Origin of the sequence: Candidatus Uabimicrobium amorphum (assembly GCF_009002475.1) — a bacterium.
Classification (GTDB): domain Bacteria; phylum Planctomycetota; class Uabimicrobiia; order Uabimicrobiales; family Uabimicrobiaceae; genus Uabimicrobium; species Uabimicrobium amorphum.
This window is the reverse complement of sequence record NZ_AP019860.1, coordinates 6,952,639-7,067,981: the sequence shown is the minus strand read 5'-3', so window position 1 is coordinate 7,067,981 and position 115,343 is coordinate 6,952,639. Positions and strand designations below refer to the sequence as shown.

Annotated in this window: 53 protein-coding genes (2 of these 53 only partly in view); 28 read left to right on the top strand and 25 right to left on the bottom strand. The window is 38.6% G+C overall.

Annotated features, from left to right (window positions below):
• Window positions 1-1,456, bottom strand: the 5' portion of a protein-coding gene (locus UABAM_RS24740; RefSeq protein WP_151970676.1) for a hypothetical protein. 266 nt of this gene lie to the left of the window's left edge; 1,456 of the gene's 1,722 nt are visible here — the first part of the coding sequence; it begins with the start codon at window positions 1,454-1,456; its stop codon lies beyond the left edge, outside the window.
• Window positions 1,457-1,470: 14 nt separating this feature from the next.
• A complete protein-coding gene (locus tag UABAM_RS24735) occupies window positions 1,471-5,013 on the bottom strand; it encodes a serine/threonine protein kinase (protein ID WP_173013559.1) in 3,543 nt (1,180 codons plus the stop codon).
• A 212-nt stretch (window positions 5,014-5,225) separates the two neighbouring features.
• Between UABAM_RS24735 and UABAM_RS24730 the strand changes: the two genes are divergently transcribed.
• The 3 genes from UABAM_RS24730 (at window position 5,226) to UABAM_RS24720 (ending at window position 7,726) form a co-directional block, all read left to right on the top strand.
• Entirely contained in the window at window positions 5,226-5,894 is a 669-nt protein-coding gene (locus tag UABAM_RS24730; RefSeq protein ID WP_151970674.1) for an O-methyltransferase, read from the top strand.
• 52 nt (window positions 5,895-5,946) lie between these two features.
• On the top strand, window positions 5,947-6,390 hold the full coding sequence (locus UABAM_RS24725) for a hypothetical protein (protein ID WP_151970673.1): 444 nt from the start codon (window positions 5,947-5,949) through the stop codon (window positions 6,388-6,390).
• A gap of 235 nt (window positions 6,391-6,625) precedes the next feature.
• Window positions 6,626-7,726 carry a hypothetical protein gene (locus UABAM_RS24720; RefSeq protein WP_151970672.1) on the top strand — a complete coding sequence of 367 codons (1,101 nt, stop codon included), beginning with the start codon at window positions 6,626-6,628 and terminating at the stop codon, window positions 7,724-7,726.
• 75 nt (window positions 7,727-7,801) lie between these two features.
• Here the strand turns inward: UABAM_RS24720 and UABAM_RS24715 are convergent, their stop codons facing one another.
• Entirely contained in the window at window positions 7,802-8,554 is a 753-nt protein-coding gene (locus UABAM_RS24715; protein ID WP_151970671.1) for a hypothetical protein, read from the bottom strand.
• A 312-nt stretch (window positions 8,555-8,866) separates the two neighbouring features.
• Between UABAM_RS24715 and UABAM_RS24710 the strand changes: the two genes are divergently transcribed.
• The 3 genes from UABAM_RS24710 to UABAM_RS24700 all read left to right on the top strand — a co-directional run bounded on the left by UABAM_RS24710 (window position 8,867) and on the right by UABAM_RS24700 (window position 11,963).
• Window positions 8,867-9,313: a S1 RNA-binding domain-containing protein gene (locus tag UABAM_RS24710; protein ID WP_151970670.1), complete on the top strand. Its 447-nt coding sequence runs from the start codon at window positions 8,867-8,869 to the stop codon at window positions 9,311-9,313.
• Window positions 9,314-9,909: 596 nt separating this feature from the next.
• Window positions 9,910-10,539: a PEP-CTERM sorting domain-containing protein gene (locus tag UABAM_RS24705; protein WP_151970669.1), complete on the top strand. Its 630-nt coding sequence runs from the start codon at window positions 9,910-9,912 to the stop codon at window positions 10,537-10,539.
• Window positions 10,540-10,931: 392 nt separating this feature from the next.
• On the top strand, window positions 10,932-11,963 hold the full coding sequence (locus UABAM_RS24700; protein ID WP_151970668.1) for a DUF2330 domain-containing protein: 1,032 nt from the start codon (window positions 10,932-10,934) through the stop codon (window positions 11,961-11,963).
• Window positions 11,964-11,972: 9 nt separating this feature from the next.
• Here UABAM_RS24700 and UABAM_RS24695 read toward each other — a convergent pair whose 3' ends face one another.
• The gene (locus UABAM_RS24695) at window positions 11,973-13,289 is read right to left on the bottom strand and encodes a hypothetical protein (RefSeq protein WP_151970667.1); all 1,317 of its coding nucleotides are present in this window, start codon (window positions 13,287-13,289) and stop codon (window positions 11,973-11,975) included.
• A 293-nt stretch (window positions 13,290-13,582) separates the two neighbouring features.
• Here UABAM_RS24695 and UABAM_RS24690 point away from each other — a divergent pair, with 293 nt between their 5' ends.
• The 3 genes from UABAM_RS24690 to UABAM_RS24680 all read left to right on the top strand — a co-directional run bounded on the left by UABAM_RS24690 (window position 13,583) and on the right by UABAM_RS24680 (window position 18,482).
• A complete protein-coding gene (locus UABAM_RS24690; protein WP_151970666.1) occupies window positions 13,583-16,840 on the top strand; it encodes a HEAT repeat domain-containing protein in 3,258 nt (1,085 codons plus the stop codon).
• Between the two features lie 79 nt (window positions 16,841-16,919).
• Window positions 16,920-17,684 (top strand): hypothetical protein, encoded by a 765-nt coding sequence (locus tag UABAM_RS24685; RefSeq protein ID WP_151970665.1) that lies wholly within the window; start codon window positions 16,920-16,922, stop codon window positions 17,682-17,684.
• A 9-nt stretch (window positions 17,685-17,693) separates the two neighbouring features.
• A complete protein-coding gene (locus UABAM_RS24680; RefSeq protein WP_151970664.1) occupies window positions 17,694-18,482 on the top strand; it encodes an FHA domain-containing protein in 789 nt (262 codons plus the stop codon).
• Window positions 18,483-18,551: 69 nt separating this feature from the next.
• Here UABAM_RS24680 and UABAM_RS24675 read toward each other — a convergent pair whose 3' ends face one another.
• From UABAM_RS24675 to UABAM_RS24655, 5 genes are all read right to left on the bottom strand, one after another.
• Entirely contained in the window at window positions 18,552-19,688 is a 1,137-nt protein-coding gene (locus UABAM_RS24675) for a leucine-rich repeat domain-containing protein (protein WP_151970663.1), read from the bottom strand.
• A complete protein-coding gene (locus tag UABAM_RS24670) occupies window positions 19,618-23,730 on the bottom strand; it encodes a protein kinase domain-containing protein (RefSeq protein WP_173013558.1) in 4,113 nt (1,370 codons plus the stop codon). Before UABAM_RS24670 ends, UABAM_RS24675 begins: the two co-directional genes overlap by 71 nt.
• Window positions 23,731-23,826: 96 nt before the next feature.
• Window positions 23,827-26,799 (bottom strand): protein kinase domain-containing protein, encoded by a 2,973-nt coding sequence (locus UABAM_RS24665; protein WP_151970661.1) that lies wholly within the window; start codon window positions 26,797-26,799, stop codon window positions 23,827-23,829.
• A gap of 2 nt (window positions 26,800-26,801) precedes the next feature.
• The gene (locus tag UABAM_RS24660; protein WP_151970660.1) at window positions 26,802-29,453 is read right to left on the bottom strand and encodes a protein kinase domain-containing protein; all 2,652 of its coding nucleotides are present in this window, start codon (window positions 29,451-29,453) and stop codon (window positions 26,802-26,804) included.
• A 94-nt stretch (window positions 29,454-29,547) separates the two neighbouring features.
• Window positions 29,548-35,181 (bottom strand): protein kinase domain-containing protein, encoded by a 5,634-nt coding sequence (locus UABAM_RS24655; RefSeq protein WP_173013557.1) that lies wholly within the window; start codon window positions 35,179-35,181, stop codon window positions 29,548-29,550.
• A gap of 316 nt (window positions 35,182-35,497) precedes the next feature.
• On the opposite strand from UABAM_RS24655, the gene UABAM_RS24650 reads away from it, so the two are divergent.
• Both UABAM_RS24650 and UABAM_RS24645 read left to right on the top strand, forming a co-directional pair.
• Window positions 35,498-40,975, top strand: coding sequence for a WD40 domain-containing protein (locus tag UABAM_RS24650; protein ID WP_151970658.1), 5,478 nt, complete (start codon window positions 35,498-35,500; stop codon window positions 40,973-40,975).
• 45 nt (window positions 40,976-41,020) lie between these two features.
• Window positions 41,021-46,489, top strand: a complete 5,469-nt coding sequence (locus tag UABAM_RS24645; RefSeq protein WP_151970657.1) for a WD40 domain-containing protein — start codon at window positions 41,021-41,023, stop codon at window positions 46,487-46,489.
• 77 nt (window positions 46,490-46,566) lie between these two features.
• Here the strand turns inward: UABAM_RS24645 and UABAM_RS24640 are convergent, their stop codons facing one another.
• From UABAM_RS24640 to UABAM_RS24620, 5 genes are all read right to left on the bottom strand, one after another.
• Window positions 46,567-47,823 carry a hypothetical protein gene (locus UABAM_RS24640; RefSeq protein WP_151970656.1) on the bottom strand — a complete coding sequence of 419 codons (1,257 nt, stop codon included), beginning with the start codon at window positions 47,821-47,823 and terminating at the stop codon, window positions 46,567-46,569.
• A gap of 484 nt (window positions 47,824-48,307) precedes the next feature.
• On the bottom strand, window positions 48,308-49,138 hold the full coding sequence (locus tag UABAM_RS24635) for an ARPP-1 family domain-containing protein (protein WP_151970655.1): 831 nt from the start codon (window positions 49,136-49,138) through the stop codon (window positions 48,308-48,310).
• A gap of 359 nt (window positions 49,139-49,497) precedes the next feature.
• A complete protein-coding gene (locus tag UABAM_RS24630) occupies window positions 49,498-50,676 on the bottom strand; it encodes a hypothetical protein (protein ID WP_151970654.1) in 1,179 nt (392 codons plus the stop codon).
• Window positions 50,676-52,070 carry an RNA-guided endonuclease IscB gene (gene iscB / locus UABAM_RS24625; RefSeq protein ID WP_151970653.1) on the bottom strand — a complete coding sequence of 465 codons (1,395 nt, stop codon included), beginning with the start codon at window positions 52,068-52,070 and terminating at the stop codon, window positions 50,676-50,678. Before iscB ends, UABAM_RS24630 begins: the two co-directional genes overlap by 1 nt.
• Before the next feature lie 508 nt (window positions 52,071-52,578).
• Complete coding sequence (locus UABAM_RS24620; protein WP_151970652.1) at window positions 52,579-54,957, bottom strand: hypothetical protein; 2,379 nt, start codon at window positions 54,955-54,957, stop codon at window positions 52,579-52,581.
• Window positions 54,958-55,210: 253 nt separating this feature from the next.
• Between UABAM_RS24620 and UABAM_RS24615 the strand changes: the two genes are divergently transcribed.
• From UABAM_RS24615 to UABAM_RS24600, 4 genes are all read left to right on the top strand, one after another.
• Window positions 55,211-56,092, top strand: coding sequence for an AAA family ATPase (locus UABAM_RS24615; RefSeq protein ID WP_151970651.1), 882 nt, complete (start codon window positions 55,211-55,213; stop codon window positions 56,090-56,092).
• A 116-nt stretch (window positions 56,093-56,208) separates the two neighbouring features.
• Window positions 56,209-57,624: a hypothetical protein gene (locus UABAM_RS24610; RefSeq protein ID WP_151970650.1), complete on the top strand. Its 1,416-nt coding sequence runs from the start codon at window positions 56,209-56,211 to the stop codon at window positions 57,622-57,624.
• A gap of 255 nt (window positions 57,625-57,879) precedes the next feature.
• Entirely contained in the window at window positions 57,880-58,413 is a 534-nt protein-coding gene (locus tag UABAM_RS24605) for a hypothetical protein (protein WP_151970649.1), read from the top strand.
• A 29-nt stretch (window positions 58,414-58,442) separates the two neighbouring features.
• Window positions 58,443-60,359 (top strand): serine/threonine-protein kinase, encoded by a 1,917-nt coding sequence (locus UABAM_RS24600; RefSeq protein WP_151970648.1) that lies wholly within the window; start codon window positions 58,443-58,445, stop codon window positions 60,357-60,359.
• A gap of 66 nt (window positions 60,360-60,425) precedes the next feature.
• On the opposite strand, the gene UABAM_RS24595 is transcribed toward UABAM_RS24600, so the two are convergent.
• The 3 genes from UABAM_RS24595 to UABAM_RS24585 form a co-directional block, all read right to left on the bottom strand.
• Window positions 60,426-62,009: a serine/threonine-protein kinase gene (locus UABAM_RS24595; protein WP_173013556.1), complete on the bottom strand. Its 1,584-nt coding sequence runs from the start codon at window positions 62,007-62,009 to the stop codon at window positions 60,426-60,428.
• A gap of 604 nt (window positions 62,010-62,613) precedes the next feature.
• Window positions 62,614-63,399, bottom strand: a complete 786-nt coding sequence (locus UABAM_RS24590; protein ID WP_151970646.1) for a hypothetical protein — start codon at window positions 63,397-63,399, stop codon at window positions 62,614-62,616.
• A 517-nt stretch (window positions 63,400-63,916) separates the two neighbouring features.
• Window positions 63,917-65,164, bottom strand: a complete 1,248-nt coding sequence (locus tag UABAM_RS24585; RefSeq protein WP_151970645.1) for a patatin-like phospholipase family protein — start codon at window positions 65,162-65,164, stop codon at window positions 63,917-63,919.
• 345 nt (window positions 65,165-65,509) lie between these two features.
• On the opposite strand from UABAM_RS24585, the gene UABAM_RS24580 reads away from it, so the two are divergent.
• The 4 genes from UABAM_RS24580 (at window position 65,510) to UABAM_RS24565 (ending at window position 75,643) form a co-directional block, all read left to right on the top strand.
• Entirely contained in the window at window positions 65,510-66,547 is a 1,038-nt protein-coding gene (locus tag UABAM_RS24580; protein ID WP_151970644.1) for a leucine-rich repeat domain-containing protein, read from the top strand.
• Between the two features lie 262 nt (window positions 66,548-66,809).
• Entirely contained in the window at window positions 66,810-67,856 is a 1,047-nt protein-coding gene (locus UABAM_RS24575; RefSeq protein WP_151970643.1) for a DUF4419 domain-containing protein, read from the top strand.
• 202 nt (window positions 67,857-68,058) lie between these two features.
• Window positions 68,059-72,774, top strand: a complete 4,716-nt coding sequence (locus UABAM_RS24570; RefSeq protein ID WP_151970642.1) for a protein kinase domain-containing protein — start codon at window positions 68,059-68,061, stop codon at window positions 72,772-72,774.
• Window positions 72,775-73,009: 235 nt separating this feature from the next.
• Window positions 73,010-75,643 carry a VIT and vWA domain-containing protein gene (locus tag UABAM_RS24565; protein ID WP_151970641.1) on the top strand — a complete coding sequence of 878 codons (2,634 nt, stop codon included), beginning with the start codon at window positions 73,010-73,012 and terminating at the stop codon, window positions 75,641-75,643.
• Window positions 75,644-76,167: 524 nt separating this feature from the next.
• On the opposite strand, the gene UABAM_RS24560 is transcribed toward UABAM_RS24565, so the two are convergent.
• On the bottom strand, window positions 76,168-76,554 hold the full coding sequence (locus UABAM_RS24560) for a C2 domain-containing protein (protein ID WP_151970640.1): 387 nt from the start codon (window positions 76,552-76,554) through the stop codon (window positions 76,168-76,170).
• 555 nt (window positions 76,555-77,109) lie between these two features.
• On the opposite strand from UABAM_RS24560, the gene UABAM_RS24555 reads away from it, so the two are divergent.
• The gene (locus tag UABAM_RS24555) at window positions 77,110-83,310 is read left to right on the top strand and encodes a HEAT repeat domain-containing protein (protein ID WP_151970639.1); all 6,201 of its coding nucleotides are present in this window, start codon (window positions 77,110-77,112) and stop codon (window positions 83,308-83,310) included.
• Between the two features lie 10 nt (window positions 83,311-83,320).
• On the opposite strand, the gene UABAM_RS33815 is transcribed toward UABAM_RS24555, so the two are convergent.
• Complete coding sequence (locus UABAM_RS33815) at window positions 83,321-83,494, bottom strand: hypothetical protein (RefSeq protein ID WP_229759304.1); 174 nt, start codon at window positions 83,492-83,494, stop codon at window positions 83,321-83,323.
• A 115-nt stretch (window positions 83,495-83,609) separates the two neighbouring features.
• Window positions 83,610-85,451, bottom strand: a complete 1,842-nt coding sequence (locus UABAM_RS24550; RefSeq protein ID WP_151970638.1) for a restriction endonuclease — start codon at window positions 85,449-85,451, stop codon at window positions 83,610-83,612.
• Window positions 85,452-85,625: 174 nt separating this feature from the next.
• On the opposite strand from UABAM_RS24550, the gene UABAM_RS34275 reads away from it, so the two are divergent.
• The gene (locus UABAM_RS34275) at window positions 85,626-85,865 is read left to right on the top strand and encodes an integrase core domain-containing protein (RefSeq protein ID WP_390881988.1); all 240 of its coding nucleotides are present in this window, start codon (window positions 85,626-85,628) and stop codon (window positions 85,863-85,865) included.
• A 187-nt stretch (window positions 85,866-86,052) separates the two neighbouring features.
• On the top strand, window positions 86,053-87,876 hold the full coding sequence (locus tag UABAM_RS24540) for a hypothetical protein (RefSeq protein ID WP_151970636.1): 1,824 nt from the start codon (window positions 86,053-86,055) through the stop codon (window positions 87,874-87,876).
• Between the two features lie 80 nt (window positions 87,877-87,956).
• Here UABAM_RS24540 and UABAM_RS24535 read toward each other — a convergent pair whose 3' ends face one another.
• On the bottom strand, window positions 87,957-89,135 hold the full coding sequence (locus UABAM_RS24535) for a M12 family metallopeptidase (protein WP_151970635.1): 1,179 nt from the start codon (window positions 89,133-89,135) through the stop codon (window positions 87,957-87,959).
• Between the two features lie 153 nt (window positions 89,136-89,288).
• Window positions 89,289-90,254: an ARPP-1 family domain-containing protein gene (locus UABAM_RS24530; protein WP_151970634.1), complete on the bottom strand. Its 966-nt coding sequence runs from the start codon at window positions 90,252-90,254 to the stop codon at window positions 89,289-89,291.
• 255 nt (window positions 90,255-90,509) lie between these two features.
• On the opposite strand from UABAM_RS24530, the gene UABAM_RS24525 reads away from it, so the two are divergent.
• Window positions 90,510-92,921 (top strand): caspase family protein, encoded by a 2,412-nt coding sequence (locus UABAM_RS24525; protein WP_151970633.1) that lies wholly within the window; start codon window positions 90,510-90,512, stop codon window positions 92,919-92,921.
• 256 nt (window positions 92,922-93,177) lie between these two features.
• Here UABAM_RS24525 and UABAM_RS24520 read toward each other — a convergent pair whose 3' ends face one another.
• A complete protein-coding gene (locus tag UABAM_RS24520; RefSeq protein ID WP_151970632.1) occupies window positions 93,178-93,546 on the bottom strand; it encodes a GxxExxY protein in 369 nt (122 codons plus the stop codon).
• Window positions 93,547-93,828: 282 nt separating this feature from the next.
• On the opposite strand from UABAM_RS24520, the gene UABAM_RS24515 reads away from it, so the two are divergent.
• Both UABAM_RS24515 and UABAM_RS24510 read left to right on the top strand, forming a co-directional pair.
• Window positions 93,829-96,132, top strand: a complete 2,304-nt coding sequence (locus UABAM_RS24515; protein ID WP_151970631.1) for a caspase family protein — start codon at window positions 93,829-93,831, stop codon at window positions 96,130-96,132.
• A gap of 13 nt (window positions 96,133-96,145) precedes the next feature.
• The gene (locus UABAM_RS24510; protein WP_151970630.1) at window positions 96,146-97,156 is read left to right on the top strand and encodes an AAA family ATPase; all 1,011 of its coding nucleotides are present in this window, start codon (window positions 96,146-96,148) and stop codon (window positions 97,154-97,156) included.
• Window positions 97,157-97,228: 72 nt separating this feature from the next.
• Here the strand turns inward: UABAM_RS24510 and UABAM_RS24505 are convergent, their stop codons facing one another.
• The gene (locus tag UABAM_RS24505) at window positions 97,229-98,479 is read right to left on the bottom strand and encodes a hypothetical protein (protein ID WP_151966752.1); all 1,251 of its coding nucleotides are present in this window, start codon (window positions 98,477-98,479) and stop codon (window positions 97,229-97,231) included.
• A gap of 1,734 nt (window positions 98,480-100,213) precedes the next feature.
• On the opposite strand from UABAM_RS24505, the gene UABAM_RS24500 reads away from it, so the two are divergent.
• Both UABAM_RS24500 and UABAM_RS24495 read left to right on the top strand, forming a co-directional pair.
• On the top strand, window positions 100,214-103,978 hold the full coding sequence (locus tag UABAM_RS24500) for a formylglycine-generating enzyme family protein (RefSeq protein WP_173013555.1): 3,765 nt from the start codon (window positions 100,214-100,216) through the stop codon (window positions 103,976-103,978).
• Between the two features lie 422 nt (window positions 103,979-104,400).
• Window positions 104,401-109,038 (top strand): WD40 domain-containing protein, encoded by a 4,638-nt coding sequence (locus UABAM_RS24495; protein WP_151970628.1) that lies wholly within the window; start codon window positions 104,401-104,403, stop codon window positions 109,036-109,038.
• A gap of 366 nt (window positions 109,039-109,404) precedes the next feature.
• On the opposite strand, the gene UABAM_RS24490 is transcribed toward UABAM_RS24495, so the two are convergent.
• Window positions 109,405-109,893: a hypothetical protein gene (locus UABAM_RS24490; RefSeq protein WP_151970627.1), complete on the bottom strand. Its 489-nt coding sequence runs from the start codon at window positions 109,891-109,893 to the stop codon at window positions 109,405-109,407.
• 215 nt (window positions 109,894-110,108) lie between these two features.
• On the opposite strand from UABAM_RS24490, the gene UABAM_RS24485 reads away from it, so the two are divergent.
• Window positions 110,109-115,343, top strand: the 5' portion of a protein-coding gene (locus UABAM_RS24485; protein ID WP_151970626.1) for a HEAT repeat domain-containing protein. The gene runs 3,102 nt beyond the window's last position; only the first 5,235 of its 8,337 coding nucleotides appear in the window; it begins with the start codon at window positions 110,109-110,111; its stop codon lies off the right edge, out of view.

Sequence of the window (115,343 nt, the reverse complement as noted above, 5' to 3'; positions counted from 1 at the left end):
ATTTACCATTTTCACAAAAAGATAACTCGTAACTCTGACCGCCAGGAGAAATGGCAACACACTCCTGGTGTTTTCTTTCATAAGAAAATTTATGGAGTACCTCATATGATTTCAAATCTATCACCACAATGCCGCTATTCCACACAGCAATGTAATTGTTGTCTTTTGAAAATGCAATCGCATGAATGGAATCATCGCTAGTATAAAAAGGCGATATTGTTTCCGTGTTGTAAACATCCATCATGGAAAGATCCCCACTTTCGCTTGCCAACACTAACTTTTTTGAGTCGTGAGAATAGGCATATTCATACGCCAACGGTTGATACTCAAAAAATTTTCTTTCGAATGTTTCAAGATTGATCCACTCGGTAATATCATCTCGAAAAATAGTGAGTATTTTTCTATCGGGAGAAAATAGACTTCTTCTCCAATGCTCAATATTCTCTTCTTTTCTATTTAATAGTTGCCCATCTTCACTTGACCATTCGTAAATACCATCGCGTTTTGCGCAAATAATTTTTTGCTGATCATGAGAAAAAGTTATGGCGATGGCTGTACTTCCCATTAGAAGAATCGTATTACTGTCGATGAGAGAAGTTATCTGGTTCATGGATGTGCTATCCCACAAGAAAGATGATCCGTTACTGAACAATGTCACCATCCGTTCGCCATTAGCACTAAAAAATATATTTGTTAGGTAACGATCTTTCAGGCAAGGCAGTAATTTGATACCATCATTGTTTAAGACAGGTTTTTGTTTATGCGTTTCGCCGTAATTCCAAATATTCAAATTGTTGTCTTTGGAACAAAAAGAAATGACTTGTTTGTCATCTGGAGAGAGTAGAAGTTTTCCCAAAAAACTGGAGTGCGTTTTATTTGAGTAGAGTACTTTATTTTGCTCCAGAGAGTATATGTAAATAGCTCCATCTAGATCGCTGTAAACAATTTGTTTATTATCGCTAAAAAACAAGACTTTCGAAATGCACTGATGGCAACTGTGACATGCCACTTGTTGTTTGCTCTTGAGTTCAAAAACAAAAAGAGATCCGGTAAACTCCATTTCTGTTGTTCCGATGGCAACTAAAGTACCGTCCGGTGAAAAACAATAATCGCTGGCATTGGCTTCATCATAGGTTTCAATAGAAAGTGATGTTAACATAGTGTTGTCACTACAAAGGTAAAGCCCTACAGGTTCCCAGGCTTTTGCTTTTAAATAATATTGACCATCAGGAGACATTACGCGATTTTCTAGTATTTTTGCAATGTACTGGGGGTCCTGTGGATCAATAGGTTTTTCAGAATCTACAGGCTTTTGGTACGTGGGAATGGTTTCTAGTTGTTCATAAGTGTTTAAATCAAAAGCCGCAACTTCTTCATTGCTAAATACAATCAATGACTTTTGATCTTCCGAAAATAAAATTTTATCTATATTTGCAAAGCGTCCTAGAGTTTGCATTTTAGTCCTCATTTCTATTTATTCATTTCTATATACTGCAAAAACTTCTGTTGTACACGACGTGACCATATATTGTCCTGTTTATCCTTCATATTAGGTGTTGCGAAGTATTCAGGGAATTCGGATAGTTTTTTTAGGCTAAATAGCAATACATCCATATTTTTTGAGGGGAAAACGGCGTATTGCCAGTCGCGACTGAAGGTTGCTCCTTGGTTTTTGTGAAAGCCGGAGAATATGTTGATGTAGTCTTTGGTGTTTAGTGAGTATAAATAGGTATTTCCTGCGGTAAAGATCGCTAGATCGTCGCCTTTGGGGGAGAAGGATATGTTCAATTTTCGACCTACGACATCTAGTTCTTCGAAAGACCACGTATCGTTTTGTTTTTGTATCAAATATAGTTTGCTATCACCGCTAATTGCCGCGCACATGATTTTTGTAGGGTGCCAGGCAATTTTTTTTATTTCGCTTGCTCCTGCAAAAGAAAACTGGTGGATGGTTTCCCCGTTTTGCGATACAAACGCTAGGTGATCTCTTTCTTGGCCTATGGCGATGATGTCGTGTTTAGGATGGGATTGTATGCTGCGAATTATCGTGCGTACTTTTATTATTTTTTTTACCGATTTTTTGCTACGTGAATATCGCCATAACTCATCGGCGTAGTTGAAGAGCAGATTGTTGTTTGCTGTAAAACCTAGGGTTCTAATTTCTGATGTTTTATAGAATTCATCTTTCCATTGGTCAACGCGCTTTCCGTGAAGTTTGTTTCCATGAATAATGCGATAGCCTTTTTCTATATTTTGTGGGGTTATTTTGTCACTTTCGACAAGGATGATATTTTGTCTGCTATTTCTTGTGCCTGTGATGAGAGCAATCCACTTGTGATCTTGGCTTATTCTAGTGGCCCAAATATCAAAAAATACCGTGCGCTTTGCGTTGTTGTGTTTGTAAAGATCACCTTGCTTTTCCCAGATGATCAGAGCTTTACGTAACGAGAGGATTACTTTTTCTATTGATGAATCTTTCTGTACTAAAATACAGGGTTCGGCAATGAAGGCTTGTGTTTGAACAGCCCTGGCTGCCATGGCTAAAATTTTGCTTGTTTGTTTATTCGGCTTTAGTATCTGTTGCAAAGCATAGGGGATGTTCCAACGTTGGGTGAGCAGTTTTTCACTGTCGCGGATAACAACTTGTAAACGTTTTCCTACTTTTTCGACGGCCAAAACGTTAGCTTCGCGATAGATGATTTCTTTTGTTGCTAAGTCTCTTACGTAAAAGTAGTTTGTGGCATCGTGAATGAATAGTAGTTGATCGTTTAGAAAGCCTATGCGTTTGATTCTACCTTGTGCTTGTTTTTTATGAGTCATGCGAAATTTGTTGTTTTTTATTTTTTTTAGATAAGAAATATTACCATATGTACTTCCCCAGATCAGTGTTTTTTTATCAGGGGATATCGCACTGGTGATGAGGTCTTCTCGCGAAACTGTGACAAAATCATGCTTGGTAATTTTTTTTGATTTAGGATCATAACTTTCTAAAAAATCGCAGCCAAAAAAAGTAAATCGATTGTCGTGCCAAAGAGGAAATAGGTTACTCACATAATTGATTTTTTTTTTTGTCGATTGACTTCTTAGGTTATAGGCGTAGTAATAGTCATTATTTAGACGATAGATCATGTGCTTGTCATTGTCAGAAAATTTAAAATAACAAGCCAAACCATCAGTTGGAATGTTCTTGCTTACAATATTTTGCGTTAAATCAACGATGCAAATTCCGTGTTCTCTATCATGATAGGCGAAATATTTACTACTTGTAGAAAAGGCAAAAGAAACACGAACACTGTTGCTTGTTTTTGCACGTAGCACTTTTTGAAATGACTCGGTACGATACAAACAACATATTTTTTGTCCTTCTTCATCTAATTCAAAAGTTGCTAACCATTTACCGTTGGGAGAGAATGCTAGCTTTCTGCATGTGGTTGCTAGCGGACGTTCAAAGGAGATTTTTTGCGCACTATCCTCTATTTTGGCAGCAAATAAGCGTTCGTCTTTGTCAACGATCGCAATATGATTTGCTGTAGATAGTTCGAATTGTCCATCTATATTTTCGATAGGGATACTAGATTCTATTTTAGGAATACTGGGCAAAACTAGATAGCGCATAATGGCTTGTGAACGTTCTAAGAAGTTGAGTAAATTTTGCTGTTGGCTTGAGAGAAATTTATGATCTTTGTTATCGATATATTTTTCTAGGCGTTGGTACTGCATTTTAATGTCTGCCACAATAGATTTCATACCTTTTAGGCGTGAAAATTTTTCGTAAAACTGTTCGACATTGTTGCTAATAGATTGCGCGGATCTATGAAAAATTTCTGCGTCGCGTACATCTATTTGTGCATCGCGGGCAATGATTTCTTTCTGGTGCTGTTGGTTTTGAACAGTCCAAATGGCCAGAGCTGCTAATAGAAAAATGACGGCCGTAGCTACTAGTAGTCTGCGATTCTTGCGACACCATATTACTTGTTGTGCTAAAAAACCCGGTGGTTTGGTTTGTGTGGGCTTATTTGCGAGAATACATTGTATTTCTTGGCTGAGAAATGAAGCACATGACAAACGCTTTTCTGGATTTTTTTCTAAACATTTTAGGCAAATAATCTCAAGACTGGTGTCTTTTTTTATACTACCATTTACTTTTGATGGTGGTACGGCATCGGTGTGAGAAACTTGAAATAGGAGTTCGATAACGTTTTCACCATTAAACGGTGAAAAGCCGGTGAGGATTTCGTATAACATAACACCTAGAGCATATATATCACATCTTTGATCTGCTTTTTTACCATGCATCACTTCCGGAGCTATGTACTTTGGTGTACCGACGAAGTCTCCTGTCTTTGTGATATTTTCTTCTTTTTGGAGATTACGTGCTAATCCAAAGTCGAGAATAACCGGAGTACCTTGCTGTGACACGATGATGTTTTGTGGTTTTAAATCACGATGAATGATTTTATGACGATGCGCATATGCGACTCCTTCGCAGATTTGAAAGAACATTTGTAGCTTTTTTTTCAGGGAAATCGGTTTTTTGATATAGTGAGCAAACGAAATACCTTCGACATAATCCATGGAAAAATAATACATATTATTGCCCTGCGCATCGCTGTAGCTATTTAGCTCTTTGATTTTGATGATATTTGGGTGATCAAGTTGCGCAACGGATTGTGCTTCGCTGATGAATCTTTTTGTGGCGAGACTATCTGCTGATTGGTTAAAATGAATAAACTTAACCGCACACTCGTGTTGTAAGTAAGTATCACGTGCATGGTACACTACTCCCATGCCACCACGTCCAAGTTCCTTGATGATCTCAAACTTGGCGATCTTCCTTTGGGGAGAGATGTCTAGTTCAAGCGCCGCTTGTTGGACGTTGTAAGTCTTATCGTTATTGACGATAATGTGGCTGTCATCGACTTTATTTTGTTGAATAAATGCTTTCAGTTGTTCCGCAGAATAAGGGCCGTATTTTTTGCGATTTTTGTCGTAGATACACCAATGATCCATCATTTTATCAAATCTCCATAGTTTCCACATTAGTGAAGCATAATATTTCTATTATATAAAGATTGGCATCTGTAAGTAAGACATATTCTGTACGTAAATGTCTTGATAATTTGTCGTAAATCTTATAATGAAGAGATAAAAGAATTTTAGATGAAGGAATATCCGTTTGATTGTAGTCCTATCGCAGTCGCAAATACCTGATAAGGAATAAATCCATGACAAAAAAATATGGTCAAAATAACCCGAAGATTATTGACTACGTGGAGTCTTTAGTGAATGACAATGATCCACACCTTGCACAAGCGCAGCAAATCGCACAACATCGACAAATACCAAAAATCCAAGTTTCCCCTCTAGATGGGCGGCATTTAGAAGTGATTGTGCGATCTATAGGTGCCAAAAAGTGTGTTGAAATTGGAACACTCGCAGGTTACTCAGGCATTTGTATTGCCAGAGCATTACCTGAAGACGGCGTTCTCTACACATTTGAATACGAGAGCACACACGCCGAGACGGCAGAGGAGGTGTTTCAAGCGGTCGGCCTCTCCGAAAAAATCTATATCTTTATCGGCCCAGCCCTCAATAATTTATCACAAATAAACGATAAAGGTCCTTTTGATTTAGTTTTTATCGATGCCGATAAGGAATCGTATCCACAGTACCTACAATGGGCGGAACAAAACCTTCGTATAGGAGGTGTCGTTTTAGCTGACAATGTTTTTGCCTGGGACCACATCGCCGATCAAGATATAGATAACCCAAACTTAAGAGCATCCGTGGATGGTCTACGTCAGTTTAACTCCACGATCTTTAACTCAAAGCGTTGGCGAAGTACCATTCTGCCAACAGGAGAAGGATTGGCAATGGCAGTAAAAATGTATTAACTTGAACATGTGGTTGTCATCAAACCATGGAGAATTTAGTAAGGAACTCAAAATGAGTACAGCAAAAAAATGGCTACAGGCGGTTGTATATATTTGTGCATGGTTTGTACTGGCATTTGTAATAACAATAATAGACAGTGCCTCGTGGCCCAAGGCATTTGACAATGGTGTGATTTCTTCCGCATTTGCCACAAGTATCGTCGTAATGTCTTTCTTTTTGCAAGGTGTTGTATTGCATGCATTTGGGTGGATCGTTTGGGGAATAGTGACCATCTTGTGTATTATGTTTGCGCATGATATTTTGAAGTTGATGAAAGCACGAGAAATCAAAATGCTTGGCAGCGCTGCGATTGGCACCGTAAATGGATGGGTTCTCGTGAACCATCTGGGAGATAAAATGTTTATTGTGTTTTATATTGCCGTTATTGTAGTCTATGCTGTATTAGGCTATTTGTGGATTGTGATGACCATTCCGAAATCATTAAACACTCACTAAAATCTCATTCAGCCAGACCTTGGTGGACTCGAACCAGGGATGATATCATTTTTCATGACTGAACATAATGATAAAAGTTTGTGATGCGTTAGCTTGCTTTACGTTGTTCTATTGAGAGATGATCGTTGTTATTTCTCATTGTTACTTACCTCTATTCACTTTGTCATTCGACTCTATTGGACATAACCTACCATAAGTTGTTATAATAAAACATCTTTATTTATTGGAGGAAAGAATGACCAAAGTATACTTCGTACTATTTTTATCAGGTATGTTATTCGCTAACTCGTTTATTGTCGAAGAAATAGCTGCTAATGATAGTGCACAACAAGAACAAGTAATAACAGGAAACGGTTTTATCGCTGCTGTTGTCCAAACCACAGATCATGATGAAGTCAAATGTGAACGCGCACACCAAACAGATACACATACAGCAAATGGCATATTATTATCACTAGATAATGGTAAGACTTGGCAACACAATCTATTGAAAGAATACCGAGTTAATTTCTTACAACTTGGAGATGGCGGTAGTGTCGTTGCTGTAACCGCAGATAATCGTTATATTCAAATTTCGTTGCGCGATGTCAAGGCGCCGGGAGAAAAAGTTGATTTTCTCCATTTTCCGCCGACAAAAAGTAAGAAAAGTCCCAAGTGGGGACCGGTACTCAACGATATAATGTCACACGAAGTGGATTTTAATAACTACGATGATTTAGTAACACTAGCACACGAAACTTCACATGGCATTCACTCCCATATTCGCAACAAAATGAACAAAACAGGCAAAACAGCGAATGGATTTTACGTTTTAAACAATCGCGCTGTTGTTGTTGTCGAACCGAATATGCGCAAATCAAAAGTCGCAAAGTATGTCCCTCCCAGTTTGCGTGGTTCTCGTTACTACACGTATGTCTCTGGAGCACCATCCTGGGATGATCGCCCACTATATATTTGGGATGAATGGAATGCGTATGTCAATGGTTCTGAGGCGGGAATTGATTTAGTAGACAATGATTTGTGGAAGTATGGATGGCGCGATGCTGTTGCGGGAACTTTAGAGTTTGTTGTGTATTCTATCGCTGTAGCAATGGCAGCAAAAGAGCATGATCCACAATACTTCAATAACTACGACCAATTTCGCGAATTTCTTGCGTGGAATGTAAAACGCTCTATGGAATTATATCGCAAGGGGGCAAAGATCGAGCACTTTAAATACGAAAAGCAAGAAAAGTACTATAAAGATATGCAAACTAGCCCTGATGCGGAACAATTTCGTCAGTTTTGTCGTGAATTGTTTGGTGGTACTTGGACGGAGCAAAATTTAGGTTTCTAATTTTATCATAGTTCATAAAAATATGGACAATTTTAATTGTCCATATTTTAAGCCTTTCAAGCACAAACATTACCTCTAATCACTTCCAAGTACCAATAAAAAACCAATCCCTGCGACTACGGCTCCAGGTATGATCCCAACCAACGCCTCGGAAATATCAACACGTCCACCCTGAGTTGCCACTAAAAGAATACACAAAATCACAACGGAACATCCTAAAAAAGCTAAAATTTTTCCTAACATTTTTGCTGTGAGATGTAGTTGCGGAATGAGCAAAGAAAATACTCCGACAAGTATAACAAGGCTCGCTCCTGTAATAATGACAACCGTTGCTTCATTCCATACTCCCATCGAAAAAGTAATCGCAATGAGAATAATAGCTCCTTCTGTAATGATTCTCAAAAATTCATTATCCTTTTTTGCCGTAAGAGGAATGGTTTGCAGTCTTTTTAGTCCTTTATAGCCAAAAAAAATAAATATAATTCCAGGAAGAAGAGCGATGCCAGCCATTTCTAACATTCCTTCTAATTCCCAACGGTAGTAAAAAATAGGACATGAGCACGCTGATGCAACAGGCAACATACATCCTGTAAAAATCAAACTGTAAAAAAAACACTTTGGCTGCTGATAGATCAAAAAACGAATGAGGGCAAGGGCGACAATTTCCCCTGCGCGCACAATATCCATTTCTTCCCGGTACAAGGGGACAACAACTGTTGCAACAGCCATCCCCGCTAATAAGATGAGAACACTAACAAAAGGGCTTTCATATGCCTTTACAACCATCGAACTAAATGACCACTGTTCTTTGAAATTTTCATCAACCATTTTTTCCCCTTAGTATGGATAAATTTACAATCGTTTATTGCTATTTAGTAAAGGAATATCAAACTATTTGAAATCGGCTACCGTAGAAATATCCACCTTGTGGTTCACATATACCAATCTGTATAAATATGGCTATTAAAAGCAATAATTGTCGCATAGACATAATTTTATTCCTTAATAAAACAAAGTTCATTATTCAACTTTTTGTCGTTGCCAAAAAAAATTACTACTTGCTGAGTTTATCGCTCTTTGATAGATTCTATAAACTTTGCGCATAAGTACTAAAAGAAAACAGAGGAATAAGGTAGAAAAATGAAAAAAAATTTAAAAGAAACAGTTGGGCCAGGAGTGTTTACTCCATGGCAGGAAGTAGATGTGGAGATATGTGCCTTTGTTGATTTGGGGATAAAAGTAGTTGTTAATGATGAGTATACAGGATTAGTTTATCGAAATCAGATTTACGACAAGTACCAAAAAGGACAAAAACTCAAAGCATATATAAAATGTGTCAGGGAGGATGGGAAAATAGATGTTTCTTTGCAACCGAATCAAGGCACACATGTTTTTTTAACTGCGGAAAAGATCCTAAAACATCTTAAAGCCGCTGGGGGAAAATCTAGGCTTCATGATAAAAGCTCTCCTGAAGATATAAAAAAAGAGTTTCAAGTAAGTAAAAAAGTGTTTAAACAAGCAATTGGACATCTGTATAAGCAATTTAAAATAAAGATTACAGACAAAGGGATAGAACTCATTAAATAGAATAGAACGACAGAGTCAACTTGTCTAAGAATATAGTGACAAAGGCTTTTGGCAGTCAAAAAATAACTTTTTGTGAACATGAGTAACATTTTAGTATTCATGTTTGAATTCAGTTTCCAAAAGGCTTTGAGAGATTTTGGTGTACCGTTAGTAGTCATGTTTTGTAGAGGTCTTCGTTGTACAAATAACCTGCAAATTCTATCATTTTCTTTTTTGCTAAATTTTTCTACCATGTAAAATAAAAGTCTTGCTACAATAGGATACTGTCAAGTTTATGAATGGTGGGAAATACGAAATGGAAGTGAAATCTAAATAGTTAAGAATAATAGAAAGTAGCATTTTCTACTATGGCTGTGCTTTTTTCTTCGAAGATGAAAAGTACGAAATCGAAGGATGTATTTTTAAAAATTGTAATTTTCAACTGATGTAGTTTTGCAAATATTGAAAATTGTCGTTTTGTTAATTGCAATTTTTCAAATAGATTTTGCCTAGATTTGAGTTATCAAGTAATAATAGAGTCTGGAAATCCAAATCACTATTTTTTTCACAAACCGAATTGTTTTGTCCATTTTATATCTATAAATAAAGAGGGAAATATGAAAAAGTATTTGTTTTTGTTCTTTTTTTTGTTGTTTAGTCTAAGTGCAGAGGTTATTAACCTGATTCCTTCCGTTAGTGGTGTTTTACAAGACGTTGACTTAGATGGAAACTTTGATATTGTCTTTATTGTTGATTTAATTGATTCTCAGGAGAGTGCTGGCCTAGAAAATCGTGCTGTATTTGAATACGATATCTCAAGTATTGTTCCTGGGTCTATTATCAACTCTGCCACTGTTAATATTAATGAAACTAGCGATCCGGTTTTTGGCAATACGAATTTGTTTGGTTATGCTGGAGATGGGGTCATTGATGTAGGCGATGCTGTTCGTACAGATGCCTTTATTGGTAATATTGCTAATGGTACTGTTGATTTACAAATAACAGATGTTACCGCTTTTATACAAAGTTTGGTAGATAATAATGACCCGTTTGCAAGTTTTGTTGTTGATAATGAGAACCTTGATGTGATATATCAATTTCAGGGAACAACAGCTGGTTTAGAGACTGAATTAGTCATCGATTTTACAGCTCCCGCTGTTCCTGAACCAAGTACTTACATACTACTTTTGATTTTATCTATATTTTGCTTTAGAAGTCGGTTTAAGAATAACAAAACTAATAAATAGTTTTTGATCGTTCATTTGTTTGAAGTGTATCTAATTAACCTACTTCACATTTTTTGATACAAGTGTGCCTTTAAATGAAATACAATGTAATTGGAGGTAAGTAAACATAAGATATATAGAAACCTACGATCTAATTTTCAAAACCTCTTTAAACTACAATATAAATAATGACATCGTATCACATCGGTCAGACGCGGCATTCAACCCACCCTTAAACTACAATATAAATAATGACATCGTATCAAATCGTGCTAGATTTGAATTGGTAGCATATCATAGTCTTCCTATCTAAAACACATACTGACATATATACTTAGATTTTAGGTAAAAGTTAAGATGTGGTTTATAATTTCTCACTTAACTTTGTTACTAAAAAGATAATAGGAGATACAATGAATAACTATTTTAAAATGCTTTTGTTTATTTCCATAGCACTTTCTTTCACCAATAGTCTCCATGCTTGTGCCACTGTTTCGGCGAAGGTTCCTGTCGAGATTGCTGATGAAAGCGCGATTATTATCTGGGATGAAGAAAATAAAATACAGCACTTCATTCGTCGTGCTTCTTTTCAAACAGAAGCAGAGCATTTTGGTTTTTTAGTACCTACTCCCACGCAACCGACTTTAGAAAAAGCGAGCGATATAGCATTTTCGATTTTGGGAGAACTCACCGCTGCAACACTCATCGAAAGACAACGTTCTTTTGGGATCAGTTGGTCTAGGTTATCTATGGTTCAAGTGAAGAGCAAGAGTGCTAGGTCTGTTAGAGTATTAGAAAAAAAACGTGTGTCTATTTATGAAGTTGCTGTATTAGAAGCAGACAGCGCTACGGCTTTAAAAAATTGGCTACAACAACATGAGTACCAATTTCCTAAAAATTTAAAGCAGTGGATTCAACCTTATATCGATAAGGGGTGGAAAATATCCGCTTTTAAAATAGCCAAAGATGTGGATAAAAAACAAATAGCAACTTCAGCAGTTAGAATGAGCTTTGCCACTGAGCGTCCATTTTTTCCCTATCGTGAACCACAACACGCCAACAACGAAAAAACCACAAAAAGATTATTGCGCGTGTACTTTTTAAGCAATAATTACATGCAGGGAACTCTTGGCGAAGAAGGTAAATGGCCTGGAAAAGAGGTTTGGGCTGGCCCAATATCTACAGGACATCGCAATGTCATTCTTGAGTCTACAACACTATCCATGGATACGAAGCCACACGATTGGCAACTCACGGAATTTGAAGATTATTCTTCCTATCGTCCAAGTGGTGCAGATGTCTATTTTTCTAATTCAAGCAATCAGAAGCAAATAAGACGTCCTCCCCAAATTGTTTATGTTTATAACCGCGGAGATATTCTCTTTAATACTATAGTTTACACGGTTATCATTATTTTTTTTCTTAGATATAAACGTAAAAGATAGACGTCAACACTATGGTGCATCGAGTGTCAAATTTTTATCGCACGCTTGACAAAACACGTTGGCAAAATAAAGGCCATGATGGTAAGCATCGGCTATTCGCGGGTAGTTTTGCGTTTGCCCGACAACTAATTCTTTCTCATCAAGACCGCTTAGTCGTACAACAGCAAAATACACATGGTATACTTTATAACCGCTTCTTCTCCTAGCACCGGTACGAACTGTTTGATGACGAATGGATAAAATCACATTGTTCGCATCATTCAAGTCAAAGTTGGTTTGTTGGTCTTTGTCGCTAATTGTCCATGTTTTTTGTCGTAGATCAAATTGATGTATTTGCGGAGCAAAATAATTTTGTCTTTTCAGAATAAGAATATACAAAATCAAGCCAACAATAGAAACGAGATACCCGACCACAAAAAATGGTATAATTTGTTTGGGATGTCTTAAAACAGTATCCGCAAAAAAGAAATATGGTATTGCGAGCGTGCTGGTAAAAATTCCTGCGAAGACAGGTGCAATCAACAGCATCAACCAAATCGACTCTTTTGGTTCCTGGTATTTTATGACAAGAGACTCACCGCGACGATACTCCACTTCCCCCACAATTTCTGATTCCTCAGGATTCCATTCTTTACACACAATTTTTTGTAATTGTGGTAGAGGCTCCATCTGCGATTGGTAAAAAGTATGTAAATCAGATATCTCTGTTGTCTCTACTTCGATTTTTTTCGCTTTTGTTTCTCTGCACAAACGAATGATACAAACAAGAGGGTCATTGCGCTCGATGACAACTTTGTCCATTTCTAATATTTGCGCCAAGCGTTTTGCAAAGTCGAGCATTTTACTGTGGCTATCAATACCTTCTAATTGAAAACGTGGTCCCGATTCTTTTTGGCATGCCAAAGGTATATTTTGCGTTTTCATCTCAATATGAATGTGCATATTGAGATCCCCAGGTGAAGGGGAAAGATTACCGTAATGCATAAAGTAAACACAGTCGATTTCTTTAAAGTTTAATATCTGGTTTTCCAAACGATGACGCGGTGTCATAAAAGACAAAGACCACTTGCTCTTTACATGATCGAGTTCCATATCTTTAATGTAACCGTAAGGTAAGGAGGCGAAAAAAAATACCGCACTGATGGCACCTAAAACAACGGTTAAAATTATTTTGTACCATTCATACGGCCAAAAGATAAAACAAGCAACAGCTAAAGCACCAAAGCAATAAAATAGTAAAAAAAATTTACGCTCGTCTCCAACATATCGATAGCCATTATCAATAAGCTTCATGTATTTATGCGATTCATAATGCTCAATTTTCACATTTTGCCTTTCGAAGTTAAGTCCTTCAGGAGAGTAACAGCCAAATTACAACCCAACTTTTTCATATGTGAAAACACGGTTGTGGAGGTAGTAATTATAGGCTCAGCCGTCCGACCTTTCGGGGACGTAACGCCTATTCTTATTTTTTATAGTAGCAATTTGGGGTTCTCGCAGCAACAGCAAAATAACTATGATATAAAGAAGGATCAATTGTTGGGATGAATGTGGGAAATTGTTATAGTAGGTAATAGAGTTGTGTGAAAAGAAGGTTCAAATCCGCGGGATTTTACTCGATGAGAATGTCGGTTACATACGATATTCTATTTAAATATGGAAAAATGGAAGAAATTATGGTGATACCAAAGCACAAAGAATTATGTGAGTTAATTGCTGGGGATATTGGTCTACAGCGATTACAAAATCGTTTATATCCATCGTCAGCTAAAATAGACAGAAGTAGTGATTCTTTTACTGATTATTCGCAACAAGGTTTTTTAAAACAAGGTAAAGAACTATTAGAAACCATCAGGAAAGACTGGCAAGTGGTTGTCGCATCGGAGACCTCACATCGTGAAATTGCACAAGCGCTACGTCAATTGATGGACGGTAAAAAGCAGTTGCATCCTGATTTTGGATATCGTCCTGTTTGGTATATGACGTCGGGTTATCAAACATGCCCTTGGGGATGCCATTCCGCAAGAGGTAACGATCACGGTGTGATCTATCACAAAAAAACAGATAGGGCGATCATGATCAACACCTTGCATCCACACCTTATCGAAAAGCATTTTTTCTTCCAAGGCGAAGAGGTTTACTATCGTCTTGATCCTCAAGAAATTATTCGTATTTTCATGTTGGGAAAAGAGGCCAAAAAAATTGCCAGCCACTTATGCAGGGCACTACAAAGCAGTGATAAAAAAATCGTGCATTACGCACTGTTTTGGTTACAAAACATAGACATAACTTCTATACGAAAATGTATTACTCCATATCTAAAAACGCTACTTAGTTGTAAAGATCGCGACTTATTGAAAGATGTACTACAAACCATCGCAAAACTCGGTCTACGTGAATTAGCACAAGACATGGCTCCCTTGCTTTCTCGTGCAAATGAAGATGTACAATCTGTCGCAAAACAAACACTTGAAGCGATGAACTTTGTCACAACACCGATTTTTAGCGATATTCAATCCGCGCAAATCGATACGGTGGTATGTCATCTAGCAAGTAATTTGCAGAATAACAACAATGTAGAAGAAAGCATACGCACCCTTGGACTCATCGGCCAAAAAGTGCCACAAGATGTATTTGGACTTGTACTCGATTTTATTGATTCTTATCCCACAGTCGCGATACTGTCTGTCTTAAGAATCATCAAGAATTCTCCGCATTTTATCTCCTGTTTGTCTATAGAACATTGGCATATAGTGGAAGCCTTGGGTCACGAAAAGACTATCATTGATTGGCAGCAAAGTCTCATTCCATACGATAGACCTGAGTCTGACAATAAAAAACACGATTTTTTACAGCAGCACAACTGGAGCGAGGTTTTAAAACAAATAGAACAAGAGGATTTATTTTTTCATTTTGTAGTCGCCGGTTTACAATTCAATCATGCTGCATCCTTACAAATTGTCAAAAATATAAAGCATAATGTTTTTCATTATGACGACGACGATCGCAAAGTAGATCCTATGATGTTAGTGCAAACTTTATTAGAAAACGATGATGAAGAAATTCAACATTTTATATCACGGCAAATTATCAAGGCATATGCTCCATATCCGCCAGTATCGACGATCCGTCCACAAATAGATGAAAATGTTGCACAACGGCTCATTAAATTTGTGCAACGCCCTCCAAAATTAACAGATTGTAAACCGCGATTCTTTCTTTGGATGATCGTCACAATCGATGGTGGTTTTACAGGTACAGATAGTACCTGGGCGAATATTATGTTTTTACTGCAACGTAGCCCCATTGAAAAAGAACAAATAGCGCGTCATTGTTTGAAATATATACATCACCATGATTATCTAGTTCGTATAATGTGTATTTTCACCATTGGCGAACTACAATACACACAGGCCACGAAACAACTTACGGCGTTACTGGACGTAGATGATCGATATGTACGGCAAACGGTAATAAAAGCCTTGGAAAATATGGGACCTTTGGATGACAGTACTATTAATAAGCTTATTGGGTTTCTCGACGTGAAAGAAGAAGAATACGTAGTCGATGCAACGATTGATACGTTAGGGAACACCCACAATGAAAAAGTAATTGACAAACTTATTGAATTTCTTGGCTTATGTGAGTGCGATATGATATGGCGAATTGTCTATGCACTACAAAAACTAGGTGCTTTGGCTGAGGCAACTGATCAGTTGTTACTACTTTTGGATTCCGATGACAAAGATATACAGGAAGAAGTGGTAGGTGCTTTTGGCAAGATAAAACTTTTACCACAAGAAGTAGAACTATCTCTCCTAAAGGTTGTGGCAAAAAGAGAAATCAAAGCCTCATTATCATCACGAGATAATTTCATACAAGTGTTCCGGAAAAAAACCTTGGACGAATTTTGGCAGACGTGTAACCAACAACAAAAGGAACAAATAATAAAAAATATAGGTTATTATGTCAACGCCGATATATGTGAAATTTTTCTTTGCGATTGGCAGCAGTATATCAATGGATCGGACCATTTACGCTTCATTACATTCTGCTGCATCTCTAAATGCATTACCGAAGAGAACGCCCATGTTTTTTTTCCTACTCTGCTAGAAGCGCTAAAAGACAAAAATCTAATGCCGGGTGCTGTAAGAATCATAACGAAAATCCTTGGAATTTTACCACAATTAATGAAAAAGTTTGCTATAGATGATACAGAGTTGAGTAAATTACTCGTAGATGCCATGGAAGGGAGTCCATCATACGGTTATCATCATGATTGTCGCGAAATTCTCATTCAAATAAATGGTAATAATGCATATGGACTCGATAAATTTTTGGACCTATTAGCAAACTACACCGATGACGCAATTGCACTACTGCAACCTCTGGGAGATGTGGGGATTGATGCCATATATCAACAAGCACGTGATGGTAATGACAAAAAAGCGAAAATGGCTGTTTATGCTTTATACAAAATCAACACTCCAAAGTGCGTTACCTATCTTAGTGATTTGGTTTTACACGACAATCCTGAGATCAAAACGCGCGCAGCACAGTTTTTATGCGAATATACACAGCATAAATCGCAAGCAGTCAAAACTTTTATTTACTTACTGCAAAGCCAAGATAATGCAGACATCGAAATTGCACTAACGAGGCTTGGCTTTTTAAGTGACAACGCTTTGCAAAATTTGCAAAACGAACTGATCTATATACTTTTTGCTGTATATGAGGTTTTGCATCTAAAGAGCGCTCAACAATTATTTTTTAGATGGGCAATACATCCTTATGTAAAACAAATTGTATTAGAGTGTCGTCCGCAATATACACAGCATTGGCAAGCGGCGATTTTCGATACCTTTTGCGCACCTTGAGAATAAATTTAAAAAAAACAAAAAAATCTCTCAGGATTTTTATCATTAAGGTAATAGATTAGTAGAAAGGGAGGTTTATATGAAAAAAGATACGGATTGGATTAAAGTAGTCACTGCGGGACTAAGCACGACGAATTATAACATCAGTGAGCGTGACGAAGCCCTTTTATCTATACTCCAACGCTTTCAAAGTCCCATCACAAATCTATTTAGCCGACAATTTAGGAAAATGGGATATTACGATAAAAACTATGCTCAAGATATGTTTGCGCAATTTTTCTCATACATACTCGAAAATAGAAAAAAAATATTTCGTAGCGCTGACCCTGAAAAAGGAAAACTGAGAAATTTAATGTTTACGATTGCTACTCGCTATTTTCAAAAGAAAGTCAGTATGTATGTAAATGCAACTGTTTTTTTAGATCCTAAAGTAATGGAAGCGGGCTTTTCTCATGACACCACAGAGGTGGATTTTGAAATTGATTATGTGGAAACACTGATGAATTCCACCTTGGTAAAACTAAAGGAACAAGATAAATCCACCGATAAAATTATGTTTCGTATGTTCCAGTATAAATTTTTCTCTAAAGAAAAGAGCAAAAAGACGGCTTTTGATGTGGCCATTTTTTTTAATGAAATTTCCGAGGAATGTAGCAGTATAGAAAAGAAAAAGGTAGAAGATCGAATTTATCAGAGAATGAAAACGGCAAAGGCTCTATTTGAGACAATTTTGTTGCAAGAAATTAGGGAGACATTACTTCTGCCAGATAATATTCCCATTCCCCAAGAGGAGAAAAATTTATTTTTTCAATATGCTCATTGGATCGAAGTAAATGAAATTTAGGAGGTGTTTATGGCGAGTTTAAACATAGAAATAACAAATAGCTTTACAGAGGTACTTCCTATCGACAATAGAATTACAATTGGTCGTGGAAACGAGAATGATGTCGTGCTCCTAGATGGATCTATTTCCCGTCGGCACGCCCAAGTTTATAAAGATGAAAAAAATATCTTCTTAGAGGATTTGAATTCCGCAAATGGAATTTGGATAAACGGAAAAAAAGTTGTTTTTCGCGCATTGGAAAATGGCGATGTTATTCAAATTGGCAATGCGAAGATGACTTTTTCGGAAGAACCTTTGCTGGAACCGACACGAATAGTTGATTTCCGAGAAAAAGCAAACTGCAATAGTACAGAAATAATTACCGCAAATAATATCTTATTTCAGTTTTTTTCTTCCAACAAAGACATTCGGCAGGTTTGCGAAATTGTTGAGCAGAAACTGGAAACAATCAATGCCACAGAACAAGAGAAATACCAACTAGGTATGGCTGTGAATGAAGCGATTGGCAACGCCCAACGCCACGGACATAAATACAATGAAGAAATGGTAATAGAGTTTCATTATCTTCACTTTCCTGGAGAGGAAATTGTTTTTATTGTCAGAGATCAGGGAAAAGGCTTCAATTCAAAGAATGAAGTCGCTCATAAAACGAAATTATCCACTGTTGAAGCTGCAAGAGAGATATACGAAAAAGGAGATTGGGGAGGACTGGGTATAAAAGTTATGCTGAAGTGTGTAGATCAAATAGAGTATAACCGTTTAGGAAACCAAATCACCTTGACAAAATATCTCAAGTAAAACATTTGGGTTCTTTTATACAAGAACCCAACTAAGAGAGTTGCAATAATTCCCTCAAATCTACAATTACTATTTGAGTCCCTTCCACCATTTTTTTATCATAGTAAAAAAGTCTTCCTTTTCCGCTGTAAAAATTATTTCTGTATTAGGTAGAGAACTTCTCAATTTTGCTATCTCTTCATGGCTAATTTGTGTGTCATTTATATTAAGTTCAGCAAGATTGCAGAGATTTGCCAGAATAGCCGCGGCTTTATCTCCTGTTTGTGTTTTCCATAGGCAAAGCGTTGTAAGGTTGTAGAGCTTTGCCAAATGAGCAATTCCTTTGTCTCCTACTTGTGTATTGTATAAATCAAGTTCCACCAGATGGGGGAAATTTTCGAGGTGGATCATTCCTTCGTCGTCTAACTGTGTATTTGCCAAGTCAAGGTGAGTGAGATGGGTGAGATTTGTGAGGTGCGCAAGTCCTTCATTACCTACCTGTGTATTTGACAAATCAAGGTGAGTCAGATGGGTGAGATTTGCTAGGTATGCAAGGCCTTTGTTACCTACCTGTGTATTTGACAAGTCAAGATGGGTGAGTTTATGGAGTTTTTCTATATGCCGAAGTGCTTCATCTTCTACCTTTGTACATTCTAAGGAAAGTTTGGTGAGATGAGGGAAGTTTGCTAGAAGAGTTATGCCTTCATTTGTTACTATTGTACCACACAGGTCAAGTTCGATAAGGTTGTGAAGATTTGCCAAGTAAGCGATTCCTTCGTCCCCTATTAGTGCTTGAGATAGATCTAGATGAGTAAGATTGTGGAGATTCTCTAGATGGATCATCTGATCGTCCCAGTGGTATTGTTTTTCGTCTATCAAGGCGAGTTTTGCACATTCGGTTTTGCAATTTTCCATTGTAAAACCAGCGCTTTCGGCGTCGATAATAAATTCGGCTATATCGCATTTTGAGAACGTGACGCGGTAGATACGTGACTGGTAGTCGCCAAAAAAGTTACTCACTTCGAATTTAGAAAAACTACATTCTTCAAAAATGCAATCGTATATACGATGTGCTTTTAAGTCTTGAAAAATACACTTGTGAAATTCGTAATCCATTAGCTGTGTAATCGGTTCATTCAGATATATTTCGCAGTTCTCATATCGAGTACTGTCCAGATTCTCTAAACCGATTATCTTTTCGCCTATTTTCGTACCTGTTTTTTTCATCGCTAGTTTCTTTCTGTTCTTGGTAGTTATAAGTATTTCTGTTTAAGTCGTGAGCCAAATATATTTCTCCTGAGATCCCGCTGGTTAGCTTCTCTTTTATTTGGTAATCATTAATATCTACTGTATCTTTTTCCCAGTGCCAATCAAATTGCCATGCTTTACCATCTTTAGAAATAGCAAAGCGCCCATCAGATGTAATTTTGATGCCCGTGATTGGTTTTGTATCTCCGTATAGTTTTCCCAATTGTTTTCCGCTGACAATATTCCATATTTGAATGGTTTTATCGTGACTACCAGAAATCACAAAGCGTGCATCAGGTGTGATGGCGATACTGGTAATTTTAGCAAGATGGCCAGAAAGCTCGTGTAGCAACTTACGACTCTTCGTCTCCCAAATAAAAAGAGTGCTATCTCGCGCTCCAATCGCGAAACGTCCACCTGGTGTGATTGCTAGATAATCCATATAGAAGGTAAGCACCAACTGCTCAGAAGGGATGTCCCATACTTGAAATCTGCCATCTTTCTTTGAAATAACAAAGTTTCCAACGATGCTATCAATGCGAATACACTCTTTATGTATGGATAAATTGGTGACAGATTTTCCACTTTTAATATCCCAAATCGACAGAGAGTTGTCATTGCGATCGCTACTATAGCTAGCGGAAAGAACTAAACATTTGCTAGGCATAATTGCTAAACTTGTAATTTCTCCTGTATGATCGGAAAATTTACCAAGCAGTTGTTTGCTTTTGATATCCCACACTTGTAAGTTCTTATTTTGGCAAAAAATAGCAAAACGCCTACCAACAAAAGCAACGGGCCCTGTCCCCGATGATGTATACACTTGTTGTTTTTTATTTACATCCCATATGTGTATCATTTTATCTTTACTAGCAGAGATAGCAAAGCGTCCATCCGGTGTTGCTGCTATGTGTGTAATGTCTTCTTTATGATCAGAAAACGTATGGATTAATTGTTTACTTCTTATATCCCATACTAGCAAATCATGGTCTGAACTGCTGCCAAAAACCAAATGTCCAGCGATAGTCTCACAATGTATATTTTTAGCCAAAAATCCATGAAACCATTTTCTATACAATGTACTTCTTTGGTATTGAAGAGCTTCAGATAGAGCATAAGTAGCATTTAGAACTTCTTTGTCTTGTTCATAACCCACCGTTTTTTTTAACTCCAGCACATTTTTCCATGCAGCCAAATAATTTTTACTTTGCCATTCTTGCTGTATCTGTTCTTTTAAATTGCGAAATTCTTGTTCCAATTCCATAGTTTGCACGGAAGAAGTTATTTGCTCATAAAGCAAGCTTTTCTCTATCTTTGTCTTCTCTATTTCAAGATTCCAAACGAGCCAGTTTCTAGAGGGTTTCCCCTCCGAAATAGCCAAATCACATGCTACAACAACTTCTTCAGCCCCACCTTCATGACCACAAAGTGTGCACATGCACTGCCCACTTTCGATATCCCAAATTCTGAGGGTTTTATCGTCACTACCAGAAATCACAAAACTCCCATCAGGCGTGAAGGCAACACTGTTAATACCACTTGTATGACCAGATAGCTGATGGACTAGTTGTCCACTTTTGATATCCCAAACGCGTAGGGTTCCGTCATAACGATCTAAAAGTCCAAGTCTATCCTTAATCCACATGCTAGAACAAGAAATTGCTAGGCCTCCATCAGGTGCAATAGCAATACTTGTAATACCACTTTCATGACCAGAGAGTGTATAGACGCACCGCCCATTTTCCATATTCCACACTTTTAGAGTTTTATCTTCGCTTCCAGAAATGACAAAGAGACCATCAAGTGAGGTTTTTATGTTACGAATTGGTTCTGTGTGGCCAGAGAGTGTATGAACCAACTGCTTGCTTTTAACGTCCCAAACTAATACATTGTGATTTTTATCTGGATGTATCACGAAACGTCCATCGGACGCAAAAGTAACTATTCTAATGTCGCGAGGTAACTCATGAACTAGTTGCCCATTGTGGATATTCCAAACTTTTATCTGAGGGGTACGTTCGTCGTCCAAAAAGCAAGACGTAGCAAGACGTTCACCGGGTGCAAAACGTATACTTTCACATACACCGTTCCGTCTGTCATCGCCAGAATGTGTATACATTAATTTCCCTGCGTTGACATTCCAAATTCTAAAAACACTATCTTTGCTGACAGAAATAGCAAGGCGTCCATCTGATGTAATGGCCACACTTGTAATTTTATCTTCATTACAAGAAAGAGTACATCTAGATTTTCCACTATCAAGATCCCAAATTTGCAAAGTGCTATTCTCACAGCTAGATATAGCAAAACGTCCACTAGGTGCCACATTTATAGCGGTAATTTTCGCACTGTGCCCACAAAGACTATACAGGGATTCTCCACTCTTGACATCGTAAACTTTTAGAGTATGCACTTCGTCGGTCGAAATAAAAAAACGTCCATCAGGAGTAATGACTCTTAGACCAAATTCTACAGAAAAAGATCGCAACGGCTTTCGGAAAAATAGATTTTCCAATAAATCTGGCCCAGTATGCTCTGGAGAAAAACTTCTAGCCCACTCTAGGGTATATGTAAAACCTTCAGAAGGAAATCCTTCTTTTCGGTATTGCATACATCTATAATTTAAAACAGCCGACACGCACAAAGAATTTGCTATAACAGCATCCTCCAGTAACTCCATTGCTTCTTCTTCTCGCCCCAAGTCGAAATAAGAAAGGGCTTTGTTGTTGAGATCTGCGGCGTGCTGTTTTAATTTATCTACTATTTTATGTGGATAAGCTTTTGCAGTGATTTGATAATAAATTTGCAATAGAATTTTCTCTATTTCACGAAAACTCTGCGGGCGATTTGCTGGTTCTTTTTCCAGGCAGCTCATCATAAGTTGCGCCAACTCATTAGGGATGGTTTGCCATGACAGCTTTGGGTCTTTAATACTCTCGGGAGTAGGGGCTTTGACGAAATTATGCATATGCTTATATGCCACAAAATCACTGCGAGAGTCTTCATTGTCTTTGATAAATGGCAAACGGTGGCAAAAAATTTCATAGAGAATGCAACCAAACGCATAAATATCGGCGTGAAAATCTATCTCGGAACCACGCCACTGTTCGGGTGGCATATAGGCGATAGTCCCCATTGCTTTACCAACAATGGTTAGCGGTGTCGAAGTTTCCACCTCGCTTTCATCGACAGAAATCTCCGCCAATGCAGTAGCTTTGGCCAGCCCCAAATCTGTTACTTTGACCTCTCCAGATTGCGAGATCATCACATTGGCGCTTTTAAGGTCGCGATGAACTAAATTGCTTTCGTGAGTGTGTGCCATACCACGAGCAATTTGGATGGCGATATCGAGTCCCTCTGTAAATGTACCAATGGCAGATTTTTCCATGTGGGTCTTTAAATCACAACCATCCACATATTCGGTAAAAATACGCAGTAAACCGTCTAATTTTCGCACGTAGTAAGCCGTGACAACATTGGGATGTTTGTCTATGTCTACCCAAATCTGCGCTTCACGAGTAAATCGTTCTGTAACTTTTGGCGAAGACAAAATCTTTGGCAAAGGCATTTTTACTGCCAGTTTTATGTCCCAAAATAGGTCATGAACAAGATAGACTTCGCCCATCGCTCCTTTTCCAAGCACTTTTATTGTCTCATAGCGGTCGTCTATGATTTGCCCTGGTTGCCAATGTATCGCGTCGGTAGAGGAAGATGTATTTGTAGAGTGTGTCTGTGTCGATGTATTCGTGACTTTTTCTTTGCTTCGAAGATATCTCTTTGCTTCTTTTAAAAGCTTTTGTGCACCTGTATAATCTGGGTCTAAAGCCAGAACCCGTTCTAAATCTTTTTGTACTCCATCCCATTTGTTGCGTTTCATTTGAATGAGAGCTCGATTGTAATAGCCTCTGCTACTTTTCGGGTTCATTTTTATCAGTTGGTCACTATAATTTTCGGCTTTTTCCCAGTCTTGATCTTGCCATGCCTTCTTCATTTCCCGTAATAATTTTACTTTGCCATTCAAGACAATCTCCTGCATCGTTATAATTACGTACTCTAACAAATTACAATTTTCTCTGTGATACCTTTAGTTTTATCCCCAATTTTTACAGTAATTCTTTTACGTTATAACATCTAAAACTTTTTGTAATTCTTTCGCAAATTCATCACTACTTTGGTGGCGCTTTTCCGGTTCTCTCGAAAGAGCTTTATGTATAATCTTGGCCAAGGCATCTGGTACATTTTTTCGCAATTGTTGAACCGGAACGGGATCTTGGTTTATTATCTCCATCATAAGTTCTATTACATTTTTATTTAGCTCATAATGAGGCAATTGATTAGCGACGGTGTAGTATAGAATAGCTCCTAAAGAGTATATGTCGGCTTGTTTAGATTTAATCTCGTTTTTCAAACTTTCAGGAGCTATATAATGAATAAGACAGTTCATGTTTGAGGCGCAGACTCGTCTAGATAAGGGTACATTTTCTTGTTCAGTCTGCACTTTTACTTTTACAACACCAGTTTGTTTATCTATGAAAATATTAGAAGGTGCTAAATGAGAAGGGTGGATTTCATGGCTATGCATACAACTCAGCGCATTTGCTAGATGAATAGCTGTTTGTATGGCATATTTCAATGGAATGGTTCCAAGTTTTGCCATTAGCTGTTCTAAACTCCAGGCGTTGAGATACTCCATAACTAGATATGCTTCTTGTTCAATTTTATGCCATCCTAGAACGCGTATGATATTTGGATGCACTAATGTTTTGCAAATATGCTGTATTTTTCTGTCAAAGCGTCTTTGAGCCTGAGTTACCCATTTATGCGCGTAAGGTAAAGTTTTAAAGACTACCTGGGCGTTATAACCAAGATGTTGTGCTAAGCATACTTTGTTTTCTATATCCGCTTTTATAACAAAGTGATTAAAGTTAATGTCAACATTTGTTATACCTATATAGGCATTTATTGCTTTTTGCAGCGCACGGGCCATGCGACCGACATTTTCATAGCGCTTTTGCGGTTTTGATGCCATTGCCTTTTGAACAATCTTGGTGAAAATATTTGCTTCATTGTCAAGAGATAAAGGAGTTTGCTTGAGTTTTGCATCTAATATCTTGGATGTTTCCTTGATTTCTCCATACGGAGTTTGCCCGCTTAGGAGATGGTATAAAATGGCTCCCAGTGAATATATATCTGCTTGTACACTTATTTCCTCGCTATTTTGAATTAGCTCTGGTGCCATGTAGTTACACTTCAAAGAAGCGGGGTTTGTTATATATTTTTTGGAAGAAAAACCTAGTAGCTTTACTTCGCGATTTTGTTTGTCTATTAAAACTTTGGAAGGTTGTAAACTGAGATGAAGAATTTTGTGAGCATGCATATATTTTAATGCAAGGATTAACTCAAATATAATTTTCATACTGCTTTTAATAGAGGCATTGCGTGTCATTAGTGTTTGTAAATTCTGACCATCTGTATATTCCATTACCAGAAACACTTTTGTATCATCAAAATTTCCCCATCCTAAAAATTCCACTGTATTAGGAGGATGTACCATTGTTTTGTAGATTTTTACATCTCTCTCAAGCATTTCTAAACTTTTGAAAATGTTTTTTTCCAGTACTTTAAGCACCACTTGCATGTTTCTGTTTACATCGTATGCTAAATATATTTCTCCTGTGACTCCGCTGCTTAGTTTCTCTTTTATTTGGTAACTGTCAATGTCTACCGTATCTTTTTCCCAATGCCAATCAAATTGCCATGTTTTGCCATCCCTAGAAATAGCAAAACGGTTATCAGATGTAATTTTGATATCTGTTATGGGTTTTGTATCTCCGTATAGTTTACCCAACAGTTCTCCGCTGGCAATGTCCCATATTTGTATGTTTTTATCGTGGCTGTTATTGCCAGAAATTACAAAACGTCCATCGGGTGTGATGGCTATACTAGTAATTTGAGCAAGATGAGCAGAAAGTTCGTACACCAACTTCTTACTGTTGGTCTCCCAAATAAAAAGAGTGTTACCTCCGGCTCCAATCGCAAAACGTCCACAGGGTGTGATTGCTAGATGTTCCACAGGGAAGGAAAAGGTAAGCACCAACTGCTTAGAAGGGATGTCCCATATTTGAAATAGGTTATCTTTTCTTGAAATAGCAAGGTCTCCAACTACGCTATCAATATCTATACGATCTTTATGCTCGGATAAAGTAGTGACAGATTTTCCACTTTTAATATTCCAAATCGATAGAGAGTTGTCATTGCGATCACTACTATAACTGGCAGAAAGAACCAAACATTCGTCAGGGATAACTGTTAAACTTGTAATTTCTCCTGTATGATCGGAAAACTTACCAAGCGGTTGTTTGTTTTTGATATCCCACACTTGTAAGTTACTATTTTGGCAAAAAATAACAAAGTGTTCACCAGAAATCGCAACGGGACCTGATCCCGAGAATGTATGTATTCGTTGTTTTTTATTTATATCCCATATGTGTACCGTTTTATCTCTACTGGCAGAGATAGCAAAACTTCCATCAGGTGTTGCTGCTATGTGTGTAATATTTTTTTTATGACCAGAGAATGTATGAATTAACTGTTTACTTCTTATATCCCATACTAGAAAATCGTAATTTGAATTGCTGCCAAAAACAAAATGTCCAGCGATGGTTTCACAGTGCACATTTTTGGTTAAAAACCCGTGCAGCCATCCTCTATGCAATAAACTTCTTTGATATTGGAGATCTTCAGATAGAGTATGGATGGTACTTAGGAGTTCTTCGTCCTGTTCGTAACCAGCCGTTTTTTTTAACTCCTGTACATTTTTCCATGCGGCCAAATAATTTTTACTTTGCCGTTGTTGTTGTATCTGTGCTTTTAAACCTTGGGCTCTTTTTTCTATTTCCACAGTTTGCGCAGAAGAAATTATTTGCTCATAAAGCAAACATTTCTCTATTTTAGTCATCTCTAATTCAATATTCCAAACGTTTTTAATTAATCCCTGGCTCTCAGAAATAGCAAAATCGCCATTCTCTTCTATAACAACTTGTCCAAAACCTATCTTCATGGCCACAAAGAGTGCACATGCACTGCCCACTTTCAACCCCCCCAAATTCTAAGGGTTTTGTCTTCACTACTGGAAATCACAAAGCGCCCATCAGGTGTGCAGGCAACACTTGTAATAGAGCTTGTATGGCCAAACAACTCATGAACTAGTTGTCCACTTATAATATCCCAAATTCTGAGGGTTTTGTCTTTACTACCGGAAACAACAAAACGCCCATCAGGTGTGAAGGCAACACTTGTAATATAGCTTGTATGGCCAGACAACTCATGGACTAGTTGTCCACTTATGATATCCCAAACTCGCAGGGTTGTGTAATAATCATCCTGCCATGCGCTATCAGAAATTGCCAAGCGTCCATCGGGCGTAATGACAATACGCATAATACCACTTTTATGACCAGAGAGTGTGTGTATGCACTGCCCATTTTCTACATTCCAAATTCGAAGGGTTTTGTCTTCACTACCGGAAATCACAAAGCGCCCATCAAGTGAGGTTTCTATGCTACAAATTTTCTCTGCGTGACCTGATAGTGTATGCACCAACTGCTTACTGTTAAGATCCCAAACTAATAAGGTATGATTTTCGCCTGGATGCATAGCCAAACGCCCATCAGGTGTAATTCTTATAAGATCACTATGGGATGTGAGCACTAATTGCCCACTGTGGATATCCCAAACTTTCACCAGACTTCTATCGTTATAGCTAAAGCTAGAAATAACAAAACGCTCATCGGGTCCAAAACGTATACTTCGACATCTAGCGTCAGAAAGTGTATGTACCAATTTCCCTGTACTGACATTCCAAATTCTAAGAACACCGTTCTCATGACCGGAAATAGCCAGATGTCCATCTGATGTAATGGCTGCACATATAATTTCGTCCTCATAACCAGAGAGAGTACATATAGATTTTCTACCATCAAGATCCCAGACTTGCAAAGTTTTATCTTCGCTGTTAGATATAGCGAAACGCCCCCCAGGTGCAACAGTTATATGAGTAACTTTTGCATTGTGACCACAGAGGTCATGCAGGGATTCTCCACTGCCTATATCATAAACTTTTAGAGTATGCTCTTCGTTAGTAAAAATAAGAAAGCGTCTATCAGGCGTAATGATTGCTGGGCTATTAGCTTCTCTAGAAAAAGATCGCAACGGCTTTCGAAAAAATAGATTTTCCAATACATCTGGTCCAGTATGCTCTGGAGAAAAACTCCTGGCCCACTTTAGGGTATCTACAAAACCTTCAGAAGAAAATCCTTGTTTGCGGTATTGCATACATCTATAATTTAAAACAGCCGACACGCACAAAGAATTCGCTCGAACAGCTTCCTCCAGTAACTCCATTGCTTCCTCTTCTCGGCCCAAGTCAAAGTAAGAAAGGGCTTTGTTGTTGAGGTCTGCTGCGTGCTGTTTTAATTTATCTACTGTTTTATGTGGATAAGCTTTTGCAGTGATTTGATAATAAATTTGCAATAGAATTTTCTCTATTTCGCGAAAACTCTGCGGACGATTTGCTGGTTCTTTTTCTAGGCAATTCCTCATAAGTTGCGCCAACTCATTAGGGATAGTTTGCCATGATAACCTTGGATCTTTAATACTCTCGGGAGCGGGTGCCTTCACGAAATTATGCATATGCTTATACGCCACAAAATCACTACGAGCGTCTTCATTGTCTTTGATAAATGGCAGACGGTGGCAAAAAATCTCATAGAGAATGCAACCAAACGCATAAATATCAACATGAAAATCTATATCGGAACCGCGCCATTGTTCGGGGGGCATGTAGGCGATAGTTCCCATTGCTTTGCCGGCGATGGTTAGCTGTGCGGAAGCTTCTACCTCACTTTCCTCCATAGAAATTTCAGCTAATGCGGTAGCCTTGGCCAGTCCCAAATCTGTTACTTTGACCTCTCCAGATTGCGAAATCATCACATTGGCGCTTTTAAGGTCGCGATGAACTAAATTGCTTTCGTGAGTGTGTGCCATACCACGAGCAATTTGGATGGCGATATCGAGTCCCTCGGTAAATGTACCAATGGCAGATTTTTCCATGTGGGTCTTTAAATCACAACCATCTACATATTCGGTAAAAATACGCAGTAAACCGTCTAGTTTTCGCACGTAGTAAGCCGTGACAACATTGGGATGTTTGTCTATGTCTACCCATATCTGCGCTTCACGAGTAAATCGTTCCGTTGCTTTTGGCGAAGACAAAATCTTTGGCAAAGGCATTTTTACAGCAAGCTTTATGTCCCACAATAAGTGATGAACAAGATAGACTTCGCCCATCGCTCCTTTTCCAAGCACTTTTATTGTCTCATAGCGATCATCTATGATTTGCCCTGGTTGCCAATGCGTAGCGTCAGTAGAGGAGGATGTATTTGCTGAATGCGTTTGTGTCGAAGTATTAGTGACTTTTTCTTGACTTTTAAGATGATGCTTTGCTTTTTGCAAAAGCTTTTGTGCACCTGTATAATCTGGGTCTAAAGCCAGAACCCGTTCTAAATCTTTTTGTACTCCATCCCATTTGTCGCGTTTCATTTGAATGAGAGCTCGATTGTAATAACCTCTGCTACTTTTCGGGTTCATTTTTATCAGTTGGTCACTATAATTTTCGGCTTTTTCCCAGTCTTGATTTTGCCATGCCTTCTTCATTTCATGTAATAATTTTACTTTTTCGTCCAAGATAATCTCCTGCGTCGTTATAATTACTGGCTCTAACAAATTATAATTTTCTCTGCGACTCCTGTGGCTTTATCCAATTTTTACAGTAATTCTTTTACGTTATAACATCTAAAACTTTTTGTAATTCTTTTGCAAGCTCATAACTACTTTGATAGCGCTTTTTCGGGTCTCTCGAAAGAGCTTTATGTATAATCTTGGCTAAGGCATCTGGTACATTTTTTCGCAATTGTTGAACAGGGACAGGATCTTGGTTTATTTTCTTCATCGCAAGATCTATTGGATGTATATTTGGCTCATAATAAGGCGCTTGATTAGCAACTGTGTGGTATAAAATAGCACCTAAGGAGTATATGTCAGCCTGCTTAGATTTTTCATTTTGTTCTATAAACTCAGGAGCCCAGTATAGCGTAAATACAAAATCAATTGTTTGTTTATTCAGGTTCACTGCGGAAAAATTTTCTTGCTCCATTCTCACTCTTACTTTTACGATGCCAGTTTGTTTACCTATAAGAATATTAGAAGGTGTGAGATCATCGGAATAATAAATTTTATGGCTATGCATATAGTTTAACGTATTGGCAATACAAATAGATATCTGTATACAATATTTCAATGGAATGACTCCAAGTTTTGTTATTAGCTGTTCTAAACTCCAAGCATTGAAATACTCCATAACGAGACATGCTAGCTCTGCTCTTCGATGCCATCCAAAAATGCGTATGATATTTGGGTGCACCAATGTTTTACGCATATGCTGTATTTTTCTTTCAAAAAGCTCTTGTGCTTGGGGATTTTTTGCTACATTCTTTGCGTCATTCGTTTTAGGTAAAACTTTAAAGACTACCTGGGCGTTATAATGGAGATGTTGCAATAAGATCACTTTGTTTTTTGTAATATCTGCTTTTTTGGCGAATTTATTTACGGCAAATTCATCAAAGTCGATGTTACCATTTGTCACATAGGAATTTACTGCTCTTTGCAGCGCATGGGCCATGTGACTGACATTTTTATAGCGCTTTTGTGGTTCTGGGACCATTGCCTTTTGAACAATTTCGGTGAAAATATTGGCTTCATTGTCGAGAGATAAAGTTTGCTTGAGTTTCACATCTAACATCTTGGATGTTTCTTTGATTTCTCCATATGGAATTTGACCACTTAGAAGATAGTATAAAATAGCTCCCAGTGAATATATATCTGCTTGCAAACTTATGTTCTCACTATTTTGAATTAGCTCTGGTGCCATGAAGTTACGTATCAAAGAAGCGGGGTTTGTTGTATATTTTCTGGTAGAAAAACCTAGTAGCGTTACTTCGCCACTTTGTTTGTCTATTAAAATTTTGGAAGGTTGTAGACTGAGATGAAGAATTTTGTGAGTGTGCATATATTTTAATGCACGGATTAGCGCAAATACAATTTTCATACTGTTTGCAATGGACATATTGTCAGCTATCCATTTTTGTAAATTTGGGCCCTCCGTATATTTCATTGCTATAAACACTTTTGCATCATCAAAATTTCCCCAACCCAAAAATCCCACTGTATTGGGGGGATATGCCATTGTTTTGTAGATTTTCACATCCCTCTCAAGCATTTCTAAATTTTTGAAGATATTTTTATCTAGCACTTTAAGTACCACTTGCGTGTTTCTGTTTTTATCATGTGCTAAATATATTTCTCCTGTGGCTCCGTTGGTTAGTTTTTCTTTTATTTGGTAATCATCAATGTCTACCTTGTCTTTTTCCCAGTGCCAATCAAATTGCCAAGCTTTACCATCTCTAGAAATAGCAAAGCGACTATCAGATGTAATTTTGATACTCGTGATGGGTTTTGTATCTCCGTATAGTTTACTCAACTGTTTTCCGCTGGCAATGTCCCATATTTGAATGGTTTTATCACTACCTGAAATCACAAAACGTGCATCAGGTGTGATGGCGATACTGGTAATTTTAGCAAGATGGCCAGAAAGCTCGTGTAGCAACTTCTTACTCTTCGTCTCCCAAATAAAAAGAGTGCTATATCGCGCTCCAATCGCGAAACGTCCGCCTGGTGTGATTGCTAGATAATCCATGTAGAAGGTAAGCATCAACTGCTCAGAAGGGATGTCCCATACTTGAAATAGGCCATCTTTCTTTGAAATAACAAAGTTTCCAACGATGCTATCAATGCGAATACACTCTTTATGTATGGATAAAGTTGAGACAGATTCTCCACTTATGATATTCCAAATCGACAGAGAGTTGTCATTGCGATCGCGGCTATAACTAGTAGAAAGAACCAAGCGTTCGTCAGGTGTAACTGCTAAACTTGTAATTTCTCCTGTGTGATCAGAAAATCTACCGAGCGGTTGTTTATTTTTGATATCCCACACTTGTAAGTTATTCTTTTGGCAAAAAATAGCAAAGCGTCCACCAGCAATTGCAACGGGACCTGATCCCGAGAATGTATGTACTCGTTGTTTTTTATTTACATCCCATATGTGTACCGTTTTATCTTTACTCGCAGAGATAGCAAAATTTTCATCTCGTGTCGCTGCTATGTGTGTAATGTCCGTTGTATGACCGGAGAACCTGTGAATTAATTGTTTACTTCTTATATCCCATATTAGAAAATCATGATCTGAATTACTGCCAAAAACCAAATGCCCAGCGATGGTTTCGCAATGTACATTTTTCGCTAAAAAACCATAAAACCATCCTCTATATATTGTATTTCTTTGGTATTGAAGAACTTCAGAGACAGCATAGGTAGCGTTTAAAACTTCTTTGTCTTGTTCATAACCCGACGTTTTTTTTAACTCTTGCACATTTTTCCATGCGACCAAATAATTTTTACTTTGCCATTGTTGTTGTATCTTTGCTTTTAAATCTCGGGCTCTTTTTTCGATCTTCATAGTTTCCATAGAAGAAATTATTTGCTCGTAAAGCAAACACTTCTCTATCTTTGTCGTCTCGATCTCAAGATTCCAAACAAACCAGTTTCCTTGGCTAATACTAGATACTGTTTCATCAGTCTCATTAGTGTTATAATATTCCTCAGAAATAGCAAAATTTCCATTTTCTGCTATAACAACTTCAGTTCCATACTCATGACCACAGAGAGTACACATACACTGTCCACTCTCAAGGTCCCAAATTCTAAGGGTTTTATCTCTGCTGCCAGAAACCATAAGGCGTCCATCACGCGTGAAGGCAATACTTGTAATATGGCCTGTATGGCCAGATAGCTCATGCACTAGCTGTCCACTTTTGATATCCCAAATACGCAGGGTTGTGTCATAAAAAGCTGGCCGTACAATCTTGTAATTAGGTGGTGCAAGCCATGCGCTAGAACAAGAAATTGCTAAGCTTCCATTAGGTACAATGTTAATACTTGTAACGTCACTTTTATGACCAGAGAGTGTATGTACACACTGCCCATTTTCTACATTCCAAACTTTCAGAGTTTTGTCTTTGCTCCCCGAAATGACAAAGAGTCCATCAGGAGAGGTTTCTATACTGAGAATTTGTTCTGTGTGACCTGAGAGCGTATGGACTAACTGCTTACGGTTAAGATCCCAAACTAATAAAGCGTGATTTTGGCCTGGATATATAGCCAAACGCCCATCAGGTGTAATTTTTATAAGGTTACCTGAGGATGAGAACATCAGTTGTCCACTGTGGATATCCCAAACTTTTATTAGGGGTCTATCACTTTCGCGAAAGCAAGAAATAGCGAGACGCTCATCGGATTCCAAACGTATAAATTCAAAGGTAGTATACATTTGGTCATCGCCACAAAGTTTATGCATTAATTGCCCTGTTTTAACATCCCAGATTCTGAGAACATCTTTCTTACTAACAGAAATAGCCACACACCCATCGGATGTAATAACCGCATGTACAATTTCGTCTTCATAACCACAGAGAGTACAAATAGATTTTCCGCTATCAAGATCCCACATCTGTAGAGTTTTATCCTCACTACTAGATATAGCAAAACGTCCACCAGGCGCAACATTTATATAGGTAATTTTCGCACTGTGACCACGGAGGCTATGTAGAGATTCTCCACTGCCAATATCGTAAACTTTTAAAGTATACTCTTCATCTGTCAAAATGAGAAAACGCCCATCGGGCGTAATGGCCGCTGGCCTACTAGCTTCTTGAGAAAAAGATCGCAACGGTTTTCGAAAAAACAGACTTTCCAATACATCTGGTCCAGTATGTTCAGGAGAACAATGCCTGGCCCACTCTAGGATTTCTGTAAAACCTTCAGAGGAGAGTCCTTCTTTACGGTATTGCATACATCTATAATTTAAAACGGCTGATACGCACAAAGAGTTTGTTGTAACAGCCTCCTCCAGCAACTCCATTGCTTCTTCTTTTCGCCCCAAGTCGAAGTAGGAAAGGGCTTTGTTGTTGAGGTCCGCGGCGTGCTGTTTTAATTTAGCCACTGTTTTGTCTGGATAAGATTTTGCAGTGATTTGATAATAAATTTGCAATAGAATTTTCTCTATTTCGCGAAAACTTTGCGGGCGATTTGCTGGTTCTTTTTCCAAGCAATTCATCATAAGTTGCGCCAACGCATTAGGAATCGTTTGCCATGATAGCTTTGGGTCTTTAATACTCTCGGGAGCAGGAGCCTTCACGAAATTATGCATATGCTTATACGCCACAAAATCACTACGAGTGTCTTCATTGTCTTTGATAAATGGCAAACGATGGCAAAAAATCTCATACAGAATGCAACCGAACGCATAAATATCGGCATGAAAATCTATCTCGGAACCGCGCCATTGTTCGGGGGGCATGTAGGCGATGGTTCCCATTGCTTTGCCAGCAATGGTTAGCTGTGCGCAAGCTTCTACCTCACTTTCCTCGATAGAAATTTCCGCTAACGCAGTCGCTTTGGCCAGTCCCAAATCTGTTACTTTGACCTCTCCAGATTGCGAGATCATCACATTGGCGCTTTTAAGATCGCGATGAACTAAATTGCTTTCGTGAGTGTGTGCCATACCACGAACAACTTGGATCGCGATATCGAGTCCCTCGGTAAATGTACCAATGGCAGATTTTTCTATGTAGGTCTTCAAGTCGCAACCATCGACATATTCAGTAAAAATACGCAGTAAACCGTCTAGTTTTCGTACGTAGTAGGCCGTGACAACGTTGGGATGTTTGTCTATGTCTACCCAAATTTGCGCTTCACGAGTAAATCGTTCCGTAGCTTTTGGCGAAGACAAAATCTTTGGCAAAGGCATTTTTACCGCAAGCTTTATGTCCCACAATAGGTGATGAACAAGATAGACTTCGCCCATCGCTCCTTTTCCAAGTACTTTTATTGTCTCATAGCGGTCGTCTATAATTTGTCCTGGTTGCCAATGCGTAGCGTCAGTAGAGGAGGATGTATTTGAAGAGTGCGTTTGTGTCGATGTATGAGTGACTTTTTCTTTGCTTCGAAGATGCCTCTTTGTTTCTTTTAAAAGATCTTGTGCACCTGTATGCTCTGGGTCTAAAGCCAGAACCCGCTCTAAATCTTTTTGTACGCCTTGCCATTTGTCGCGTTTCATTTGAATGAGAGCTCGATTGTAATAATTTTTGCTACTTTTCGGGTTCATTTTTATCAGCTGGCGACTATAATTTTCGGCTTTTTCCCAGTCTTGGTCTTGCCATGCCTTCTTCATTTCTTGCAGCAATTTTTCTTGCCATGCCTCATTCATTTTCGGCAATAATTTTTCCTTTTCGTCCAAGATAATCTCCTGCATCGCTAGGATTTTAACTAAATTGATAGAGTAATTTTATACCACAAGGCTTTTTAGTTCCCTACGATAATTTTTATGTCTTTTGGTGTAGGTGCTAAGAATTGTTATTTTGTTGGTTATTTATATACTTCAAAAAATTTGAGTTGTATCTAAAATTTTGATTTTATGGAGTTAAAGTATTTTAATATAATTGATCAAGCGTATTTTTGCGCCACTGGTGTCAGAAAATCCTAATAATGATTGCCGAAAGTCGGTAACATCTAAAAACGATCAAGAACAAAAAATTTTATAGGCAAAGGTCGCTATGAAAAATCTACTAGTTACATTGTTTTTTCTACTCGTCAGCTCACTAGCTGCTGAAAATCGGTATTTATACATTACGAATCTTGAAGTAGCGGAAAAGAAGGGTAATGGTCATAGCTGGGACAGCTTTGGCGGTAAGCCGGATCTTGTCATAAAAGTTTTTATTGTACGCGACGCAAAACAAAAAAAAGTATACACCTCTGCCGTTTATAAAAATGCCTACAATGTAGCACATAAAATCTTTGTTAATTGCAACTTGGTGGTCGGTGACAAGTTGCGCATTGAAGTTGAAGATAGCGATCTTGCGAATAATGATAAAGTGGGTTCCTTTGAGATCGATGTGCCATCACAAGAGTGTGAAAAAACAGCCGTGTTTACGGCGGTAAAGCGAATGGTTTATGTATTTTCGCAATATAATACTTGGGAAAAACGACAACAGGCGGTACAAGAAGCCAAAAAACAACAAATAAAAAAAGATCTGCAAAATAAAAGATTAAGAGCTGAGGCAAAACTACGAGAAAAAATTGCACGACAAGAGCAAGAATTGAGAACAAAAATGCTAAGGCAACGTAGTCATTCAGAGGATGATCACAAAATCAGCGAAGTACGCGTTTCTAAAAAACAACTACGCCAACTCGTACAGCAACTTCAATCCAAAGAGGAAAATCAAAGGTACATGGCCTTAGAGAAATTAGAAGGATGGGGAAAGCAAGGGGAAGCTATTCGTACAGATTTACAACGGCTTTTACCTGTGGTAAATGAACCAATAAAATTTACACTGCTCGCTGCCTTAGAGATTATCGACCAACACTCATTCCAAACTTTTGTTCCTCAAAAAACAAACAAAAGTCTTTACGGCCGAAAGTCGTGGAGAACCAACATTGCGAAACGTAGCCTTGGCGGTTTAAACATTCTTGGACCAAGTGAGGACTTTCCTGCGGAGTTAAAATATTCAAAGTGCTGTGCTTTGATTGTCGGGATCAACAGGTATGATCATTTTACGCCCCTAAAAGGGCTTCAACTTGATGCTGCGAGAATTGCGGCGGTGCTGGATTCACGTTATAACTTCACAAATGTAGTATTACTCACCGATCGTAAACCGCAAATTCCGCAAGGTAACGTGGAGTGGAGAATAGTTGATCGCGTAACGAAGAGTGTGATAAACAGTTGCTTGTGGGAATTGGGCAGCAAAATAAATCCGCAAGATGCACTGTTTTTCTACTATACGGGGCATGGTGCGCCTGGACACATTGTTTGTGCGGACAGTTACTCTCAAGCTTCTGGGAAAACAGTCACTCAGAGTATGATCCCACTAAAAAAGATGGCAGAAATCTTGGAGTCTTTCACTGCGCGCCATACACTAATGGTATTAGACAGTTGTTATAGTCAAACACTACTCGAAGAACAGTATCGACCTGATTTTTCCCATTTTGCAAATGAAGATTCAGTGTTGCGTGGCGGAGATAATTTAAACCGCGTATTCCATCGTCGTGCTTTTCAAGTGATCACCGGTGGGTTTAGAGGAGAGGCAAAGCAATGGGAAAAAACTTCTACAACCTATGCGTACAAGTTTCGAAATCGTGAAGGACATTCGTTACTTACAGCAAACTTACTACAGGCTTTACATGGTTTGGTAGGACGTGCGGATGGTACGATTTTGGCTTCACAACTTGGCTATTACATCACCAATGTTTTCGCAAACAACAATCGCATCGAAGTCGCATATAAACCTCGTTATGACGGATTGGGAGGTGATGGTGATTTTATGTTTTTCCCCACTACCAAAGTACTGAATCCAAAACTCCTTTCGCCACTGTATCTTACGCATGAAGATTATGCGAATCTGCGCAGTTCTGCTTGTATCTCACTACGAAAATATATTTTTAACGACACAACAACACATTTACAGCTGCCTTTGGCGCAAAATGTCATTCCGCACCTAGTTCATCTACTAAATCAAGACGAACCGCAAATTTGTCTCAATGCAGCTGTGCAACTCTTGCTGCAAATAGCGAAAAAATATGGAGAAAGTGCCGATAACCTTTCGCAGGTGGTTACTCCTTTAACAAAACTTTTAAAAGCGAAAAAAAATTTAAGCAACAAAAAACTATTTTACGATATAGCACTGATTCTCAGCCACACATCCCCTTATGCAACAGCAGATGCCATAAAACAGGTGCGCAACTATGTCAACATACTAGAAGTACAATGGCAACAAAATAAGAAAAAACTACTGCGAAGAAAAGGTCTTGTACATCCAAGCGTACAAATGCTAGAAGCACAAATAGCACAAAAGATGATCGCAAAACCTGTTGAACAAGACAATAAAATGCAAATGCAGTATTGGGGATCTTTATACCGAGATTTTCACTGGTTGTCGATCAATGGCCTACGATTGCTACGTGAGTATGAGAAAAAAATCAATAAATACGAAACGATGATGGCTTTAGCGGAAAAAAGTTATGACCAATATGCAGATTTAGGAGAAGAAGAAACTGGCTACTACATGAAGCAAGAGAAGGCATTTAGAGAGTGCGGGGCTTATGCCGGGGAAGCTCTGCATCACATCCGAGATTTAAAGGGCGTTGAAGACTTGCGAAAAAAAGCGCAAGGCTTTGCACGTTTGGCTTACATAAAACGCAAAGAGATGTGGCGATCATCGCGGTATAGTCATACGAAGTCGGTCACTTCGATCTCTTTCAGTCCCGATGGAAAAATTCTCGCTTCCGCCTCTAAAGATCAAACAATTGGACTTTGGGACGTTGCCATCGGCAAAAGAATGGCCAAAATTTCCGTAAATAAACCCGCTTTGTTTGCAAAATTTAGTCCAGATGGTGAAAGCTTTGCTTACTCCCTCTCGAATAGAACGATCAGGCTTCGAGATGTAAAAACGGGAAAAAAACAAGTAAAAATAACAGGACATACCGATGATATTAACGCCATGGATTTTCACCCGGGTGGTAAAATGATTGTTTCTGCGTCTAGTGATCAAACGATTCGTTTGTGGAATATACAAACAGGCAAGGAAGTAATGAAAATCGAGGGTCATAGCGCTGCAGTCAATTCTGTTTGCTTTAATTTCAATGGTAAGACAATTGCTTCTGGATCGAGCGATGGAACAATAAAAATTTGGGATACGCAAACAGGAAAAGAGAAAAAGACCATTACCACACGTCTTGGCGATGTAAAAACCGTGCGCTTTAGTCCAGATGGAAACACTGTGGTCTCCATCTCTAATAATAGGATTCAACTATGGCGGCTAACAACGGGTAAGGAAATCACCAAAGGCTTTGCACGTTATCGTGACATAAGTTGTGTATGCTTTGCTCCAAATGGAAAACAAATTACTTTTGGTTCTAACAATGGAATATTGTATTTGTTTGACCTAGCCACACGCAAAGAAGTTACGCAAATAACAACACAAGCAAACGCAATTCATGCTGTGGCATTTAGTCCCGATGGACAAACACTTGCTTGCGGAGTGGAAAACGGTACTTTAATTTTGTGGGATGTAGAAAACGATCATGAGATAAGCAATCTTAATGGACATACGAATACCATCAATGCCTTGTGTTTTAGTCCAGACAAAAACACGATAGCATCTAGTTCTGTTGACACAACTATTCGGTTGTGGGATACCATTACCGGTAAACAAATGATCACTTTTACTGGACACACTAACACTGTACAATCAATATGCTTTAATCCAAATGGTACAATATTAGCCTCTGGATCTAAAGATTTCACTGTAAGATTATGGGATGTTGTCACTGGTCGCGAGATACACAAAATTAAAGCACATGACAATACTACTCTCTCTGTACGTTTTAGCCCAAGCGGTAAAGTTTTAGCCACCGGTTCTGCAGATGCAACAATTGGGCTATGGGATGTTACTACCGGGACAAAAATATTAACAATGAGAGGTCATACTCGTGAAGTTTCCTCAGTGTGTTTTAGCCCCGATGGTAAAATACTTGCTTCGGCCTCAGAGGACAAAACGATAAGATTATGGGATATTAAAACAGGTAAAGAGCTCAAGAAATTAGTTGATCATACTGGAATGGTTTCCTCTGCATGTTTCAGCCCTAATGGTAAAATACTTGCTTCTGGCTCAAGTGATCATACTGTCAAGTTATGGGATGTTGCAACCGGTGAAGTGATAGATACATTAATCGGACATACTTATTGGGTGCTGTCCGTTTGCTTTAGTGCCGATGGCAAAAAACTTGTCTCGGGAGGAACGGATGGTACTATGCGGCTATGGGAAATGGATACACGTAAACTCTATAAGACCATCCAGCACAGTAGATGGGTTTCCGCAGTGTGCTTTAGTCCCAATGATGAAATACTTGCTTCAGCATCGATAGACGGGGTTATAAGACTATGGGATTCTGGAACAGTAAAAGAAATTCGTAAAATAGGAGGTCATGTTGATACCGTCAATAGCGTATGTTTTCATCCCAAAGAGAAAGTACTTGCTTCAGGTTCAAGTGATAAAACAGTAAAGTTATGGGACATCTCTAAAAACAAACAAGTTGAAAATTTTACAAACCATGCTCAGGCAGTAAATACAGTGCACTTTAGTCACGATGGTACATTTCTTGCTTCAGGTTCTAGCAACGGTTACATCAAATTATGGAATATTAAAAATGGCTGGCAAATCAATGAATTTGAGGCATGTGATAAATCAGTAAATTCCGTATGCTTTAGTCCTGATGGTAAAACCATAGTTTCTGCGGCGGATGATGCGGAATTAAAATTGTGGGATATAGTGACTAGGCAACAAATTCGCAAATTTACCGGGCACAAAGCCGCTGTTAATTCTGTATGTTTCAGTTCTGATGGTGAAGCCATTGTTTCAGCTTCAAATGACGCAACATTGAGATTGTGGAATGTAGCTACAGGGCGGCAAATTCGCAAATTTACCGGGCACACGGCCGCTGTTAACTCGGTGCGTTTTAGCCCTGATGGTAAAAGCATTGTTTCGGCTTCAAATGACACGACACTGAGATTTTGGAATGTAGCTACAGAGCAGCAAGTTCGTATATTTACAGGGCACGTGGGCGCTGTAAATTCGGTGCGTTTTAGCCCTGATGGTAAAAGCATTGTTTCGGTTTCAAATGACGCAACACTGAGATTGTGGGATATCGCCACTGGTAAAGAAATGGCAAAAATTAGTAAATTTGCAACTAAAGTGAATACTCTAGATTTTACAACAGACGGTAAAAGTTTTTTTACAGGAGCCGATGACGGTGCTATACGCTTGTGGCGCTTTTTTGTAAATAAAAAATTGAACAACAATGAGGAAATACCTTTATCTTGGGCAAAAAAAAGTGCAAAAATTTCCCGCCCCAATGTAGTATCAGAAATCTTATTATTAAATGCATTACGAAAAAATCCCCGCAGATTTGCCCAAAGGTTATTTGGCTTACGAATAGATAAAAATATGGACCCTGTTGTATACAAACAACGCAAATAGTTACAGTATACCGAAGTTTTTTATTAAAATAGTTTGAGGAATCTTATGATCAAAGTATTGTTGATATTTGCAGTGCTATTATTTAGTGGTTTACTAAATGCGGAAAAACGCTACCTATACATAACAGACTTGTTGGTTAAAGAAAAAAACGGTGGGAAACACTGGGACAACTTTGAGGGAAAACCCGACCTTGTTATTATATTGTATGTATGGAAAAATAAACAATGGAAAACACACTACACTTCGCCGGTTTTTAAAGATCTTCTTCGTGTAGAACAAAATATTGCGGTCGATTGCACAATAGAAGTTGGCGATAAGGTTCGCATAGAGATCGAAGATAAAGACTTGGCACAAAATGATAGCATAGGTTCTATCGAACTGGATGTACCTTTCGCAGAGAAGAACAGTATTCAACACTTTGGAAGTATAAAAAAAATTCACTATGTGTTTTCGCGACACAGCAGTTTAAAAAAATGGAAACAGGAACAACAACAAGCGATGAGACGCCGCCTAGAAAAAGAACTTGCCAATGATATCTTACACAAAGAAAAACAATTACAACAAAATATAAGAAAAAAAATCGAAGCAGAGTATGAGCATTTTCGAAAAATAACTCAAAAGCGCAACATAAGAAAGATATTAATTCGCATCAGCGATCCCCAAATTCGAGAAATTGTCACGCAGCTGTTATCACCTAGTAGCAAAGAGCGCCAGAAAGCACTTTTAAAACTACAAAGTTTAGGCAAAAAAAAACGCATTGTTCGCTCACATCTTAAGCGTTTAATTTCACTAGTAAACTCTCCTACTCGCTACACGATTATGGCCGCTATTGAAATAATTGACCAACATATAAGCAAACTTGATCCTTTAGACCATGTTGATACACTACAGTCAAAGTTCAAGGTGCCTCCATCAGACAAGAAGCCTTTGACTACGAATTTAAAATATAGAAAATGTCATGCTTTGGTGATAGGCATCAACAAATATAAACATTTTTCAAATTTGGAGGGGCCGTACTCAGACGCTGCTGCAGTGGCAGATATTCTTGGCTCACGTTATCAATTTGATCGAGTAGTTCTACTGAGCGACAAAAAATCAACTGTGACCAAAAGCAATGTTAAGAGACATATTGTCGACCAAGTAACGCGCGAAATTGTTTTCAAAAATTTGCAGCAACTACAAAGCGAAATACAAAAAGAGGATGCGGTGTTTTTTTATTATGCGGGTCATGGAATTCCTGGTTACTTAGCGGTCGGAGATAGCAAGAATATTTCCAGTACCAATAGACCTGATATAAAAACGATGATCTCATTGAAAAAAATAGCGCAAAAATTGGAGTCCTTTGCCGCAAAACACTCTCTAATGGTGTTAGATTGTTGTTTTAGTGGGTCATTGTTAGAAGAAAAATATCGTCCTGACTTTTCCCATATAACCACTAATAATTTTTTTGTTGCTAGTGAAGATTACTTGAATCAAGTCTTTCACCGTCGTGCATTTCAAGTCATTACTGCTGGGACGGGTAATGAAGTGGTGGCGGATAAACTCGATGAAGTTTCCACTATTTATGCCCAAAAGTTTAAAGATAGTCGCGGTCATTCTCCATTTACGGCGGTACTTTTACAGGCATTAGAAGGCTCCATTGGACGTAGTGATGGAAAAATTCTCGCTTCCCAACTAGGCTATTATATGACTGATACTTTGGTAAATGATAAACGTTTAGAAGCTGCCCAAGTTCCGCGCTACCAAACATTTGGGGGGAAAGGAGACTTTGTCTTTATTCCCGCAGATCCGCAAGTTTTGAATCCAAAAATTTTGTCTGCCCTGTACCTTACGGACGAAAGTTACACAGACTTGCGTAAGTCCTCTTGTGAAGCACTTGGGAAATTAATTTTTGACAAGGCAACGCTACAGTCGCAACTACAACTAATAAAAAATGCGATTCCACACCTGATTCACTTACTCAGCAAGGATGAGCCTGTAAACTCTCTCAAAGCGGTGGTGAAACTTTTACTACGAATGACACAATATGCAAACAAAGAGGTAAAGGAATTTTCACAACTGATCAAGCCTTTAACAGATCTACTACAGTATCTGCTGCAAAAAACTGAGAATAAAGGGCAATTGCAGGATGAAATTGTATTGATTTTAGCACGATTACATCAGCACGCCACAACGAGTGCAGTAAAGCAGGTACATGATTATGTTGCGATATTAGACAAAAAGTGGCGGCAAAAGAAAAAGTCGATGAAATTACCCAAAAGTGTATTACATAAAAAAATAAAACATCGAGAAAAACAAATAGTACAAAAGGCACGTAATAAAATTACAGCGAACACCCCTCAAACGCAAATGCGATATTGGCATAGCGTATACAAAGATTATTACTGGTTACATAGTGAGGGATTAAAGTTATTGCAAAAACGCAAAGGCAAGTTAGATAAATATCAACTCATGATGAATCGCGCACAAAAAACTTTTGCCAAGTGGCACTATATACAAGAACAAGATATAAACGCAAGCGCCTATGCAAATAGAGAAATAGCTTATCGACAATGCGGAACTTACGCGGGAAGAGCATTGGAGTACATCAAAAACCTTGATGGTTTACATCATCTAAAAAAGCAAGCGCGAAATTTGATTAAATTAGCATACGAACAGCGCAAAGAAATCTGGCGATCTTCTAATCACCATGATGGTCCAGTCACGAGCGTTTCTTTTTATAACGATGGGAACTTGATCGCTTCATCTTCTCTAGACAAGACTATTAGAATTTGGGATGCCGCAAATGGTAGTCTGCTGGGAAAAATGGACGCTACTAGTGCTGTTTTAGACTCGTGTTTTAGCTCCGATGGGCAAATACTTGCCTATGCACTTTCCAACAAAACAATTCATCTACACAATGTCATAACCGGTAAAAAAATTAGGGTAATTAATGGACATGATGCAAAGGTTGTTTCGTTGGCATTTAACTCAAAAAGTGACCAGCTTGTTTCTGGTTCCGCTGATGGAACAGCGAAACTCTGGGATATTCATTCAGCTAGGGAGTTACGTGTTTATAAAGGGTATACTTCAACGATACCTTCCGTGTGTTTTAGTCCAGATGGCAAAATGCTCGCTTTGGGCGCCAGTGATAGTTCCGTAAGGTTATTAGATGTGGCCTCCGCTAAGGAAATTCTTATTTGGGACGAACACGGTAATAAAGTAAGAACAGTCGATTTTAGTCCCAATGGTAAAAAACTTGTTTCTGGATCATGGGACAAAACTTTAAAAGTATGGGATTTACCATCAGGTAAACATACTACATTTAGAGGGCATCGTGATATAGTAAATTGTGTATGCTTCAGTCCAGATGGTAAAATGATTGCCTCTAGTTCTGGCGATAATACCGTAAGGTTATGGGACGTGAAGACTGGTAAGCAAATCAATAGCTTTAACATGCTAGACAATTCATTTTCTATTTGCTTTTCTCCTGATGGGAAAAGTTTAGTTAGTGGCGGGCTAGATAATAGACTGTGGCTACAGAATGTTGATACCGGTGAGATAACGGAAGGCTTTATTGGACAAAAAATTATGTCTGTATGCTTTTCTCCGCACGGTAAAACTCTTGCTTTTGGGGTCTTTGAGAGCTCCGTTATTCAACTTTGGAATGTTGAGAAGCAGTTACGGACTAATGTATTGAAAGGACATGATAGCTTTGTAACTTCACTACATTTCAGTAAAAATGGTAATCTGCTCGTCTCTGGGGCTGATGACAATACCGTTCGCTTGTGGAATATCAATACTCAACAAGAGCTTACCCGATTTACTGCGCACAAAGCTACCCGATCTATCGGGCACACTGATTTTTTAGTATGGTCAGTAAAACTTAGCCCTGATAATAAAAGAATTGCTTCAGGTTCAAATGCGGGAACTGTGGGTATTTGGAATGTTGATGAGCCTGATAAATCAATGACTTACAAAATAACACCGACAATTCATTCGGTAAGTATTAGTCCCGATGGTAAAAAAATTTTATGGGGCGCAAGTAGCAACGCTGTTAGACTGTGGAGTGTAGATACTGGTGAGGAAATCTATCGCTTAGATGGACATAAACGTTCGGTGCTTTCGGTATGTTTTAGCTCCGATGGCAAATTCGCTGCTTCTGCTTCAAAAGATCACAGTGTCAAACTATGGAATACCGCAACCAAAAAACGCATTACGTTTCACGGACATAAAGATCTTGTAAACTCCGTATGTTTTAGCCCTGACGACAAAATGATCATGTCGGGTTCTGCAGATAAAACCGTGCGTTTATGGGATACGGCAACTGGCGCAGAACTAGCAACAATTTTACATGAATCTGCGGTAAATTCGGTGTGTTTTAGCCCCAATGGTCGAACACTCGTTTGCGGTTTAAATAATGGCATGGTAAAAGTGTTACAAGTAGTGACAAACAGAGAAATCGTCAAAATGGCGGGGCATAATTTGACGGTCAATTCGATATGTTTTAGTCCAGATGGTAAAACGCTAATTTCTGGAAGCGATGATCACAGTGTGAGGCTATGGAATATAACCACAGCGAAGCAAATTCGCTTACTGCGCAGTCACGATGCCAAAGTAAACGCTGTAACATTTAGCCGCAAAGCTAACGTATTCGCTTGTGGTTTTTCGGATGGTACGATAGAAGTTTATGATACAGCGACAAATAAAAAGATAAGAACGATAACAGAGCACACCAAAGCAATCAACACTATGTGTTTTGATGACAACGGAAAAACTCTCGTTTCAGGATCTGCAGATAGAACCATCAGATTTTGGAATGTAGACACCGGTAAAAACCTCAAAAAAGCCGTTGCTCATAAAGGTTATGTAAGTAACGTGGTTCTATATCGTAACAGTCAAAAACTTGCTTCGTTAGGCGGTGATGGAATTCTAAGACTGTGGAACACCAAGAATATGAGAATTAGCAAACAAATAGATACATATTTGCGTCACGGCAAACAGATAAAATGTATGGCATTCAATCCCGACGGCAGAATAGTCGCCTGTGGATTAGACGATCATACCATAAGGTTTTGGGACTTATCCCGTCATCGAGAAATCAAAAAAATTGTGGCTCATAAATCACACATCAATGCGATTCACTTTAGTTCAAATGGCGGAAGACTTGCTAGCGCATCAAGTGACAAAACAGTAAAGTTATGGGACGTAGATAGTGGAAAAGAAATTCGTAGCTTCACCGGACATAAAGCCAAGGTAGTTTGCCTATCTTTTTCTAAAGACGGAAGCATTCTTGCCTCGGGCTCGCAAGACTCTACCATAAGGTTATGGGAGACCAACGGTAGAGAAATAGCCCCCCTTGACAAAATAGTATTACCATGGTCACAGTACAGCGTTAAAAAGTCACAACCCAATGTGGTGGAAAAACGTTTATTCCAAAACGCTTTAAAAAGACAACCACAAAAGTTTACGCAACAACTATTTCGTCTGCAAATCGATAAAAATATGCAACCAGTGCCATACAAGTCAAAGTAAATAATCGAAACTTAAAAAAATAAGATACCATCCATGGCAAGTTCGAGTCTACCATGGATGGCATAAGGTTAGGATTCTTATTTATCGTATTTTTGAGCTTCTATGTATATATCCGCTGCTTCTTTAGATATTTCATGCAAAACTCTCCATCCCCGATCATCGCTAGTCCGATCAAGGTGTATTTTTATTTGATAAACGAGTTTCATTACGTTGTCTGACAATTGATAAGTATGCGATTGATTTTTTATATTGGTTTTCCAGCTAAGACTAGAAAAAATTGCAGAGTTTAACCCCTTTGTCGTTTCAAACTTTGCTAGTATATTTCCTCTATAGTCTTGCAATTCTATAACCACCCACCCAATCATTCCATCAGTTTTATTTCCGTTACTATACCGGTTGATCACGTCGAGCCTACCGGTATTAGAAACAGTTGCGGTTGTAGTTATGTCCATATGACTTCCTACAACTTTATGCCTCTTGGCGCGTATAGGAAACGTAGGTTGGCTTGGTTGAGATTGATTAATACTTCCATCTTGTTTTGCTGTAGGAAGTGGATCTCTAAAATTTGCATTGAAGTTCCACAAACGATACTCACCAGTCGCTGGTACCCAATCTAGCACATATTTTCCATTGCCTACAGGGATCAATACATGCCCTGTTTTTATGCTGCTCCATTTTCCTCTTTGTTTTGCCGTAGGAAGTGGATCTTTAGAGTTCGCATTAAAGTTCCACAAACAATATTCACCAGTCGCTGGTACCCAATCTAGCACATATTTTCCATTGCCTACAGGGACCAATACATGCCCCGTTTTTATACTACCCCATTTTCCTCTTTGCTTTGCTGTGGGGAAGGGATCTTTAGAGTTCGCATTGAAGTTCCACAAACGATATTCACCAGTCGCTGGTACCCAATCTAACACATACTTTCCATTGCCTACAGGGACCAATACATGCCCCGTTTTTATACTACCCCATTTTCCTCTTTGCTTTGCTGTGGGGAAGGGATCTTTAGAGTTCGCATTGAAGTTCCACAAACGATATTCACCAGTCGCTGGTACCCAATCTAACACATAACTTCCATTACCTACAGGGATCAATACATGACCCGTTTTTATACTGCCCCATTTTCCTCTTTGTTTTGCTGTGGGAAATGGATCTTTAGAATTCGCATTGAAGTTCCACAAACGATATTCACCAATCGCTGGTACCCAATCTAACACATAGCTTCCATTACCTACAGGGATCAATACATGCCCTGTTTTTATACTGCCCCATTCCGCATGCAGTGCAGATAAAGAAAATACACATAAACATATAGTTAAAAAGTTTTTCATTGTCTTTTTTCCTTTTATACTTTGAAAGTTACCATCAAAATGAACGTAAAAACATTAGTATTTCTCTCATTCTAACGTTTCTGGTGATTGGTATAAAACCACAGAGATCACAGAGAAATCTTCTTTGCACACATGACCACCAAATCCGTTAGAGATAGGTATTTCTATACAATAAAAGTTTTACTTAAAATAAGTTTTGATGAGTTTGTATTCTTTTACATTTTCTCGCAGTTATGTTTTTTCGCAAAACTATGTGAGAATTATTGTCTATGTATTCTGTATGAATGACAGATAGGTTATGTATAAAATAAAATTTTATTCTAAAGATGTTCTTTTGTGAAAAAATTTGGGTGTGAAAGAGCTATTGCCAAAGCAAAAAATTAAAAGATTGCCAGTTAACAAAGTTCGCACTTACGCTAAAAGATGACTCACGCTTACATAAACTGTATTGATTTACAATTTACATAAACGCGGGAAATATCATTTATTCTGTTTTGCAGAATAAGAACTTTTGATGAATTTTTTGTTGTTCATACTGTGTGACCTGCACAATATGACCGCGCTCTTTTTTGGTTAGAATGGTTGTTTTTCCGTATTGTGTTACTTTCATCTCACCTCCAGAGATTTTTTGTAACCACTTCTCTACTTGCTGTGAAGTAATGAGCGCTTTTTGTGTTTTTTTCTTGTATTTAATCGCATCCTGTACGCGCAAAGCGAGATGCTTTGGCCACTCATCGTGAAAAAGTGCAGAGGTTGCGTAGATATCACCGCGATGGATTTTACCATTGATCACGCAAACATATCCCACCACTTCTGATTTATTGCGAATAATGTCTTGCAATTTTACGATGTATGGTTTTGCTTGTGGTAGGGATCGTGGCTCATAGTTTTGGCGGAAATGTATTTTGTCGCTATGCATTGCCAGAGAAATTTTTTGTGCGTTTGCTGGTGTTACAAAATTATTTTGTAACACCAGATCGTGCTTGTTGCTGTATACGATATCACCTTTTTGTAAATATACGCGCTCATTAGACATATTGATTACATTACGATTGTCAACAATGATTTTGTTTTTCGCCACCGCTTTTTTTAGTGAGATGAATTTTTTTTGCTCCATTTTCATATTATATACGAGAAAAATAGCTAAGTTGTCGTGTGTATATGGCCCAGTGACAACGTAATCCTCTTCGGAAGATAAAATCGTTGTTTTTTGTGGCTGTATGGTTGAAACTGCGTGTTGTGATGTAACATCACTTGTTTGCTGCGCTGTTACCGATAAAAGTAACCATAGAAAAATGATACTGTTCTTCATCATAAATCTCCTTGCGAAATGTATTACACGACTTCCGTTTATCATCAATACGACGCATGGAGAAAATAAGAATGCTTTTCTTTTTTTACCGCTATAAAGAGAGTAATCGTACAATTCAAAACTACGAGGTCATTAGAGGCTAATTCTACAGGAGAAGGCGCCGAAATTTAGTTACCACAAATATTTATAGGTGCGGAAAAAATGATGGAGAAAACTCTTAAGCCCACCTAGATTCAAAGTAGTTACAAAGTGTGAATTTCGTGCGAGTATCGTCAAAAAGCTGTTATCAAAATTATAGCGGCAGTAGATAAAAAGCCGAAAACATCTTATCTACTGTCGCTATTCCATTGTGAAAGAGTCCGTTACTTAGGACGTAACAAATCTAAAAAAGTTGTCCAAAAGCGTACGGCTCTTGTATATTTTTTGTTACTCAAATGAGGAGCAATATGAGCACCTATTATATTGCGAATTTCATTATGCCTTAGAGCCACAAATCCTTTAATAAATTGCTCTAGCACTACAGGAGACAGAAGGCTACTCTTTTTTATATCATTCTTAATTTGCTGCTCCGTTATTTTTATCTGAAGTATTGCAGCAAGTGTATTGTGCGCTTCGTCATATGGAAGTACACCTTTTACTACTTTTTTTCCAAATGATGGGGCGATAAAGTGTACGTAGAACAGTGTAAATGCAACACTTGTACGGCCAGTGTCTTTTGCCATTGCTTGGTCTATTTTTTTGAGCGTTTCTATGGTGTTAGGAGTCCAATGTTCCACCTGTTTTGCTCGTTGCGTCAGTATAGAGTGCTTCATTAGAAACATTTCGATATCGCTACCTTTCTCAGCCACGAAACCTTTCTCTAAAATAATCTCTTTCTCGGCTAGAAAGTTTGCACTCTTGTTACTTTTAACTATGGTATTACGTACTTCTAATTCCTTTGCTTTGTACTCACCACTTGCAGAACCATTTTCTACAACAAATTTTGTTGTAAGAGGTTTTTCGTACTTTTTTATCAGGTTGTCAACTTTTCTCTTTTCTTCTGCTTTTTTTTGCTCAGCCTGTTTCTTTTTTACACTTATCCAGGTAGTAGAGTATCGCCATCCTCGATTGTAGTTAGAAAACTCTGTTACTTCTTCCCCCTCAAAACTATTGAAAAAATCTTGGGCGTTTCCCGTCATTTCTCCAGAAGAAATTACATTCAGTGAAAAGAAGAACATTGGTTTTTGACGTAAAAGATTTTCGTAGGCTTGTGGTGTGGGATAGTAGTCATCCCAAGGAGCAAATTTCTTTAATTGATCAAGAGTATAGTAGCGTAAAATAGAAACCTGGTTAGAGTTTGAAGTCACCTTATACGTTCCGCTTGGAGGGGCAGCGTCACCACTATAGATGATCGCTTCTAAACCAGAGCTAGTGGTCACTATTTTTGCTTTGTAAGTGTATTGTCCATCAAGGTGAATTTCCCAATCCCCCGTGTCTATCTGCGAATGAATCAGTTGAGAAAACAAATAGCACATGGAAAAAAATAATAGTAAATATTTCATCAATTTGTGGCGAGGATACCCCGACTTCTATAAGTTGGGGAGGAATCGCCACTCGGACGCGAATGCGCGAAGCATGAGCACGATGCCTTTTTCAATCTCGCATCTCCTTTCTGGAAATAAAAATATCCATCAACTTGTTGTATCAAGTGACAATAACGATAAGAAATACCTTGTACTGTAGAATTATTCGTTTTGATATTGAAATATCCGTTAGATCTTACGGCAACACGACCAATGTAAACACCCTTTTTCTCACCTTTTGTCACAACGGCTTTTACGATGTCACCGGTTTGAAAGTCTTTTACCCTTTTTTGACTTTTCGCTGTTGTACGAGGGAATCCAAATTGATCCACGCGACACATTTGCCTACTGCCTCTACCTTGAGATTGGATACCCAAAGGTATTAGGTCTTCAGAAATAGTTACATTCTCTCCACTCTCTCCTGCACAGGCAGCATCAATCCAGTGTTGTTTGCTGAATCCGTTGTGTCGACGATTTGCTTTTGTTTTTCCTCCACTTGCAAACTCTACATCTATACCGAGTTTCTTTAACTGGTTGCCGATGACGTAGCGTGTTGTGTTGATACTTGCAGCATCTCGCAGTGTTTTTTTACTATAAGACACAATTTTCTGTAATCTTTTGTTGTCTTTGCTCAGAAAATTGTGGATGTCACCATTACCTTTGTTTTCGTTGCACTTACGACAACTAATGGTCAGATTAGATACACGATTACTTCCGCCTTTACTTCGTGGATGAATGTGATCTATCTCCAATGCAAGATTTTTTGCATCGCAATAGGCGCATTGATGATTCCATTTGTAAAGTAGGTATTCGCGAATTTCGTAGCCAAACAGTGTTCCTTGTTGATACATTACGCCTGAAATCTCAGGATTTTGTAGCTTCTGGGTATCAAAACGATTTGTTTCTACACACAAGTTGTCAATTGGTGTATAAACGAGTAGTTTTTTCGTCCAATGAAAGATGTTATCTACTTTTGATTTTAAAGAAGGTGCTCCTTTTTTTCTTGTACGATTACAAAATCTTGGTGGGCGATATCGTGTTTTACGATTGCGACGACTACGGCGAATTGCATGCCTTTTGCTTAGCAAATCGACTATTTTTTCGCCGCGATGCTCTAGTTCTGCTGCCCAAGTAACGATTGTACCTTTTTGAAAAAATACGACAAGAGCCATTCCCGTAATTTTGCTTCCCGGATCAAACTTGAGTTGCACCTTCTGTAAGTCTCCATCTGTTCTTTTTTGGAGAATGATGGTGAAGGGTTCTTGTCTGTAAACACTTGCTTTTCTTTCTTTTAACAATTGTCGTGCCCTCGCCGGAGAGCATGGCATTAGAGGTTTTCTATTTTTACTGAGTACAAACACTCTTCTTTGCATCAAAGCTATCTTTCTTTGTAAAGTACCAAATTACTTTGGTTTCTCGGTTTAGAACCGGTAAAGGTCTCCTCGCTAATGTTATGAAACGGTTTTGTATGTTAGCAGCACTGGCTTAACCCACTACACCTGTTTAACTACTAACCGTAGAGTCTGGAGCTGGAGAAGCACCCCAGAGTACCTATATTTTCGTTTCTAACGCTTATCAAGTTTGTTACACTTGATATAAGCTGGTCAACAACTGAGCTTACAAGCTCCCACTTCAAGTACCGTTAGGTACTAAGTGGGGGTAGTTGACGTTTCGTCCTTAATTTCATTTTTTAAACTATTTCAACTCGTGAGATTATACAAAAAGCATTCTTATGAAAGCAATTTTTGTTGCAAACGATCAGGAAATTATCACCAAAAAAATAATACACTTTTTTCAAAATCAGTAACTAAAAAGTATTGATGGCAAAATTGCCATCAATACTTTCTCTGCATCGCAAATATATAGTTTGGCAATTTTGTATTACTTGTTGAGGACGGCGTTTTCCAATTTTTCAATACGTTGTAGTAGCTTGCTTTCCATTTGAGTCTTCTCGTTTATCAATTGTTGGATATGCTGCAAAAAACTACTCTCTACTCGAGATTTTTCTTCACCAAGCTTTTTTATTTTCTTTTCTTGCTCGATGGTGTACAAAGTCAGCTCTTCTATTTTTTGCAACAACTTCGCCTGCATTTCGCCCAATTGAATTCCCTGTTCTTTTACTTCTCTCACTGATGGAATATCAGGTAGATGCCTATTGCGTTTAATAGATTGCTCAAGTTGGTCAATGGGAAGAAGTTTATAGTCATCGGCAAATACAAAATCAGCCCAGTTATCCATTTTTACAATGCGCACCTCTTCGGCGGTGATTTTTCCTTTTACCGCTAGTTTTGTTGCAGCATCGGCTAGTTTGGTTACTCCAATTCCAATACGTCCATTCACTGCAAGCGTGAAGTCTTTAACGGGAGCAGTGTTCATTCCAATCCAACCATCTTTGTCTATGTGTAAACTTTTAGCGTCAAATTTTTCGGTTACGTTTACACTTTTTGTTGATACATGATTGGCATGTAAGGTTTGATTTGTAGTTAAATTGCCTTTGACGGAAACATTTTGTGCACTGTCCCATCTAAGAGCTATTTTTTGCCCTCCGCCTGTACTACCAAGCGCTCCTCCTTGTGCTCCATAAATAACAAGGCCATCAATGTTCTGTTCGCCTGCAAAAGTCTTTGCTGCGTGACTTATCCCATTGTGATTATATGCAGCTCGATACAATCCAATACCATGACTTTTATTGGTGAAATCATGATCAAAATAAACATCTCTACCTTTTGTTGAAATTCCTTTATTATTGACGTGTAAATTTGTAGATGAAATTTCTAACGAGTAACCATTGTCGAAAACTCTTTTTATTGTTCCACCACCGTTTAGAGAGATGATATTCGCGTTTACTTTAGCAATACTTAAATCTTCGGCACCAGAGATTTTTTTTGCTGAAAGTTGACCAGTGACTTTCACATCACCATTGCTATCCCAGCGTAAGGCAATTTTTTGTTGTTTGTTTTCGGTACTACCAAGGGCACCTCCAGACCAACCATAAACAACTGGCCCATTAATCCCAACACCTGCAAATTTTTTCTCTCTACCGCTGTAAGCGTGATATATTCCTATTCCATGGTCTGCGGCCTTATCTGGATGCAATTGAATATCTCGTCCTTTTGTCCACACCAAGCCTTCGACAGTTACATTATTACGTACAAGTAGACTACTATTGATTTGAACTTTTGGATCTGTTCCTGCTCCCGACATATCAATAAACGTATGTTTGCTTGGAGACATTAATCTAAATCTACCACTATTAATATCAATCGCATATTCACTATTTTTGCCAAAGCTTAACTTCGGAGCACTCGCGTTTAAATGTAAGGTACCTTTGCTAACAGCCAGATGTCCTAATACAGAAACTTGCTGTTGGTCATTCCATTTTATAGCGATTTTTTGTCCACCTTTTGTGGTGCCAAGAATACCACCCCAATAGCCATATACAACCGGTCCATTTATACCAACGCCAGCAAATTTTTTCTCTCTACCTTTGTAAGCGTGATATATTCCTATTCCATGATTCATTCGTCCTGCTTCATCAGGATGAAAATAGATATCTTTACCTCGTGTCCAGATCGAATTAGTAGATAGGCTTTCTTCAATTACGACACGCCCATCATCACTCATGTCTACTTGCGTACTTTCGACACGAAATTCCCGAAAAATAGCCGTACCATCGTATGTTCCTCCACACCCACCAAAACGAGCTCGATACCATTTACTGTTGTTATCGCGAAAGTTAGCTGTTTGTGCTCTCTTTTCACTGTCTATATATAAAGATATCTGCTTTGATTTTACATGAACACGTAATTCGTATGTGTGGTAATTATTGGGTTTTTGAACTGTCGTTTGCAGTAGTGGCGTAGAAGTTTTTGAAAGCAATTTTACAGCTATTTTGTCCTGTTGTCTTTCGATCTCTAAAATAAAAAAATATGGTACGAAATCGACAGCAAAAGCTGTCTTACCTTTTTCTACAACACGTACCACTGCTTTTGCTTTCCACGAACAATTTCTCAATACCGCAATTTCTCTTTTTGATAATGCTTTGTCGTAACTAAAAAGATGAGGCCATGGCGCTTTATCATCAATATACCATCCACCATCTAAAGCTTTACTAGTGCTACTCCCTCCGCCTCCTTTTTCTCCTTTATTAATAAAAAAACCTTCGATTAACGGATCATTCATTCCCTGGTGATTTGCGATTACGATTCCCTCTGCCGTGAGAGTCGCAATAATGAAAAAACATACCCATAAATATTTCATTCTTTGTCCTTAATTTCGTTTTTTGAATTATTTTAAGTGCTGAAATTATACAAAAAACACGCCCACCTCAAAACATTTTTTAACATCGTTACTGAAAATCTCCTAAGTGTGCAAATAACAGTAGTTGGTCAAATAAAAACTAAGGTTTTCCCTTAATTTTTATTTTTTTTACAAGAAATGGTAAACAGTCCTATTTAGCGTCGTATTGAAAAATGACGAGAAAATTTAACCCACTGTAAAAAAGGAGAACACGATGCTAACAAAAAACGTTGATATGAATGTATACCGCTGTGAAAACCACCGCGCAACTCTTCCGTGGCACAAACTCGCACAAGCATGTATCGAAACCCATCCTCACCTACTTCTCGTTGGTCCTCCGGGATGTGGAAAAACCACATGCGCCCAGGATATGGCCCGAGCGTATAGTGGTGATTTTGAGGTGGTGTGGGGTACACCAGAAACGGAAGTTTCTCATTTGTGGGGAACATGGAATCTCGATGGCGAAAAAACTATTTTTTGCAAAGGTCCTCTGGCGATGGCACTGGAGCGCAATGTTTTTCTCATTATAGAAGAAATCCATTTGATTCCCCTTGAGACGCTGGCGAGTATTTTGGCACTGCGTGGCCAAAGCCAAGTAACAAATCCATATACCGGAGAACTAACGCCCATTCCGCAGGATTTTTGTCTCATCGCCACCAGTAACTCGATTAGTGTACAGTGCCGTCGCAATAGTGGGATCGCTATGGCGTTATATGATGACTTCAATATCATTGAGGTTCCGACATTGAGTGATCAGCAAATCTACGACTTTGTCAAAGTAAACCACCCAACGGTCGAAGAGGAAATTTGCAAAAAAGCAATTGCTCTGTGGAAGGACTATCGTGGAATTTGTAGTAGCAACGAAAATCAAATTTCATTGAGTTTTCGTTCCCTTGATCGTTTGATCAAGTTCTTGGTTGCTGGTATCGATGAAAACGCTGCCAAGGAAGTAACCCTGGTCAATGCCTATATTACCGACAAAGAAGCACATGATAGCGCCAAAATGCGCGTTTCTTTGGGAGATGGTAGTTCTGATAGCTACTACGACTCTTATGATGACGACGATGATGACGATGACGACGATGATGAGTACTAACTTGTAATGAGTTCCCATGCGCAGCGTGGGAACTCCTCTAAATTTCATCTTTCCACGAAGTAGTAAGAACAATTTTTTTGGTCGTTACGGTCGATAAACAACAAAAGGAGAAAAACATGTATCAAGTAGACAAAATACTTCCACGCGCGTTAAATATGATTACTTCGTTTGTTAGTGGCAAGCAAGTAAATGTGGTCGTGGCCGAGCGAGCGAAAGAACCCGTAACTGTCGTTATGGAGGGAACAGCTCTTTTTGTACAACCACAAGTCGCTTTCTACGATGTTCTTATGGCATCGCGCCTTTTTAATTATCATTATATTATCAAAAAACAATATCGCGAAGAATCGCCACCAGTGAAACTCATTCGCAAGTGGATGCGCAAAGAGCGCAAGTATCTACACCGAAGATTTCCGGCGCTGCACGGTTTTAAAGGAAGCTACCACCCCCACAGCGATTGTGAGGAGTATCCTTGTGTTGTGTGGCAAGGAGTAGAATTTGGCAATTTACAAAGCAACCCCTTTGCTGGAGTAGGTAGTGAAAACTTTAGTATGGTGCAAGTAGAGGGTGTTGACATTGTATCTTCCGAGGATGACATGAATGCGCTTATTGCGGCACTAAAGAATGGTAATGTTCCTCTAAAAAAACACAAAGAATTGCATATTCCCGTCGCCGAAATTCCCGCGAATTTGCTGGTAAAAAACGCGTGGCCACAGGAATGGGAACGTCTTGAGCGTTACTTCAATAGTAGTTGGATTAAAGAGTGGCGCAAATGCATGATGCGTAAAATGGAAGGCAACCTGGATCTTAATATTTTTGCGCAACACAAAAGTTCGGGAACGCGCATCAATATGAATCGTCTATACCGCGTTCCTCTCGCAAAGTATACACGACAAATACCAAAGATTTTCCAATCCGAACGGCGACGTATCGAAACAACATTCGACCCTTCGCAGTACCTGGGTGTTTTGGCGGTAGATATGAATATGTGGAGCGAAAAAGACGAAAATGGCCGTTATGGTAGTGGTAACAGCGAGCTGGCGTTAGTGCACATTCTTGAGCAAATGGGCATTGACTTAATTTTGATTAGCTTTCGCGATTTTCTTGTTGATTTAGGCAACGGTGAAAAAGTGTATATCCACGTTCCTTTTGTGCTGAAGCAAGCGCACGAGCCGATGAGCAAAATTATCTGGTCACGTGTGGTCGAGGCATGGAAGCGTAGTGGACAACGTGGGGAAATTTGCAGTTTTCAACCAATTCACTTCAAGACCATAAGTGAGTACATCAATAAAGCATTTGCCGAAAAGCACTATCGCTACGTATACATGATGTACTACAGTCGCAACGATTTCGGCAGCCAAAACGACTTGTTTCACGCACGTACCATACAATCACTTGAGAATATTTGCCAAGACATGTTTGCACGCCACGACAAAACCAAGTGGCTGATGTATGGTCGCATTCCATACAGTTTAAAGAACCACGCGGAAAAAGGTGTATTTCGTAAGTTTAATGATGATTTTTATCTGTTTTAGAATTTCTTCTTCTCCATTCTACTAGATAATTGACTTCTGTAGGATGGAGATTGGGAACGCATTGTTTTCTGGTCTAGGCAATCATACGGCAGCGGAGAATAATCTTTTGCACCAAGTAGATTTGAAATATCGCACTAAATCTGTTACAGTATTTTAACTTTTTTCACCAATGTTCCAATGCGGTCCATTGGCCAAAAAAACGTAGATATTCTAAACAATGGATTGCATTCTAAGTTTATTTTTTCAGGAGGCATCATGGACAAAGATACATTTCGTTCACTGTGGTCAAAAATACTTGAGCAAGGTAACTCACAAAAGCACTCTGTACGCAATACATACAAATCTAGAGAGATGACATTTTCACACGATATCACAGTATTTCCACAACGACAAACCTTTTCTAGTGATGGAGCTATTCAATCTGATCACCCATCGTCAACAGATACATTTTCTGAAAACTCAACTGTATCTCCTGATGAAAATCCTGTAAATGTTGATTCTATCAGACAAACTTTCTCTGGAGACTCTACTAAAAATCCACAAGACCCAGCAGAAAAAGTGACTTTTTCTGCAAAAGAAACTACACCTCCGAAGAATTCGACACCAGTTCACACAGATTTTTACGTTGAAAAAGACTATCAAAATTACCAGGAAATCAATCGTGGCGGAATGGGCATTATCTATCAGGCGGAACAAACGAAACTCAAGCGGGAAATTGCCATTAAGAAAACTCTTCCACAGGTAGAAAAAAATAAATTCCTTGCAGAATCTTTGGTGCAGCGTATCTAGATCACCCAAATATTATACCCATATATGAAATGGACCAAAACGAAGACGGTGATATTCTTCTAGCCATGAAGTTAGTAAAGGGCGTTTCATGGAAGGACCTACTATATCCGCAAACTGTCGAACATAAAGAAAAAGCACGAGAATATAATTTACAAAAGCATTTGGAGATTCTTATCAATGTATGCAACGCAATTAACTACGCTCATAGTAAAGGCATTGTTCACTGTGATTTAAAGCCCGATAATATCATGATTAGAGATTTTGGTGAGGTGTTGGTCATGGACTGGGGAATTGCTGTTGATGTTCGAAAAAATCCCGATGAAAGGCGCACTTTCCACAAAGATGATATTACAACGCCAATGGGAACCCCTTGCTACATGGCCCCAGAGCTAGCAGAGGGGCGTGGTAAGGATATATCATTTGCAACAGATGTTTACCTTCTTGGTGGTATTCTATATGAAATCATACATCATATCCCTCCGCATATAGGCAAAAGCCTTTGGGTGGTTTTGTTAGCTGCCAAAGAAAGTAAACCTGTTCCCTTTAAAGAGAACATTCCTTTACAATTACGCCAAATTTGTCACAAAGCAATGTGCAAAAAAAGTCAAGACCGTTATCGACGTGTTACTCATTTCCAAAAAGCACTTGAAGAGTATCTACAACATCGCGAGAGTATTTCTTTATCCAACAAAGCCACAGAGTTATACAATAATGCAGTAAAATATGCTGCAACTCAACACAAAAAGCCCTCTACTTGGCAAAAGATTAAACGTATTGTTTTTGACATACCAGGAAAAGCTTATTTTCCCTACTGGTGGTTTTATTCGAAAAAAACTGGGAAAATACTATTTGTAGCTTATTTTTGCATCATGAGTACAATCCTATTTTACTGTTTAAAAAAACTAAGTACTACGTCTTCAATGCTTATGCTTACGGTACCTCTAAATAGTATGATGCTTTCAAACGTCGTTTTTTTAATTTGGCAAATATATAGATGGTTATTAACCAAGAGTAATTTAGATTTATTTATAAGCCCAAAATTTTCTGCTTCATATTTGTATACAAATTTTATTGAAGCAATAACTCTCTATCAACGTGCTATTGATTTATGGAGAGGAAATCAATCTGCGCAAAAAAACAAATTACGAGCACATGCGAAAATTGCGGAGCTTGCATTGGATTTTAAAGATACCAGACTTGCGCAGACACACATTGAAAAACTCAAGATTACCAAAAGTACAAACGTACAGGATTTATGTGAAAAAGCAGAAAAAGTCATAATTGAAGAGAAAAGTGATCTTTTTATGCTAAATATCGCAAAATTCTTTTTTGCACTTGCTACATACGCCCTTCTTTTGCAGGTTTTATCTTTACCTTTTTATTTATCATCAATAGAACGCTTTGAAGCAGCAAAAGAGGAAAACATTATTTATATTTTGAGGAGCTATTCTACTTCCCAAGCGTTATTTAAGTCACATAATGTATGTGATCAAAATTTAAATGGCTTAGGCGAGTATGGTTTTCTGAGTGAGCTAGATGGTAGCTCTTTGGTTAGAGGACAGGATTTTTCTGTAAAAACCCCCTTTATCGAAAAGCTAAAATTTAAAAATGAGTTACCAACAAAAAATGGATATTATTTTTACTGTTATTTGCCCGGAAGAACGGAAGCGATAGGAGAAAATGACAAGAAATTACGACAGGATAACTTGCCCATTCTTTTGCAAGAACAACATTTTGTCATTTATGCTTGGCCAATTCAAGAGAATCGAAGAGCGTTCGTCATAAACGAAAAAGGCATTGTTTTCCAGTGCACAAATCATAATTACATAGGCTTAAACATTCCCAAAGCCAATAGTGCTTTCGACATTGATTCGCAGGAATCGGGTAATTTACAGGGTGACCTTGGTGGCAATACCGTCGATGGGAATGAATGGACTGAACTATAATGGAATTAGGCTAAAAGATGAGTAAAAAATCTAAATGTCCAACAAAATAAGCCTTTAGAAAAATGGTCACTCATCTTTGGCAAACTCATGGCTGGCTTCACTCCATTGCAAATTTTCTTCGGCCAATGTTTCTGCCAACACCATAATCTTTCGTTGTGCTCTTTCTTTGGGAATGGTAGCAAGAGCACTCTTCCATTCTTGTAAATCCATATCGAGAAGGTTCATTTTCTTGGTTGTGGCAATTGCTTTGACAACTTCATTGCCATGGGGTTCACCGACTATAAACTGAAATCCCTTCTCTCCCACCTTGTGCACCTCATGAGCAACTATGTGATTGTCTTGTTGAAATTTGTTGGGAAATAATACGGTAATGTCTCCATCAGGATCAATGTTGATAAGCGTTAGATAGCAATCTTTATCTGAAGAAAAACAAATATTGATACGTTCTCCCATTGGGTAGCACGGAGAAACGACTATCTTGCGTTGCTCCTGTCTTTCTCTCCACAATTCACTCCACACTTCAATATAAAAGGGCGGAGAAGGTTGTTGTATGCGCGCAAGATGCTGTAGGAGTTCTTGATTTTTTGGTGTTGTTTTTCGTAACGCAGTTGTTTGTTGTTCTAGTGCCTGTAGAAATTCTTCGGCGTTGGCAAATCGTTTTTGTTTTTCTCTTTGTAGAGCTTGATTGACAACATTTTCGATGTGTTTGGAGATTTGACAAGAAAACTGCTGTATGGGAATTGCTTGACGGTTAATTCTTGCCATAAGAATTTGCATTTTTGTGTTTCCGGTAAACGGTAACTGTCCACAAAGCATTTGATAGAGAATAATCCCCACGGAAAACAAATCGCTTCGGGCATCTAGTTCTTCTTCGGCAGCTTGCTCGGGTGACATGTAATGTGGAGTTCCGATCGCCCCTTCCTGAGTTAGATGAACATCCTGCTCTTGATTTAATTTAGCGATACCAAAATCTAAAATCAATACGTGGTCACACTGGGAACGATTTTCGACAAGGATGTTGGCAGGTTTTAAATCGCGATGAATGACTCCTAAGTTATGCGCTTCTACCAGGCCTTCGAGGATTTGTTTCGTAATGCCAACGGCTCTTTCTTCGGAAAGTTTTGTTTGCTGTTGTAGTTGCTGCAAACTAATGCCATTTGAAAAATCCATGGTAAAAAATTGACGGCCGTTTTGCGTCTCCCCGAAGTCCGCAACCTGCAAAATGTTCTTGTGCACTAGTTTTCTTGCGATTTTCATTTCACGAACAAAGCGTTGTTTTACTTTTGGATTCTGCGACATGTGCGCATGCAAGACTTTCAGTGCCATGTTTTCCTGAAGAAGAAGATGCCTTACTTTGTACACAACTCCCATTCCACCTTTGCCAAGAAGTTCAATAATTTCGTATTTATCACCAACAATTTGTCCTGGAGAAAAAATTTCTTGTGCTGTTGCAGGCGGAGTATCTTCACCGTCTAACTCGGTATCCATGACACCAATTGTGTGAGAAGAGTTCGCAGCTTGTGTGGCTGGTGACGATTGCGTCCATGACGCTAGGAGAATTTGCTGTTGTTCTTTGTACTGCTTTTCATCAATCAGGTTACGATCGTATAAGTCTTTTAATCTTTGTAGTTTTTCGTCTAATTTATCCATGAAGCACCTCATAATTCCAAAATCGCAAAACGTTTGCCACCTATTCTAACGGATTTGGTGGTCATCGTCTAAAACAGCTAAACGTTGTACCTTTTTTGTTCTGGAACTAGAAAACTATTTTAGAGTGTCATCCCTTGATTGACAAGGGATCCAGCAAAAGTAAATCTACTTTGCGGAGTTGGATTCCCATTTTCATGGGAATGACACGTATTGCTATTTGTACAAAATTTTAGACTCTATACACACGACCACCAAATCCGTTAGAATCAGTTGGTTGGTATTATAAAATCTTTAAGAAAAATAAGAAAATAGTTTTTATATTCTTTTGTGCTTGTTTGTTGACTATGACTAGACCATTGTTTAGAGCCGTAATGTGTTGCTATTGTTTATTAATAAGTTGAATTTCCGGGATCAGGTCGAGATCGACAACGCTCTCTGTCACCAAAGTCACAAATCGTTGAAATAAAGTATTATGTTGGTATCGCCAAGCGGGTGTACCAACAAAATTTGTCATGGATTGGAAGCAATATTTTTGATGAGGTTACTGCAAAAGAGCCATAAAGTACTAACCTCTATTTCTCGAAGTTAGTACTTTTTTGACAATCTAGTTATTACTTTTAGGTGTAGGTTCCTTCGCGTTGGTCTGTTTAGTTTTTAAACCAACTATCTCCGTCTTCAGACTACCAATATCATTTTTAAACTCCGTCTTCAGACTACCAATATCATTTTGTAACTCCGTCTTCAGACTACAAATATCATTTTTTAACTCCGTCTGTTGTTCAACTTTTAAATTAACGATTTCCTTTTTCAGGCTACCAATATCGTTTTTTAACTGTTTTAGTTGACTCTGATCTTCACTATTTGGCAAAGAAGCAACAGAGCAGTACCACCTAGAAATCGCGGGACGAAACCATCCTTTACCTAAAACAGCAACTTCCACTTTGTAAATTTCATCACTTTTTATTTTTTCTTTTATATTGCAAACAAGATGAGTGACTTCTCTTGGAGCAAGTGTGATGTACCCACTCTTATTTTCCTTTTCCCATTCTATTTTCCCTAGACCAAAAAACCTACGTATCGAGTCACATCCAACCTTCTCAAACTTAAATTTTTCCGTTGTAATTTTTTTTCCATCTGAATCTGTAATATTTGCAGCGATATCATGGATATTTACAGAACAATTCTGATGTTTTTCAAGTTTCAAGCCTATCACAAGATAGTCTTCTTTATCATCACATTTTACTCGTTTAGGAGTAACTTCAACTGACATGTCGATAAGAAGATAACCGGACACTACCTTTAACAAGAAAAACAAAAAAGCTGCAATAAGAGCCGCTATCTGAAGAATAGATAGAATATTACCTGCCGAACTAGCATTTAATAAAAACATAACTCACTCCAAATTATTAAGACTTAGGACAACAACTGTTATGAGACACATATAACTATGCCTCCTCTAGTAGTTCATAAAAATTGGTAAAACATTTCTTTCTTTTCAATACGACAGAAAAATGTATTTCTGATTTTTTTGTGAATGAAATGTTCTAAATCAAGTCGTATTTGAAGACAGCTACTATTTTCAGAGATAGGTGAACTAACCACAATTATTAGCTAAGGAACACAGGAAAAATAAGTCGCTTCTCACATTTTCTAAGACTATTTTCATTGTTGTTATCAACTTCTCGCGACAGCTAGTTATATTTATCGAGGCGTCTAAGTTGTCTCTGATAAGAAGCCTACAAATACTTAAAGTATAAAAAGTTTCATCAAAAATGTGCTCAAATGGCATAGTATCAGTTTCGTCACAAAATGAGATGAAACTTTTATCGTGGACTTATTTCTTTTGTTGTATTCAACTACCACATCTAAATTACTTTTAGTGTTTTTTTACGTATCTGATAATATGCTTAAGTTCTTGAACAAAAAGCATTTTCAATCGCCTGTCGTTCTTGTAGATATTTTTGCCAATCAAATTTCCTCAAGAAATCGGCAGCCGTTTTAGCTCCTTCTACAAAAAGACCAACCTTGTTTTCATTTGAAATTTTAAAATCTATCCAGTTGTAATCGTCGGTATTTATGTAAGATACTAAATGCTTATAGTCTGGATTTCTTTTTATAAAATCATTATCTAGGGTATGTCTAGCATTGTCGAATATAGCGCCAAGAAAACTAATAGGTCCCTTTATATTTCTTATATTTTGACGCTCAAAACCTAATTTGACACCGAAAGTTGGCCGATTAGGAACTCCAAAATTTTTACGGTGGAATAAATCTATAGGGAAGTTAGACATAACACCTCCGTCTACAAAATAAACTTCTTTTGGGATAGCCCCCTTATAAAGAGCATGCTTCCTCCACTGGCTAATAGCTTCTGTTCCCTGAGGAATGTTTTTTACAATATATGGATGGAAAAAAAAGGGTATCGACATGGAAGCTCGAACAAACTCTGCGGGATTTACACTTTCGGGATTTTCCCAGTATAAGCCCGCCATTTGAGGAAATTGAGCCTTGGTATCTGTCGTTAAGTCCGAAGAAATAAAAACTAATTTAGATTTTACATCGTCCAAAGGTAGTTCGGAACCATCTCCTCTAAGCTTTAAGGGGTGAGGAAAAGTATTCATTTTAGCTTGCAAATCCTGAGATGTATTTATGCTTTCTTTTTGTAGTTCTTCGGTGAGCCAAGACAAAAATTCTTCGCCAGGATTTAATCCGAGATCCTCATTGATATTGTCTATTACTTGCCATCCCTTCCAGAATAGTTTTAATGTTCTAGCTCCACCAACGAAAGCATCTATAAAATCTCTGGCATCGTCATCACCATCTACAAATCTGTAAAAATTTGTTTCAGCGAGTATCGATATTATTTTTTCGGTCTTAGCTTCATGAGGAATGCCACAAGCAGCCTGGAATAACGCATTGATAGCACCAGCAGAAGTACCTCCGATACCTAAGAAACGTATACCCATTTGCTCCAAGACGTATGTGTACCCAACTAATGCTAGACCAAGTACGCCACCACCCTCCATAACAATATCAACATATTGCTTGTTGTTCTCATCAACTACATTTGAGAAAACTTTATTCTCAATTCCCTCTTCTTTTAAATCTTTTATAAGATTAACTACTTCATGATGTTCCGTAAATTGATTACACATATGTTACCTATATTATAATTTGAATTGTCATTACCAATAAACTTTACAAAATTAATATAATCACTAAATTTGATTTTTTACAAAAATTACAGTTGTTATATTATGGATATGCGTAAAATCAATAATTAATAAGAAAATGTCCGGTAATCTATAAACAAACGTCTTCGTTCTCATTCTAGATGCTGTGGAGATAAAAGCTGGTTACGATATGTCGCGACGACTTTTTATCTCAATTAGTAAAAAACAGAGTAAATATAAAGATGGTAGAGGAATTGTTAGGGCTCAGGAAAAAGAGCGTCGTATTGAAAGAAAACGTAAATCAATTTCCAAGATAAGGAGTCTCTAATGAAAAAGATTGTCAAAAAAGTTTTACATGATGTCCACAGCAAAACAGTTTACTATGGCTGTACGTTTTATCTTCCTCTAAAAAAATATGCGATACAACACGCGTATTTTGAAAACTGTAGCTTTCGTGAGGACGCTTTATTTGCGGATCTTGAAGGCTGTCAGTTTGAAAACTGCAACTTCTCACGACGTTTTGCCTTAGATTTATCCCACCAGGAACTACTACAAATTCCGCAATATGTATTTTCCTTAACGAAATTGAAAGCTCTTGATTTGAGCTATAATTCTTTGTCTTCTATTCCTCCTCAAATAGGTGTTCTCAGCAATTTAGAGGGACTAAATGTGTCGCGCAATTATCTGCAAACCTTGCCGCAAGAAATAGACAAGTTGAGTAACTTAAGAGTATTGTGGCTGGTGGCCAATAAGATGAAAGAATTCCCTCAAAGTATCTGTGCGTTAAAAAAACTGCAGTATCTAAATATTTCCAATAACACCGTACAAACTTTGCCTTGTGGGATTCAAAATTTGCAGGCGCTTAGCATTTTAGAGCTGGAATTTAACTATTTACAAAATCTACCTCCACAAATCGGACAGCTGTCTTCACTACGTAAGTTGAGCATAAGCAACAAACAACAAAGCGAAAGGCCGAAAATGTCTTACTTGACCCCACCGGGGAAAATCAATATCTACGACCCTCCCAAAGTAGGGAATAAGCTGAAAACTTTGCCGCAGGAACTTTTTACTTTACCGCGTTTAGAGTTTTTAGATGTATCGGGAACATATATGACAATTCCTACAGACGTGGAACAATTAAAATCTTTGCGATTTCTCATTGTAGACAGTCGTGTTTATCCCGGGGAAAACAGTGTGATTCACAAACTTTTGCCAAATACTTTTATCAAGCCCATTAGCATCACCCCCTGGGAGTTTGATAGAGCGATCAAGATGGATAATCCTCCTCGGGGAAGCAACATTCATTATTGTAGTCCTCTAAAACCATGTGGCGAAGATGTATGTACGTATAGGAGAAATTCATAAACGTACATGTATTTCTCGACACATTCATATTGTTGTGACTTAGGTCAACCGCTCATCGACAGTTGTTATGAGACACATATAAATACGCACCTTTCAATAATTGATCAAAATTGGCAAAGCGTTTTTTTCTTTTCAATACGACAGAAAAATGCATTTCTGATTTTTTTGTGAATGAAATATTGTAAATCGAGTCGTATTTAAAGACAGCGACTATTTTCAGAGAGAGATGAACTAACCACAATTATTAGCGAAGGAGAAAACCATGAACAAAAAAATTCATAGTGTTATTTTAACGATGTGTGGTCTTTTGACCTTGCATGCAGAAATTACTTTTAACGTTGATGATGTTGCTTGTTTTTACGACTTTACATACATCAAAGATCATTGGACAAAATCGTTGGCAAAAAACATCAAAAAGTGGAAACTGGGAGAAATAGAGGCTTATTCGCAAACAAAAAAAGATGTCTACTACACCGCTTTTCATCCGATGATGGCGATGCTAAACCGTGCCTACGACAATCATATGGCAATCTCTATTTCGCCAGATATGATGTGGTTGATGATTGTCCAGGGACTGGCAAAACATATTCAAGAAAATGAGCAGCAACTCCGTACTCATTTTGTAGATCATAAAGGCAAAAAAGTGATTACAGTGCGTCGCGATGATTTTGTACTGGGCGAAGAAAACGATTGGCGTGGAGTTTTTGCAGAATTTTCGGAGCAAATTGCGCAAAGCACGAAGGGAGATATAGCGAAAGTCGTAGTCTCGGAGTTTTCAACAACCACTGTTGACACAAAAGCCGCTTTTGAAATTGCACTGATGGATAGTATGAAAAACTACTATTCCTACAGAGTAATGACCCGATGTGGCATTCCCAAAGTAACTTTAGAAGGAACACCCAAAGACTGGGAAACAATTCTACACAAAACGCAAAAACTCAAAAAATACGGATTGCAAGAGTGGGTTGATTCTATGACTCCGGTATTGCAAAAACTGCTAGATACAGCAAACGGTAAAATAGATCGTCATTTTTGGAAAAACATTTACAAAAAAAATAATGCTAGTGGTGGGTGTGATATCAATGGTTGGATCATCAAGTTTTTTCCAGATGTATTTAGCTACCGCCATATCAAAATCAACGACGTCCCTAGCGGAATTTCGCAGGTGAATTTCATATGGCAATACGAAGATCAAAAACTCAACATGACATTTCTTTCGGGCTTTTTAGGTGTAGAAGTAAAAGATAAGCTCTTATGTCCTCACATCGGCTGGGCTGTTATTCATGAGTCATCAGAAGAGAGCAAATAACAAAAAATAAACCACCGAGCAGATAGAGATGCATGGAAAACAAGTTTATTTAACAAATTTTTACATTGTTTGGTTTTTGTTTACTATTTAGAATATCCTTCACTGCAATGATTTCAACAACCAACTATAAATCTATTTCTTTCTAGCAGGTAAAGTCGCGTACTGTGTTGTACTCGATAATCTTTTGACAAGGTGATTATTCATGGATGAAGAAAAATTTAAATCACAGTGGAAAAAATTACTACATGACAGTGAAGATGTCAGGGGCACATATAAACCTCGCGAAACGTTTTCTGGCAAAGCAACGATAGTTCAGAGCGATCCAACACAAACATACTCCGATCACAAGACACAAGTACAGAACGCTGATGTCGAAAAAATACAAACCAAAAGCAAAATCAACACTGCGCAAAATCCGTCCGCTGATTATGTCGATTTGACAGAAATCAATCGCGGTGGCATGGGAATTATCTACCAGGCGAAGCAGACAAAACTAAAGCGCGACATCGCCATCAAGAAAATGCTGTCAACAAAAGAGAAAGAAAAATTCTTGGCGGAATCTCTGGTAAACGCTTATCTAGAGCATCCTAATATTGTGCCTGTACATGAAATAGACGAAAACGAACAAGGAGAAATTCTTCTTGCAATGAAGTTGGTACAAGGAACATCGTGGAAAGATCTTCTCTATCCCAAAACGCAAGAACAACAAGAAAAAGCCTCTCAATACGATCTGGAGGGGCATTTGCAAATACTTCTCAATGTCTGCAATGCAATCGCCTACGCACACAGTAAGAATATCGTCCACTGCGACCTAAAACCAGAAAATATCATGATCGGAGAGTTTGGTGAGGTGCTGGTTATGGATTGGGGAATTGCTGTTGATTTGAGTGAGCAACACAGTAAAGAAGAAACACGTACACTTAGAAATACCGAAATACAGCATCCGATGGGAACACCTTGCTATGTATCTCCCGAATTAGCAGAAGGTAGAGGAAAAGATATTTCGTACGCTACGGATGTATATCTTTTAGGCGGGATTTTGTATGAAATTCTTCACCGCAGACCGCCACACCAAGGAAACTCGATTTGGCAAGTTTTGCTTGCGGCAAGAGAGGGTAATATTCCACCTTTTGAAAAAGAAATACCAGATGAACTACAAGTTATTTGTACAAAAGCCTTACAAGGAAGCATTATTGAGCGCCATCAAAAAATAATTGAATTTCAAAAAGAGATCCAGGACTACTTGATACACCATGAGAGCATTCTCATCACCAAAAAATCGCAAGAAATACTTACGCAATGTCAAAACAGTCTCGAAAATAAAGAAAAAAGTACGCATGAGTTATACGAACAATTCGCATCAGCAATCTCTGGTTTTCAACAAGCTATTGAACTGTGGCATGAAAATGAGAAAGCGCGTTTGGGGCAAAGAGAAACAAGGCTAAGTTATGCACGACTGGCTTTGGAAAATGATGATTTAGGACTGGCGCAAAATCAAGTGGAAAAAATAGAGGTCGATACAGCTGCAAATGAACTAACAATGGAAATACAGAAAAAACAACAAGCGAAATTAGAAGAGCAACAGAGAATGATGCAGCTACAAAAAGACCTGGATAAAGAACGCGATGATGCGTTTTTGAATTTAGCTTATATTCATCATGAAAAGGCAGTTGCTATTGATAAAAAATTGGAAAAAATGGACGGGGAACAGGAATTTTGGGAAGTAGATGATTTGCACCGGCAGTGTGGTGCTTATGCGTGCCGAACAATTGAGTTTTTGAATAAAATCATACAGCAGGATAACTACCAAGACGAAATTGAACACCTAAAGAGTGAAAGTAAGGTTTTTATTTGGTCATCCTTAGTGAGGTTTGACTCGCCGTTGCAATGGGAATCTTGTGCCTTTGGCCATGATGAAAAAATTGATAATATCACTATAAGTCACGATAATGAACTCATTGCCTCTACGGCTGGTTTAGAAATGCGTATATGGGAAATTGATACTGGAAAGCAAATTGCTTTTTTTGATCATCCCGCTGCTACTAGCAATTTAGCCTTTAGTAAAGATAACAAAAAGATTATTTGTGTTTTGGAAAATAGGGATATCATTTACAGTGATTTGAAGACAAGAGTTCAACATAAGTCTACATGGATTTATCCTGAGCTGCAAGCAGATGCGGGAGGCTTTGAAAACATTATTTTGAGTAAATACGGTAGTTTTGTCATATCCTATGAAACTTCGAAGGGAGGTAGATTGTTAGTTTTAGATACAAAAACAGATAAAACTATTTATAAAACAACCACAACATTCTGTTCTTCTGCTGGTTTTAGTTCCGATGAAAAAATGTTTTTCTTCGGTAATTCCATCGTAAATCTAGAAACGAGAACTGAAATAAATGCCCGTATACCTGCTTTCGCGACGACTTTCTCTCCAAGCAATCAGTATATAATTGGTTGTGCTCCAGACAGGGGTAAAATTTATTTATATGATATAAAGAATTCAGAAATGCGAACAGTGGCAACTATACCACGGGCATGTCTCGTGGAGTGCTACAGCGAAAACAAAATTATCGTTTATACTCATGGGGAAAAGCAATATTTGTATCTTGTAGACATCACACAAAATAAAATTTTATTGGAATTAGAAATTCCAAAGGATAAGAAGATCAAAAAACGTTGGTGTTTAAATACCAATGAGGGATACATCGCCACCATTTCTAAAAATAATAGAACAATAAATTTTCGATGTTTAGACTCAAGTAAGCAAATAGTAAAAAATTATGGTCACGATGTTCTAGAAAATATAGTATTCGACCATGTGACAAATAGAGTTATAACAAAATCTTCGGATAAATTCATTTACTGGGATAAGAGTACAGGTCGCAAATTGTACCTTGAACAAAAACCAAAAGAAAGTTCTGTAGATTCGCCATGCAAACGAGGTATTGGTAAACAAGTTGTACTTGATTTAAATAAAAGCAAAGATCAAATTCGTTTTCTGAAAATCGAAAAAAAATATAAAAAATTTCCTATCATAGATCACAACAGTGAAATAGCACAAGTTACATATAGTCGCCAACACAACGAATTGGTTTCAGCATCAAAAGATGGAATGATCAGATTTTGGGATCTCAGAGAAAAGTTCGTCGACATTAGTTTCAGTAAAAAAACTTATAAAATGGATGATGTATCTAAAAATCATAACGTCACCTATAAAAATGTAAAACCAAGCTATGGAGATCCATACATTAAAATTCACAATAAAATTTCTCAAAATGGGATGGATCTACATAGCTCGTTGAAAGTATTGTTAGTCGAGTTTAGTTGTTTTGAAAACATTTTTGCCGCGGTATATGAGGATGGCACTATCCGAATTTGGGATAGTTTAAAAACACGACGTATACGAGATAGAGACGTACGTTTTATCAATAAAAATAATCAAAAAACTTCATCTTTGTCTTTTGATGTTGATGGTAATGCCCCATTAGATATTGGAGAGTGTTTCGAATATGAAGAGCGCTGTATTGGTAAAAGTGATCAAAAAATTTCATCCTTATCTTTTAACCAAGATGCCACAAAGCTTATTGCAACTACAGGTAATAGAATCTCAGTTTACGATCTCGTCGATGGAAAAGATTTTTCCATTGACGAAAACGTCAATATACAATGTGCCATTTTCGGCTACCAAGATCGAATCATAATATCCGCCTCCAATGATAAAAAAGTAAAGGTATGGGACACTTTTTCGCGAAAGCATCTACTCACCTTAGACAGTTTCAAGGAGAATATAATAGAGATGCGCTTTAGTTCTAAAGAAAAGGTATTGGCTTGTATTGGAAATACAAGTTCGAGTCTATGGCGAATTAACCTGGACAAACTAGATATTGCATTAAAATGGCGACCTTTTAATCGAAAAGCTTATATTGTAGACGATAGTTATTTTTTTAATGAAATTTTAGAAAAGTATCCCGCGGAACTGCGAGAGCAGATTTTTAAACAAGATATCGAAATCAATACATCGATACACGCTAATCGCTACTTATGGGATTACTTCGAAGGGGAAAATGTTGAAAATCCTTTTGCTACCAATAAGCGGGATGGTAATTATCTAGAAAAAGCTATTAGTGATGAAATGGAACTCCATCACAAAAATCCCGAGCTTTACTACTGTAGGGGTTCTTTTTACAATAATAAAAAGAAATACGACCTCGCGGCGCAAGATTTTAGCAAAGCCATACAGTTTGGTTTGGATAATTATTTGATATATACAAAACGGGGAGTTGTTTATTACAATCTACATCAATACGATCTAGCGTTACAAGATTTTGACCGTGCACTACGATTAAAACCAAATAACCCTCAAATCTACCTATACAGAGCCAAAATTCATTTTCAAAAAAACTATGATTCCGCTTTAAAAAATTTCAATACACTTGTATATTTAGCTCCTAGTTCTGAGACTTATTACTACAGGGGGTTTTTCTATAAGACGCATGGCAAACTTGACCGAGCAAAACGGGATTTTATAAGAGCAATGAAAATGGAGGAGACCGTGACCGACACCAAACAGACTTTTCTACCGCCAAAAACCCTTCTTCGAGATATACAAGACTTTACAATTCAATGTTATCGAAAGTCAAAAATCTACGTCATCATAGATGAAAAATCAAGTGACATGAAAAAAATAAATAAACCGAAATTAACCTGTGGAAAAGATCCCCTTTGTGACTTCTCTATCCCTCATGATAATTCGATTTCAGAAAAGCACTGTCTTTTGAAAATAACAAATTCGGGGGTTGAGATTGTAGATTTACAAAGTCGTCATGGAACTTTTGTAAACGGCATGCGCGAAACAAAACGCCTTATTGTCGCTAACGATGTAATATGTATAGGTAACACCTTATTTCAAATGAGATGATTCTATTCCTAACACAGGGATTGAATAGACTCTTTATCTAAATTAAACGATGTGCTGTAAAATTCATTAGAGAAAGATTTTCCATTATCGAGTACTCGGTAGTTTGATTTTAAGGATTTGGTACTACCTTATGAACCTACAAAATTATAAAACCTGCGTCGTATTGAAAAGAGAGGAATTGTACTCTGCACAATTCCTACGTAGGTAACAAACATAATTTTGTAGGAGAAATAGCATGGCAAAAATTTTATACATCATCACTATTTTTTGTGTGGGATGTTCCACTGTTGCGATAAGGCCACTAAAAACGCAAACCAAAACATCACTCGTTTTAAACGATGAAGCTCTGATTATTCCCCCTCAAGAGTCGATAACTATGAACGCGGGCCTCCCTCCAAGAGAAACAATTATTGATTCTCCTTTACCGTCGTGGTCGACAATAAGTGAGATAAGACTTCCGGCAAAGACAAATATGACTCAGGTACGCGTAGGAGAAGACCAGTACCTCACTCTGAAATCTACGCGAGTGATGGTTTCTATAGAAGGAATGCGTGCGCGTACAATTGTTGACCACTTGTTTTTCAATCCACACAAGCGCGTTGTCGAAGGAGAATTTTTCTATACGCTACCAAGCCACAGTAGCATTTGCTATTTTGCCTTTTATCCTGAAGGTATCAAGCAAAATGTCACCATGGGAGATAAGAGAGTTTCTCTTCCTGCTTTACCGTTGGCAACTGCGATGTATGGCAAATCGGTGGAGAAGTATTTTGAGGAGGAGCCGAGTCGTTTTGGAAGTGGAAAGATCGCCTACGCCGTTCCTAAAGAGAAAGCGCGTTATGCATACGAGGAAACAGTGCGGCGTCAGGTAGACCCTGCTCTCGTGGAGTGGGTAGCGAGCAATACATTTCGCGCCAGAGTTTTTCCCATACAACGACAAAGTTACCATCGTATTGTAATCGCTTATGAAGAAACGTTGCCTGTTGTTGACAATGTGGCCAAATATCGTTTTGCATTAAACGACACGCAAACAGACTTTTTGCTCGTTAGCGACAAATCGTATGTGCAAGATTCTATGTCAAATATCGAAAAAGTAGAAGACCCACGCAGCAATTTTGTTTCTTATCATTTCGCTAGTGGTTCACAAACCATTGACGAAGTCATCTTTTCTGGGACGCTAAAAAAGAAGTTTATTGTTGGCAAAGACCAAGAAACCACTTACTTTTATGGAAGCATTTCTCCTCAATTTCCGTTGTCATACGCTCCGCGGAGCAGCAAAGCGGTTTTTGTGGTGGACACTTCTCTGAGTCAAGAGTCGTCATTGGAGCAATGCATATCTCTTGTGGACAAAATTCTGGCCAAAAGCCCCGAAATCAAGCATTTCAATGTATTGTTTTTTGATATTGCTTGTGGATGGTTACAACCTGGGTGGATTGAAAATCGTATCGACCAACGCTGGCGGCTACGCGAAAAAACAAATAATCTGACATGTGAAGGTGCGACGGATATTGCCAATGCTTTAACTCATATGCTGCAAACCCCGTGGCTTAACAACGAACCGAAAGTAGATGTTTTTCTTTTATGTAACGGCGAGCACAACTGGGGAGAAGTCTCGTTGGCCAAAGCTGTGGACGATTTTGTTAAAGATGCCCAATTTCATTCTGACTTTTTTTGCTATGATTTTGGTGCGGCAGAAAATCGTAACGAATTGTTTGACTTCGTTGATGCATTTACCACGAGAACGTTTCGCCATTGCCGCGAAAAAGATCTTGAGAAATTGGCAGTAGCTCACCGCGAACAACCCATGTCCGTCACCGATATTTCGCTACAGGGTATTTGTGATTTCATTACGGCAAAAAACATACAAAATCTACATCATGGGCAGCAGATAATCGTTGCCGGAAAAGTGACAGGCAACTGCCCGACCATCACCATTTCAGGGTACATTGCCGGACAGCAAAGACAATTTGATTTTGTCGTCGACACAAGCAAATTGGGCAAGCTAGCACCTCGGGCTTTTGGGGAACTCGCCGTCCAAAAAATGGAAGAGTTGGATGAACCTGCTTTGTATAGCACAATTACTTCTTTCTGTCGTTATTTTTCTATTGCAGGCAAAACTTGCTCACTGTTGATGCTCGAATCGCAGCAAGACTACGACAGATTTGACATTGATTTAAGTAAAGATGGACAGTCTGTTCAAGAAACGCAAGTGGCAAAACAAATAACAACCATAGAGAAGCGTTCTGTACAAAACAAAGAGTCATCAAAATCTAAAGTTACAAGTATCTACCAAACACTGCTTAAACATGGTTACCTAAAACCACATAACAAAGTAAAAGAAATCTTGGATATTTTGACCGAAGAAGATTTTGCTATTGTTAGAGAAAAAATGGTGCATCACATTTACTCAGGCAAGGCCAACGAAAAAGATTACTTAAAACGTGCTCAACAATACCTCGAGGTGAACGATGATATGAGTGGTTATCTGCGCATACTCAGTTCCGTTGTGGAACAAAATCCGCATCGGAAAACATACAACAATATAGGGCATCTACTACTCAAAAAAAACATGCTGCCTCAGGCGATTTTTTTATTCCTCCGCTCCTGTGAGAAATATCCTATCGACAGAGAAATGTACCTAGACTTGGCAAGAAGTTACCGCGATCTTAAAAAATATGGCGTTGCAGCACTGTATTATCAAATAGCCTTAGAACAACAGCATTGGTGGGAAAAAACAATACAACCTGAATACTGCAAGATGCTTCAGGATGTCCTTTTCGATGAGGATATTGACGTAAAACGCCGCGCATTTTTCCAGGTTAAGGTGCATGCTTTGAAAAACAACGTGGAAAATGAAGGATATGCGTATTAATTGGAGTAAAACAATAAGCAAATCATAGAGGTTGCATAGAGACGGTAAGTATTACGAACTGTTCTCTAACCCTCTTTGGTTCGTATAAAACCACAGAGGTCACAGAGAAAAAATTATAAAATCGAGTAAAATTTAGGAAATATATTATAGTTGATACGACGCTCTTTTTTCTTTGCGTACAGATCTTGGCTATAGGGAATGAAGTCTTAAGGAGTTATTGAAATGTAAAATTGACTTCGCAATTTGGAGTCTGTAGGATTTGAACTTACGACCTAAAGCTTATCAGGCGTTCGCTCTAACCGGGCTTAGCTACGGATCCTGTTTTATTCCAGTTTTACTTTTTTCTTTAGACAATGCAAGCGCGTATCTACTGTCCGCAAAGATAGAAATAAGACGTATCATTTCTATTGATTGATGATACGTCTTTGAAATAGCTTGCTCAATTGTCCAAATAACAGAATCAATGGTTGAATTTATTTATCTGTTGTTTTGAGTGCGCCTTACGGCGCAACTCGTTGATTATATTACTTTACTTTGTAATATATGATATAGTTCGCACCGTCTTCGGTATAGTGTAGCTCAAGCGGATCTTCCATACCTTTTGCCGAATCTCTAACAATTTGAGATCCTAAGCAATCATCGTCATCCCAAGGACCAGAGTCTTCATCGTACAGCTCAACCGTTATGGACTTTGAAAACTTGATGGGTGCTATATTTATACTACGTTGTTGCCCATTGTTCATTTTTCTTTGCCATACTGTATTTCCATTGATCACAATATATGCATCATCTGCACCGGTAAAGTCTTCTGTTTCAATACATTTAATCGAAACCAAATGTAGCTCTTCTGAAAAAATACATGTGCTCATTACCAGTACAGCAAAAACCAACAATTTTGGTAGGTATTTCATTTGGAGCTCCTAAAAAACACATTTGAAAGTTTTCATCTAGTAGAAAAATGAAATATTCCAATATTGAATTAAAAAACAGCAAAAGAAACTTGTGTTCGTTTTCCATCAATACGACGAACAAATTCATTTGGCCTAATTTTTTGTAAAATTTTTGATATGATTGAAGAAGTTAGAGTTTTAATTGCTGTTTGATAGCGTTGCTATAGGTGTGATTTTTTACTTTTCTCGAGAAAGAATGCAAACTTTCACAGTACAAACGAGTAAAAGAGTTGGTTATCTTAAAATACAAAAGTGAAAATGATGGTTAACATTCGTTGAAAAAAGAACATGTTTAATATTGGCTAAATTTGAAATTTCGCGATAAACTTGTTATCGTATTTTAATTTCTTTAAGCAGTTTATTGATTAGATTTCTCATAATGTTCAGAGATGTATACAATGATTTATAAAGATTTTCCACTACAGATGATTTTGACAACTATAAATTTATCTCTTTCCTGTAGGTAAAACGACGACGTATTGTCACTCAATAATTTTTTGAAAACGGTAATTATTTATGGACGAAGTAAAGTTTAAATCACAGTGGAAAAAGCTGTTATGTGACAGTGAAGATGTCAGAGGCACATATAAACCTCGTGAAACGTTTTCCGGTAAAGCCACCATAGTTCACAACGCCCCATCAGTACAAACATACTCTGATCACAAAACACAAGCAAAAAGTGCTCATGTAGAAAAAATACAAACCAAAAGTAAGATAAATATTCCAAAAAATACCAACCCTGATTATGTCGATTTGACAGAAATCAATCGCGGTGGCATGGGAATTATCTACCAAGCAAAGCAGACAAAGCTAAAACGTGATATTGCAATCAAGAAGGTAATATCTGCCAAAGAGAAACAAAAATTCTTAGCCGAGTCTTTAGTCAACGCTTATCTCGAGCATCCCAATATCGTACCTGTACACGAAATAGACGAAAACGAACAGGGAGAAATTCTTCTCGCGATGAAGTTAGTGCAAGGAACTTCATGGAAAGATCTTCTCTATCCCAAAACACAAGAGCAACAAGAAAAAGCGTCACAATACAATATAGAAGGGCATCTACAAATACTTCTCAACGTCTGCAATGCGATTGCCTATGCGCATAGTAAGAATATCGTCCACTGCGACCTAAAACCAGAGAACGTCATGATCGGAGAGTTTGGCGAGGTGCTGGTCATGGACTGGGGAATTGCTGTCGATTTGAGTACGCAAGATGAAAGCAAAGAAACGCGTACATTTAGAAATACCGAAATACAACACCCGATGGGAACACCTTGTTATGTGTCTCCAGAATTAGCAGAGGGTAGAGGAAAAGACATTTCGTGCGCTACAGATGTATATCTCTTGGGTGGGATTTTGTACGAAATCCTCCATCGAAGACCACCACATCAAGGAAACTCTATTTGGCAAGTTTTGCTTGCGGCAAGAGAGAGTCGTGTTCCGCCTTTTGATGATAGTGTATCTAGTGAGTTAAAATCGGTTTGTGTGAAGGCTTTGCAGGGAGAAATAGAAAAGCGTTATCAGAGTGTCCGCGATTTCAGCAGTGCAATCCAAGGCTACCTTCAACATAGAGAAAGCCTCATTATTTCAGATGAATCCCGCCGCATATTGGAAAAATGTCAGCAAACAATAAGAGACAACACCAACAAAAAGACAATGAAAAATAGCGAGCTGTATGCTAACTTTGCCGAAGCAATCTCTGGTTTTCAGCAAGCGATTAAGTTGTGGGCAGAAAATAAAGAGGCAATAAACTATCATCAACAAGCCGTTTGGTCTTACGGACAACTGGCTCTTTCTAACGATGATATTGTGTTGGCAAAAGCACAAGCAAAAGAACTTGAATATGGATACCCGTTTGAACAACAGATTGCAAAAAAAGAACAACAAAAGAATCGCACTGAAAAACGATACAAGTTGTTTAAGCAAGGGCTTGTTGCCTCGGTAATTGTCATCATTTTTGTTTTATCTATAGGTCTCTACAGAATTGATCAAGAGCGTAGAAAAACAGAACTCAACCTATGGAAAATTCAATTATTATCTACAACAGTAGATAATGAGGCTCGCAAACAAGCTATTACTAAAATTAAAAAATTTGATGCGAATGTCAACGATACTTTTTTGTCATACCTTCAGAGTGGTTACGAGAATGATGATGCGATTAGAAAAAGAATACTCGATTTTTTTAATGACGTAAAGTTCAAAAAACTTATGCAATTGACCCTAAGAGAGAATAATAAAAGCGCCCAAACACTAGCCCTGACCGATCTACAAAAAATAGAACGAAATGATTTCCGCAGTGTGCACGAGGAACTGAGCCGTCATCCTAATAAATATTTTGCACTACTTTACCATTTGGTAGCAAATAATAAAGATGAATATATCGTAAATGCCTGCGCAAAAATAATCATGCGTATGCGTACAAAGGAACTATTCATAACTAAGTTTTTTCCTTCCATAAAACAACTGAACTCTTTCTCAAAAAGAGAAGGCATTGCGATTATTTCGACACAACAAAATTACTCTCTTATCAAAGTCTTGCTTAGCTTGCTACAAAGTAAAGATGAATCTGTAAAAAAATATGCTATTGAGGTATTGCAAAATATCGACGAAAAAGAGTATCCGACAATACAACCCCTCATTCATCTACTAAAAGATAATAATAAGTTTGCAGAACGATTTGTTGTGGAAGCTTTAACGAATTTGAACAAAAAAGAATACCCTTCTGTACAATCACTCATTGCCCTCACAAAAAATGAAGATGTATCTGCCAGAAGGTTTGCCGTACAAGTATTGGAAAACTTAGAAGAAAGAGCGTATCCCGCATTAGAACCGCTCATTCACTTACTAAAAGATCAAGATGTCCTCATTAGACAATCGGCCGCGGGAGCTTTAGCAAACTTTGGTGAAAGATCACATCCGGCAATACAATCTCTTATTTCTCTACTACAAGATAAGAACAGTAATGTGAGAAGATCTGCAGTCAAAGCTTTGGGGAATATTGGTGAAAAAGCACACATAGCAGCATCAAATCTGTGTTATTGCCTGTTAAAAGATAAGGATATATCGGTAAAAAGATCTGCTGCAAAAGCTTTGGGAAACATCGGTGACAAAGCCCAAACCGTAGCGGCAAAACTGAGTTATTCCTTACTAAAAGATACGGATATATTGGTTAAAAAGTTGGCTGCGGAAGCTTTGCAAAACATCGGTGGGAGAAACTCAATTCAGCGACTATTTTCTGTTTTACTAAATGAAGGCGTAGACGCGCACACTCATAACTTAGCCACGAAAGCTTTGGACAATATTAGTATAAATATAGAGCAACCGCTCGCCCCACTTATTTCTTTCTTAAAGGATACAAACCCTAAAGTCAGAGTATTTGCAGCCAAAACTCTTGGAAATATGGGAGCAAAAGCATATCTCGCAGTGTCTCCTCTTATTGCTATTTTGAAATATGAAGATGAAAATGTTAAGGAAGTTGTGTCCCAAGCTCTAAAAAGTATTGTTGGAGAGGGCTTACCACCATTGTTATCTCTTTTAGAAGATAAAGACGGAGAAGTCAGAATATTTGCAGCCAAAACTCTTGGAAATATGGGAGCAAAAGCATATCCTGCTATAGAACCCCTCATTAGCTTACTAAAAGATCAAGACAGAGATGTCAGAATATCTGCAGCAGAAGCGTTGGGAAGTATGCGAGTAAAAGCATATCCCGCTATAGAACCTCTCATTGACTTACTAAAAGATCGCAACAAAGATGTCAGAATATCTGCAACGAAAGCTTTAGGAAATATCGGTAAAAAGGCACATTCAGCAGTGCCCCCTCTGATTTCTCTCTTAAAAGATAAAAATGCACACGTCAGAAGATTTGCTGCCAAGGCGCTAGGAGATATTGGTGGAAAAGCATCCTCCGCAATACAGCCCCTCATTCACTTACTAAAAGATCAAGACAGAGATGTCAGAGTGTCTGCGACAGAAGCTTTGGGAGGTATGGGAGAAAAAGCTCATTCCGCAGTACAACCTATCATTCATTTATTAAAAGAAAATGATTACTTTATTCGAATAGCAGCAGCTAAAACCCTAGGAAATATTGGTAAAAAGGCTTATCCTGCGATAGAACCTCTCCTTCGCTTACTAAAAGATCTAAGTGCAGATAGTGCTTTTGATCTAAATAGAACATTCAAAGCTTCTCAAAATATTGGTAAAGTACGTTATCTTTTGGAAGAGAACATTGTATATGCTTTGAAAAATATTGGTGAAAAAGCAGTACCACCTCTCATTTCCTTATTAAAGAATAAAGATGAATATATCAGAAGGTTTGCAGTAAATGCTTTGGTATATATTGATATTGGAGAAAAATCAGTACAATCGCTTATGGTTCTATTAAAGGATAAAAAAAACTACATTAGAAGGTCTGTCGTCCAAGTGTTCGGAGATTTTTGGATGAAGGAAAAAATATCTCCAGTATCATTACGACATCTTGTTTCTCTCTTAAAAGACAATGATTTTATCATTAGAATGTTGGCTGCTGATGCTTTAGGGAATATGGGAGAAAAAGCATATCCTGCTATAGAACCTCTCACAACTCTATTAAAAGATCAAAATCAAGAAGTCAGAAAATCCGCAGTCAAAGCATTAGAAAATATTGGAGTAAAGGTACCTCCCCTGATACAAAAACTCATTTCTATGTTAAAAGATAAAGACAGTGATGTTAGAAAGTCGACAAAGCAAATTTTGGAAAATATCTATAAGAACGTGCATCCAGCAGTAAAACCGCTCATTACCCTTTTAAAATATGAAGATAAAAATATCAAAATATGGGCCGCCAAAACTTTGGGAAATCAAGGTAAAAGAGCGTATCACGCTGTGAAACCTCTCATTTCTCTTTTAGAAGATAAAAATGCGAATGTGAGATATTCCGCTGCGAAAGCTCTGGGAAATATTGGTGAAAAAGCATCTCCTGCTATAGAACCCCTTATTCATTTATTCAAGGATAAGGATTATGTTATTCGAATGTCGGCATCCAAAGCGCTAGCAAATATCGGAGAAAAGGCGGTTTCACCACTTATCTCTCTAATAAAAAATTCAAACAAAGATGAAAATATCAATAAGTTGGCAGCTAACGCTTTGGGAAATATCGGCGAAAAAGCATCTCCTGCAGTGAAAATTTTTATTCATTTATTAAAAGATCAGAACTACATTGTTCGACAATATTCGACTAAAGCTTTGGACGGCATTGTCGGAAAAAGAGTACCAGCGCTTATCTCTCTCTTAAGAGATAAAGATGGTTATGTCAAAATATTTGCGGCAAACGCTTTGGGAGATATTGGCAAAAAAGCATATCCCGCAGTTCCACGTCTAACTGCACTCCTAAAAGATAAAAATAAATATGTTAGAGTATCTACAGCCAAAACTCTAGTAAACATAAATAAAAAAGTACATCCTGCAATGAAGTCTCTGGCCACTCTATTACAAGACAATGATGAGTCTATTAGAATATCAGCGGCAAAAGCACTACGAAGTCTGGGAAAAAAAGCATCCCTCGCAGTGCCACCTCTCATCGAAGCCCTAACAGATACAAATGCTGAAGTTAGAAAGTCTGCTGCAGGCACTTTGGGAAATATTGGCAAAAAAGCATCTCCAGCGGTGCAACCTCTCGTAAATCTATTAAAAGATGCAAATGAATCCGTTAGAGTATCTGCAGCAAAAGCCCTGGAAAGAATAATGACAAAGTCATATCCAGCAGTACAACCTCTAATTCCGATCTTAAAAGATAGAAATGACTATATCAGAATGTTTGCAGCCAGAACCTTAGAAAGTATGGGTGAAAAAGCATCTCCCGCAGTACAATCTCTAATCGCGGCTCTAAAAGATACCAACGCTAATATCAGAGGCACAGCAGCTAAAGCTTTGGAGAACATTGGCGAAAAATCAATACCACACCTAATGAATCTCTTAAAAGACAAAAGGACATATTTTACGACAAGAAAACTTGCTGTAGAAGTTTTGATAAATGTGGGAGAAAAAGCATCTCCCGCAATACAGCATCTCATTGCCTTGTTGAGAGATAAAGACGAAGATGAAAAAATCAAAATATCTGCGATCAAAATCCTAGGTAGTATCGGTCAAAAAGCAGCACAACCACTTATTTCTCTCTTAAACGATGAAGATGAATATGTTAAGCGATGTGCGGTACAAGCTTTGGGATATATTCACGACCAAAAAATTTCAAATGTTTTTTTACTACTTCCGTTCTTAGAGGATAAAGATAAGGATGTTAGAATATCAGCAATGAAAGCTCTGGGAAATATCGAGGAAAAAGCATATCTAGCCGTACCACCACTTATTGCTCTTTTAAAAGATGAAGACAATGATATTAAAGGATTTGCGATACGCGCGTTAGAAAATATTTATAAAAAAGCCCATGCAAAAGTCAAACCTCTCGTTGCTCTCTTAAAAGACAATGATACATATACGAGAGGATGGGCCGCCAAAACTTTGGGGAATATGGGAGAAAAAGCGCACCGAGCAGTGAAACCTTTAATTACTCTTTTAAAGGATAAAGATGCATATGTGAGACATTCGGCAGCTAAAGCCTTGGGAAATATTGGTAAAAAAGCATACAGGGCTGCACAACCGCTTACGTTACTTTTAAAAGACAAAGATAAAACTGTTAGAGAATATGCTGCTGAAGCTCTGAGAAAAATTGGCAAGAATGAATAGCTTTTTCAATCTATTCAGAAGAGGGGATGCCACAAACTGTGTACATGGTTACTGGTGATACAGTATGAGTGTAGTTTAAATACTCAATAAAATCTTCATCTACTCGAAAGTAAAAATTTTTATTGTCGCATCTTGTTGTGATATGAAACAAACCGTTGATCATTGATATTCTGGCTGGACGCATCTTTTTTTCTCCTTGTATGTAAAATGACTAACAAAATTGCACGTTTATTTTACATACTCGTACGACAAAAAATCGTATATTGCTAAGTTGTTTAATTGTAATAACTAACTAAAATCTAAGAGCAAAATACACGGTCGTTTTCAGAGAAGCGAATGTTGTATTGTTCTAGTAATTTTTGAGCTGGTTTTGTAAAGCCTGATGTAGAAATATAAATGGCAATACAGTGTTTGAATTCGAACTCTATTTTTGCCAAAGCAAGAGCATTGACAAATTTTTCGACATCGGTGGAGTTTACCTTTTTCTTACGTTCTTTGACTTCACCGATGACCGCTATTGCTTTTCTTCCTTTTTTAAGTTTCGCAAAAATATCTATTTCGCATCCCTTGCCGCTGCTGGTACTAATATAGGCGTTTTGAACTTTTCCTTCGAGTTTATAGGCCGAAAATATGCCTTTTTTCTTCTGGATTGCGATACGTATTCGACGACGGATTGTTCCTTCTTTTTTGCGTCCTTTTACTAGATTGATTTTGCCTACGGCGGATTTTACTTTTTTGTCGAGATTTACCACACTATTTTTTATTGCCGTAATTTGCTGTTGTGTATTTTTTTCTAGTTGCTGAATGCGTTCATTCAGACCGCTAATTTCATTGATTTCTTTTTGTAATTGCTCGTCGCGATCTCCAGAAAACAGTACATCAGCATAAATATTCGCAATTGAAACAGCCAAAACCGGATCGCGAAAGCCTTCTACTCTTTCGGAGAACGGTTGGTAGTCAATCAAGTCTGCGGTACGCAGTTGCTCCATTTTTGACTTTACATCTTTGATGGCGAACTCTTTGCGCAATTCATCAAAATAAATATAGTCGTTGCTCTTGGCTATTTTGTGTAAAATCTGAATGGTTAAGCCTTTTTTTCCTTTTGGATCACCATTTAGTAGATGTGCATTGCCCAAGAAGTGTTCTTGCCAAAACTGGTAAATAGTACCGCGGCGATTCAACACCTCAAAATCGTATATTTCTTTTAACTTTGAAAAGCTAGAGAAACTTTTCTTTTTCGATTTTTCCAGATTGTATTCAGGATTTTCAGCCAAAATCGCTTTTATGTAGAATGGATTTCCCTTTGTCAAGCGAAACAGGTCTTCTTGAATGCCAGAATAGCTGTTTTTTGGCAAAAGCAACTTCATCAATTCAAAAGCTTCTTCTTTAACTAGGGGGTGAAAGTTGTATTTGATAAAGCGATTGCTAATGTAATAATCGAGAAATTCATATGCGAGCATCGAAATTTTTGAGCCACTTATGTATGTGAGAACCGAGGAGTCTATGATCACTTTCGCGATGGATCCACGACAAGAAATTAATTTATCGTTTTCGTAGATCGCCGCTTCCATTTGTTGCGCCTCATCAATAATGAGTAAGCTCTTCTTTTTAAAAATGCGTGAAAAAAAACTTACTAGATTCCATACTTCTTCCAAGCAACTTTCGCCATTTTTTTGTTCAATGCGCTTCATCAACTTTGGCCATTGTAGAGTAAGTAACTTTAGCCACGGATATTTTTTGTCACCGATATACGCGAACATTGTTTCAGCATCTTCTATCGCAATGACATTTTCATCTTTGGTGATATACGCCAATGCTTGTTGCAGAAGTGTCATGCTTATGGACACAACGATTTCATTGAGCTTTAACTTTTCGCGCTGTGGAAAGCAGAAGTAAAAAGGGATGACCTGCTTTTGTTCCCAAAAAGTGATGTTGTACATTCTCAAAAACAGCGCCGTTTTGCCTAGTTTACGCTGCCCAATAAAAGCACGATTTTTTCGGCCTTTGTGATGTGTAAGTCGTCCAATATTATCCCTAAAATCTTCAAAAATATATTTTCGTCCCACAAATTGCAAATCTTCTTCTTTTTTGGGCGACCATTTATATTGCTTGTAAAAATTAACATTCAGAGTGTCATTCATCTACATCACCTTTTATAAAAAGATTAAAAGCCGGACGACATTTTATATATGTTAAGATTTAATTGGGATATTTTCCATAAAATTTTAAATTTATTTTGCTACTTCATCTTCACACTTCCAACAAACGGCGCAGGCATATCGAAATCTATACCACAAAACTTAAAAGGTTCGGCAGTGAAATCCAAAACTGCTGCACAGTTGTATGTTGATCTAGGCATTAGTAAATCCTTATCTCGGCCATTGGTGAGTAACGACAATTACTATATCGAATCACGATTTAAAACCCTGAAATATTGTCCGAGTTTTCCAGAGACTTTTGGCTGTGTTCTAAATGCCAGAGCTTTTTGCCAAGAGTTTTTCAACTTATACAATAACCAGCATTATCACTCAGGGATCGGCTTATTACACCTGTAAATGTTTATTATGGAAATGCTAATGTTGTTCGTGAAAAACGAGAGCAAGTTCTTTTAGAGAAACTACAAATTTGTATTTACGAGAGTGGCTATTTTTTCTTATCATATTTTTCTTCATAGGATCTTGGTGGCTTTGGTTTTGATGTCTTTACCGAATTAATCATGTAAAAACTGTTGGGGAATAAGCTATGTTGTGGCGTGTATTGGAGTTTTTGTTTGTTAGCGTTTTTATTATAGCAATTGGTGTGCTTTTCGTTTCGTTGTCAGTTATGCTTGGCAAATACGAGTTGATTTCTCTGGTATTTGTCATTTTAGTTGGAGCGGCGATGCGGCCGTTGCTTTCGGAAAAACATCTGCGAATGATTGCTCGTTTTCCGATCCTTAGTGAGGCGATGGAAATTTACGATGATCTGGAGAAGTTTTATATGCGCTATCCAGTGAAGTCTATTTTTTACTATATGCTGTACCCTATTTCGGGAATGGTGAGCTTTTTATTCTCGCGTCAACGAGCGCGGGAAGAGTTAAATGCTTATTTTAGTTTAATTAAGTGGATTATGCTGCTACTCATTATAGAAGGTTTTGCGTCGTATTTTCGCGTATATCAGCATTTTGATAGTAGTTTTGTCTTCAAGTGGTTCTATCTTGAGCTATTGAGTGTGTACTTTTTGTGCAATTTTTTTGCCGTCCCTGTTGCGACGACGGCGTTGCGTATGAGTTTGGATAAAAAATCGAAGAGTTTATATGCGATTATCGTGTTGTCGTGTATCGTATTTTCAGGCTCGTTCTACTATTTTTCCGTATCAGCGAAATACGATAACCTCATTACCATTCATGTTACTCTCGATCGCAAAATTAGCGAAACACAATATCGCAGTCAACTCAAAGAAAAAACGCAAATGTTTTTGAAGCATCACTGTGAAAATATTTTGCGTCGCAATAACACAAATCTTTTCGTTCCTGATCAACAGCAATTACAAGCGCAAAAAATCAATGAGCAATACCAAGAACATCTATTGGGAATTTGTCATTTTGGTGAGAATGATACGTTTTATGTGACAACCACATCGCAGTTAAATGAGTTGTGGGGAATGGTATTTTTACCTTTTCGCGACTCTATTGTCTATATTTTTCACTACAGTAATGCCAAACTTCATGTTTATGACAACTGGGAAGATCTTTCGCCACAGCAACGCTCCGAACTGCAAAAACGTTGGCCACCGGACTTGTTCGAATTATCAAATCAAAAACAAGTACTGCGTGTTATGGTTGACTACATGCGCAACAAGATGCGCAAGCAACAAGAAAGTCAAAAAAAGAGTACATCGAAAAATATACAGCTAACGCGCGAAAATGAACAGGAAGAAAGTCAAAATGAACTTAAAGTCGACATTCGCATTGTCTACCAGCAAGCGCTGCAAAAAATTCGCGAACATGAACGTGTGATAGACGAAGAATGGACACAGATACTACAAATGCTAGAAAAAATTCTTGGTTTACCGTTTAGTAACGATCGTTCCCCGCAACATTTTCGCAAGCTGTGGAATCCACAGTGGAAATTTCCTGGTTTCGAGGATTTTGCTGCGCAAATTGCCAAGTTACACCAACAAAACTTCCGTCGCGATCTACAACGCGCATGGAAAAAATATGTAAAAAATCGCAAAAAAGCATCGGCCAAACAAAACTTCATTGAACAAAAGCAAGCACTTGTTATCCAAGCGTTATTTTTTACTCAATATCTAAAGCAATTTAAACAACAATACGGTGCGTATTGGCAAAACCGCGATATCTCTCAATTTGTAGTTTTTAGTGCGTCTCTTACTAGTTTTGACTATGCGCGGGCTGTTGGTGCGGAGTTAGTTAGTAACCATGAGGGAAAAAGTCCTGAGGTGCGCAAAAATATATACGGCTATATTTATGAGATATTTTTTACACTGCTGATGTTATTGTTTGAAGTTAGTATGCCCATTCACATTTTTTTGATTTTGTATTGTCATTTGCAAATGAATCGTTAGTAACTGAGTAAACTAGTTAGGTAAAACCACGGAAATGTGAATATGTTGCAGCTCACATTTCTGTGGTTTTATTTGCAAACTTATTTCCAACGTATAATTACGCGTCTCTTGCCTTTACAACGTTTACAGGGAATCGGAACGAAAGAAGTCACCGGCTCTGTTCCACTGCCATCGCAACGAGAACATTTGGCATAAACAGGCTTGCGCACATTTGTTCTTTTGGCTCTGTATGGATAGATTTTTTTTGCAAAATCTTTATCTTGCCATGATAAATACGAACTTCCGCCCTGTCCTCCGTGGCTTGGCGATAGATCTTCAGGAATATAGTAGCACATAATAGAATCAGCATCAAACTCTGAAGATCTAAATCTATTATGATCCTTTATTTGGCGCAAAACATTAGATTGTATTCTACTTTTGCTCCAATAATTAGGAGCATCTCTATATGCCGCGTATACTTTTTTTTCGTCCCATTCAACACCTCCTCGCGGATTTTGATGCTCGTGTTTAAAGCCTAACGCATGTCCAAACTCGTGAAGTACCTTACGACGAATCTGTTTTTCATAAGCCCCTCTATAAACGCCACCCAAATTCATTGTGGCGCTATGTTGGTTCACTTTGCGACATACAGTACCCACTTTTGACCAATTTCCACTGTCTCGATCAAATGTGATGCGAATGTCAGACTTGTAACGTCCAGAAATAAACTCAAATCGAATGTTACAGCATTCACTCCATTGTTGTGCATACTCTCGCACTTTGCTCCTTTGAAAGGAGTCACCTTCCAGAAATCTTACAACAATTGTATCGCCCGGTTGCCATAAATTGTACATGTCTGCTGTTAACCCCAAACCTTCTTTAGGTCTTTCTTTAAATGTTTGCACTCCAGTATCTGCAAGGCACATTTTTTCACGAATTTGCCGCACTTGTTGCGCGGATAGGTTTTGGTTATGAGAGCCACGTACCCAATTTCCATTGTACAACCGAAGAACCTTTTCTCCCCACTTGGGTGGCCACTTCACAAAGACACTATTTGATTTGATGTAGAGAGTCATATTACGCGAACGATCATAAAGAGTAATTGTTGTTCCCGTTCGAAAAGATTCCGTAAATTGAGCTTTAAAACGATTATTTGCATCATATTCTCGCCAAATGTTCCCAGACTTCACAAAGTAACCTTCGCCGTAACTCCACTTTTCTTCAGCACTAGTTACAATTGCAAACAAAAAAATAAATATCACAATCGCAAAGTAACGCATACTTTACCTCCAAACAAAAGCAAAAAAATCAAATTTCTTATATTTGTAAAAAAATCAATAATATAAATTTTTTTTTGCAATACAAGAACAAAATTACTCCGTTTTTTGAGAAAATTTGGCGAATAGATAGCTAAGTTGGCGTTTTCTCACTAACTAAATACAATTCTCACTTGCCATGATATGCACAGGGATCGGTAAATGCTTATGACAGATTGCCTCTCCGCGTAGGGATGACTGAGTTAGTTCCCATCCATCTTCGATTCCCACTGCAGGTGCTTTTTGCCATTTTCCTTTTTGCAAATCTTTCAAGAATGCCGCCACTTTGCGAACATCAATCACCGGTTTTTTATCTGAATGGGAAATGGCCGCATCGTAAATTAAGCTATCTACAACGCTATGGTGCATTTGTTCCCATAATACGGGATTGGCAACGGCTTCCAGTAAAAACTTTGGCTGTTGATTTTCACTACCGGCAAATCTTATAGCAAAAATACCCACCTGCCCTGGGCGTACGGGATTGATCTTTTCTTTTATGTTACGCGCTTTACTTCTTGTATTTTGCGTTGTTTCGTTTACTTGAACCCGATGAGTGGTCACTGTTTCCGACATGAGCTTTTTACTGTCTAGTGTGATGGACATAGTACAACGCAAAGACTCTGTTGCAGAACGTGTTGTTGAAGATTCATAGGAGTTAATCGTATTCCATGTCTGCGTCTGATCTTGTTTTCCGTGGCGCATATACGATGTTGTCATGGTTTTCGCAGAACTAAAAGTCTTTTGCCCTTGCGGATTCCATCTTCCGTGTTGTACACACTGTACGGGAATTTGCGATGTGCCTTTGGCTAAAATACAACTGCGAACAACTTGTCGGTCCTGACCTCCACCTTCTAACAGTGTTCCTTTTACACAAATAACATTAGATTGCGTACTGGTAACCTCAAGTGCTTGTACACGACTATTTGCCATTTCCTTCACCGTCACTTGTTCCTTAGCGACGGCATCACCAAGCAAGATGTTTTCGTGATAGTAGTTGGCCTTATTGTACACGGGGATCAGTGTCAAACCGGGAAATGCTTGTGCTTGTTTCAAAACCAATATTAAATTACCCACTGGAATCATATGTCTCTCCTTTTTGTTCGTACCGTTTTTATTTTCAATACGACACACACACAAATTTTTTTCATACACAAGCAAATTATTGACAACCAAAAAAAAATATGAACAATAACAACACACTCTTATTCTAAAATCTAAAAATCTTTCTCTGTGCCTCTGTGGTTCAAAACATTCAGGAAGCGAAAACCAAAACGGAAAACCAAAACCAAAACGGAAAACCAAAACGAAAAACCAAAAACCCAAAAAGGAAAACCAAAAATGCCAAAACAAAAATTCTACATACTGACCCTAATTTTATCACTGTTAATTGCATGCAATGAACAGCAACAACCTCCCAAAAGTCGCAGTACAGATAACACCTCCACACAAATGCCGCAAACACTCGACAAAAATGTACAAGTCGACACAGCTTTTCGTGCATACAAGAAAAAACTGTGCGCGAAAAGTATTCATACTTTCAAAAAACAAAAAAGTCATGACTTTGCCGTATTCATAGGCATTGACGATTACAAAAACAAATCGGAGATACAAAGCCTTTCGGGAGCGGTAAATGATGCGATTAAGATGTACGATATTTTTAATACATTGGATTTCAACTGCGCACTGGTAACAAACTCAGGGGCAACACGCGGAAAGGTACTTGATTTATTTAAAGAACTTGTCGCACAAATTCAGGAAACGCGCAACAAAAGTGATGAAAGAATCAACGTGGTGATCTATTTTTCTGGTCATGGTTCCCAAGTAAAAGATGTAAATTTTCCCATCAAAACAGATATCGATTTGCGCGACAATGAATCTGACGAAAAAGACGAAACATGGGTGATGTTCGATAGCGGTGCTGATGGCAAGAATGATATTCGCGACGATGAAATTGACACTCTCTTAGCACTTCTCCTTCACAAACTCAAGTGCCAAGTCACTCTGATTACCGACGCGTGCCATTCCGGATCGATATATCGCAATGAGTTGGTTGGGCGACGCCACAGCCGCGACAAACTCAGCGACGGACCAGCGGAAAACATGTTTGCCGATTTGCTGGTAAATACACAAAAACACAACTCCGATAATGAAATTGAAAATGGCTATGCTTCCTACAGCGCGTGTAAGGACAATGAGGTTGCGTGGGAGCATATCGACGACAACGGCCTGCATTGTGGAAGATTCACCTACGTGTTGCGACAAATTCTACCAACTCTGCGCCACAAAAATCCACAATACCAAGACATCCATCACCTTATACAACGCAAGTTTTTGTACAATAAATGGCGCTCACAAATGCCAAAGTTTTCTGGCAGTATGAAGGAAAAAAGTTTTTTTGGCGGTGACGATGACAACGATCAACAACAATATGGAGTACTGTCATGGAAACAGGGCAAGAGCCACTTCATCGATCTTGGTGAGGTACATGGTATTCATCGCCGTACACTTTTTGATTTATATGAAACAAAAGACGATATCGATGAGGGGCGACCTTTTAAGAAAAAAGTGCGCGTGAAGAAAGTATTTCCATTGCGCTGTGCTGTGGAATTAGAGGGAAAAAATGCTGGTTATGCCGTACCCGCTTCTGCAATTGAGTATCGTGACTTTGCGATTAAGGTCGATAAAAATGTCGATACACGTTTGCAGGAGTTTCTGCAAAAAGGTGCGAATAGCGGAAAGTGGACAATCGCCCAAAATAGTAACTATGACTATGAGTTAACGCAAAACGCCACAAAAAACACCTTGGAACTCTATCCCAAAACCAAAGAAAATACTGTCGCTTTGAGTTTGGAAATCGGCAAAGGTAAACTCGACTTACCACGAGCACAGAAACTTCTACAGAAAAACCTACACTACCTTGCGGTGGTGAAACGCATTATGAGTTTAAATTATGAAAGCTATGCAAGTGAAAACAAAGACCTTGATTTTTATGTTCTCCCTAATAACGACGAAACGGAAATGGATAGTGAAGTAGAAATAACTCCACAGGATACATTTACTTTGCGTTTTGCGAACAATAGTGATCAGGCATTGTACTTGAATGTTTTTTACATGAATGTCCATAGTCAGTTAGAAATTCTTTATCCTCAAGAAGGAGAAGGACGTCCACTAGAAAAACAGAGCTATTGGGATCTCACAGGACTTAAAATTTCAGTTCCTAAAGGTCGTAGTTTTGCGGGAACACATTTAGTAAAAGTCATCGCAAGCGAAGATGATCTTGATTTTCGTTCATTTTTGAAAGCCCCACAAACGAGCTTAGATCCAAGTGTGCAATTGTTGTTTGACATCGACTCTAAGTGGAAACAGGATCTTGTTGCTGGTAAGCTTTCACCGGGCTTGTGTAAAGTACTTACGAAGAACAAATGTGCGTTTACTCCTGCCGCGAAGGTAGAAAAAATGGCGGACCGTTGGAAAATTAGTGAAAATGAGAAGACTCTGTATGTGATGGAGAGTGATTATGAATTGTATATCTATCGCGAAAGAGCCATGCGTTCTGAGGCAAGTGATAGCTACCCTGTTTTTGAAAAACTATTTCGCGGTGTCAAGAGTAAAGAGGAGCAAATGCGCGCTCGACTGGCTCTACGTGACAAGAAATGGGCTACCGCTAGTGTGGTTATTGAGGTTGAGGGGAAAGAGATAAAAGAGGGGAAAGAAGGGAAAGAGATAAAAGAGGGGAAAGGAGAGGACTAGAGGACTCTGTGTCTCTGTGGCTCAAGAGCGAATCGCTTCGATGTTTGAGAGTCGCTTCCTGAATGTTTTGAACCACAGAGACACAGAGAAAATATTTTATAATGCGAAACGTTTTATGTCTTTTATTCGTTGTGTTACATTGAAATTGGTAGGTAATCTTAGATTATGTTTTAGTGACAACAAATTTTCTTTCTCTGTGTCTCTGTGGTTCAAAGCGTTCAGGAAGCGAATAACTTTTACACCACAGAAAAATATTTTATAATATAAAACGTTTCACACCTTTTATCAGTTGTGTGACATTGAAATTGATAAGTAATCCCAGCTTGCATCCCGAAAGCTTCATGTAAGAAATAACTTGCGCGTGATGCACAGGAATGACTCGTTCCACAGCTTTAATCTCTACAATAACGCATTCCGCAACCAAAAAATCAACGCGAAATTCGCAGTTGTCGATTTTTAGTCCCTTATAATCAACAAGCAACTGTTTTTGCTGATGAAAAGATACTCCACGAATAAAAAACTCCTTAGCCAAGCACTTTTCATAAACAGATTCAAGAAGTCCTGGCCCAAGATTGCGATGTACTTCTATAGCACAACCAATAATGTCACCTGTAATATTGTTCATAACCTGTCTCCTTTTAATGCTTTTATTCTAACATCCAAAACGACAACAAATGCTATAACAAAGAAATAAACAAACCCAAAGAACCTAATTTCCTTTCTCTGTGTCTCTGTGGTTCAAAACATTCAGGAAGCGACTACCAAACATTTAAGCGACTCTCAAAACTCAGACACACCTCTCAAATCGTTGACACTTGACATCCCACAATTTTCACTTAAAATAATTAATTCACTAAAATAAACAATGCAATAACCAAACTCTCCCACATTTAAAAAGAATTGCAATATGAACCAACAAAATCTTACTAGCGAAGAAATTGAACAACTAGCACTCGATTTTTTTACCCACCGCCTAGCGGACGAAGCACATGAGGTACTTGTCGCATTCAAGCTAAAAAAATGGTACAAAATTTCCCTAGATAGTGCTCAGTCATGGCAAAAATTACTAGATCACCTAATGCAAGAAAATCTTCTTGGGCCGTGGCTAGATAAATTTACCACCTACCCCTTTGCCAGAAAGTGGTTAGAAAAATTGTGTCAGACTCCGGTATTTTACAATCGTCTACAACGACCGGAAATTAACCAGAATGAACGGGTAAAAGTAAAAACTTCACCGCCACCACCAAAAAAAGATAGTGCACTTGCATACTTGTGCAACCGCGATTCACAAACAGACACCATGCACATGCTGTTCGAAGATTGGTGTGAGAATGAGGACAGTAAGGAACGACCGTTATTCTTCGTCGTGCACGGTCCAGAAGAAGAGTGTTGTGCGCAGTACCTGGATGTTGTCGAACATCGCAAACTGGAGAATATCATACAAGAAACGGCAAAAACCAATGTCATTGTAGATCGTGGGAAACGACCGCCACTGCAATGGCCAGATGACGATGTAGAATCTCCGGAACTTCATTTAACGCGCAAAGTCAAAAAACTATGCCCTCCGGCAGGTGGGCAACGCAAGGCGGTGGTGCTACGTCTTCCCGTTGCAGCACGTGATTGGAAAAAGCGTGGTACCGAGGTAGTCCACAATTGGTTAAAAAAACTCAATCGCGAAAAATGGCCGCAGTTGCGGCATAATCTGCTATGCGTATTTTTGTGCATTGAGTACAACAAACTACCAAGTTGGGTAATTGCGTTGAAGAAACTTTGGTATACATTAACGTTGCGCAAAATGACACCAGACCAAAAGTATCGACCACTGAAATCTTTAGAAGAAATAAAGGACTTGCCGTACTACGGTGTATTTCACTCTTTGCCTCAATTACGCCCCTTACGTCAAAGTGATGTGTTGAAGTGGATTGAAGAGCACAAGACCGAATTTAGCGAAGAGCAATTAAAGCAAATCAAAACAAAATGTCATACTTTTTTCGAAAAACACGAACGCATCGCGATGTTGGATTTTGTCAATATCATCAAAGAAGTTCGTGGTATGGAAATTTTGCGTATCCCTCAAAGCCCGACACCGAAAATTGTCGCTGCGGTATTCTGTTCTTTGCTTTTGGGATTTGTCATTGCCACCGCGGTGTGGCCAAAACCTGTTGCTGCTAGTCAACCAATGTTTTTATACCGTGAAACCGCCACCAATCAAAATCTTGAATCATTTGGTACGAACATAAGCAAGTGGAAAGGACTTAGTATCCTCGATAAGTATGGTACTTTGGTCAAGGTAAGGCGTATGGGGAAAACCTGGCATTTGAAATTTCACAAGGTCAGCAGTACATCGAAAAAGATAACGAAAAAAATCATTTTTGTCGAACAGCCGTATGAAAATAGTCTTAAAATTTGGGAGCCGATCTCCGCCACCTACCGCGCGCTGATTATTTATATCACCAAGTACGATGGTAAAGACTGGTCGCATTTGAAGACACCGGAGAATGATGCCCTGTGTTTACGTCATGTTCTCATGCAAAAATATGGGTTTGACGAGAAAAATATTCGTGTGCTTGCGGGAAATAACGCGGAGAAAAAAACAGTGACCACCAAAGACATCAAAAATGCCCTAGAAAAACTATACGACGATTGTGGTAAGGACGATTCTGTTGTCATTTTTTACGCTGGGCACGGAGGAATCAATAATCGTAAAAAGGGATTTTGGCAGGCGCAAGACGATGAATTTGGTTATGCGACCCTTAAGGATCTTACCGATTCTATTGCCGAAAAAGCGGGGCACCTTCTTGTGGTTGCCGACTGTTGCTATTCGGGAAAACTCGTTACGCGTTCCGGCAAAAAAGGCATTGAACGCGAAAAAGAGCATAAATCGCGTTATATCGTCGAGAATATGAAGCGCAAGAGTTATCAGATCTTTACTTCGAGCAATGCTTCACAAGAAGCGATGGACGAATATCAGGATAAAGGTCACTCGCCTTTTATCAATTTTTTCCTCGAAGCATTGCGCAATAATCAAGATTGCCTTGACACTTCACAATTGGTGGTCAACATCAAGAAAAAAGTCGAAGGTGAAACGGGCCAACAACCGCTCTACATTCGTGCGAATCTTCCGATCACCGGATATGAAAACACCGGGGAGTTTTTGTTTATCAACGAAGATAGCGATGCAGATTGTACATGTAACCATCATCAGAAATAAAAGGTAAAACAAAATGGCAAAAAGAAGAAGCAAAAAAAACACCGCAGTGGAGTTTCCGTACTCGCAAAAATGGGAAGATGCGCGTAAACCAATGCAACTCTCGCATCTGGAAGTGGGTGAAGATCCGGAAGGCTATGTTCCCGATGCTGGACTTATCGATGCGGTGGATATTGCGATGTTACTCAATCAACCACTTCTTCTCACCGGGGAAGCGGGCACAGGGAAAACGCGTTTCGCGTACTACCTGGCATGGAAGTTAGGTTGGAGCGAACCGTTAAAGTTTGAGACCAAATCAACAAGTACTTCCGACGAGATTTTTTATACCTACGATACCCTCGGACGCTTTCACGAAGCGCAAATCGGTGGAGAAAAAACCAAAGCCGCCAATTACATCAACTACCAGGCGCTAGGACGCGCTATTTTGCATGCAATTAGCCCAAAAAAAATAGACGATGCTTTACTACCCGAAGATTTCAAACATCCAGGGCAACAGCGTTCTATTGTGCTGATTGATGAGGTCGACAAGGCACCACGCGATTTTCCCAACGATATCCTTAACGAAATCGAACAAATGTATTTTCGCATTCCATTTTTATCACACGAGAAGATCGTCGCAGAGCGCGCGATGAAGCCTGTGATTATTTTTACCAGTAATAACGAAAAACCGCTGCCGGATCCGTTTTTACGTCGCTGTGTCTATTACGACGTTCCTTTTCCTGATCAAGAGCGACTAGAAGAGATCATTCATATGCGTATACCTGAGTTCAATGAAAAAGAAACCTTCGTTTCTCAGGCGTTGGAGTTTTTCGATTTGGTGCGCAACGCTGGACTGCATAAAAAACCTGCTACTGCTGAGTTGCTAGGATGGCTAACAACCTTACGCGGATTTGGTTTACACGAAAAAGGAAGCTTGCGTGAGCAAGGAGAGGTATTGGCAAAAACACTTAGTACTTTAACGAAAACCCAGGACGATGCCCCGATCGCGCAGAACGTACTGCAACGCTGGGTACGTGTTTCTTCATAGTATTTGATTATCTCTTCCTGAATGTTTTGAACCACAGAGCAGAAGTTTCCGTAGTAGTCGGATAAGTAGGAGTTACCTAACAGAAGAAAGGGGAGAGTACTGCAACCGTTTTAATTTAAATGATTTAGAATCAAGAAAATAATGATCTCGAATATAACGAGAAAGTTTAGTAAGAGTAAATTTAGTATTTTTGATATTCCAACGCAAAGAAGGAGAAAGAGCAGCAACTTTCAAAGAAAGACGAGCAAAAATAAAACGTAAAGAACTGATGGCAAAAGAAGCATTTTGTGCGACATGATAAGTTCCATGATAAGAAGCAATGGCAAGAACATGCTTAAAGTCGCGAAACATGTTTTCGATCTTCCATCTAACAGAATGCTCTTGATGTATAACATTAGAGTTAACATTGGGGTTAGAAGAGAGAAAAACAGAATATTTAAGCCGACGAGTAAATGGGCAAAAGTAGGGTTTAATTAACAGAGCAATATCGCCGAGAATGTTATGCGATGCATTTAAACGATAGTACAAACCGATCGAATGACTATGCTTCGGAGGCTTAGGAATACAACCATTCTTAAGTTCTAAAACATGAGTATCAACAGAATCGATATTAACAACCCACGAAGACTTTAATGCTCCATAGAATTCAAGACCAAGTTGCTTTGCTAGTTTCATAACTTCAATGATGGAGTATTCCGAGTCGGTAACCATGCGCACCCCATCAAGAGTAAGACCGTTGGCATGTACATAATTATTTAATTCTAAAAGCATCTGTTTTATTTGCACTTTTGGACTTACATGATTAGGGTGCTGTTTCGATGTAATAAAAGTGGGGGCTAAAGGAAAAATGAATTTATCTTTTCCTACGCATACAGCAAAAAATAACAATTTTTGCGCATGCATGTAGCACCTATCTGTTGGATTGTACACGTTAAATGTATATGCCATTTTTCTTCCCCAGCGTTTTATTATCGTGCTGTCTAAAATTAGTCTTATTTTCCAACGACTCTTTGACGATTTCTCTTTTTTGCTTCTGTATTTTTTTAAGAACGTTACTAATAGCCCAAAGCTTATTTCTTTGATTAGTTGCCACCAATCGACATCTTTGTCTTTCAAAAGATCATAATATTTGTTTTTGTTCTTTTGTAACGTTTGTGAAATATCATTAATACTATCAAATTGAAATATTGGATAAAGTATCAGTTCATTTAGAGTTTCTTTTACTCTCGTACCATATCTTTCTTCCAATTTTTTATACTCTTCACTCTTGTACCACGGATATATTTCTTGTACTCTATCTATCAGGGGAATTCCTGTTTCCATTTTTATATCCTTAAAAAGGAAACTAATTTTTGAATTTTTGAATTTTGAATTCCCCTAATTATATTAAATTAAAACAGTTGCATCACTCTCCTTTCTTCTTTCTTCTGTTAATTCTAATCTTTAGCTAATTACTGAAACTCCTGCAGAGACACAGAGAAAGGTAAAAAATTACCATCGTAACGTTATTGTCTGTTTTATTGTTACTACAAATAGAATAGATGTAATCGTCTAAGCTTTTGTATAGAAGAAAGGTGTTGGCAAAGACACTCAGTACTTTAACGAAAACCCAGGACGATGCCCCGATCGCGCAGAACGTACTGCGACGCTGGGTACGTGTTTCTTCATAGTATTTGATTATCTCTTCCTGAATGTTTTGAACCACAGAGACACAGAGAAAGGTAAAAAATTACCATCGTAACGTTATTGTCTGTTTTATTGTTACTACAAATAGAATAGATGTAATCATCTAAGCTTTTGTATAGAAGAAATACTATTCGAATTTACATGCTCTTTTATTAAGTGTAATCACATAACATAACATAAATTTTCTCTGTGTCTCTGTGGTTCAGTCTTTTTCTATTACTAGCGACAAACGCTAGCATGTGGCCCAGTCTTTTTCTATTACTAGCGACAAATGAACCACAGAGAAAGGTAAAAAATTACCATCGTAACGTTATTCTCTGTTTTATTGTTACTACAAATAGAATAGATGTAATCATCTAAGCTTTTGTATAGAAGAAATACTATTCGAATTTACATGCTCTTTTATTAAGTGTAATCACAACATAATATAAATTTTCTCTGTGTCTCTGTGGTTCAGTCTTTTTCTATTACTAGCGACAAACGCTAGCATGTGGCCCCGTCTTTTTCTATTACTAGCGACAAATGAACCACAGAGACACAAAGAAAGGTAAAAAATTACCATCGTAACGTTATTGTCTGTTTTATTGTTACTACAAATAGAATAGATGTAATCATCTAAGCTTTTGTATAGAAGAAATACTATTCGAATTTACATGCTCTTTTATTAAGTGTAATCACAACATAATATAAATTTTCTCTGTGTCTCTGTGGTTCAGTCTTTTTCTATTACTAGCGACAAACGCTAGCATGTGGCCCAGTCTTTTTCTATTACTAGCGACAAATAAACCACAGAGACACAGAGAAAGGTAAAAAATTACCATCGTAACGTTATTGTCTGTTTTATTGTTACTACAAATAGAATAGATGTAATCGTCTAAGCTTTTGTATAGAAGAAATACTATTCGAATTTACATGCTCTTTTATTAAGTGTAATCACAACATAACATAAATTTTCTCTGTGTCTCTGTGGTTCAATCTTTTTCTATTGCTAGCGACAAACGCTAGCATGTGGCCCAGTCTTTTTCTATTACTAGCGACAAATGAACCACAGAGAAAGGTAAAAAATTACCATCGTAACGTTATTCTCTGTTTTATTGTTACTACAAATAGAATAGATGTAATCATCTAAGCTTTTGTATAGAAGAAATACTATTCGAATTTACATGCTCTTTTATTAAGTGTAATCACAACATAATATAAATTTTCTCTGTGTCTCTGTGGTTCAGTCTTTTTCTATTACTAGCGACAAACGCTAGCATGTGGCCCAGTCTTTTTCTATTACTAGCGACAAACGCTAGCATGTGGCCCAGTCTTTTTCTATTACTCGCGACAAACGTTTTCGATAACCAGCGACAGACATTAGGACAAAACATGGATGCAACTATTGAATTAAAGTATGTACAACAAAATCTCCCGCACTTATTACAATACCTAAAATCATTAGGCTATGGTACCACTGTTCCGCAGATGCAGGCAGTGCAGTCGGTTCTTGTGGTTTTGGTGGCTGAGGGGCGTGATGAGCTTGCGATCGCGAAACTCACCAACTACATTGGCCCTCTGGTGTGCAGTTCTCCACCGCAACAGCAAAACTTTGCACCATATTTTCACAGGTTTTGCAAATCGATAACGCCTAGTGATGAGGTAGTCGCGGATGAGGATGATATTGTTGTACATGAATCTGAGGAAATCCATGTATTTCCGTGGAAGATTATTTTCACCGCCTCGGTATTTGTTCTCATTTTTGGAATAGCCGTCGCGCTATGGGAACAACCGCAAAAGTATTTGCTTTCGGGATATGTTGTCGATCAACATGGCAAAGGTGTTACTGATGTTGAAGTAAAACTTGGTGACAGTAAAAAATACACGCCAACAACCGGTTACTTTTATCATACCATCACCACGAAACGCGATAAAACTTCGCTGGAGATCTCCTACAGTAATTACCAAAAAACACACGAAATCTCATTGCAAAAACCCAAAATAGAGCTTGGTAAAATAGTGTTGCGTAAGACGATGATTCGCGGCAAAGTTCAAAACGAAAACAACGAGTCGCTACAAGGTGTAGAATTACAACTTCTCACCAACAAAACCACCAGCGATGCTAATGGTGACTATCAATTTACGTTTTACATCAACGAACAAAAAAAAGCTAAGATCAGCGCACAACTCGCTGACTATTTTGCTTATGAAGATGAAATTGCGTTAGACGAAGACGCAAAAACACACAATATCACCATGAAAAAAATTCCCACGTACGAATTAAGTGTCACAGTTATTGGTGAAGCGAAAGCAGCAGTGAGTGATGCCCAAGTCACATTTGCCGGACAGAGTGTGGTATTTGACAAAGATGTATATAAAATTTCATATCCAGGTACGATAGAACAAGCCGTGTTAATTGTCGATCATCGCGATTATCTCCCGTGGAAACAAGAAATTAAGGTAGAAGCCAAGCAAAAACTCACTGTACAACTACAACCTTTGGTCACACATAATTTACAAGGCGAAGTATACAATGAAGCCGGAGTTGCGGTGTGGAACGCGGAGGTTCAATTTCTTGGAGAAAAAGTTGTCACAAATAAAGAAGGTGAATTCGCCTTTACCTTTCGCACACGCGAACAGCAAGCATATGTGCACATTGAACACCCCAACTACCAGAGTTGGCAGCAACTAGTCAAAATCGAAGGCGAAAATATTCGCCTCCCGCGTATCACTCTCACGGAGCGTGCGGTTACCGTATACGATTTGATGTCACAAATGGCGGGTAACTACGCTACAATGATCGCACCGCCTATTCCTTTCTGGGTGTGGTTCGCAATCGTAATCGTTATTGTCATTATTTTAGAACGCTTGTGGTGGCGTAAATTGTACTACATAAAAAAGCAACAACTATACATAGCCGATGGCGAAGAACAGCAACGTTTAGAGGTCAAAAATCCCCCACCGTTGTTTCCCGAAACGATCAATATCCCACAAATTCAGACCTTGCAACAGCGTCGCCATGTATTTTCCAGCAAAATTGACTTCGAAGCCACCGCCAAAGCCACCGCCGATGCCGCGGGAATGTTCACACCGGTGTACCACTCGCAACGCTTAGCCCCCGAATACTTGGCACTAGTAGACCGCAACGCCATGCAAGACCACAACGCACAGTGGGCGATGGAACTACTGAGACACCTACGCAAAAGTGGAATTAGTGTGAAGATTCTATATTTCAATGAAGATCCACGCAATTGCTACGACGAAAACAACCAACGCTGCGCTTCACTAGGACAAATGGCGTATCAGTACTACCAACATCGTTTGCTCATCTTCAGCAACGGCAATGGCATGTTTGATCCGTTCAACAATTGTCTCTACGACTGGGTAGAAAGATTCGACGAGTGGGACATCCGCTCATTTTTTACCCCCGAACCAACATCGAACTGGGGATATCGCGAATGGGCGCTCGCCAAGATGGATTTTGTAATGTTCTCCACCAACAGCATCGGTGTCGAAGCCTTTTCGCGACTCATGGCCGGAGAAGAAGTGAGCTCCACCGACGTTGTGTCGTGGAACGCACAACTACCCGCTTTACTCACCGAAGATAACGAACGTTGGTTAGAAGAACGCCGCCCATCACCACGAGTGATTGCGCAACTACAACAAACCCTACAACAATACCTCGACGCACCAGGATATCGTTGGCTACAACGCTGCGCAGTGTATCCTCAAATTCATTGGAGTGCGACACTATACCTTGGCCACATGCGAGATGCGGAAGGCAATAAGCTGTTTAGCGAAAGACGCCTCCTACAACTCATGCGCCTACCATGGTTTCGCCACGGAACCATGCCACAATGGCTACGCGAGCATTTGCAACAGGAACTTAGTTACGAAGAAAGAAAACTAATACTAGACGCAATCCAGCATTTACAACCACTGGGGGTTTTGTATTTACGACACGACGATATCGCACACCGCGCCCATAACTTTTTTCATTTGCGCGGAAGAAATACACCCTTCGCACGACAAACACAACAAAACATAGAACAAAAATTGCAAAAAGAAATGCACAAGTACAAACCAAGACACCTGTTCGCATTTCGTGAAGACCAACCACTACGTGGACAAAAAATCAGTGACAACTGGCAAAAAGTTTTTACCACAAAAGATAGCTCTTTATCACCAAGTCTTCGTTTACAAGAAGTGCATCGCATATTGCCGCAAAGACACTATAAGAGAAAATTTTTCATTGCCGCTTGTGCACTGATTATAGTCTCGATGTTATGGATACAATTATCTAAAATTAGCATGCCACAGGCGTGGGATAGCAAGTTATGGAAAGTATGTTGGAACACGGAGGAGGAGTATCTCGACTTTACCACTGAGGAATGGGGTGTGTTGTCCCATGAAAAACAGGTGGAGTTGGCGCGAAGTTATCAAGAGTGGTATGCTGCAGAAAAAGGTTTGCAGTTAACGAAAGAAATGACAAAAAACGGGGTAAATTTCGTGTTTAAAATGATTCCACCAGGAAAATTTTGGATGGGATCACCTAAAGAAGAAAAGGATCGTGATAATAATGAAGTTCGGCATAAGGTGCGGATTAGCAAGGCGTACTGGGTCGGAGAAACCGAGGTGACCCAGGGGCAATGGCAGGCGGTCATGGGGGAGAATCCATCGAGGTCTAAGGAGGTAGGATTACAAGGTCCGGTGGAAAGGGTATCGTGGAATGATTGTCAGGAGTTTTGTAAGAAAGCGGGGATGAGGTTATTAACGGAGGCAGAGTGGGAGTACGCTTGTCGTGCAGGGACGACACGGGCTTATAATTTGGGTGATAGTATAGATACGTTGAAAGTGCATTATGGTCAAGATTGGTTCGACGGTCAAACCGTTGTAGTAAAAAGTTTATCCAATATGAATAGCTGGAGTTGTTATGATTTTCATGGGAATGTGGCGGAATGGTGCGAAGATAAATACGGTAAATATACGAATAAAGACACAAAAGATCCCGTAAGTAAAAAAAGCTCGGATTGCGTTCTGCGCGGCGGGGATTGGCATGGCTACGCCGAGGAATGCCGATCGTCTTGTCGCGACAAACTCAGGCCCGACCATTACGGCGACTACACCGGGTTTCGGGTTGTCCCCGTTCCGCAATAATTACGAATAAAAATACCGCAACTTCTTTGAATTATCCTTTACCCTATTACTCTTTGTGAGGAAAAGCAAATTAAATGGTGATGAAAGCAAGTGACGAGCCGTGAAAGGAAGAAATCTCGCGTATTGTTTATCTTGTCCGTAACGTTTTGAACCACAGAGACACAGAGAGAACTTATACTAAATTGTTATTACGTTTAGTAAAGAGAAGTATGAATTTAATAGAAATTCTTTTGCACAAAAACTTAGATGATGACATTTACTTTTTGTAATTACAACAAAATACAAAATAACGTTACGATGGTATTTTTTACCTTTCTCTGTGTCTCTGTGGTTCAGTCTTTTCTATAACTAGCGACAAACGCTAACTTAAGGCTCAGTCTTTTTCAACAACCAGCGATCAACAAAAAAACGGAAAATACAAAATGAAGACAAAAAAAATATACTACATCCACGATAACAAAAAAATATACGAATTGCGTAAACGCGGTAAAAAAGTGCATGTATACCTGCACCCACAGCCAAGCGAAGAGTTGGTACAAAAGATTGTGCGTGAGATGAATCGCATCATCGAGACGGAGAACATCTGGGAGTGGGAGGACATTGACTACCTCCAAAACGCACTGCCGTCGCAGATGCGCATGTGGATTAGGCGTGGACCAACACCTGACGAACGTGTGGTCATCAATCGCTGGTTTATGGAAAAAGGCTTTCTCGGTGATATCACCGCAAAGAGTCATCTCTATGTCGGACTACTCGAAGGAACGCGCGACCTTTACCCATTTGATCGTCACAGTTTGTACTCACCGCAAAGCAAAGGCAATACTCCGCATGTACGTTTCCGCAACAAGAGCTATTTACGACGCTGGTGGCAGGTAGCGTTGCTCTTTACCGTTGTAGCAGTTTTTGCGGTGTGGTTGTTGAGTATTCGCCTCGATGTACCTACTTACGTTCCGCCACCAGACATGATTCATTTACAACAAAAACCAAACCCTGACGTTGTTCTTGCGTCAGCACTTATCGATGGTGTCGGCAAAACTCTGGTGTTAAACGCTGAGAGCGAAAGTGAAGTACGGTGCACGCACGAGGATAAAATTGCGCAATATCAGTTTAGCCGTGATGGCAAGCGTGTGGCGGTGGTAACGAAAGACAATCGTTTACATGTGTGGGATACGACCTTGCCACGCAAGATGACGGAACAACGTTTACCGTTCGTGCCTCAGACATTGGCGTTTAATGTCAGCGGACGCACCCTTACCGCGATCTCACAACAGCGCGAGGTATGGCTATGGGATTTGTTGCTCGAAAAACAAATGGGTAAAGTGTGGCAAACGCAGGGATTGCAGTTTGCGGCACAAATCCGCGGGATGCAGGTAAACGCCAACGATATCTGGGCAGTAGGCGAAGAATTGATTGTGGTGTCGAATGATGCGGGCAAGAGTTGGGGATATTTCGAGACCGACAATCATCTAAATGACGTTTACACCTACGACAAAGAAGTGTGGTGCGTAGGCGACGACGGAGTGATCATGTACTCCGGAGACAGTGAACACTGGCAACAACAGCGCAGTCGTAGTTTTGTCAAATTGCGTGGTATTGCCGGAAATAAACGTCGTGTGTGGGCGGTGGGAGATGCGGGAACGATTCTCTATAGCGAAAATGGTGGCGTGTGGCAACAACAACGGCAAATCACCGACGCCAATTTGTACGCCATTGCCGTTTCAAACGACGCAAAGCGAATATGGATCGCCGCTGACAAAGGCTTTGTGGTATATTCGCATGACAGTGGCAAAACATGGAAAAAACGCTTTATCGGTCCGCAAGAAACTTTACACGATGTGGTGTGCAGTGGCGATGGCACAAAGGCATGGTTTGTCGGGAGCAATGGCCGCGTGGTATACAGCGACGATGACGCGCAAACATGGAATCATCGCTATTTTGATGGCGAATTGCGCAGCGGCGAGGATCTATGCGCGGTGACTGGTGATGGTGACAAACAACTGTGGTGTGTGGGAAACGAAGGTTCGTTGTATTACTCCGCTGACGCAGGTAAGAACTGGATTTTGCGCCTTGCGGGCAATAACACCAACCTTTCCGTAGCACAGTATGTAAATGGGAAACTGTGGTTACGTGGAGAACCGTTAACATCTGAGATGAGCTTTCCTCAAGGAGTTTCTAGTGTTGCTGGAAACGCACAAAATATTTATGTGGTGAGTGGAAAAACCTATAGAATAAACCTGAACAACTTTGAGAAGCATTTTGCCAATAGCAAACATCATCAAATAGCACAAGAAAGTGGCCTTGTTGCTAGCAATAAAAATGTAGTTGCGGTTTATCAAAAAAATAAAATAGTGGTGTGGCGCAACGACAAAATAGAATCCCAATGGAATTGTAGCATGAACATCACCAAGATGCGGTTTGTAGAGGATGGATTATTAACAGTCACAAAAGATGGTCTCATACAAATGTGGAATATAGTGAATGGTAAAGAACAAAAAAAATGGAATTTAAGAAAAGGAATTAATGATATACATGCAGTGGCAAAAAGTTTATATGCACAATATGAAGACGGTCGAGTAATATGTTTTAATCCAGGTGTGCAAAATGTTATTTATTGGTCATCTAACAAAATAAGATTATGGAACATTCAAAATGATAAACAAATTATGTTTACGGGACATACCGATGGAATATCATCTGTAGCATTTAGTCCAGACGGTAAAATACTTGCTTCTGGATCTCGAGATACAACAGTAAGATTATGGGATGTCGCTACTGGCAAAGAAATGATGAAAATTACGGGACATACCGATGGAATATCATCTGTAGCATTTAGTCCAGATGGTAAAATACTTGCTTCTGGATCTCGAGATACAACAGTAAGATTATGGGATGTCGCTACTGGCAAAGAAATGATGAGAATTTCTGGACATACCGATGAAATACCATCTGTAGCATTTAGTCCAGATGGTAAAATACTTGCTTCTGGATCTTGGGATGAAACAGTAAGATTATGGGATGTTGCTACTGGTAAAGCAATGATGAGAATTTCTGGACATACCGATGGAATATTATCTGTAGCATTTAGTCCAGACGGTAAAATACTTGCTTCTGGATCTTCGGATGAAACAGTAAGATTATGGGATGTCGCTACTGGCAAAGAAATGGCGAAAATTTCTGGACATACCGATGAAATATTATCTGTAGCATTTAGTCCAGACGGTAAAATACTTGCTTCTGGATCTCGGGATAAAACAGTAAGATTATGGGATGTCGATACTGGCAAAGTAATGATGAGAATTTCTGGACATACCGATGGAATATCATCTGTAGCATTTAGTCCAGACGGAAATACTCTTATATCTCGATCGTCTAACAACAACGCTACAAAGTTTTGGGATGTGGAGACTGGCCAACAGGTTACGGAAAAAATTCAACGCAAAAATTTGTCAATATTTTATCGACCTGGAGACCCAAACATTGTAACAAACTATGAGGGACTTGCAAGTAGTTCAGAAGGATTATTGTACCTCAATAAAGGCGAAGTACTGTTATGGAATAGAGGTATTAAAAGGCGCTATGGTGATGGAATACTGACATTAACAAGCGACGTCAACAATAGACTATTAACAAGTGGTAATGATAATGCTTTGCGTGTGTGGGACGTAAAAACAGGGAAAGAAATTGCATTTAAACGACTTGACTCGCCCGCAACACAACTACAGTTTGTAGATGCAGGAAAAACGGTGCTGTATTTAAGCGATAATAAGATTGGTTTATGGCACATAAATAAAGAGAAACGATTAGGAAAAGCCCTACCTAGAGTTGCACAGTTACAACTTACTTACCGTATACCAAAAAATGTTGCCCTTAATGATCATTTTTTATGTGAATTGCAGGTAGTTAACAATGGTATAGTGAGCGCTCGTAACACAGAGATTCGTTGCAAAATACCACATGGGGTAAGTTTAAAAAATGCCTCTGGATGGCAAAAACACTCCAAAGATGAATATCACGTATATATTGGGAAAAAAGCCACTATCAATCAAAAAATAGACTGGTATATAGCAAGTAAAACACAAGAAAAGCGGACTATCGAACTTATTGCCAAGAAAAAAGGAATAAAAACCCTTATCGCAGAATTATGGCAAGAAGGCCAACTCATAACAACCGTTCATGCAAAGATCAGAATATCTACGGGTGCACCCCAAGGCTGGGACAGCAAATTGTGGGAACTGTCGTGGAACGCAGAGGAGGAGTATGTAGACTTTACCACAGACGAATGGGGTGGGTTGGCGCATGAAAAGCAGGTGGAGTTAGCGCGAAGCTATCAGGAGTGGTATGCGGAGGAAAAGGGTTTAGAGCTGACAAAAGAAATGACGAAAAACGGGGCGAAGTTCGTGTTTAAAATGATCCCACCAGGGAAGTTCTGGATGGGCTCACTCGAAAGCGAAAAGGATCGGAGTGATGATGAGGTGCGACACAAGGTATGGATCAGCAAGGTGTATTGGGTAGGAGAAACAGAAGTAACGCAGGGGCAGTGGCAGGCAGTGATGGGGGAGAATCCATCGGATTTTAAGGAGGTAGGATTGCAAGGTCCGGTGGAAAATGTATCGTGGGAGGATTGTCAGGAGTTTTGTAAGAAAGCGAGGATGCGGTTATTGACGGAAGCGGAGTGGGAGTATGCATGTCGTGCGGGGACAACACGGGAGTTTAACCTGGGAAGTGATATAGATACGGATCGGGTGGATTACAATGGTAATTATCCGTACAGAGGAAAAGAGGGGATATATAGAGAAAAGACAACCGTTGTAAAAAGTTTACCCAATGAGAATAGCTGGGGGTGTTATGATTTTCATGGGAATGTATCTGAATGGTGCGAAGATAAATACGGCGAATACACGGAAAAAAATACGAAAGATCCCGTAGATAAAAAAGGTTGGTCTTGCGTTCTGCGCGGCGGAGGTTGGGATATCAGCGCCCAGGATTGCCGGTCGGCTTATCGCGACAACTCCGGGCCCGACGACAGTTACTTCGGGTTTCGGGTTGTCCCAGCTCCGTAATTATCCTGTGCCCTGTTACCCTTTGTAGGGAAAAACAAAGAAGATGGAGATGATAGCAAGAGAGTGAATAGCCGTGAAAGGCACGCAAAGGGATCACCGCGAAGCGCATGTATTTAAGATCGCTTTGCCGGCTTTCACGGCGGACCTTTGGGGTTAAGGAAGAAATCTCGCGTATTGTTTATCTTGTCCGCAATGTTTTGAACCACAGAGACACAGAGAGGTTTTATGAAAAAACACAAAACAACGTTGCGGTGGTATTTTTTACCTTTCTCTGTGTCTCTCTCTGTGGTAAAATCTTTTTAAAACATAAAAAACTGCCAGAGAATTTTTCGCGAAATACTACTAGGTTCTCTGGCAGCCATGTGTTCATTTCACCTGGCATTGCGTAACATGAACATCTTTACTGCATTTAGGGCACGTTTGTTTGGTGTTGTAAAAATTATGTGAAATACGTAGTTTCGTGCGGCAATTCTGACAAGAAAATGTCACAAAGTTATATTTTTGTTTGTTATGATTATCCACTTTTTTTGGATTCCCGTCATCAAGCCAATAAGAGATCACCGCAAAACTTGCGAGTAATGCAAAGCCCTCCCAGATCGTAGCATTCTCTCCGCGAAGTACGATAAAAAAGCAAAAGCCTAACGTCAGCATCCCTAGACAACAGGAACAAAAGCCTCTTAGATTATTGTAATTTTCGCGCATCTCCGCAAATACGCTAATAATTAGCATTCCACCAATAATCCCAAGAATTACACCAATACAACCCATGCTGTAGTAGCCGGCCGCTGCCACAACGACAATAATCGCAGCAAAAAAAGGTAACTCGCCAAGAAGTGTCAGAAATACGACTTCCATATTGTCTCCTTCTACGTTGTTTATTTTTCAATACGACGCTCTAGCCGTATGTATTGGTGGACGAATGAAATGCGCAGTTCATTTTTGGTGGATATACCGTCGATAAATCTCTATTTTTGGAGGTCCACAGACGTAAATTTCAAATTTGTATATCATGCAAAATTTGTTACGATGTTGTCATGTTTTGGATATGAGACGTTTTGTTGGAGTTTATCATGGTCAGTAAAAGATATTTCCGATGCGCAATTGCACTTTTTGTGTTGTTTTGTACAGGTTTTACAAAAGCCGAAAATAAAAACTTGGAGAAGAGACTCCAAAAATTAGTTCACCAATTACAATCTTCAGAGGCACATTTGCGCTTTTCCGCATTGGCAGAATTAGAAAAAATGGGTTCTGTTATTAAAACGATCCGCCCCGAGTTAGAAAATGCCCTAACGTCTGCCGGTGGAAGGAGTAAACTTGCCATTCAATACGCCATAGGTATCATTGACCAACTACAAAGCGAAGCATCTCCTAAGAAAATTTCTCCAAAAGCAACAGCCCAGCGTTCTATTGCATCGCGTACCACTAAAAACCTCGGTGGGTTAAACGTTCTTGGTGCTAGTAGTGATTTTCGACAACGGTTGCGTTACAAAAAACAATATGCACTTGTTGTAGGTATCAACAAATATGATAACTTCACAGATCTTCAAGGTCCAAACTTCGATGCTTCGGAAATTGCTCGAGTGCTGCGTAGTCGATATCAATTCGATCATGTTACATTGCTTAGCGATGAGTCTTCCGTCGCAAAAGTAAATTCTCCACCAACGAAAAAGATCACAAAAACAATTATGGAAGATGCGTTGGAAAATCTTAGAAAAAAAATAAAACCCGAGGACGCGCTATTTTTTTACTATGCTGGCCACGGTGTTCCTGGTTATTTGGTTGCAGGAGATAGTCGAAAAGATAAGACGGAAAATCCAGATAAAAAAAGTATGCTCTCCCTAAAAAACATTGCCGAAACGCTCGAATCATGTGGCGCGAAACACACTTTGATGGTTTTGGATTGTTGTTTTAGTGGCTCCCTGCTAGAGAAAGAATACCGCCCTGACTTCTCGCACCTCACGGAGAAAACATTTATTTCCCCAGGTGGAGGTAATCTTACCCGGGTGTTTAATCGTCGTGTTTTCCAAGTCATCACCGCTGGTGCGGGAGATGAAGCGGTCGCCGATAAGTTAGATGAAATCTCAACTGTTTATGCACAACAATTCAAAGATAGTCATGGGCACTCGCCATTTACCGCAGTTTTTTTACAAGCCATACAGGGCTTGACGGGACGAGATGATGGCATTATTTTAACATCGCAATTGGGATTTTATATGATGGACACGCTTGTCAACGACGACAGAATTCAAGCCTCTCAAGCTCCTCGCTATAGTGCTTTAGGAGGAAATGGTGACTTTATGTTTTTTCCTAAAGATAAAGTGCTCAATCCGAAGATGGTGGCGCCTTTATATCTTAATGGTGTTGAGTTTGCCGCATTTCGTCGTTCAGGGTGCGAAGCGTTGGGAAATTTCATTGCCGAGCAATCTGAAGCGGATCAGATTTCGTTGATAAGAAGTGCTTTACCTCATGTTACAAAATTATTAAACGATGAACAACAAATTCCTCGCATGGCGGCTTTAAGTTTCATCAAAGACAAAGCAAAAAAATATGTCGATAAAATCGAAGAGTTTTCTGTTGTTGTGCCTATTTTGGCTAACATTTTGACACAAAAAAATAGAAACGCCTCTTTTTTTCTAAGCAACGACGACGAATATCTAATGATGGAGTGTTTAGGATCTCTGCATTCGCGTATAAAAAATAAAAGTACGACGGGGATTTTGAAGAAATACTATAAACGACAAGCATCTCAATGGCAACAGTATATCGTCGACAAAAAAATGCCGCACATTGTAAAAAATAAGCTAAATGAGTTGTTTGTAAATTCAAATATTCGGTATAAAACCTCACAGCAGCAGGCCAAATACTACCACGAAGCAATCCTAACATATCGTTGGTTGCAAACCACAGGTAAACAAAAAATAGACCTGTATGAAAATAGTAGAAACAAATTTCTTTCTCTTGTGGAAGATACAGAAACTAGACTAGAGATTTTTCATTTAATACAGGATGAACTTACAGATGAAGATTTTGTCGAATACTTTACCGTAAGAGATCAAAAAATTAGAGAAGAAGTTTTGTTCTTTCTCCGCGAAAAAAACAAAGACATCGCAATTCTGACCAAATTATTAGAGAAAGATGATCCGAACATAAAAAAAGACGTTTCTTCAGACCTAGAGAATATAGGCGAAAAGGCTTTCTTATTTATTGTTAACAAACTCAAGTTCGCAAAAAAGAAAAACACCCTCTCTAAAAAAACCTATCTTTTATTTCCATTCTTGGACTGGAAAAAAGAAAATTTATTTCCCCTTATTAACAAGCTAGGTAAAGAGGATCTTGATGTTTTTCTTCCTATTGTGGCAAAAGAGAATTTTGATAATATTTACTCTGTCATGATTGATCAAAGCAAAAGTAAAGAAATAAGAGCAAAAGCTGCATTGATTTTAGAAGAACTGGATAAAATAGAGCCGTTTGTCGCTAAATTTTTTCTTTCTATTTCAGAAAGAGATATATTTGATAAAAAAAGAGCCATCGATATTATCACTGCCAAAAAAAGAAAATGTTCGATTGTTTTAATTCTCACGGCACTGCTAAAAAATGAAGATAGTAATGTTCGAAGTTCTGTAGTCTCTGCTTTGGGAAGAAAGAGAGATAAAGCGCACTCTTTCCTGTCACATCTCATACCTCTTATTCAAGATGAAGATGAAAATGTTCGAAGGGCAGTTGCGTGGATATTGGGAGGAATGGGAGAGAAAATTCACTCTGCATTGCCATACCTTATTTCTCTTCTTAAAGATGGAGATAAAAATATCCGAAGGTCTGTCATCTTTGCATTAGGAAAAATCGGAAAAATAGCTCACTCTGCAATACCACATCTCATTCCGCTTCTCCAAGATGAAGATGAAAATGTTCGAAGGGAAGTTGTCAATACCTTGGGAAAAATAGGAGAGAAAACTCACTCTGCAATACCACATCTCATTCCGCTTCTCCAAGATGAAAATGCAAATGTTCGAAGGGAAGTTGTCTATGTGTTGAGAGAAATAGGAGAGAAAGCGTTGACACATCTCATTCCGCTTCTCCAAGATAAAGATGAAGATGTTCGAATGTCTGTCATCGATGTATTAGGAAAAATAGAAGAAAAAGCTCACTCTGCATTGCCATACCTCATTCCTCTTCTTCACGATCAAGATGAAAACCGCTGGGTGAAAGAAGCGGCAGAAAAAGCTTTATCTAAAATAAGAACAACAGAAGCACATCTCATACCTCTTCTTAGAGATGGAGATGTATATGTAAGAGAATATGCGGTAAAAGCATTAGGAGAAATAGGAGCAAAAGCTCACTCTGCATTGCCATACCTCATTCCGCTTCTTAAAGACAAAGATGAAGATTTAAGACTAGAGGTCATCGCAGCATTAGGAGAAATAGGAAAAAAAGCTCACTCTGCATTGCCATACCTCATTCCTCTTCTTAAAGACAAAGATGAAGATTTAACAGATTTCTTAGTGGAAGCCCTACCAAAATTTGGAGAAAAATCTGTGCCATACCTCATTCCTTTGCTAAAAGATCAAAATATAAGAGAATGTGTCGTGGAAGTTTTAGGGAAAATCGGGGGAGAAGCTCACTCTGCAATACCACATCTCATTCCTCTTCTAAGAAATTCACAGGCAAGAAAATCTGTGGCTTACACACTGAAAGAAATAAAAGGAGAAAAAGCGTTGACACATCTCATCCCTCTTCTTAGAGATGGAGATGCATATTTAAGAGAATGTGTCATGGACATTTTAAGAGACTTAGGAGAAACAGCTCACTCTGTAATACCACATCTCATTCCTCTTCTTAAAGACGAAGATAAAAATGTTAGAATATTTACCGTCTATACATTAAAAAAAATTGGGATAAAAGCTCACTCTGCATTACCACACTTCATTCCTCTTCTTAAAGACGAAGATAAAATCGTTCGCGTCATTGTAGTCGGAGCTTTGGGGGAAATGGAAATAAAAGTGCACTCTATATTACCGCATCTCATCCCCCTTCTTAAAGACGAAGAGTCGCAGGTAAGACTAGAAACCGTAGAAGTATTGAAAAAATTTGGAAGAAAAGCTCACTCTGCATTGCCACATCTCATTCCTCTTCTCAAAGATCAAGATGAAAATGTTCGAAGGGAAGTTGTCAATACCTTGACAAAAATGGAAACAAAAGCTCAATCTGTATTACCACATCTCATTCCTCTTCTTAAAGACAAAAATTATAGAGTGAGAGAGGCAGTGATAATTTTATTGGCAGAAATAGAAAAAACGCATCCGGTAGCATTCTCATATATCATTCCTCTTCTTCGAGATAAAAACGAAAATGTTCGAGAATCTGCGTTATATGCACTAATTAGGATGAAAACAAAAGCGCTCTCTGCACGTCAACACCTCATTCCTCTTCTTCGAGATCAAAACGAGAATATTCGAAAATCTGCAGTAGATGGGCTAATTAGGCTAAAAACAAAAGCTCAATCTGTATTACCACATCTCATTCCTCTTCTTAAAGACAAGAATTCTAGAGTGAGATATGCAGTGACATATGGATTGAAAAATTTAGGAGAAAGAGCTCACTCTGCATTACCACGTCTCATTCCTCTTCTTAAAGATGAAGATGAAAATGTTCGAATTATGGTGGTAGAAATATTGGAAAAAATGGGAGAAAAAGCTCACTCTGCATTACCACGTCTCATTCCTCTTCTCAAAGATGAAGATGAAAATGTTCGAATTATGGTGGTAGAAATATTGGAAAAAATGGGAGAAAGAGCTCACTCTGCATTACCACATCTCATTCCTCTTCTTAAAGACAAAAATTATAGCGTAAGAAGTGCCGTGAAATCATTATTGAAAGATATGAGCGAAAAAGTGAATTCTATATTATTACCACATCTCATTCCTATTCTTAAAGATGAAGATGAAAATGTTCGAATTACGGTGGTAGAAATATTGGAAAAAATGGGAGAAAGAGCTCACTCTGCATTACCACGTCTCATTCCTCTTCTTAAAGATGAAGATGAAAATGTTCGAACTGCTGTAGTAGAGTTATTAGGACAAATGGGGGAAAGAGCTCACTCTGCATTACCACGTCTCATTCCTCTTCTTAAAGATGAAGATGAAAATGTTCGAACTGCTGTAGTAGAGTTATTAGGACAAATGGGGGAAAGAGCTCACTTTACAATACCACATCTCATTCCTCTTCTTAAAGACGAAGATTCGCAGGTAAGCTTAAAGACTATCGAAGTATTGGAGGAAATGGGAGAAGTACATCCAATGTTATTGTAT

Coding starts and splice junctions, on each gene's coding strand:
- UABAM_RS24535 (WP_151970635.1), bottom strand. CDS start 89,135: ATGCGTTACTTTGCGATTGTGATATTTATTTTTTTGTTTGCAATTGTA.
- UABAM_RS24520 (WP_151970632.1), bottom strand. CDS start 93,546: ATGAACAATATTACAGGTGACATTATTGGTTGTGCTATAGAAGTACAT.
- UABAM_RS24685 (WP_151970665.1), top strand. CDS start 16,920: ATGAAAAAAGATACGGATTGGATTAAAGTAGTCACTGCGGGACTAAGC.
- UABAM_RS24595 (WP_173013556.1), bottom strand. CDS start 62,009: ATGGATAAATTAGACGAAAAACTACAAAGATTAAAAGACTTATACGAT.
- UABAM_RS24515 (WP_151970631.1), top strand. CDS start 93,829: ATGAACCAACAAAATCTTACTAGCGAAGAAATTGAACAACTAGCACTC.
- UABAM_RS33815 (WP_229759304.1), bottom strand. CDS start 83,494: ATGCGTCCAGCCAGAATATCAATGATCAACGGTTTGTTTCATATCACA.
- UABAM_RS24700 (WP_151970668.1), top strand. CDS start 10,932: ATGAATAACTATTTTAAAATGCTTTTGTTTATTTCCATAGCACTTTCT.
- UABAM_RS24560 (WP_151970640.1), bottom strand. CDS start 76,554: ATGAAATACCTACCAAAATTGTTGGTTTTTGCTGTACTGGTAATGAGC.
- UABAM_RS24680 (WP_151970664.1), top strand. CDS start 17,694: ATGGCGAGTTTAAACATAGAAATAACAAATAGCTTTACAGAGGTACTT.
- UABAM_RS24530 (WP_151970634.1), bottom strand. CDS start 90,254: ATGATTCCAGTGGGTAATTTAATATTGGTTTTGAAACAAGCACAAGCA.
- UABAM_RS24550 (WP_151970638.1), bottom strand. CDS start 85,451: ATGAATGACACTCTGAATGTTAATTTTTACAAGCAATATAAATGGTCG.
- UABAM_RS24605 (WP_151970649.1), top strand. CDS start 57,880: ATGGACAAAGATACATTTCGTTCACTGTGGTCAAAAATACTTGAGCAA.
- UABAM_RS24600 (WP_151970648.1), top strand. CDS start 58,443: ATGGACCAAAACGAAGACGGTGATATTCTTCTAGCCATGAAGTTAGTA.
- UABAM_RS24500 (WP_173013555.1), top strand. CDS start 100,214: ATGGATGCAACTATTGAATTAAAGTATGTACAACAAAATCTCCCGCAC.
- UABAM_RS24505 (WP_151966752.1), bottom strand. CDS start 98,479: ATGGAAACAGGAATTCCCCTGATAGATAGAGTACAAGAAATATATCCG.
- UABAM_RS24640 (WP_151970656.1), bottom strand. CDS start 47,823: ATGAAAAACTTTTTAACTATATGTTTATGTGTATTTTCTTTATCTGCA.
- UABAM_RS24620 (WP_151970652.1), bottom strand. CDS start 54,957: ATGAAATATTTATGGGTATGTTTTTTCATTATTGCGACTCTCACGGCA.
- UABAM_RS24730 (WP_151970674.1), top strand. CDS start 5,226: ATGACAAAAAAATATGGTCAAAATAACCCGAAGATTATTGACTACGTG.
- UABAM_RS24710 (WP_151970670.1), top strand. CDS start 8,867: ATGAAAAAAAATTTAAAAGAAACAGTTGGGCCAGGAGTGTTTACTCCA.
- UABAM_RS24705 (WP_151970669.1), top strand. CDS start 9,910: ATGAAAAAGTATTTGTTTTTGTTCTTTTTTTTGTTGTTTAGTCTAAGT.
- iscB (WP_151970653.1), bottom strand. CDS start 52,070: ATGCAAAGAAGAGTGTTTGTACTCAGTAAAAATAGAAAACCTCTAATG.
- UABAM_RS24675 (WP_151970663.1), bottom strand. CDS start 19,688: ATGAAAAAAACAGGTACGAAAATAGGCGAAAAGATAATCGGTTTAGAG.
- UABAM_RS24630 (WP_151970654.1), bottom strand. CDS start 50,676: ATGAAATATTTACTATTATTTTTTTCCATGTGCTATTTGTTTTCTCAA.
- UABAM_RS24540 (WP_151970636.1), top strand. CDS start 86,053: ATGTTGTGGCGTGTATTGGAGTTTTTGTTTGTTAGCGTTTTTATTATA.
- UABAM_RS24575 (WP_151970643.1), top strand. CDS start 66,810: ATGAACAAAAAAATTCATAGTGTTATTTTAACGATGTGTGGTCTTTTG.
- UABAM_RS24645 (WP_151970657.1), top strand. CDS start 41,021: ATGATCAAAGTATTGTTGATATTTGCAGTGCTATTATTTAGTGGTTTA.
- UABAM_RS24650 (WP_151970658.1), top strand. CDS start 35,498: ATGAAAAATCTACTAGTTACATTGTTTTTTCTACTCGTCAGCTCACTA.
- UABAM_RS24585 (WP_151970645.1), bottom strand. CDS start 65,164: ATGTGTAATCAATTTACGGAACATCATGAAGTAGTTAATCTTATAAAA.
- UABAM_RS24555 (WP_151970639.1), top strand. CDS start 77,110: ATGGACGAAGTAAAGTTTAAATCACAGTGGAAAAAGCTGTTATGTGAC.
- UABAM_RS24610 (WP_151970650.1), top strand. CDS start 56,209: ATGTATCAAGTAGACAAAATACTTCCACGCGCGTTAAATATGATTACT.
- UABAM_RS24590 (WP_151970646.1), bottom strand. CDS start 63,399: ATGTTTTTATTAAATGCTAGTTCGGCAGGTAATATTCTATCTATTCTT.
- UABAM_RS24495 (WP_151970628.1), top strand. CDS start 104,401: ATGAAGACAAAAAAAATATACTACATCCACGATAACAAAAAAATATAC.
- UABAM_RS24735 (WP_173013559.1), bottom strand. CDS start 5,013: ATGATGGATCATTGGTGTATCTACGACAAAAATCGCAAAAAATACGGC.
- UABAM_RS24720 (WP_151970672.1), top strand. CDS start 6,626: ATGACCAAAGTATACTTCGTACTATTTTTATCAGGTATGTTATTCGCT.
- UABAM_RS24570 (WP_151970642.1), top strand. CDS start 68,059: ATGGATGAAGAAAAATTTAAATCACAGTGGAAAAAATTACTACATGAC.
- UABAM_RS24565 (WP_151970641.1), top strand. CDS start 73,010: ATGGCAAAAATTTTATACATCATCACTATTTTTTGTGTGGGATGTTCC.
- UABAM_RS24725 (WP_151970673.1), top strand. CDS start 5,947: ATGAGTACAGCAAAAAAATGGCTACAGGCGGTTGTATATATTTGTGCA.
- UABAM_RS24690 (WP_151970666.1), top strand. CDS start 13,583: ATGAGAATGTCGGTTACATACGATATTCTATTTAAATATGGAAAAATG.
- UABAM_RS24510 (WP_151970630.1), top strand. CDS start 96,146: ATGGCAAAAAGAAGAAGCAAAAAAAACACCGCAGTGGAGTTTCCGTAC.
- UABAM_RS24715 (WP_151970671.1), bottom strand. CDS start 8,554: ATGGTTGATGAAAATTTCAAAGAACAGTGGTCATTTAGTTCGATGGTT.
- UABAM_RS24580 (WP_151970644.1), top strand. CDS start 65,510: ATGAAAAAGATTGTCAAAAAAGTTTTACATGATGTCCACAGCAAAACA.
- UABAM_RS24490 (WP_151970627.1), bottom strand. CDS start 109,893: ATGGAAGTCGTATTTCTGACACTTCTTGGCGAGTTACCTTTTTTTGCT.
- UABAM_RS24525 (WP_151970633.1), top strand. CDS start 90,510: ATGCCAAAACAAAAATTCTACATACTGACCCTAATTTTATCACTGTTA.
- UABAM_RS24615 (WP_151970651.1), top strand. CDS start 55,211: ATGCTAACAAAAAACGTTGATATGAATGTATACCGCTGTGAAAACCAC.
- UABAM_RS24635 (WP_151970655.1), bottom strand. CDS start 49,138: ATGATGAAGAACAGTATCATTTTTCTATGGTTACTTTTATCGGTAACA.